Below are 115,343 nucleotides of genomic sequence, written 5' to 3'. Positions count from 1 at the left end.
TTCGGCCTTGACCGGTTTGTTAGACGGTTCCGCCAAAATTGGTGTGTCGGTCACAGATGCTGTGGGCAACCATGTCGCTGTTAACACTGATTTTACTGTGAAAACTCATGCGTTACCTTTGCTGGGGGTAGATGCATTGGGTAATGTCGGCAACTTACTGCAACTGCCAACCAATGGCCTGATTGTTTCTGGTTCCAGCTTAAATGTGCTGGCCAATACCAAAGTTAAAGTGACGCTACTGGGTCAAACCTTAGAAGGCACCGTCGACAGTAGTGGTCACTGGAGTGTGCAGTTCTTTGGCTCTTTCCTCAAAGCGCTGAATGTTGTCAGCATTTTAACCACCCCGGTAGCGGTATCGGTGACCGATGAAGCCGGTAACTACAAAGCCATATCGGTTGGCCTGCTCTCCGGCTCTGGTATCCAATTGTTGTCAGCCGATCATGATATTCAGGCCGCCAGCATGATGGTTAGCCATGACACGGATACCTCTCATTTAGTGGAACCACTGGCACAGCCTATCGACAGCATTCTGACCACCACGGTGACGGAGGGCGGCTATACCATCGGCGGTGTCACGCTGAATCTGGCTGATGGCGTAGTGATGTCCGGCGAGGCGCTTACTGGCAGCAGTGGTGCCGATGTTTTCACCGTTAACTCGTTGAACTTCAACCATATCGATGGCGGCTTGGGCATGGATACCTTGCTGCTGGGCGGGGTGAATCAAACATTGGATCTGACCAGTTTAGGCCTGAAGGTGGAGCATATCGAGATCATTGATTTAGGTCAGAGTGGCAGCAACAGTATCCGACTTGATTTACAGGATGCGCTCACGCTAACCGACAAGCCAGAGGATGATTTGCTGATTAAGGGCGCACAAGGCGGACAAGTCACGCTCAGTAATACCCCGGATGGAGTGTGGAGCAGCGTGGGTCAACGCAGCATTGATGGACAGGCATTCGATGTCTATCACAACTCATCGCTAGACAGCAGTAACACATTGGGAGATGTGTTGATTCAGCACGGTTTGCAGGTGCATTTGGTGTGAAATCACCGGCTCGGATAAGAGCAAAAAGACCATAAAAATGATCGGCACAGGAGTATGTCGGCGATGAAAAAAACAACCGGGTATTTTGCTAGCCGGAGTCTCTCCGGCGCATGGTGGATGATAACGGTGTTATCGGTGATGGGGCCGCCGTCAGTACAGGCGGCTGACTCTGCGACGGCACCGGCCTTTAACTGGCAAGCCGCGCCGAGCGAAGAGCAACTGGCAGAGCTGAGTTTGCGCGAGGCTATCTTGCGTGCTTTCGCCCGTAATCCACAGATTGCACAGGCGGCGGCGCAGATAAAAGTGGGAAAAGGGGATTTAGAGGTTGCCGAAAGTGGTTGGTATCCACAGATTTCTTTGCAAGGAACCACCGGGAAATCACATCAAACTGACTCGGCGGGCAGCTTGAATAGTAATGCGTCAGCCGGAGTTCAACTGAGCCAATTGCTGTATGACTTTGGTAAAACCGGCGGCAGTATCGATGAGCAGGCCTCCTTGTCGGAGGCCTATCGCTATGACCTGTTCAACACCATGACCGCAGTGGGGCAGAGTACGGTTCAGGCTTATTTACAAGTCAAACGCTATCAGGCGTTAAGTGTGGTGGCGCGTAACAATATTGCCTCGCTGGAGAAAGTCAAACAGACCGCCCAACTGAGAGCTGATGCTGGCCTCAGTTCGCAATCTGATGTGCTGCAAGCTGAAACCCGCATCGCCGGTATGGTGGCGACGCTGGAACAATATCGGGCGCAGCAACGTTCGGCTCAGGCGCAACTCACGGTGCTGACTGGCGTGGTGTCCGATAACCTGCCGGATCTGCCCAAAGATCTGCTCAAACAAAAAGTCACTCTGAATGCCATTCCTTATGACGCCAGCAGCGCGGTGCGCAGTGCCGAGGCCAAACAACAGGCCGCGATGCAACGGGTGCGGCAAAGTCAGGCGCAGCACTGGCCCACCTTAAAGATCCAGGCGGGCAGAACACGTTACGAAAATGAATCACGCTCTTATTGGGATGACCAGGTGCAACTGGCGGTTGAAGCGCCGGTTTATCAAGGGGGAGCGGTCAGTGCCAAAGTCAGGGCTGCTGAGGGTATGCGCGCTGCGGCGCAAGCTGAAGTGGAAAAAGCCAAGCTGGATGTGAATCAAAAAGCAGCCACGGCTTATGCCGATATGATTGGTGCCATACAGCGCCAACAGGCAGGCGAGCAGCAACTGCAAAGTGCCGTGCACACCCGCAGTGTCTATCAGGATGAATATAAGTTAAGTAAACGCAGCCTGAATGATTTGCTGAGTGTGGAGCAGGATGTGTTACAAGCCGACTCGATGCGGCTGATGGCGCTGTATGACGGCTGGGACGCCACTGCGCGCTATGCCTCCGCCGTCGATAATTTGGTGGATATGTTGGGAATTGACCGGGTTGCTCAGAGTGGTGAAAGGTTACCCACTCTCTAATACCCGTCATTCTTCAAGCCGCATGTGCGTTGGCTGCCTTCGCGGACCCCAGTCACTTACTTATGTAAGTTCCAGGGGATTTACTCAGTTGCCGCCTTCCCGCAACTCGAATTATTTAGGGTATGACAGGCCGCTTTACCCGCCGGAAAAATTATAGCCCACAAGGCAGGGGTAACATGACAATGCAATCTACGCCAACAGAGGTCTGGATAACAGCAATGGCGAGAGTGGCCAGCCGTTATGGTAAACCCGCTGATATGAACTTTCTGGCTCAGCAAATGCGCTGGTTTGAGCAATTAAGTGGCTTACGCCAATTGGAACGACTCAGTGGTTTACTGGGCTTGCAGACCAACGTGATGCCACTGAAAAAAGTCCGCTGGCGCAATGAATTACTGCCGGTATTACTGGAATTGGAACCCGGCAGTGTAGCGGTGTTGGAACATATCAATGACGACGGGTTGGTGAGCTATTGGCTCAGTGATGGCGGCGATGTGGTACGTGAAACCAGCCTGGAAGGGTTAGTGGCGCGCAGCCAGGGTCGGGTGGTCATGGTCGGGGTTGCCAACCGTGGCCGCGATAGCCGCATTGATGAATTTATCAGGCCTTACCAGCAGCATTGGTTCTGGCATAATTTTCGCGGTGCCGGGCGCAAAATTGCGGAAATCTCACTCGCCTCGGTGCTGGGTAATGTGCTGGCGCTGGGTGGGATCCTGTTTTCAATGCAGGTTTATGATCGGGTGATCCCGGCGCAATCCTACGCCACATTATGGGTCCTGTTTTTTGGTGTTTTGCTCGCCGCATTTATGGAATATATCATCCGGCTGACTCGCACTCAGATCTCTGATTTGATGGGTAAAAAAATCGACCTTAATGTGTCGTCGATGCTATTTGTGCGGGCGATGGCCATCAAGAATGAAGCACGCCCTAAATCGACGGGATCCTTTATTTCCCAGTTGCGTGAAATCGATCAGGTGCGTGAACTGCTGACTTCCACCACGGTAGGGGCGGCGGCAGATATGCCGTTTGTCCTGCTGTTTCTGGCGATCATGGCCTTTATCGGTGGCCCGCTGGTGGTTATCCCGCTTTTAGCTATTCCACTCATTGTTATCCCCGGTTTATTGATTCAATTCCCGATGGCGAAACTGGCCAAAGAGGGGATGCGGGAAGGAGCACTGCGCAATGCCATTTTGGTCGAAACCATTGAAGGCATTGAAGATATTAAAGCCTTACAGGCCGAGCCTTATTTCCAGCGCCAATGGGAGCAAACCCACGAGGTGAGTGCTGCTGTCGGGATGAAACAGCGGCTATGGGGAGCGCGCCTGACTGGATGGGCGTCGACGGTATCGCAATTAACCTATGCCGGAATGCTGGTTTTTGGTACTTACCTGGTGCTGGCCGGTGAGATAACCACCGGTACGTTGGTCGCCAGCAGTTTGCTCTCTTCCAGAACTATCGCGCCATTAATGCAACTGACGATGGTTTTCTCGCGCTGGCAACATGCGAAAAGTGCCATGACCGGCCTGAATGAACTGCTTAAAAAACCGTTAGATCGCCCCGAGGAGGGAGAATTGGCGCATTGCCCAATACTGAATGGTCACTACCAATTGCGTAATGTGCAGTACACCTATGATGAAGAAAAAGGGCAAAACGTGGTTGCCATCGCTGCTCTGGAAATCAAGCCGGGGGAGAAAGTGGCGATTCTGGGTAAGGTGGGGGCGGGTAAATCCACCTTACTAAAATTATTGGCTGGTCAGGCCAGTGCCACACAGGGAAAAGTAGTGATTGATGGCGTGGATATCAAACGCATTGAACCGGCTGATTTGCGCCGCCAACTGGGATTTTTATCGCAGGATTCTCGCCTGTTCTTTGGCTCACTTCGGCAAAACCTGATGCTGGGGCACCCGCATGCCACGGAGCAGGAGATGATACAGGCGCTGCGCATCAGTGGTGCGATAGCTATGGTGCAACAGGATGCAGCCTGTCTTGACCGGATTATTAATGAAGGTGGGCAGGGGTTGTCGGGTGGACAGCGCCAAATGGTATTGCTGAGCCGCATGATTCTACGTAATCCACAAGTTGTCTTGATGGATGAACCCACTGCGTCAATGGATGAGCATTTGGAAGATTATGTCATTCGTCAGATGCATGCCTGGTTAGATGGCCGCATGTTGGTGTTGGTGACTCATCGACCAGCGTTATTAAAGTTGGTGGATCGCATCATTGTTATGGATAACGGGCGGGTGGTGGCCGATGGTCCGCGCGACCATATTCTCAATTCGATGGCGAATAAATCGCAACAAGGTGCTGCCTAACAGGAGTGAGCCATGAGCAGTCTAAGCCTGCAACAAGAGAGGGCGCATCTGGAGCGGCGCATGTCAGCCATTGTTTGGTTGATGTTAGTTGGGATGATTGTGATGTTCATTTGGGCTTATTTCGCCATTCTCGATGAAGTCACGGTGGGCACCGGGAAAGTCACACCATCCAGCCGCGCGCAGCTAATAGAAAGTCTGGATGGCGGCATTATCAATGAATTATTGGTACATGAAGGGGCCATCATTAATAAAGGACAAATTCTGGCTCGTCTCGATCCGACCCGTTTTCAATCTAATTATGGTGAGGCTGCCGCTCGCGTGCGGACATTGCGCGCGTCATCGGAACGCCTGCGGGCCGAGCTAACGGGAGCCGCATTGGTTTTCAGTGTGGACACTTTACAAGAGCCGGAGTTGGTAGCACGGGAAACGCAATTTTATCTTTCACGACGGCAGAACCTTAATGAAACCGTGAGCAATTTGCAGCAATCGCTGAAACTGGTACAGCAAGAGTTACGAATGACTGAGCCGCTGGTGGCTAAAGGGGCGGCCAGTCAGGTGGAGGTGATTAGGTTACAACGTCAGATAAGTGACTTACGCGGTAAAATTGATGAAGCGCGTAATCAGTATGCTGTCAGAGCCAGAGAAGAACAGGTCAAGAATAATGCGGATTTAGATGCACAGTTGCAGGTGGTTTCCGGTAAGCAAGACCAGCTTACGCGAACCACGCTTATTTCACCGGTGCGTGGGATCGTCAAAGATATTCAGGTTTCAACCGTTGGCGGCGTGTTACAGCCCGGTGGCAAACTGATGGAAATCGTCCCCATCGAAGAGCAACTGCTGATCGAAACACGTATCAACCCACGCGATATTGCTTACATCCGACCAGGGTTGCCAGCGACAGTCAAAATAACCGCTTATGATTCATCCATCTACGGCAATCTGACTGGGGTCGTGGAAACCGTGTCACCGGATACATTGCAAGATGAGGTCAAACGAGATCAGTTCTACTATCGCATTTATGTTCGCACTAATCGGGCTGATCTGACTAATAAGGCTGGCAAATTATTTCCAATATTACCGGGCATGGTGGCCAGCGTAGAAATTAAAACCGGCCAAAAAACAGTTTTGGATTATCTGATAAAACCGCTGAATAAAGTGAAGGAATCATTGAGAGAGCGTTAATATTATTACCGCATTTTTTTCCCCTATTTGTGCCGGGGATGAGCCAAATAGGGGATTTATCTGACGAAAAATATCAAATAAAACCAATAAATAGTCGGGTAATAGTTGTACTATTTGACTGTTTATTACTCTTAACAACTTAAGCTATTCGTGCTTAAATTAAAATGTGAAACTATATCGTTAGTCTATCATTTAATTTTGCAAATATACCTGCCATTATAAATATACTTAATTATATATATTGCATGCAATAAAAAAGCCGGTCAAAGACCGGCCGTAACACTAACGAATTATCTGGCCGCAAGGGCCACAATGAAGGAAATAATAAAATAATGATGATAGCGGGATTATTATAGTTCCTGTTTGATAGATGTCACTTGTCAATTTGTGCTGTTTTATCTTTTGTTTAACTAATTGTTTTATATGGAAAATTAAATAGTCTTGATTATAGGTGCTATATTTTATAGTGTTTTTAAATTTTGTGAAAGTTCGCCACTATTTACATTTGGAAATACATTTTGAGTGTATGAAACATTATCCGAAACTTCGTAGCATTTTCTGTATAGATAAATCCTAATCTTATTACCACAATAGAGTAACCCCATTGGGATAATATGCTCGCAAGAGCAGTGGCATAGTTAGACCTAATAATTAGAGGATAATAACGATGAAACTTCGAGTTCTTTCCCTGTTGGTTCCCGCTTTATTAGTTGCCGGTAGCGCAGGCGCGGCTGAAATTTACAACAAAGACGGCAACAAACTGGACTTGTACGGCAAAGTCGATGGTCTGCATTATTTTTCTGACGACAAGAGCAAAGATGGCGACCAGTCTTACATGCGTTTTGGCCTGAAAGGCGAAACACAAATCAATGATCAACTGACTGGTTATGGCCAGTGGGAATATCAGGCAAATTTAAATAAAGCCGAAGACCAAGACCAAGGTAACTTTACCCGTATTGGCTTTGCTGGTTTGAAATTTGCTGACTACGGTTCTTTCGATTACGGTCGTAACTATGGTGTGCTGTACGATGTAACTTCTTGGACTGACGTACTGCCAGAGTTCGGTGGCGATACTTACGGTGCAGACAACTTCCTGTCTCAGCGTGGTAACGGCATGGCAACTTACCGTAACACCAACTTCTTTGGTCTGGTAGATGGTCTGAACTTTGCTCTGCAATATCAGGGTAAAAATGGCGACGGCACTGAAACCAACAATGGCCGTTCAGTACAAGGCCAGAATGGTGACGGTTACGGTATGTCCGTCTCTTATGACTTGGGCTGGGGTGTAAGCGCATCTGCTGCGATGGCTAGTTCTAAACGCACTGATGACCAAAATAACCTGAAATTTGGCCATGGTGACCGTGCTGATGCCTATTCTGGTGGTTTGAAATACGATGCGAACAATGTTTATCTGGCTGCAACTTATGCCCAGACTTACAACCTGACTCGCTTCGGTAAATTCGGTACTGCTAGCACTCCAAACCCTGATGCAGGCTACGCCAACAAAGCGCAAAACATTGAGTTAGTGGCTCAGTATCAGTTTGATTTCGGTCTGCGTCCATCCATTGCTTACCTGCAATCTAAAGGTAAAGACCTTGGCAATGGCTACAGCGACCAGGATCTGGTGAAATATGTTGATGTCGGTGCGACTTACTACTTCAACAAAAACATGTCCACTTATGTTGATTACAAAATCAACCTGTTGGATGAAAATGATTTCACCAAAAATGCCGGTATCAACACTGATGATATCGTAGCCGTTGGTTTGGTGTACCAGTTCTAATCCTGATAACAGGGTAGGTTCTGACAAAACGCGGTCATTTGGCCGCGTTTTTTTGTGCTTGCCAATGACTGATAGTCAATTTTATCGGTGATTTTGGTTTCTGACATCACCACATAACGTGGGCGCATTTTTAACCATTTTGACTTTTTTTGACCAGTTTTGGCATGAAGTTTAACCAAACGAACTAAATTCCAATTTTTTTTGAATGAAACACTAGACATATCATCATGCTATAGATGATAATCCCGCTCATTGGAAGGATGGCCGAGTGGTTTAAGGCAACGGTCTTGAAAACCGTCGACTGTAACAGGTCCTAGAGTTCGAATCTCTATCCTTCCGCCAAATTACGCCGGCATAGCTCAGTTGGTAGAGCAACTGACTTGTAATCAGTAGGTCCCGAGTTCGACTCTTGGTGCCGGCACCAATTAAAAGCCCGTTATCTGCATAAGATAACGGGCTTTTTGCTTTCCGACAAATTTGCATGGCGGCAGGATTTCTCACTGCCGCTGCTGGTGTCAGCTATTCTTGGCTAACTGAGCGACCAACCGATTGACACCATCACTCATATTGGTGAATTTAGTCAGTTGCGTGCGGGTGACTACCACGAAAACGCCAATATTTTTCTCCGGGATCATCGCCATATAAGTAATAAACCCGCCACCGCCGCCCGTTTTTTGCATGATACCAGGCAGTTCGGCATTAGGTGCCATGTAGACCCAACCTAGCCCCAGAGCATCGGCTTGACCAGCAACATCCATACCTTTTAATGAAACCAAATCGCGGCGTTGGAAATAGAGCGCTTGCTCGCGTTTAGCCGTACTTTTGCGCGCGCTGTTATTGGAAGCCAGGAATTGCTGCATCCAGCGCTGCATATCTTCTGGTGTTGAATAAACCCCGCCGCTGCCCGCCGCCGCAATGGTGTTTTCACAGCGACTGCTACCCACGCCGACCATCAGACGGCTACATTGTTCAGCCGTTGGGGTGAGGGTGGTATTACGCATGCCCAGCGGTGCGGTGATTTTATCGCGCAGCAGACTGGTATAAGGCTTGCCGGAAGCGCGTGAGAGCGCATCGGCCAGCAAATCGTAAGCTAAATTGGAATAAGCCGCTTTTACGCCAGGTGGCACAGTGACCTTAGCCAGTTTCAGCCATTGCCAGCGGTTATCTTTGGTCGGCCAGGTAAATACCGGCCTTTTTTGTGGGCCGCCGGGTTGCTCGCGCGGCAGGCCGCTGGTATGGCTGGACAGATTGAGCAGAGTAATTGGCTGTTTAGCATTATAAGCCGGGACTCTGGCTCCTTTCGGCGCCCATTTCTGCAAAGGGTCAGTCAGTTTTACCGTGCCGTCCTCGGCCAGTTTGACCATCACTTCACTGGTCATTAGCTTGGTAATAGAGGCAATGCGGATCAATGAGTCAGGCCGTGGGCGCAGATTGTTACCGGGTTTAGTTTCGCCAAAACTGCGGTTGACCACCTGATTGTTATCAATAACCACCAGCGCCATCCCCATAGCCCCGCTGTTATAGAAGATATGTTCGGCATATTGATCAACAACTTGTGATGTCAAAAGCTCGGTGTTGGCATAGCTGTGTAATGGCATGGCGAACAGAGCTGCGGCCAGTAGCGGAGGGGAGAAATGTTTCAGCAATCTTTTATCCATGTGCAAAAAGCAAAATAAGTGTTCGTAGGCTTATAGTAATAGGATATTGGTATAAAACCTGCTGAAATTTGCGGAAAAACGAATAATTTACACTGTGGAAAAACGGTGCCAGGAGTGGCGGGGAAACCAAACCGCAACGAAGTCGGGCCGCTGCGGTTTGGGGTGACAATCTTATTCCATTAGCTTTCAGTAACCGGCTTAGGTATCACATTCGATGATTCTTTCATGCCAAGAGGGTTGTTCCCCCAGCACTGCTCATACTTCCAGCCGGTGAGCTCTTCCGCCACTGCTCTGGCATGAGCCGGAATATCAGCCATAGCGCCGCCACTTTTAATCCGATCAATTTCTTCCAGCAGGATCTTATGATTCTTACGGTCCAGTTTCATCTGCGTGGTGTAATAAATAGCGACCAGCGCCAGTGAGACAACCCCAATGGCAAAGACGCCGACAATGGCTTGCACCGCCACTTCCGGCTGGCTCGATTGCCCAGAGACAAAGCCAAAGCGGCTTAATGTCCAGCCCATCGCGAAGACGATAATCGAACGCACCATCTTACCGGCAAACGTCATGGCTCCAGCATAGATCCCTTCACGACGGCGGCCAGTCAGCACTTCGTCCACATCCGCCAGGAAGGTATAAACCGTCCAGGGAATGTAGTAGATACCGCCAGTACTTAAACCGAAAACAGCAGTGATGCAGAACAGCACAATCACGGTGGTGGTCTGAGACCAGCCCGTGAAGTAGAGTGCCGCATAGGCAATCACGCTCACAATCACGACTTGTAGAGCAATACGGAACGGGCGTGCAAAGCCCATTTTGACGCAAATACCGATAAAGATAGCGGTAGAAATCAACTGCATGATTGAACTGAAACTATTGAGCTGAGAAACCAGCGCGGCATCCTGACCTAAACCGAAAATAATAAAGTAGGTGAATGCAGATGCGAACAGCCATTCAGCACCAAAGCCGAACAGATACATACCCAGATGTTTGCGGAAAATGCGCAGATGGAAAGTTGAGGCCATATCAATACAGAGTTTTTTCAAGGCCTGACCTAAACTGCTGGTCGTTTCCCTGACGACTTCGCTGGCCGGGCGCTCCCAGGATGAGCTGTAAAGCCAGATCATGGCGCAGCACATAATCAAACCGTAAGCGATACCGGTATAGAGGAAAGGTGTTGCTGAATCTTTGCCATAAATAGCAATAAACTGGCCGGGGATAAAGGCCGCCAGGAAGTTGGCAACTTTGCCGAAAATGGCTTTAGAACCGGTCAGTTTCGAGCGTTTGGCGAAGTCGGTTGTCATCTCGGTAGCCAGTGTTTCATAAGGCACCATGATGGAAGTGTAAATCAGTTCAAACAATGCGTAGGTCAGCAGGTAATACCAGAAACCAAACCCGCTCATCCAAAGCATTGGATAGACCAATACCAGAGGAATACCTAGCAAGATAAAGAAACGTCGACGGCCAAACAGGCGGCCCAGCCGAGTATTGTAAAAGTTATCAGTGATATAACCCATTACCGGGTTGCTGATTGCATCGAGAATACTGGCGATTGAAAAGATAGTGGCAGCTTCGACGACAGAAAGTCCGCAAAAGGTGGTGTAGAAATACATCAACCAGGCACCGCTGATTGCCAGCGCCCCACTCCCCAGTAAGTTGGCGCTCCCATACGCCAGTGTGTGTCTTGTTGTAATCGCTTTACTCATTTTTACCGCCACCTCAAATTAAAACAATGTTTCATTAATAATGGATAATTGTTTTCTTTATAAAGGTACATCGTTTTTAAAAATGAGTGATTGATCACGAAAAAGGGTTTTGTGGCCTGAAATGGCGCGTATTACAGTAAAAGTTGATATGAATCAAATTAGTGGTGGGTGGGAATATTCGGTAAAAAAACAAAATATCCATAAGAATACGAATGAGTGATAATGCACGCTTGCGGCAATCATGACCGTGATAGGTGTGGCAAGATTTTAATCAGTCGCCTGAAATATCATCATCAGCATTAAGATTTGTGGCTCGCTGTGCTCAGATATCAATATTGGGCATGTGGGGGCGGTTACGGGCATGGCCCATGAATATTTCTGGCTGCAGCAGTGGCTGGCAATGAAGGATGTAAAATGGCGAAGAAAAACCCTTACTATGATGCCAGTAAGCCACATCACACTGAGTTTGGCTTCCAAAATCTGGAGCCAGTGGTTCACCATCCACAAGATTTGAAACGCTGGCGTGAGGAACGAAAGCGTCTGTCATTACCTAAACCTCCGCAGCAAGGTTACGCGCAGTTTGTCGCGGACTGGTGGCAGCAGGCAGACTTCAGCGGCCAGCAAGATGCATTGTGGTGGCTGGGCCATGCTTCGTTATTATTACGCGTTAGCGGCAAAACTGTTCTATTTGATCCGGTGCTTTCCAATCGGGCTTCACCTCTCAATTTTTACGGGCCAGCCCGCAGAACACCGGTTCCGGCCAACGTAAAGGCCTTGCCACATATTGATGTGGTGGTGATTTCCCATAATCATTATGACCATCTGGATGTCACGACCGTCACCCAGTTATTGCGTCGTTTCCCCGACGTGACCTTTTTGGCTCCGCTAGGGCTGAAAAATTGGTTCCTGCATCACGGTGCTCGCCATGTTCACGAATTGGATTGGTGGGACACTCATCTCGCGGCTGAATTTGAGTTTCATTGTGTGCCCGCACGCCATTGGAGTATGCGCACACCCTGGGATCGCAACCAAAGTTTATGGTCAGGTTGGGTGGTTAAACGCGATGCAATTAATTTCTATTTCACCGGCGATACGGGGTATTGCCCGCAATTGCTGAGCATTGGTGAAAGATTGGGGCCATTTAACTATGCCGCTTTACCGATTGGTGCATATGCCCCGCGCTGGTTTATGAATGCGCAGCATATGGACCCGCAGCAGTCAGTACAGTTATTTAAGCAATTACAACAACCTACGACGGTGCCTATCCACTGGGGGGTGTTTGAGTTGGCAGATGAATCACTGGATGAGCCGCCACAACAATTGAAGCTCGCATTAACCGAGGCCGGCGTTGCGGGAGATAATTTTGCACCGCTTAAAATTGGTGCGCGGATATTACTTGAATAGCGTTGTATTTCAGCGGGTTAAAGGTCACCCGTTGAAATACAACGAAAGCACATGCTATTGAACTGGCGCGCTAGATTCTGAATTGGTTGACAGCACTGGTCAAATCAGCCGCCTGAGCTTGTAATGCTGCAGAGGCTGCGGTCGATTCCTGCACTAATGCGGCATTTTGTTGCACCATCGTATCTAATTGCGTCACCGCACTGTTTATCTCATGAATACCCCGCATTTGTTCATCTGCGGCGTTAGTGATTTCTGACATTATTGTCGTGACATCAGATACACTGCCCACAATTTCAGTCATGGTGTGACTTGCCTGGCGCACCTGACCAGAGCCAGAGGCGACACTGCTAACCGTCGAGTCAATCAGGGTTTTTATCTCTTTCGCCGCTTGCGCACTCCGTTGGGCTAAGGTGCGAACTTCCCCTGCGACTACCGCAAATCCACGCCCTTGCTCGCCAGCCCGAGCCGCTTCTACCGCTGCGTTCAGGGCCAGAATATTGGTCTGGAAAGCAATACCATCGATAACACTGGTGATATCGCCGATTTTGCCCGAAGCAGCCTCAATAGATTCCATGGTAGTAATCACTTTAGCGATAACCTCGCCACCACGAGAAGCATCATTAGCCGCAGAAAGCACCGCTGTATTGGCTTGTCTTGCCGCACTGGCAGACTGTGCCACGGTTGCTGAGATTTGTTCTAATGCCGCCGAGGTTTGTTGCAAACTGGCGGCGGCTGATTCTGTTCGGCCCGACAAATCCTGATTACCCGCTGCAATTTCATTAGCGGCAATACTGACAGACTCGCTGGTATTACGAATTTGCGCCATAACGCCACTGAGCTTGTCAGCAAAATTATTGAATGAAAGGGCTATTTTGGCCACTTCATCGCGACCTTCGACCGGTAAGCGCTGAGTTAAGTCTTCCGTACCTGAACTGATGGCATCCATCGCTTTGTGTACATGTGTCAGTGGTGTCAGCGCACGCTGCGTAATCAGACTAATAATGACTACAGCAATTAAGATAATGACAATCAGAGTCACCAAAGAGGTGGTTAACAATGAACGCATACCCGCAGTGGCATGGGCTTTATCCAGAGCGACCACGGTAAACCACTGAGTGCCGGGTACAACTTGCGCGAGCAATAACTTAGTGCTGCCACCGATCTCTGCGGCGGTAGGGGAGGTTGCAGTTAGCAGTGTTTTAAGATCCAATGTTGGCGCTATCTCACTCAACGGCTTAAGGGTTAACTGTGAATCTGGGTGTGCGATGATGGTGCCATCAGCATCAATTAACATACCAAAGCTATCATCCGTTGGATGGATGGATTTCACGTTCGCAATTACGCTATCCATAGTGACATCGGCTGCTAACACGCCTTTCACACTGCCATCTTGAATAATAGGCAATGCAAAAGTCACAACTAATTGATTAGTCCCTGCATCAATATAAGGGGGAGTCACCACCGGGCTACCCGCTTTCACTGCTTGTAAATACCAAGGGCGCCCGGTGGGATCGTAGCCAGCAGGAATACCATCAGGATTAGAAAAAACGGCCGTCTTATTTGCGTAACCAATATAAACGTTAATGAAGTTGCCAGCCGCGGCAACCTGACGTAAGGCTGCAATAGGGTCCGCTGCCAGTGCGCTCTCTTTAAGAGACACGATCATTTGTGTCTTCATCGCTACCCAATCGGCAATTCCCACCCCATGACTGGCGGTGACCGCCTTCAAGGTGTTATCGATTGCGCTACTGTTATATTTGTTGGCAACGGAGTAATTAAAGTAAGTGTTAATGGCAAGGGAGCCCGCCACAATGATAATGCAGGCAGCCAAGATACGTGAACGAATGGAATCAAGCATAGAGCGTCCTAAATAAAGGGGAAGGCGTAATTCAAGTAACGGCTTGGCTGAGATAAACTTGAGCTGGGTCACAGTAACAAACTGTCATTAGTGCCCTATTGTTAATACTTCTTTATGTAACAGTAACGGGATGGAGGTTTTTTGTTGATAGTGATATCCAATAAAAACAGAAACTTGGATATTACTTTAGGCTAAACTAAGTGGTAAAAATTAAAATAAAGTTGAAAAAAATAGTGACATTTAAAGTGAATAATCAGCATCAATTTCGCTGAAATGGGGCTTTTCATCCTGCCTGGATCCTGACGGACAGTACTGTTGGTTTTTAAATCTCGTTCTGGGCACTGCACGTGGAATGATTAGAAACGCGGCGATAACACCTGTTGGGCCTTCGCTTCGTCAGAAGGGATATTGGAGCATAAAGTTCGGCAGTAACTGCGTATCTGCAATGGCAAACTGCTCATATAGTTTAATGTGTTAATTATTACCCGGTGGCATATAACAGGCATAGCTATAGTTCAGTAAATATCCAGTTAGTGACCTTGTTTTAAAATGGAGATTATTTTATTTAATAATTCATCATTGGCATGCTTTTTATTTAAATGTACCAGATTGGATATTTTCCCTTCCGGAATGAAATCGCACTTTACCTCCCTTATAGGCAACGTTTTTTTCAGTAGCGCAAAATATATGCGAGGGATAAACATCAGAAGATCATGGTTAAGAATGTTTAAAATCATGGTGACTGGAGATTCGCTCATTACGTCAGGATCCTTCGAGCGTAAATCTTTTAACTCATTGAAATTGTTTAATAATATTGTTGAATTAAAACGTGAAAAATGTGCAATAAAGGGTTCAATTGCAAACTGTTTTTTCGTTATGTGATCACCTACGGTTCCATGATTATTACGACATATCAACATATAATCCCAATCAAACAAAGTGTAAGAGATAATATTTCTGTCGCCCGGAATAATCAATCCAATGTCTAAGTCAATCTCTTGCGTGCGTAGCCGATGGCTTCGGTCTTCTGCATTGATGACCGAATATTTAAATTCTACTGTACACTCTTCTGGGACAACCCCACTATTTAGCAAACGATCTGTTATCCACAGTTCAGTTAAGGCATCTGCGCGTATATATATTTTACGTGCCGGACTGATAGCTTCTGAATCTATATCCAAGGCTTTAAGAATATTATCGTGAATTAGCTTGAATTTTACATAAAGATTGAGTGCAAGTGCTGTTGGCTTAACTCCGTGCAAACTTCGAATGAATAGAGGGTCTTTGTAATGTTCGCGAAGTTTCTTGACTGCATAGCTAACCGCTGATGGCGCGACATCCAGTATTTCTGCCGCGCTGGCCATGCTATTGGTCTCGACAATTGTCACCAGAAAACGGATTAAGTTGTTGTCAAATTTTTCGGGGGAAGGTAAGGCCATCCTGAGTTTCCAGAAGAAAATGTTGTTCAGAAAAGTGTAGTTCAATAAATTTTTGCATGAATACATTTCTGTTCATTCATTTTTGTTGTGAATGTTTTTGTGGTTAACTGTCCCTGTCAATCAACAACCCTTAATGAGCGTTTCTTACCAGACTACACGGCACTGAGGTCCCGACCAAAATCATAAACTGTATTGTTTAAGACTAACCTTACTATCCGTTACATTTAATTAACCTGTAATGGTTGTACCGCGGGTTTCCTAAATTAATTATCACAAAATTCGGTGTTTCATCTCTATACATACTAATGGTGTGGCTTTCAATTGTTCATGCAATTCATGTTTATAGGTGAAAATAAGTGTTTTGTTCTTCTCTTCATGAAAAAACGAAATTATCTGTTAACTTAAGTAATTTCCAGATGCTAGTTATTTACTCTTTTAAAATCGCTTTTTTAGCGGGAAATATATTTATTTATTATATTGCAGCTTAAGACTTCAAATTTAACATGTTTAAAACATTCATTATCGGATCTTCTCAGTGGATTACGAATTTTTGGACTTTATATAGAATGCACTAAGTTGGATTTAATGTAGAAAGTGATTTCTAAATGAGCAGGGCATTAATTATGTTTAGGTCAACTTTTGGTTTCTTGATAAATGACAATATTCAGGTGGATATCCATCATCGCAGAATTATTAAGTTACGCATGGATGAAGCTAAGAAATCGTATGCACTTAACGTGAGTATTATTGCAGTAAAAGATCTCCATATGATGCTATTAGCATATTTATTGGCAAATGGTCGACAAAACCCAGTTAAGCGGGACGATATTCTACGAAATGTCTGGGATGAAAGAAACTTAAAATCTTCAAGTCAAATCCTTTGGACAACATTAAAGGATCTAAAAACAGAACTGGCTCTGGTTGGCCTTGATGATGATTTTATTACCAGTGAAAAGGGCGCCTACTACAGTATTAATGCGCACAAAGTGTTGGCGCTTTACGTCGGTACTTAAAAATTAATGGGAGTGGCTAGCAAGCTAAAATATTACTGAATTACGAATTATTTATAAACAGAAATATAAAACCAGTATTTAAATATTGGCTACGTTATCCATTCCTCAGTGGCAGCCTAAATATGTATTAAATTAACTGGTTTGTTTAATGAAAACCATTAAAACATTGAATTAAATTTAACTTAAATCACTCTCATTTAATCAAGATTAGGTATATATGAACAAATTTTATAGAGTTATATGGAATGCAACGCTTGGCCGTTATATCGTTGCATCAGAACTAGCTCAGGGAAAGGCGAAAAGTAAATCATCTTCTATCGGTACAATAATATCCGATATTATTTTTTCACGCAAAGTACTGCTAACTTGTATTCTGTCAGCACTTGCAATGGAAAAAAGCACTGCTGCAAACAGTGAAGTTGGATTTTATACACCTTCAGACTCAGCATATTCTATTTATACCAGCCCAATAACCTTGACCCAAGGTGGCAGTGGCGGTTTTGCAAACATCGCCAGTGGTGATAAAGGTTTTAATATCGTGACGCTGCAGCAGGCAGCTAGTCTGGGTTTGATATCTACAGGGAGTGAATATATTTCTGATGGAGCATTTCTCATTGGAAGTAAAAGTCAAAGTATTAGTTACACAGATCCTATTACGCAAAATAAAGAATCAATAGCCGTTTATGATAATGATCAAATGTCTACTTTTACCCTGGCTACGTATGAGGCACCACTTAATTATGCTGTCGGAAATAATGGTCAATACGTTGATAAAAAACTAATATCTGTTCAATCCGGTGGGATAGTCGATGTTAATGTAGGATCCAGTGGTGCCGATTGGACTACAAATATTGCAAATAAAGTTAATGTTATAATGAAAGGAACCCAGGCAGGAGTTACTACTTCTTCTGTATTTGATGTCAGTGGTGCTGGGATACTTAATTATAATGCTAAAACGGTTGCTAGTTTAGGTAATCGTAACAGTACCGAAGATGGTGGTTATACCGCTTATTTCAATAGTGGTTTTAGCGGCTTGGTGCATAGTAGTATTGGTGATTTTGTTGTCAATAATATTCAGGATTTCAAAGTTTATAACACTGCGCTACAAACAGCGATAGCGAATGGCACATTAGATCCCCTTCAGTATGATACCGAAATTAATAAGGGCTATCAGCAGACCATCAAACAGATTGTGATAGACAAACAAGTTGCTGATCCGAACGATGCAGTTAACATTCCAATTGATAGAGAACGCATTGCATTTATTCGTGCCGACGGTGCTGATGCTCAGGTTAATATTAACCGTGATGCGAATATTGAATTACACAACTCTGATGCCTCTTTAATAAGTTTACTCAATGGCGCGACGCTGAATAATTTAGGCACACTTGGTTCAGCTGCCAATACATTATATGGTGCATACGTAATTTTAGCTCATAACAGCAATGTCAATAACGTTGGTGTAATTGATGTCGGCACTAACCCAGAGATGAGTAACTCCATCAGCAATGTCGGGATTGGCAGTCAATTTGGTATTAATTCCATCGGCAATACCAAAATTCTTAACGATGGTGTCATTAATATTGCACCTCGTCAGGACTATGCAGGTTCTATCGGTGCTCTCCTCTCTGATACTAGTTCGCTTATTAATAACGGTTCTATCAACATTGCTGCGGCCACGCAGCCAAGCCATGTTAATGGCGCTTTCAACGCAACAGGTATTATTGTTAAGGATGCTGCCATTTTTGATAATAACGGTGATATCTATATTGGCCGTCTGGCACAACGATCTGTTTTGGACCCCACGGCTGATGTTGCTGTTACCTCACCAGGGACGTTGGGAGTAAGCCTCAGTAATGGTGGCGCTTTCACTAATAATGCTACAGGTATCATGACTATCGGTAGCCTTGCTCAAGGGGCAACGGCAATACAGGTGAAAGGTGAAGATTCTGTTGTCACTCAAAGTGGGATCATCAATGTTAATGGGAATGCTGTTGATATTAATAACTCCTCACAAAAGAACATTGCTATTGATGTCTCTGACGCGGCACGTCATGTTGAAAATAAAGGCACTATAAATCTTAACGGCATCAACTCAATTGGCTTAAAAGTCTCTGTGGGAAGCGAAGCAACTAATAGCGGTAATATTATAATCAACCAAGGTGTTGATTCTCTGACCCAAACAGCGAATTACGGTATCTGGTCTGAAGGCGTTGGGGCTATAACCACCCAATCGGGAACAGTAGTACTTAATGGGAATGGCGCTATTGGCATCCATGCGCGTAACAAGGGCATGGTGAGTTTGGAGGGTAATAGCGAGGTAGAATTCTCCTCTGGCGAAAACCAGATTGGATACTTTATCTATAGTGCGGGTTCGTCAATCAACTCTAAAAGCACCCGCGAGCAGAATGTCTCCACCAAAGGCTCAACGCTGTATCGCATAGATGGTGGTTCCTCATTTGTAGGTAGTGTTGACAGTATCTCTAGTATGAAAGCCAGCGGTGAAAACAGCACCATCTTGCTGGTTACGGGTAAAAGCGATGACGGCAAAACTATTAGTAAATTAAACACTGGAAAGATGGTTCTCAACGTCAATGCTGAGGGTGCCACTGCAGTAAAAGTTGAGGGTGGGGCGCAGGGCGTACTGGATCAGGGCGTGCTGTTGGCGTTGACGGCAAAAAATGCCACTGCGGGCATTGTGGATGGTCATTCAACTACTATTACAGGAGCCCCAGGCACATCCGGAGCTTCACAGCTAACTTCCTATGCAACGCTTGATAATTCTAATGCCGCTAGCGATGCCATGGGCTATATCGCTCGTAACAAAGGCACGCTAATTCATAAAGGTTCGCTGATTTTTACTGCTGAGAACAGCACCGGCGTACTGGTCGATGGCGGTAATCTGGAGAACAGCAGTGAAATCACCGTGAATGGGATAGCCATTGATATTATTGGTGGCGATTCGAAGGTGGCCAACACCGGTACAGTTAAAGCAACTAGCGGAACGGCGGCTTATCGCCTGAAGGATGGTGCCTCTCTTGCGCTTAGCGGGCAGGGCACAACTATTGCTCAGAATGGTGCGCACGGCGTGCTGATTGATGTTCCCAGTTCGACTGCGACTGCGGTGTCTGAACTAACGGTAACTGATGCCACTATCAGCGTGACCGGTACGGGAAATGCCATTGAAAACGGGGCGGAAGTTGCCGGGATTCGTCTGGTAAATGCAAAACTTAACGTTGATCAAGGTGCGGGCATTCGTAGCGGAGCGGAACTCGGAACGTCCAACAGTGGTGTTATCACGGTCAGCGGTTCAGGCGCAGGTATTGTGCTGAAACATGCAAATGGCTCATCCTCCACGTCCGATCTGAATCTGCTGGACTCAGATGGCCTGACCATCAATGTCACGGGCGCGAACGGGACAGGTATTATCACCAATACCAGCGGCGAGGTGAAAAACGGCACCGCTATTAACGTGACGGCTAACGACGGAGGATCTGCGCTGGTTGTGGGGGGGACAACGACTAATGTAGTGCAGTCTGGGAAACTGACTTCCAGTTCTACAACGAAAGAAGTGGTGAATCTGAATAACGGCAAGGTCAGTACCTTCACCAATAATGCTTCTATCAAAGCGAACAGTTCAGGACAGATAGCCGTTGCGAGTAATTCTGGCATTGGAATGATTTTCACTAACAGCTCTGGGGCCAGTATTGTTGGTAAAGTTAACCTCCTGACAGGGGATAACATCGTTAATCTTCTCAGCGGTAGCACCGGTACAGATTTTTATACCGGTGATGGGAACGATGTTTTTAATCTGAAGAACATTCAATCCAATGAAACCTCTATCTTCACTTCATTAAATGGGGGAACAGGGGAGGACGTGTTAAGTCTGGATAACTCGGTGTATGTGCTTAAAAATATTAACGCATTGACGGGTTTTGAAAGCATTAACCTCACCAATGGTTCTATTTTCACTGAAGAAAATACCTTGCTGGCATTGGGAGATAATGCCAATGACTCAACGGGCACGGTATTTAATATTGATGCGAACAGTGTTTTGGCCCTGACGAATACAGCTGGCGTGGCTTTTCGAAGCCATTTGAATGGGACGGGGACTGTTAAAGCAGACCTGTCGAATCAAATTTTTAGCTTTACCGACAATAACAAAGAAGATGCTTTTGCCGGTACGCTCGATCTCTCCAACAGTAAGCTCGGGCTTGATGGGATTAACACTCAGGCGCTTAAAGCCGCGAATCTGAAGCTCAGCAACGGTAGTGTAGCCACTCTCGGAGCGGGTCAACAAAATATTGGTGGTCTGGTATTCAATGGGGGGACCGCTAATTTTGGCGAGCTGAATCCTGGTGTCAAAGAAGCCAGCAATATGATTCATACCGCAAATACGCTGGATATCAGTGGGCAGGGTGTAGTTAAGGTTGCGCTGAATGGCGTCACTAATAATAATCCGCAGCCAGCCGACCATCTTTCCCTGATGGAGCAGGACGATGCACAGACGTTGGTGAAAATGGCGGATAGTGCTGGTGTAATCACCGGCAGTGGCGGCAACCTGACACTGAAAGATAGTCATGACCAGATAATCACAGATGCCGTGGTGGTGGATATCACCCAGGCAGGCGAGACGGTAGCGAAAGGCACCTGGGATTATCGTCTGACCAGCGGCGATAAGTCCGATGGCTTGTATATCAACTATGGTCTCAAGCAGGTTGAGCTTTTAGCGCAGGGAGCCGATGCGTTAGTACTTAATGCCAACGGTGCAAGTGGTGCGGCAAGTGATCTCAGCGCCAAAGTGACGGGGACGGGGGATTTACATATCGACACTGGCTCCAGCACTGTTTCTTTATCTAACCAGAATAACGATTATTTCGGCGAGACGGTGGTAGCGAACGGAACCCTGGCACTGGGTAATGACAATGTGCTAGGGCAGACCAACAATCTGCTGATTGAAAGCGATGCCAGAGTTGATACTCAGGGACACAGCCAGAAGGTTGGGGCGCTTAATACCAGCACTGGTAGCCAACTCACCCTCTTTGCGGGCAGCGAATTGACAATTACGGGCGCTCAGCGCAGTGCTGGAAATCTGGATGGTGGCACGATTAGCGCCGATACCTTGGTGGGCAGTGGCAAGCTAATCATCGATCCGGGCGTGGTGACGGTGAATGGTGCAAACAGCAACTATACCGGGGATGTCATGCTTAAAGGTGGCTCGCAGGCGGTGTTGAGTAATGTCTCAGGCTTAGGTAATAGCGGTCTGGTTACGCTAACCAATAAAGAAGATCACTTAACGTTTGCGAAGCAGATCGCCACCGACGCGGTAGCAGTTGGAAATATAGGCAAACAACTGGCGGGTGCCGGTACAGTGGAAGTGAAAGATGGCACGGACATTACTCTTACCGCTGATAACAGTGCTTTCAGCGGTGAATTCCAGGTAGACAACGGCAGCGATTTACGTGCATCTGCAACTCAGGTTTTGGGCGAGGCAAGCGTAGTTAACAATGGCTCCGTATATTTGACCGCCGATAACGACTGGGAACTGACGAACGTCGTTACGGGCAGTGGCTATCTGGAAAAACTGGGTAGCGCGACGCTTATCGTGAATCGTGATCTGACTTATACCGGTGACACAAACTTGCGAGCAGGGCGTCTGGTGCTTGGCGACAATGCTGCGGCGAGCGGTAAGATTTCTGGTAACGGCATGGTAAATATCGCTTCTGGAGCTATCCTGGGGGGGAATGGTGAAGTTACTGGTAGAGTGAATAACTTCGGCATACTTGCGGCATTGAACGCATTAAGTGGTTATGAAAGCCAGCCTGTCGGTAATTTAACTGTTGGAAATCTTAATAATAGCGGTGAAATTAAGCTGAACGGTTCGGCGGCGGGAAACACCTTAACTATTCGGGGTAATTATGTCGGTGATAATGGTCTGTTATCACTTAACACTGTTCTGGGTGATGATAATTCTCTAACCGATAAGTTGGTTGTGAAAGGCGATACCTCTGGCTACACACGTGTGCAGGTGAATAACCTGGGCGGCAGTGGCGATTTGACCAGTAAAGGTATCGAAGTGGTGCAGGTCGAGGGCAAGTCTGGTGGGGACTTTACGCTTGAAGGTCGTGCCGTAGCCGGTGCGTATGACTACTTCCTGAACAAGGGACCGGCGCAGGATGGCAACTGGTATCTGCAATCCCAACTGTCAACGCCGATTGCCCCTATTCATGTGATAATTCCTGTTTACCCGGATGAACCTATTGTGCGTCCAGAAGCTGGGGCATATACGGCGAATATCGCGGCGGCAAACACGATGTTTGTTACCACACTACATGACCGCCTGGGTGAAACAAACTACGTGGATATGCTCACTGGGGAAGAAAAAGTCACCAGTATGTGGATGCGTAATATCGGTGGGCATAGCGCATTTCGTGACAACAGCAGCCAGCTAAAAACCCAGAGTAATCGCTATGTGTTGCAGATGGGGGGTGACATTGCTCAATGGGGTGAAGCAGGCGCTAATCGCACTCATCTTGGCATGATGGCGGGCTATGGTAGTAACCAGAGCAATACTCGCTCATCGGTGACCAAGTACAGTGCTGATGGTTCCGTTAATGGTTACAGTGTTGGGATTTACGGCACTTGGCTTGAAAATGAGGCGGAGCATAGTGGCGCATATGTTGATAGCTGGGCGCAGTACAACTGGTTTAACAACAGTGTGAAAGGGGATGACCTGGTATCGGAGTCCTATAAGTCTAAAGGGGTTACTGCTTCGGTTGAGACAGGTTATACCTTCAAAACCGGTGAGTTTAAGGATAGTGAAGGCAGGATAAATACTGTTTACGTGCAACCTCAGGCTCAGGCTATCTGGATGGGCGTTAAAGCTAATGAGCACACCGAGACTAACGGTACGAGTGTGGGTTCGCAAGGCGATGGCAACCTGATGACTCGTCTGGGGGTAAGAACTTATTTCAACGGGCACAATAAAATTGATGACGGCAAAAACCGTGAATTCCAACCTTTTATTGAAGCAAATTGGATCCATAATACTAATAACTTTGGTGCGACGATGAACGGAGTGTCTTCTTCAATGGATGGTGCGAAAAACATTGCTGAAATTAAGGTTGGTGTCGAAGGGAAGATTAATAATAACCTGAATTTGTGGGGCAATGTGGGCACTCAGGTGGGTGGTAAGGGTTATAGCGACAATGCTGCTATGATTGGCGTTAAGTATAACTTTAAATAGCCTACGGCATATTTGAGGGGAGGGTTTTCTCCCCTCAAGCTGCTGACAAACCTCGACAACTCGATTTTGCAAGGTGAGGACAGGCAAGGTGAGGACAGACAGAAGAGTAAAACGTCCGTGCCAGGAATGGCGAGGATCGAGCCATTAGGAGGACGCTTGTTTTAACAAAAGAAGTATGACGTCTTTATGATTTGCTTGTTTTTACCGCTAAAGCCTTAAGACCCTGTAGCAGGTGCAATCATCGACAGAAGTTTCATAAAGTTTTATCTACAGTAGTCGCTGCTGAATTTCCCTGTTCATGGCAAAGAATTATAATGAAACAATGTCTATGAATTGTACGTATTAAGACTCATAAACCAGCCATTCATCAGCTTCATCAAACATTTCTTCAACCAAGCGGTTTAACACTGACTTTTCTTGTTTATTTGCATCAGTATTAATACCATTGGCTTGCATTGGTTTAACTTTCACTTCTGCACCTGGAAATACCCGATGCACTCGTTTGGTTAGCTCAGCTTTAATCAGTTCGGCGGCGTTGGCGAGGCCAGCGACATTCCGTTTATCATAAATTAATTCAACTCGCATGACTTCTTCCCTCAATAAATTAGCTGTACAAATATACAGTATTTTTTAATGTTAAACAACCGCATTTCATGCTAAATTTACCCACCTCACACCATTGCATCGTTTCAGGTACTAGTATGTTTACCTATCAAGAAATATCATCGCTGAACGAACTGGAATTGATCGTCTATAACTACATCATAAAAAATACTGATAAAGTGATGTACATGACCATCAGGGAGTTGGCAGATGCCGCGGGTGTTTCTACCACCACCGTTTTGCGTTTTTGTAAAAAAATGAATTGTGATGGTTATTCTGAATTCCGTGTTCGTTTTAAACTCTATTTAGAACACGATGAAAAACCACCGGTTAGTTTTGGTATTAGCGAAATAATTAGCTATTTTAAGAGTATTAATAATAGTGAGTTTGACGAACTTCTTGATAGTGCTGCCGCGCAAATAGCGGCTACACGTAGAATTATTTTTGTTGGAATAGGAACATCAGGTGCATTAGGAAAATACAGTGCGCGTTTCTTTTCTAATGTAGGGAAATACAGTACCTATATTGATGACCCTTATTATCCAATCAATAGTGATATGTATCAGGATGCGATAGCTATTATCCTCTCTGTTTCTGGTGAAACGGAAGAAATCATCCGTATCGCCAATCAGTTTAGCCTGCAGCATTGCAAGATTATTAGCTTGACCAATAGTGATAATTCGACCTTGGCTAAGATGGCTGATTTAAATATCTCTTATCACATGCCGCCTATTGTATTAGAGGGGCAATATAATATTACTACCCAGATCCCCGTTTTATATATTATTGAAACCATCGGAAAAAAACTCCCGCAATTAGTTAATAAAAACACCCAATAAAACAGGGTGTTTTTTACATGTTACATATTCCAATTCATGGTTTTTGTTATATCGTGACTTCATCTTTCTTTTTGCTAAACTCCAGTCTCAATCGAAAAAATATTAATAATAATCCGATAACACTCTGTTTATCTTATACTCAGCATTCGTGACAGGAGATTAATAATGGCAATTGATTACGCATTAACCGCCCAAGAAATTATTAAGTATATTGGCGGTGATAATAATGTGATTACCGTCACACATTGTGCAACACGTTTACGTTTTATATTGAAAGATAATAAAGCTGTCGATAAAGAAAAATTAAATCGAGTTAAAGGGGTTATTACTGTTATTGAAGCGGGTGGGCAAATGCAAGTGGTTATCGGTAACCACGTCGGTGATGCCTATAAGCATGTCACGAACCTGATTAATATCGATGAAAGTGCACCGGTGGCAGCACCTAAAGTCGGCATTGTTAGCCGGTTGATGGATATCATCTCCAGTATTTTTGCACCTTTCCTTTATCCACTGGCTGCCTGCGGTATTTTACAAGGGATTATTTCTTTCCTGGCAGCGATTGGCTGGATGGATGCCGCCAGCGGTACTTATCGAATTTTAAATTTTGTCTCCTGGACCGGGTTTACCTTCTTGCCGGTGATGGTGGCCTTTACTGCGGCCAAAAAATTCAACGTTAACCCTTTTACTGCCGTAATTACTGCTTGTGCGCTGATCAGCCCTGATTATATGAACATGCTGACGGCTAATAAAATTGTCACGGTGAATTCAGCAGATCCTGCCGTTCAGCAATTGATGCATGAAGCGCTGAATAATCCGCAGGTTGCCCACATTTTGAATACTATTGCCGGAATTCCGTTATCATCACCCACCTTGGATTTCTTCGGTATTCCCGTGCAATACCTGAGCTATACCGCCTCGGTTATCCCGATCATTTTAATGGTTTGGGCCATGTCTTACGTGCAGCGCTTCTTTGAAAAAGTACTGCCAATGGTGGTGCGTAACCTGTTTACCCCGATGTTCTGTATTGCCATTATGGTGCCCTTAACCTTGCTGGTATTTGGCCCGGTGGGTAACTTGATCGGTGGGGCAATTGGTGGCGTTTACAACACACTTTATAATCTCAGCCCAGCGATAGCAGGGTTTATGGTTGGTGCATTCTGGCAGCCACTGGTCACATTGGGTGTTCATTGGGGCATCACTCCGGTCACTGTAGGAAACTATGCGACATTGGGTTATGACACCTTTACCGGCTTGCAAGCCTCCGCAGTCTTTGCCATGGCTGGAACCATGTTTGGTGTTTACTTAAAAACGCGTAACCGTGAAATGAAAGGAATTTCTCTATCAGCGGGGATTACCGCTTTGTTCGGTATTACCGAGCCTGCTATTTACGGCGTAGCATTACGATTGAAAAAACCTTTCTTATGTAGTTGTGCCGCAGGGGGGATTGGTGGAGCTATCGCGGGGTCTTTTAATGCGGTTTCATGGAGCTATTGCCTACCGGGGATTGCGGTGTTGCCGGTCTTCTTTAAAGAAGGGCATATGGCACAGTTCTTGGGATTCCTGCTGTCTATTACCGTCGCTTTCGTCTTGGGGGCGGTTTTCACCTGGTTGGTTGGGTTTAGCGATGAACCAGAGAATGTGGAACAACCAGACAGTGCTAAAGCATCTGAAGCACCTATTGCTCAGGCACAAATGAATCAAGGCTAGAATATTTAATGTTAGGGCGGGTTAATTATCCGCCATTGATTTTCATTTTCAGGGTGAACAATTGCCCACCACAGTATTAAGGGAGAGAGTTATGAGCCACAAACAATTACCGAAAGATTTTTTATGGGGCGGCGCAGTTGCGGCACATCAGGTTGAAGGCGGCTGGGATAAAGGCGGCAAAGGTGTAAGTATTGCCGATGTATTGTCCGGCGGCGCTCACGGTGTTGACCGAGTTATGACTGATGGCGTGCAAGAGGGTTATCGCTATCCAAACCATGAAGCAGTTGATTTTTATGGTCATTATAAAGAAGACATCGCGCTGTTTGCCGAAATGGGCTTCAAATGCTTCCGTACTTCCATTGCCTGGACGCGTATTTTCCCCAAGGGTGATGAGCTGCAACCGAATGAAGCGGGTCTGCAATTTTACGATGATATGTTTGATGAGTTGCTGAAATACGGCATCGAACCGGTTATTACGCTATCTCATTTTGAAATGCCGTGGCACTTGGTTAAAGAATACGGTGGCTGGAAGAATCGGAAAGTGGTCGACTTTTTCGTGAAATTCAGTGAAGTGGTCATGGAGCGCTACAAAAGCAAAGTCAAATATTGGATGACATTCAACGAGATCAATAACCAACGTAACTGGAAATATCCACTATTTGGTTACTGCTGCTCTGGTGTGGTGTTCACTGAGCAAGAAAATCCTGAAGAAACGATGTATCAGGTTCTGCATCATCAATTTGTCGCCAGTGCCAAAGTCGTCAAATTAGGCCATGCCATTAATCCTGAATTCAAGATAGGATGTATGGTTGCAATGGTGCCGCTCTATCCATTCTCCTGTCATCCAGATGACATGATGTATTCGGTGGAGGCTATGCGTGAGCGTTATCTATTTGGTGACGTCCATATGCGTGGTTACTACCCATCATATATTCTGAATGAATGGGAGCGCCGCGGTTTCACTATCAATATGGAAGAGGGCGACCTTGACACTCTGCGTGAGGGCTGCGCCGATTACATGGGCTTAAGCTATTACATGAGTAATGCGGTTTCTGCGGTTAATCCCGGCAGCGGCAACTCCCTTTCTGGCTTTGAGGGCAGTGTACCGAATCCACATGTTAAAGCATCCGATTGGGGATGGCAGATTGATCCCGTCGGCTTGCGTTATTCACTGAGCGTATTGTATGAGCGTTACCAGAAGCCGTTATTTATTGTTGAAAATGGTTTTGGTGCCATCGATAAAGTGGCTGATGACGGCATGGTTCATGATGATTACCGCATTGCGTATCTTAAAGCCCATATCGAACAGATGAAAAAAGCAGTGTTTGAAGATGGCGTAGACCTGATGGGCTACACCCCGTGGGGCTGTATCGATTGTGTATCGTTCACAACCGGTGAATACAGCAAACGTTATGGTTTTATCTACGTGGATAAAAACGATGACGGCACCGGCACCATGGCGCGTTCACGTAAACAAAGTTTTGACTGGTATAAAAAAGTGATTGCCAGCAATGGTGAAGAGCTTTAACTCCCCGATAAACCAGCAACAGGGAAGGGCCGTTTAACACCGGCCTTTCTCACCATCATTTTCTCCTTTATATCCTTCCAACGCAGTTGGTTACATTTTTTCTTAATGAAAAAACAGTTTAAATTTAAGCTATTACATTAATTTTATCGTTTTGTAGGAAGTCACTGACATATCCTAAAAACAAGCTGAGTTACTCTTTTACTCCGGCGGCTATTGCCATGCTTTGTATGGTTGTTCGTCAGGTGTAATTTAGTTTTTGCTTAATAGGGATAAGAAATGAAAGGAAAATTATTGTTCGCTGCAATGATGGTAGCCAGTTTTTCTGCCAGTGCTGCGGAACATGCTCACTGGGGATATGAGGGGCAGGAAGATCCGGCACATTGGGGGAAACTCTCCCCTGATTTCTCACTTTGTGAAACCGGTAAAAATCAGTCTCCGGTCAATATTCATGGTGCATTGAAAACCCATCATGGCCAATTGGAATTAAATTTCCAGCCAGGCAAACAACAAATCGTTAATAATGGTCATACGATTCAGATTAATACTAGTGCTGGCAATACATTAAAATTGGATGGCGATACGTTTACGTTGCAACAATTCCATTTTCACGCCCCCAGTGAAAATGAGATAGATGGCAAACAGTTCCCATTGGAGGCTCACTTTGTTTATAAAGATAATAAGGGTGAGCTGGTAGTATTGGCGCTGATGTTCCAACAGGGGAAAACTAATTCACAACTGGTGCCGGTCTGGCGGCAAATGCCGACGGCGATTGATCAGCTTGCAATATTAAGCAGCCCAGTGGACATCAATGCGTTGCTACCAAAGCAGTTCAACTTCTACCGTTTTAGTGGTTCACTGACCACGCCACCTTGTTCTGAAGGTGTCACCTGGTTAGTGCTTGATCAGCCTGTTAATGTTTCTGCTGAACAAATACATCAATTCCAGTCTGTTGTTCATCATAACAATAATCGGCCAATACAGCCGCTCAATGGCCGCGTTATAGTTGATTAACATTTAGGTATCAATAAAAAAGACAATGTTATACTACGATTTCTCATAACATTGTCGTTCATTTTATCATTTAATAAAGAACCGTTATCTGAATAAATTTTTTGTTTAATCTTTTAATTAAGTATTTTTTAAAATGGATACTTATATTGAGGCTGGAATAGCCTCAATGATCGATACATAGCTTCCGGTATCGATAATACGATTCAGTTTCAAGTTTGCGCTGGCCAGTAGTATTTTAAGTTCTTCCTCAGTGCGTGCTTGTCCTCCATCAAAACTACCTAATAACAAAAGGTCGATCTCTTTACCACCTTGCCTGGTATCTTCTCTGGATATAACAGGTTCAAAGATAAGCACTTTGGAATTAGGCCGCATTGCATTACGACAACTGCGCAGTATCTGGCTTGCTTGTTCTTCCGGCCAATCCATTGTGATGTATTTTAATAAATAAATGTCAGCTGTTGGGCAGCTTTCAAAGAAATTACCCGTCTGGGTTTCCCAGCGCTTATCATTACCCAACTCACCAAGGCGATTCTTTGCCAAGACTGCAGGGCGATCGAACAAAATGCCATGTAATGTGGGATTATTTTGCAACACTTTCAACAGTAATCCACCGAAACCACCAGCAATATCAACCACAGTGGCATTTTCGGGAAAATCATAACTGCGAACCAAGAAATTATTTTCTACTGAGGACATAGATGACATTCCGGTGTGAAAATCACCTTCTGATTCGGGAATATTATCTCGTGACCAGTATTCATAAAAAGACATGCCGAATGCCTGTTTAAAGGCCGATTTACCTTGTAAATTTTCGACAAGATTACCGAGTGGGAGCCAGAATGTTTTATCCGTCAGCATTAATACTGCCGCACGCAGTGAGTCATGATGGTCTGAGCGAAGATACTGTGCCGCTGGAGTTAGTGAAAATCGACCATCTGCTGATTCTGCAAAGATATTTCGCGATGCTAGCATGCGTAATACCCGATTTAATTGACGTGAGTCTGCCTCCACTGCCTGCCCTAGTTCCTCCGCAGTTTTTGCTTCTTTTGTTAGATGATCTGCCACCCCTAAAATTGTTGCAGCGCGCAATGAGGCTTGAAAAGTAAATCCCATTGCCTGCTCCAATAAATCTAACGCCGCAGTATCATCTTCATTTTTCAGTTGATTATTATTGCCCATGGTAATAATACCCTCTGGTAATCGATGCGATTATATATAATTGCAATAAATACAAATGCAATTATATTTATTAGGATAATGAATATATCCATCAAGAATGTAGTTCACCAAATTGATTTATTGCAAATGGTATACTGTGCTAATTAAGCATCCTGATAGGGGTTTGATGGGCAATACAATGAAAAATCTGGTTTTTAATAATTAATAATATTTATATATTTTTTGTTTTATTTATAATGCATGTTAATGATTTCTGTCTGCTCGCGGATGAGTCACTTTTTTCCCCTTGGCTTTCCCTGACATAAATTTAAGACATAAAAAAACCAACCCTAATGGATTGGTTTTCTTTGGGATATTTGGTCGGCATGAAAGGATTTGAACCTTCGACCCCCGACACCCCATGACGGTGCGCTACCAAGCTGCGCTACATGCCGATACAGTGGCATTTATACTACATTTTACAGTGACTAATGCAAGACCATGCCGTTACGTTTGCTGGTTTTTTAATCGCACCATGCTCAGTTTTTAGAGCTAGTTCGCAATAAAACGTTTTATATCAGTCAGCACTTGTAACAGTAACGGAAGCTGTGGCTTTTCATCTTTGATTTCATTGCCTTGCTCATCATAGGTACGGTAATTGCCATTATTATCTAACACAATTATCTGTGTTGGTGTGGTAATCACCAGCGTACCATTATCACCCGTCGCCACCCAGTTGTTGTTACGGTACGCTGCGAACAAGTCTTCCCCTTGCGAATAATCTTCTGAGGCAGTTTTGACGTGCAATAACCGCTGCATCAGTGTCGTCATGATATCTTCATGGTTCGTTAGCTTATTCACTTTCTGCGCGGGAGTACCCGGCCAATGAACAATTAATGGCACTTGTAGCTGCTGACGATTAAAACTGCTGCCAGCACCCCAGTTATCATTGCCCGAGTCATTAAATTCGACACCATGTGCAGCAGTGATAATAACTACAGTCTTATCAAGCTGGCCACGTTGTTTCAGTGTATCCAGAATGGTTGCAATCTGCTGATCCACATCTTTAGCTCCCGCTTTATAGTGGCGGATAAAATCAGCAGGCGCAGCTACTTTATCACCGGTAACAGGATCTTGTGCTTCAACAGCGCCATTCAGGTTAATGTATGAGAACCACGGCGCATTGTTATTGAGTGTTGATAGCCATTGCTGCCATTGTGCGGTGGTTTCACTGTCCGTTTGCTCTGTTGGTGCAGGCAAGGTGAAATCGGATAGCAGAGCCTGGCGGTAGAGCGGCGAGGCAAATCCATCGGATGAAAACAACCCAAACTGATAACCTTGTGCACTTAGTGATGTGATAAATGCAGAGGGTTTACGCGCCGAAAGAATACCGTCGAGGTAGGTCGGGGAAATACCATAAAACAGGCCAAACAGACCCGTATCCTGGCGATTGCCCGAACTGTAATGCCGATCAAACTGAATATTAGCCTGACCGAACTCAGACAAGGCTGGCATATCTTTTTGCAGGCTGTTAGCACGGATGCCGTCAACCACAATTAATAGCAGATTATAACCACTGCCTTTGTCACTAAAAACGATGGGGCTGAGAGGATATTCCACCGTTAGGGCATCAGGATTACCTTGTTCTATCAAGCGCCGCTGATATTCTTCCTGATCAAGTAAGCCATGTTTTTCAAGGAATTTACGAGCGGTCATTGGGTATGAAAGCGGTAAATTTGCGCGCTGCATACTGATTGGCCGATAGAAATTAGCATCTGCCCAGATATAAATTAGATGCGAGGCAAAAAAAGCTGAAATAAACACGGCAACCAACGGCTTAACGAAGCGCTGCCGGTTGAGACTACGAAGTTTTTGCCATGCCCAGGTGCCGAAAAGCATCTCGACCAGAAAAATGACCGGCACGGCAATAAACATCAATTGCCAATCACGCGCCAGCTCAGTTTGATCCGGGTTAACCACTAACTCCCACACCACGGGGTTAAGATGTAAATGGAAACGGGTAAATACCTCGGTATCCACTAATAACAGAGTCAAACCCGCAGTAGCAAAGGCGGCGGAGAGGAAGCGGAGTAATCGTTGTGACATCACCACGAAGGTTAGCGGGAATATCACCAGTAGATAGGCGGCAAAAACGATAAAACTAAAGTGCCCCAGCCAACTGACAAGGGCATAGACACGGCCAATCAGCGATGAGGGCCAATCGGAAACAAACAAATAGCGGCTACCCAGCACCAGGCTGAACAGGATATTAAACAGGGCGAACCAGTGCCCCCAGCTGATCATCTGGGAGACTTTTTCACGATAGCGCTGACGATTTGTCACCATATTGAGATTGCAGTCTTGGCCGATAAATTAATGAGCTTTGTCTTCACGTACTGAAGCCTGGAGAGCTTCAGCGAAAGAACGAGCCAATACTTTGCGTTGCGCTGGAGCAATGCTGGTATTGATCAGATTTGTTACCATATTCCCCAAAACCATCAAAGAAAGATCGGTTGGGGTACGGTGTTTTTCCAGTACGCTGACCAATTCAGACAGCAATTGCTCAACGTGTTCGTCACTATAACGGGATGATTGTGGCATAAAAATTGAACTCAACACCTGACAAAGTCCCATATCTTACCGTATAGAGACGCGCTTTTCCGCTATTTTATAGCATTAAGAATCATTAGCCATTAATTGGGGGGCGGGATAGCTTTTGGGTTGCAGCCCTCAGGCATCAGTGATTGAATACGCCCCTAGCCAAAAGGAGTATTTATCATGAGTCTGGATATTGACCAGATAGCCTTACACCAGCTTGTCAAACGTGATGAACAAACGCTTGATGTGGTGTTGCGCGATTCGTTGTTACCTGCCAATGCTGTAGTTGAAGAAATGATGGCCGAGCTACATCGGGTTTACAGTGCTAAAAGCAAAGCCTATGGATTATTTAATGAACAAAGTGAGCTGGCTGATGCGCTGAAACGAAGCCGTAAGGGTGATGAAGACTTCCTCAGTTTTAGCCGCGCAGCGACTGGGCGTTTACGCGATGAGTTAGCCAAATACCCGTTTGCTGAAGGTGGCGTGGTGCTGTTTTGCCAATACCGCTATCTGGCAGTGGAATATTTGCTGATTTCAGTGCTGAGCAGTTGCAATAGCATGCGGGTGAATGAGCAGCTTGATCTGAGCACAACCCATTATCTTGATATCAATCGCGCTGATATTGTGGCTCGTATTGATTTAACTGAATGGGAAAACAACCCGGAATCCACCCGTTACCTGACCTTCCTGAAAGGGCGAGTAGGGCGCAAGGTCTCTGACTTCTTTATGGATTTCCTGGCCGCAAGTGAAGGCCTGGATACCAAAGCGCAGAACCGTGGTTTATTACAGGCAGTTGATGATTATTGCGCGGATGCCGAGCTGGGTAAAAATGAACGCCAGGCCTATCGCCAGCAGGTTTATAGCTACTGTAATGAGCAGTTACAGGCGGGTGAAGAAATTGCTTTGCAGGAACTGGCGCAAGAGTTGCCAAAGTTGGGCGAGAAAGATTTTCAGCAATTCTCCGTTGAACAGGGTTATGCATTGGAAGATAGCTTCCCGGCAGATCGCGGTACGTTGCGTCAATTGACCAAATTTGCCGGCAGTGGCGGCGGGTTGAGTATTAATTTTGATGCGTTGCTATTGGGCGAGCGTATCTTTTGGGATGCAGCAACAGATACGTTGACCATTAAAGGTACGCCACCGAATCTGCGTGATCAACTACAGCGCAATTCAGGCAAATGATGACAGTTTGAGTTGCCAATAAAAAACGCCGCATAAGCGGCGTTTTTTATTTCGGCGTCCCGAATATCAACAGCGGCGCGATTAAACGCGAACGAAGTCGATATGAGTCAGTTTTGGCTTGAAAGCGTGACGCTGAACAGCCTGTACTTTAACTTTGGTTTCTTTACCGTCAACAACCAGAGTCAGTACGGAATCATAAAAGCCCGGTTTCAATTCAAGGTTCTTGGTGGTGTCATGGTCAAGAGCAATAGCGATTGCTGCTTCTGAACCACCGTAAATGATTGCCGGAAATTTATTTGCTGCACGCAGGCGGCGGCTCGCACCCTTACCCTGGTCGTTACGTACTTCTACATTGATAGTGGTCATTTTGTTTTCTCTTAAAGAAAATTTACCCTGCTACAGGCGACCCAGCAACAGGTTCGATACTCGGCTTTGATTGGGTAAACCCAGAGCAAAGCGGGCGACATTCTAGCGAAGTATCGGGCAGACAGCAAACGAAACTGTGAAATTATCAGGCTAAATGCGGCTCAGGCGAGGGAGTCTGCTCGTCTAAAACGGCCCTGATAATCAAAAACCTTTTCCCGAATTTGCCACCATTGCCCACGACGGCGGGCGACAACAAAATCGGGATAACGCAACAGCGCTTGCTGAGCAATGATATCTGCGCCAGTTTGCCATTTAAGCGCAATGCCCGGAGCCCGTTGGTGCGGGCGAAGGAAAATTTGCTCGAATGCCATCCGTTGTGCGGGGGTGGTTAAGCGAAACCGCTCACTGGTATTCGTACCCTCTTCGTCGTAATAAGTAATTTTTAGCCACTCGCCTTTGGCATCTTGTCCGGCCTCCAGACTCATTCCGCCACAACGCAGTACCAGTGCATCCTTCAATTTCAGTGCGGCTTTAAGCATATCATCAGGATCGACCAACACCTCCTGACATTGATGACAGCGGCGGGCAGCAATATCATTTTCTGCGCCGCAATGCGGGCAAGATTTAAAGCGGAAGCGGTAATCACATTGTGCTCGTGCGCCTTGATCATCTTCAAACCAGCCCTGACAGCGGCGACCGAAGTGTTCGATAATGTCGCCCGACTCCGTGCATTTCCCCCAGAAGATGTTGGCAAAACCGCAGTCTGGGCAAAAGACCTGCACCGGTTGGCTGTCAGCGTGGGGTTTGCTGGTTCCCACTTCCGGGGTAAAAAGGTCGTGGGGGTTGCCAGCATAATCCAGAATCAGACAATCTTCTTTGCCCGGAGAGAGCCGCAGCCCGCGCCCGACAATTTGCTGATACAAACTGACCGACTCGGTCGGGCGAAGAATGGCAATCAGATCGACATGCGGGGCATCAAAACCGGTCGTCAACACCGCGACGTTCACCAAATAGCGTAATTGCTGCTGTTTAAACGCAGTAATTAGCGCATCCCGTTCGGCGGGGGGCGTTCCGGCACTCACCAGGGCAGCTTCACCTTTAGGTAAAAGCCCATAAACCTCTTTGGCATGTTCGACGGTAGCGGCGAAAATCATCACCCCCCGTCGATGGGCGGCATATTCCATTATCTGACTGACAATATGTGGGGTAATTCTTTGTTGCTGCTTAAGCTCGCGGTCTAAATCTGCTTCACGGAACATACCGTCGCTATTACTGGTTAACCGGCTGAAATCATATTGTACGACGGGCATATCCAGTCGTTCCGGTGGCACCAGAAAGCCGTGCTTGATCATATAACGCAGGGGTAATTCATAAATACAATCGCGGAACAGGGATTTTTCATCACCACGGGTGATACCGTGATAGTGGAATTGATAGATCCAGCCTTTGCCCAGGCGGTAGGGGGTGGCAGTCAGCCCCAGTAAGCGCAAACGTGGGTTGGTGGTGCGTAAATGCTGAATAATTTGCTGATATTGGCTGTCATCTTCATCGCTGATGCGATGGCATTCATCAATTATCAACAGTGAAAAGGCGCTATCAAATAGAGACAGGTTTCGCGCCACGGATTGTACGCTACCAAAAACCACTTTCCCTGCACTTTGACGTTGTTGCAGCCCGGCGGCAAAAATATCGGCCTCTAAACCATAAGCACAATATTTGGCATGATTCTGCGCCACCAGCTCTTTGACATGTGCCAGCACCAAAACGCGCCCGCGAGCCAGTTTTGCTAATTCAGCAATAACCAGACTCTTACCGGCTCCGGTAGGCAAGACAATCAACGCTGGCTCGGTATGGCGGCGAAAATGAGCGAGAGTCGCGTCTACCGCTTCTTGTTGATAAGGGCGTAACGTAAAAGCCATTACTGTGCCTGCCCGGTGATTTTTATCATCATTTTCAAATTGTTCAACTCATTCACCATTTGCAACACTTTCCTGCGATGTATAAGTGCCATTGATCTTCAAGACTTTCTATTATTATGCCCGTGTGTGGCCGCCGGTGCGAGGGGGGGGTATAGCACGGTCTAATAACGGCTTTTTGCGTAACTGTTCCTAGGATGATATGGCAACCGCCGCTATACTGTTTTATTAATTTCACACCGTATAATTAGCATTCTGTCATCGTTGGCAGGTGTGAGTGCGGGTATCGTGCCCCTCGGTGGCACGACTCTATGAATAGGCAAAGTAGATTCAATGCGATTGGACAAGTTTTTATCTCAGCAATTAGGAGTTAGCCGGGCGTTAGTTGCGCGCGAGTTGCGGGCAAAGCGCGTCACCATAGATGGCGAAGTGGTCAAAAGCGGTGCCATCAAACTAACACCAGAACAAGACGTGAGATTTGATGGTAACCCATTACAACAAACCGTTGGCCCACGTTACTTTATGCTGAACAAACCGCAGGGTTATGTGTGTTCAACAGAAGACCCGGATCATCCGACCGTGCTGTATTTCCTTGATGAACCTGTGGCATACAAACTTCATGCCGCCGGACGGCTGGATATTGATACCACTGGGCTGGTATTGATGACCGACGATGGTCAATGGTCACACCGCATTACTTCTCCACGCCATCATTGTGAAAAGACCTATTTGGTGACGTTGGAACAGCCAATTGCTGATGATACCGCGCAGCAGTTTACTGACGGCGTGCAGTTGCATAACGAAAAATCTCTGACCAAACCGGCTCAGCTTGAGGTTATCGAACCACAGTTGGTGCGGCTGACCATCAGTGAAGGGCGCTACCATCAGGTGAAACGCATGTTTGCGGCAGTGGGTAATCGTGTGCTGGAACTGCACCGTGAACGCATTGGCGATATCAAACTTGATGATGATTTGGCACCTGGTGAGTATCGCCCATTGACACCTGAAGAAATTGCCAGCGTCGGTGCTCCCCATCTGTAATTGGTGTCCTATTGCAGTGTGGAACCCTTGTTTTCACGCTGTTTTGCCGTTGATTTAACCCGCGGTAGGTTGGTAGGTTATTGAAGGAGTTGTCGAACGTGCATGCCAGTAATCCAAATGAAGCAAAGAACCGGACATCCCACGTTGGCTTGATCTTTATCCTGGGCTTGCTATCAATGCTGATGCCTCTGGCCATTGATATGTATTTGCCCAGTATGCCCATCATCGCGCAGGAGTTTGGCGTAGAAAGTGGTGCGGTACAGATGACACTCAGTGCCTATGTACTGGGGTTCGCCATCGGCCAAATGTTTTATGGGCCAATGGCCGATAGCATCGGGCGTAAGCCAGTTATCTTCTGGGGCACGCTTATCTTTGCTCTGGCGGGAATGGCTTGTGCCATGGCGCAGTCGGTTGAGCAACTGATTAACTTGCGTTTCCTGCATGGCCTGTCAGCTGCAGCCGCCAGTGTAGTGATTAATGCATTGATGCGAGATATGTTCACCAAAGATGATTTCTCGCGGATGATGTCTTTTGTGGTCTTGGTGATGACTATCGCGCCGCTACTGGCACCGATTATCGGTGGTGCCTTGTTGGTGTGGTTTAGCTGGCACGCCATTTTCTGGAGCATGGCGGGTGCGGCATTGGTGGGGGCGATACTGGTCGCGCTCTTTATTAAAGAGAGCTTGCCGAAAGAGAAACGGCAGCGGTTCCACTTGCGTACTACTATTGGCAATTTCGCGACGTTATTCCGCCATAAACGGGTACTGTGCTACATGCTGGCCAGCGGCTTTTCATTTGCTGGTATGTTCTCATTCCTCAGCGCCGGGCCTTTTGTTTATATTGATTTAAATGGGGTTTCTCCGCAGAACTTCGGTTATTACTTTGCGCTGAATATTGTCTTTCTGTTCTTGATGACATTGATCAACAGCCGCAATGTTCGCCGCTTTGGTGCACTGAAGATGTTCCGTTTTGGCATGTTAGTCCAATTTGTCATGGGGATCTGGTTGTTGGTGGTCTGTGCCACCGGGCTAGGATTCTGGGCGTTGGTGTTGGGAGTTGCGGCTTATGTTGGTTGTATCGCGATGATTACCTCAAATGCTATGGCCGTCATTTTGGATGATTTTCCGCATATGGCGGGGACGGCTTCTTCTTTGGCCGGAACCTTACGTTTTGGTATTGGCGCGGTAGTAGGAACGCTGCTGTCGATGGCACCATCACGGAGCGCCTGGCCAATGGTCAGTTCAATGGCATTTTGTATTATCGTCGCCATGCTGCTGTATCTGTATGCCAGCCGTCCGCATAAAGGTGCGGCAAACTAACCCTAATGAATTGAATGTGAAGGGCAGATGCTTTCGAGCCTCCCTTCACGTTTATTATTTGTAGCCAGTTTGTCAATTCCTGCCTTACTTATCCCACGCCCTTGTTTTACCTTTCACATCATTAAAGATCGCTCTATTTGCGCCTAAAAAGCGCAAAATTCTTGCGCTCAATCAACATAATAAGCACGCATATCATTATTTATTGCATAGTTTTGTCTGACACCATATTGTTAACTTTTTGAGCGATGCGTCAAAAAAGATGAATTTGTTATGACGTTATTTTTACCTGTTATTCTTGCTCGTAAGAGAGAAGTTGATATCAGTGAATTTATATATTTATCAATTAATTAAATATATTTCATTAGGTGTAATTGGCGGAGGATTGTTCCTTAAATGTAAAATATTGGCTGGTATTAAGTAATGGGTTTGCAAGAAAAATGGTTGAGATAGCCGCCATAAAGGTATAAATATAACGAAAAATGGGATCTAAATCTCAAACTGACAGTCTCAGGCTTGGTAAAGGGGACTGACTAAAGGCTAGAAACAGCACAAGAAATGGCATTGTAGATTTTAAGTTTCTAAATTGTTATCAAAGTTGTGTTTTGATGAGGTTTAAACCAAGCGCAATGGCAACTTAGAAGCTATAACTTTAATGAGTGTGAGTCATTGTGGTGCTTTGTGATTTTTGAATTTTTATTTTGACTAGGAAAAATACGTGAATAATATCCAACTTTCGGTAGTACATCGTCTGCCGCAAAGTTACCGTTGGTTATCTGGGTTTATCGGCGTCAAAGTTGAACCGATCCCACTTACGGCGATAGACGATAGCAATAATGATCTCATGGGACTGAAGTTATTGAGCCATGATGGTAAACATGCGCAGATTATCATGCAGCGCTTGCATCTCTCGTTACAAGAGATACAAGTGGACTCCGCGATTGTGGAATGGGAAGGTGAACCTTGCCTGTTTGTTCATCGCCAGGATGAAAGTGCGACCATGTGCCGCCTGAAAGATGTCGGTGTGGCTATTGCTGAGACCATGACAGCACTCTACCCTTTCTGATGCGCGATTAAGCGTTCGTCAGTTGTTATGCTGACGTTTTTTTATGCCCTGATGCGCGCTAAGCTAGTCTGCGAATTGCAATAATTGCTGGGTATATTGCTGTTTTGGCGCAGCAAAAATGGCCTGGCAGTCCCCTTGTTCCACTACTTCACCCTGTTTTAGCACAATCACTTGATGGCACAGTGACCGTACGACTTGTAAGTCATGGCTGATAAACAGGTAACTGAGTTGGTAGCGCTGCTGAAGGGATTTCAGCAAAGCCAGAATTTGTGCCTGCACCGATTTATCCAGTGACGATGTGGGTTCATCGAGGATAAGTAATTGAGGTTGCAGAATTAATGCACGTGCAATAGCAATACGCTGACGCTGTCCACCAGAGAACTCGGTCGGATATCGATAACGGCTCACCGGATCCAATCCAACTTCTTCCATCGCCTTAATCACACGTAGTTCACGATGCGCCGCACTGAGCTTCTGATGAACTTCCAGCCCCTCAGCAATAATCTGTTGAACGTTTAAACGTGGGTTCAGTGCCGAGTAAGGATCCTGGAACACCACTTGGATTCGGCTGCGATAAGGCAACATCTGCTTTGGTGAAAAATTATGCAGGGGCTGGCCATCAAACCAAATCTCACCTTGCGAGGGTAATAAACGCAGCAATGCCAGCCCAGTAGTGCTTTTCCCTGAGCCGGATTCACCCACCAAACCTAAACTTTCTCCGGGCTTTAAAGCAAAACTGAGATCTTTCAAAGCATAATGATGTGAGACAGTCCGGCGCAACAAACCACGTTTAATCGGGAAAGCCACTTGCAGCCCTTTGACTTCAAGTAAGGGCTGCAGGCCAGCCTGGAGTGGCAGTGGGTCGCCTTGTGGTTCGGCATCCAATAATTGGCGAGTATAGGCATGTTGTGGTGAGCTAAACAGCGCCTGACGGGTATTACGCTCAACCACGCGCCCCTCACGCATCACGGCCACGTTATCAGCCAATCGGCGAACGATATTCAGGTTATGGGTGATAAACAGCAAACTCATCCCCATCTCTTGTTTTAATTCTTTCAGCAAACTCAAAATCTGGGCTTGCACCGAAACATCCAGTGCAGTTGTTGGCTCATCGGCAATCAGGAGTTTGGGCTGAGTCAGGACAGCCATGGCAATCATGACGCGCTGGCGCTCACCCCCGGAAAGCTGATGCGGGAAATCAGCAAGTCGGCCTTTGGCATTGCGAATACCGACCCGGTCGAGGCACTGAATAATTTCTGCTCGGGCGGCTTCCTGCCGCATTCCACGGTGCAGTGACAGCACTTCAGATAGCTGCTTCTCAATAGTGTGCAGTGGATTTAATGACACCATCGGTTCCTGGAAAATCATGGAAATCTGATCACCACGAATGCCGCGCAATGTCGGTTCATCGGCATGTAATAGCGATTTACCGGCAAACAGGATATCACCACTGGGGTACACCACGGGTGGCGAGGGTAGCAGGCGCAATATCGACAGAGCAGTTACACTTTTACCTGAGCCTGATTCCCCGACCAAAGCCAGTGTTTCACCAGCATCTATTTGCAATGACAACTCGCTGACGACCTGGCGATCAACTCCAGCCTGGCGAAAGGCAATACTGAGATTTTGAATATCCAGAAGTGGGGCAGTCGCCATATCAGTACACCTTACTTGGGTCAAAGGCGTCACGTACCGCTTCGCCGATAAATATCAACAGAGATAACAACACCGCCAATACCAGGAATGCGGTTATTCCAAGCCACGGAGCCTGAAGGTTATTTTTGCCCTCCAATAATAACCCACCTAATGATGGTGACCCCATCGGCAAGCCAAAACCAAGGAAATCCAGTGAGGTGAGGGTGGTTATCGAGCCGCACAAAATAAAAGGTAGAAAGGTCAGAGTAGCAACCATAGCATTGGGCAGCATATGTCGTGACATAATCACGCGGTCACGTACCCCCATCGCCCTTGCCGCACGGATATAGTCATAATTTCGGGTACGCAGAAACTCGGCCCGCACTACACCAACCAGTCCCATCCAGCCAAATATCACGGTAATGGCGAGTAGCCACCAGAAATTCGGCTGCACAATACTGGACAGTAAAATGATTAAAAACAGGGTTGGCATGCCAGACCAGACTTCAATAAATCGCTGCCCCAACAGGTCAATTTTTCCGCCGTAATAGCCCTGTACTGCTCCGGCACAAATCCCAATCACACTGGAGAGCAGGGTTAATGTCAGGCCAAATAACAGTGAGATACGAAAGCCGTATATGATCTTGGCCAATACATCGCCGCCAGTGCTGTCAGTGCCGAGCAAATTAGTGCGACTCGGTGGCGAGGGAAAGGGTACGTCGGTGGCAAAATTAATGGTGTTGTTGCTAAAGCGGATAGGTGCCCAGATGGCCCAGCCATTGTCTTTAATCCGGCCAATAACGTATGGATCTTGGTAGTCCGCAGCCGTGGTTAAAATGCCACCAAAGGTCGATTCAGTGTAATTGACCATAAAGGGCATGTAAAATTTACCCTGATAGCTGACCAATAACGGCTTGTCGTTGGCTATTAATTCGGCAAACAAGCTGATAATAAACAGGGTTAGAAAGATCCACAGTGACCAATAGCCACGGCGGTTCTGACGAAACCGCGCCCAGCGGGCTTGATTAATTGCACTTAGTCGTTTGATCATTGGCGGCCCTCAAAATCAATCCGTGGGTCAACCAGGGTGTAAGTGATATCGCTAAGGATATTCAGTAGTAAACCAATCAGAGTGAAAATATAAAGAGTTCCAAACATCACCGGATAATCTCGCTGTAAGGTGGCGTCGTAACCCAGTAGCCCTAAACCATTCAGTGAAAACATCACTTCTATCAATAATGACCCAGTAAAAAACATACTGATAAAGGTGGCGGGGAAGCCCGCAATGACCAGCAACATGGCATTACGGAACACATGGCGATAAAGGATTTTCTCTTCGGGTAAACCTTTGGCGCGGGCAGTGACCACATATTGTTTACGAATTTCGTCCAGAAACGAGTTTTTGGTCAGCATGGTCAGTGTGGCAAAACCGCCAATTACAGTCGCCAGAACCGGTAATGTGATATGCCATAAATAGTCGGTTATCTTGCCGTACCACGGCAGGGTATCCCAGTTGCTGGACACCAGCCCCCGTAGTGGGAACAGATCGAAATAACTGCCGCCTGAAAATAGCACCACCAGTAAGATGGCGAATAAAAACGAAGGGATAGCATAGCCGATAATGATTAAGGTGCTGCTCCAGGTATCAAAAGCTGAGCCATTACGCACGGCCTTTTTAATACCCAAAGGAATGGAAACCAGATAAATAATCAGTGTGCTCCATAGCCCCAACGAGATAGATACCGGCAGGCTATGTTTAATCAACGACATAACGGATTCGCCACGGAACAGACTGTCGCCGAAATCAAAGCGCACATAACTCCAAAGCATATCGAAATAGCGCTGATGTAGCGGTTTATCAAAGCCAAAGCGCTGTTTTATTTCGGCAATGACCTCCGGGTCTAATCCACGTGAGCCACGATAGTTGCTATCACCAACTTGTGCGGCATTCAGGCCAACCTTAGCGCCACCTAATCCGCTATCGCCGCCACCGGCGCTATATCCGCTGGAATGCCCCAGTTCAATATTGGCTATTGCCTGATCAACCGGGCCACCGGGGGCTATTTGCACAATAAAAAAGTTAATAGTAATAATCGCCCACAGAGTGGGGATCACCAGCAATAGTCGCCGTAGCAGATATGCGCCCACAATCGCCCCCTAATGACGTTCTGTTGGCAGGCGAGCTGCCTTGTTGACATCAAACCACCAGCTATCAAAGCCGAGCGAATAAGTGGGTCTGTCTGCGGGCATCGAGAACTTATCCCAATAAGCAAAGCGAGCGTGGTTGGAATACCACATCGGGATCATCAAGTAGTTCCAGGTCAACACGCGATCCAGAGCGCGACCCAAAGATAGCAGTGCCTCTGGCTGTTCCTGATGTTTAATAATCAGTTCAATCAATTGGTCGATCGCCGGATCTTTAATACCCGAAGCGTTATAACTGGAATCAATATAAGCCGAACTCCACAAAATTTGCAGATTCGGGCTAGGGTAAGGGAAAGCCGTGTAAACCGTGGGGATCATATCGTAATCCCGGCTGCGCAGGCGGTTAACAAACTGAGAACTATCCACTTCGCGGATATTCATCGTTATGCCCAAACGCTGCAAATTATGCTTAAACGGTTGAACATATTGGAAGTTACTGCCGCTGAGTAACAGTAATTCAAAGACAAAAGGTTTGCCCGTCTTACTGTTCACTAATTGCTGGTTTTTTATTTCCCAGCCCGCCTCACTCAATAATTCGCGCGCTTTTAATAGATTATCGCGTGCGTTACCGGTGCCATCAGTGTGCGGTGGCTGGTAAATTTGAGTGAATACTTCCGGTGGTATTTTGCCTTTAAGTGGTGCCAACCAGGCTAATTCAGCGCTGTCAGGATAACCTTTAGCTGCATATTCCGTGTTTTGGAAGAAACTATTAGTGCGTTGATAACTGTCGAAATAAAATGCTTTATTCATCCAGTCAAAATCAAATGCCAATGTCAGTGCTTCACGAACTCGCCGGTCGCTAAAAATAGGGCGCTGGACATTAAACGCCAGCCAGCGGGTATTTTGAGCCGAATTATCAAGGATATCTTGTTTCACGATATAGTTTTTCGCAAAGTTACCGCCCACATATTGGGTCGCCCAACTCTTGGGCGAAGTTTCTTCGCGGAAATCAAAAGCACCGGCTTTGAATGCTTCCAATGCGACTTTATCGTCTAAATAATAATCATAACGGATGGTGTCAAAATTATATTGCCCGCGATTGACTGGCAAGTTGGCTGCCCAGTAGTCTTTGACTCGCTCATAGGTAATAAATTGGCCCATCTTATATTTGCCAATACGATAGGGGCCACTGCTGACCGGCGGCTGACTCAGTGGGTCACTGAGTTTATGATCTTTCCAGAAATGCTCAGGCATTACAGGTAAACCAAATAGGCCCAACATCTTATCTTTATTGGGTTCCGGGAATTCAAAACGCACGGTCAGGCGTGAAATAGCTTTTACCTGCACGCCTTTATAAACAATACGGAATTGCGGTACACCTTCAGTCATGAATTTATTGAAAGTGAACGCCACATCCTGGGCGGTAATAGGTTTGCCATCATGAAAACGGGCGCGAGGATTGATATCGACTTCAATCCAGTGAAAGTCGGGAGCAAAACGTGCTGATTCAGCAATCAAGGGATAATAGCTGCCAATCTCATCATCTGAGGTACTAAACAGCGAGTCATATAGACGTTCAGTGCGAACAGCTGGGTTGCCACGCAGTGCATAGCGGTTGAAGTTATCAAAGGTGCCAATTGCAGACAGCGTGATATCTCCGCCTTTAGGGGCCGCTGGATTGACATAATCAAAATGGCTAAAATCTGATGAATACTTAGGTTCGCCCAATATGGCAAAAGAGCTACCTTCTTTAATGGTTTCAGCTTGCAGACCAAAACTCAGGGCTGATAGCGCCAAGGCAGCAAATAGGCGTAACAACATATTGGTGGTGATCTCCTGCTGTTATTTTAGTAATAATAATCTTAAATGAAATTACCAGTTTACAGAGGTAAAGCAAACATTAAGCCAGTGAGTTTTTGTTACGAAGTTTTTTGCATGCAAAATTTGACTAAATTCTCAACAGACAGCGGTTTGCAGAGTAGGTATCCTTGTAGGTAGTTAACGCCATGTTGTGCCAGGTATTGGAGTTGCTGTTCGGTTTCTACACCTTCTGCGACGGTTTCAATATTGAGTTTGTTCGCCAACATTAATACTGCATCTAATACCGGGGCAGCAACAGTATTAATACCGATAGTACTGACAAAACCACGATCAATTTTAATAAAGTCTAAAGTAAAACGTTCTAAATAAATCAGTGCGCTGTGCCCAGTACCAAAATCATCAACAGCGATTTGTATCCCTTGAGAACGTAACCAGGCAAATTGCTCAATTGCTAATTCTTCTTCAACCATACCTCGTTCGGTAATCTCGAATACCGGCGAAAATACATTGGTATTTAATTGTTGTAACATTTGAGTGACATCTTTGCGGAAGTTATCATCAGCAAGGTGAACCGGTGAAATATTAAAGGCCAATTTAACTCCTGCCGGAACATGAGTTGCCATTAATTTGCTGTCTTTAATGATTAATTCAAATAAATGCCGGGTAAGGGGCTGAATTAGATGTTGAGCTTCAGCATAGGGAATGAAGAGATCAGGGGATATACGCCCTTCGATCGGGTGTTGCCAGCGGATAAGCGCTTCCAATCCTGATATGGAGCGGTCATCTGACCGGAATACGGGCTGGTATTCAACAAAGAACTCGCCACGTCGAATACCACGTAAAATTTCAGCTTCCGCACTTTGGCTGGCAATTAAAATATAATAAGCCAGAATGCCGACCAAACCTGCAAGTAACAATCCACCCAACAAAGTCATACGGATATCATCCGCAGTTAGACTGTTATGATAAATCAATATCTTAATAGGGTAGCCGGGGAGTTGGATTTCACGTGCATCACGCATAGGTAACTGACTGATAGGAATAACTTTAGCGTCAAAAGTCGTTACTGCCAGTTCATCAATAATGATAGCTAAGCCGTTGACCTGGTTATTCGAATAATTCAGTAATAGGTAAGGATGTAATGTCAGTTCCAGCGTTGCCAGTACGCCGGTATTCCCGCGACCCGCTTCCCGTAGCCATACACCTATTGCCGGTTTGTTGGGCATCATCGGCGTACCTTGCTGAATTTTAAAATCTAACGGCTGGGAGACATTAATTTTAGGATATAGCGCACTAACGGGCACATTCATTTCGCCCGTGGCCGAAGAGCAATAAGTAATATCATTCCGCACCAATAAAAAAGCCCTGACACCATTCGTAAATGCGGCGCGATAATGCAGTGCAGGGCTGGCCTGCTCACAACTTTTTGCACTCAATGGGATAAGCTGAGACATGGTTGTTGTCAGTTCATTAAGGAACTGGGATGAATAGGAGATAATATGGTCGCTCTGTGTTGTTAATTTACGTTCACTACTGCGATAAAGTAATGACAACGTAATTATGACAAAACAAATAAAAAAACAGAGTGCAATGATGACACTTTTTTTAACAAGGTGGCGTCTGGATAAAATATTGCGGGAGAACGCACTGTTTGAACCCATGTTACGCCGCTCCTCAGCAAAATCGATAAAGTGTTATGAGTATAAGTAAGTTAGTAGCACAGCGCTACCAATTTGCTAGGGAGTAATATTGGCATTAATAAGTTTATCGATTTGAAATTCTATCCAATATAAAAGCAAAGATGCGATGTAAATGCATCAAGTCTGTGGTGTAAGTGAATTTCATTTTTATTGGAGTATTTTAGAAATACATATCCATAAAACAAATTTTTAGCTTAGTAACACAATCTACTTTATTCCAGAAAGGATAATCGTTGGTTTATATGTCTTAGTGCCAGAAAACTCTTGGTTTAGCGGGGCGGATTTTACACGGAAAATTCTTGAATTTCGCTGTGTTTGGCAAAAAAGGACGTTTCCTACAAGAGGGGGGCAGGGGACTACAAAGGAATGTATTTTGGCAATAAAAAACGCTGCCAAGGCAGCGTTTCATCGTTTCGTTTGGTATCTCGGACAACAGGAATAAAAATCAGTTAGCTGCGCGAACCGCTACTTAGCACTCGCCGGCCATCACGATAACGCTTATTCCAATAATCTTCATTTAGGCTCGATATTGTCACACCGACACTGGTCGATGCATGGACAAACTTATCGTTACCTAAATAGATACCAACGTGGCGGCCAGTCGAACCCGCTCTGAACAGCACTAAATCACCAGGGCGCAACTTAGTACGTTGGATTTTTTTGCCAAGATCCTGCTGCTCAGATGTTGAGCGTGGCAAATCCATACCAAATTGTTCACGGAAAGTCGTTTGAACAAACGCAGAACAATCAATACCACGTTTGCTGCTACCGCCTAAACGGTAACGAACCCCTTTCCACCCTGCATACTGTTCTAAAATCTTCGACTTGACGTCAACGTTGCGCACCATCGCTTCGAATTCATCCTGAGAGGCTTGCAGTAAAAGCCCATCTTTGTCATTAACTGCACGCATCTCAGTTTGCGTATTATGTAAGTTCGAAGTCTGTGGTGAACTACATGCGGATAACATTACCGCTGCTGCAACTGCAGGAATAACCCGCAGAATATATCTCATAATAGGTTGAGACTTGACCATTGTTGTTGTTTTCCCTTGCTGTCCTTACGACGGATGTCGCTACCAAAATGCCAAACGAATCGAGATTATTGATTGTGGTCAGATGAGACAATCACTTAACCAAATAAATGTGCAGGAACGCACAATATTAATCAGGATAAGGGTGAAACGCCGGTATCCGAGCACAAACGTTTTTGAGATTACCGTAATGACTAATAAAAGGCGAGAGCTTTTATGCCCATAATTTTACAAAATGTTAATGTTACATAATGTAATATTATATATTAAAAGTGGATAGCTGAATTTGTAGCCGTTTGGTGATAATAAATGAGCAAAAGCGTTAATTACAGATAGAGCAAAAATTAGGCTTTTTTGCTCTATCATAAAGCAGGGCGCGGGTTACCGACTTTTTGAGCTGGGCAGATTTCGATTAATGACATCAATGATTTTGTCACTGAGCGGTGTCAGTAATATCCAACTCATTCCCACCAAAACAATTGAGAGCGAACCGACTGCAATATCAGTAAACCAATGTGCGCCAATCATTATTCGTGGCATAGAGAAGATAACCACGATGACTAAAGCGATGGCAAAAGCACCTCGAGAAAAATAGCGCAACATAAAGCAGGCGAAAATCATCAGCATCATGCCGTGATCGCCAGGGAAACTGTCGCTTGATGCATCTTTGGTTGGAATACCGGTTAACTCACTGACGCGGTTAATATTCTCAAAAGTCAGTGTCGGGCTGGGATGCGAAACGGGCAGCAAGTGGCCGAGTTGATTGAGGATAACCGCTGTTAGCAGCATAACAAATCCCGTGACGATCAACCGACGTCGGCCTGCGGTGTTTTCCTTCATATAGAAGTACAAATAAAGCAGCCCCATGCAAATCAGGGAGATAACATCAAAGGCCCGATTATTGGTCAGCGCCACCAAATGCAGAAATGAAGGGCTGGACAGCAAATGCTGGTTAAAATAGAAGAATATTGCGGAATCTATTTTAAACCAAAAACCGTGGTTCGCTGGAATATACCAAGAGAAGAACAGAGCTATTCCAAGTAAATTGAGCAGTAGTATTGTCGGCAAATTACGACGGGTCATGCGATGGCCTTTAATCTATAAATTGTCAGTGTAAGAACGGTGCAGTAAATAAATTTGGGCGCATTATACTCCTTTGTGTAATCGAGTCCTCAATAATTCATGCTGTAATACATTCCAGTCAGCGTCAGTTGTGCTAATGAGTTCAATTCTGCTATCAAGTGGTGGAACCTGGCGAGTTTCAATTTTCAAGTCATGCCCTTGACGGTTAACTACCAGAGTGCCCTCAGGAATTCGCATCACGCCTTTTACACGTTCTACCGGATTTAATCGTACCCACTCCAATAAGGGGACTGTGTCAAATACAGTATCGGCATTAAATACCCAACCACAACTCAGATAACCTTGACCCTGATTAAGGGCTCGACGCCAAGGTTCATTACCTTTCAAACTCAATGCAGCCAATCCTTTTTGTCGTGTTGAGCTGTGATGATGTATGCCGTCGGGTAATTCATCATTATTACTGTGCGGCATATCCAGCAGAGCAATATCAATCTTCCCTTGCTCTGCATAATAGAGTGGGCGTGATACTGGTTGTTTTTCATGCCATTGTTTTAATACAGCGTAATCCGTCTCGCTATAGGCATCTTGTTTATTCGCTACGAGAATATCGGCTGCGGCCAGTTGATCACGGAAGTTTTCATTTTCTGTATAGCGTGGCTCACTCAACTGGCGAGCATCCAGTAGGCTCAGAGTGGCATGCAAAGAGATCCATGGTTGGTAAATCTCTGAAGTTAATAAGGATAGAATTTGTTTGGGATGGCCCAATCCCGTAGGTTCGATCAGTAACCGATCTGGTTTTGCCTGTTGTAGCAACATATTCAAACCGACTTGCATGGGTAGCCCATTAACGCAACACATGCATCCGCCGGGTATTTCTTTTAATACCGCACCACTGTCAGCCAATAGTGCGCCATCAATACCGATCTCGCCGAATTCATTGACCAGAACCGCCCATTTTTCGTGTGCCGGTTTTTGCGCCAATAAGTGGCGAATGGTGGTGGTTTTGCCACATCCCAAAAAGCCGGTAATCAAGTTCGTTTTCGTCATCAGAGTTCTCCGATATTAAATTTTTTTTTAATGCCCTATTAAGTTTAAGGCCATTTGTGCCGTAGTTATATGTAGAGGATATAACACTGAGAAGGCTTATTTTGAAACGAAAAAAGCCAAAACACAGAGTATTTCCTAGGGGACTTAGGAACGACGCCTAATGGTTATATCAAGATAGGAAATATAATTTGTTTCATCGAGGGTTTTTAGTGAGTTATTGAAAGAGTAGCGCTATAAAAAATGCTCTATCATTTCCATTGCTCAGCCTGGAATCCTCTATCATTTAAAATGACAGTTATGAGAGTCGAGGTAGTTATGAGCAAATATCGGGTACATATTCTATTAGCAATATTGTTTTCATGGACAATATCTTTTGCCGCAAGTAGCGCGCAGTCTACCCTATCAGCGAGCGGAACAATTACATTTTCCGGAGCTATTGTAGAAAGCCCATGTGATACCTCATTTTCGGATCAAACGATAACAACCCGCTGTTATCGCAATGGTGAAACACTGACTCAACGACAAACACTCTCACGTAATATGTCATTGGCTTCCCAGTTACCTAATCAGTTGGCGTCTTCAAGCCTGGAATGGCTGAACCCGCAACGTAGTTTGGGTGTTTTGACCGTCACTTACCTCTGATGCTCCAAACTAAATTAATTATCCTATAAACACGGCTTATTATATTGATAAGCCGTGTTAGTTTCTCGAATGTTTACTTCTGCATTGAAATTGTTTGACCGCAATGAAATTGTTTGACCGCATGATATACTGGTTGTTATTCAGACACCCTTTGGTCAGGCCAATTTAGTATTTTTGATGCTAATACCTGATGCAGGAAATAAGGTTATGCGGTTATATCAGGAAGTTGGCAGTCAGCTGCGAGAAGCAATTATCAGTGGGCAATATAATTTGGGCGATCGTTTACCGCCTGAGCGTGATATTGCCGAAAATTTCAGCGTCAGCCGCAGTGTCGTGCGCGAAGCATTGATTATGCTGGAGCTGGAAAAGTTAGTGGAAGTGCGTAAAGGTTCCGGCGTCTATGTGGTGAACGTTCCCGATAGGCCCGCAAATGGTGAGTCTGTCGTGTCTGCCGACAGTGGCTATGGCCCGTTTGAACTGTTGCAGGCTCGCCAATTATTGGAAAGTGAAGTTGCTGCTTTTGCTGCGATGCAAGCCACTAAAGCAGACATCATCAAAATGCGTCAGGCCATTGAGCAGGAAAAAACGGCATTAGATGCTGGTGCTGTAGATGAAAGTGCAGATGAGCTGTTTCACTGCTTGCTGGCCCAATCGACTCAAAACAGTGTCTTGGCCAATATGGTCGCAGAGGCATGGCAGGCGAGAAAAACCAGCGCCATGTGGCAAGGAGCACATAGCCATACTCTTGATTTCAGCTACCGTTGGCAATGGATGGAAGATCACCAAAAAATCCTGCAGGCCGTGCTGCGCCGAGATAGCAAAGCAGCCAAGCAAGCTATGTGGCAGCATTTGGAAAATGTAAAAGTAAAATTGCTTGAGATCTCAGATGCTAACCATCCCGATTTTGATGGTTATTTGTTTGAGTCTGCGCCATATCAACTCGAAGAGTAATTTACCCTGCGGCCTTGAAGCTACAGGGGTGTTGGCTGCGCTCACTCACCCGAATCACTTACTTGTGTAAGCTCATCGGGATTCGCTTGCTTGCCGCCTACCTGTAACTTCAATGACTTTGGGTAAACCCTGCGGCCTTGAAGCTACGGGGTGTTGGCTGCGCTCACTGTTCTGGTTGGATTTAAGAAGCCTCATTCTTGAGGCTCCTCCTGTTAGCTCGCTAAATTAAGCCTGCTGAGCCAAACGTTTTACAGTTTCTTTTGCGCCAACCTGCTGAAGGCTGAGATAGGCATTTGTTACGGCTTGAACAAATTCGGGTTGCTGCGGTAAGGATTCACCAAACAGTGATTTCAGGGACAGCAAACTCTGTACTCTGGCGACGCCGTCTTCGCTATTCTCAACGCATGTTTTAAAGCTATCTACCATTGGGTCACGAATATCAATAGCTTGCCCGTTATCATCTACACCGCTCACATAGCGCATCCAACCTGCGATACCTAATGCCAGGCAACGATATGGGCCGCCATTTTGTAAATGCCAACGCACTGAATCCAGCATCCGTTGTGGCAATTTCTGGCTACCGTCCATGGCGATTTGCCAGGTGCGGTGCTTTAACGATGGATTGCTATAACGCTCAATCAACTGGTCGGCATAAGCATTCAGATCAATGCCGGTGACACGCAGTGTTGGAGCCTGTTCTTCCATCATCAGACGACGTGCGGTCAGACGATAATTTTCATCTGCCATACAGTCATTAATATGTTGATAACCGGCCAGATATCCCAGATAGGAGAGATAAGAATGGCTACCGTTCAGCATGCGCAACTTCATTTCTTCAAATGGCAATACATCATCGACTAGCTGCACGCCTGCGACCTGCCAGTCAGGGCGGCCCGCTACAAATTTGTCTTCAACCACCCATTGAATGAAAGGTTCACAGGCAATACCGCAAGGATCGGCCACACCCAACGTATCGGCTATCTCTTGTAGTGTTTCTGGCGTGGCAGCCGGAACAATGCGATCGACCATGGTATTAGGGAACGTGACATTTTGCTCTATCCAGCTTGCCAACTCAGGATCGCGAGCGGTTGCCAGGCCGAGAACGGCATTTTTTACCACATGACCGTTTTCCGGAATATTATCGCATGACAGCACTGTAAACGGCGCTAGCCCGCGTAAGCGACGCAACCGCAGTGCTTCAACCAGAATACCGGGAGCAGAAGTTGGGGCATCAGGGATAGCCAGGTCGGCGCGAATAAACTCATTTTGCAGATCCAGTTGTCCGGTGCCGGGCTCAATGCAATAACCTTTCTCGGTAATGGTCAGTGACACGATAGCCACTTGTGGTTCGGCCAATTTCTCCAGCACCTGCATGACACCGTCTAAGCGGGCATGCACAGATTCACACACCGACCCAACGACAATGGCTTGATTGCTTTGCGCACCTTTTTCCAACACCGAGAAAAGGTGATCTTGTTGACGTAAATTTTGGATCAAAACATCAGCACCAAACAAGCTGACTTCACAGATACCCCAGTCTCCCCCTTGTTTATTTAATACCCTGTCAGTCAGTAGCGCCTGATGCGCGCGGTGAAATGCGCCAAAACCGATGTGAACAATACGGCTTTTCAGTGCAGTTCTATCATAAGTAGGCAGTTGTACGGTGTTGGGAAGGCTGCTGTTGGCAATAGTGTTCATTCGTAGCTCCAGAATCATTGACCCCATGGATATAACAAAGGGGATACCCGTGGGGTGGTAGATAAAAAAGTTGTTAGACCAGTTTCGTTTGGCTTCTGTAGAAAAAAAAGCCACACCATACTGACCGTTTTCTTTTGCTCGTTGCCATGCAATAACGGCTTGCAGTGTAAAGCCATATGACAGAAAATAAAATTGGTAAGTCCAATATTGATTATATTCGTGAAGTGGATCAACCAATGAGGTTTTGCTTTTTGACACGCAGCGCTTAAAGAGTAAGGATAAAGCTGAGTGATACCTCTTGGAAATCGGTATAACAACATTGTCTGTATGAAAACATTGTCTGTATGAAAACATTGTCGGTATAAAAACATTGTCGATATAAGCGTATTAGTCGGCATAACAAATTGTATGCACCTAAACAGCTTACGTAGAAGGTAAAAATAAATGGAACAAACATGGCGTTGGTATGGCCCAAATGATCCGGTGTCGTTAGATGATGTCCGTCAGGCTGGTGCTACCGGAGTAGTGACTGCATTACACCATATCCCGAATGGTCAAGTCTGGCCGGTGAGTGAAATCAAACAGCGTCAGGCTGAAATAGCGGCTAAAGGGTTGGTATGGTCGGTGGTGGAAAGTGTACCGATTCATGAGGATATAAAAACTCATAGCGGTGATTACGAAAAGTACATCGAAAACTATCAACAAACCCTGCGTAATCTTGCCGAATGTGGCATTGATACCGTGTGCTATAACTTCATGCCGATATTGGACTGGACACGTACCGATCTGGAATATCAATTGCCGGATGGTTCCAAGGCACTGCGCTTTGATCAGATAGCCTTTGCTGCTTTTGAACTACATATCCTCAAACGCCCAGGTGCGGAGAAGGATTACACCGCTGAAGAGCAGGCGCAGGCGAAAACTTACTTTGACGCGATGACCGAGGCTGATATTGCCAAGCTGACAGGCAATATTATTGCTGGTCTGCCGGGGGCAGAAGAAGGTTATACACTGGATCAATTCCGTGCGCGCTTAGCTGAGTATGATGGTATCGATAAAGCGCAACTACGTGAAAATATGGCGTATTTCCTGCGTGCGATTATACCGGTTGCTGAACAGGTCGGCCTGCGTATGGCGGTACACCCGGATGATCCACCGCGTCCAATTCTTGGCCTGCCGCGTATCGTTTCTACGATTGAAGATATGCAGTGGCTGAAAGAGACCGTTGACAGTATTCATAATGGCTTCACTATGTGCACCGGCTCTTATGGTGTACGTGCAGATAATGATTTGGTGAAAATGATCGAAACCTTTGGCGATCGTATTCACTTCACTCATTTGCGTTCGACTTGCCGTGAAGGGAACCCAAAAACTTTCCACGAAGGTGGTCACTTGCAAGGTGATGTCGATATGTATTCGGTGGTTAAAGCGATTTTAACTGAAGAGCAACGTCGTCAAGCTGCTGGAGATATGCGTCCGATTCCGATGCGACCAGACCACGGCCACCAAATGCTGGATGATTTACATAAGAAAACCAATCCGGGCTATTCCGCGATTGGTCGTTTGAAAGGATTGGCAGAGGTTCGCGGAGTGGAGTTGGCCCTAAAACGCACATTCTTCCCTGAGCTTAAATAGCCCTTCATCTTTCAAACTGCAGGTGTGTTGGCTGCTCTCAATAACCCGAATCACTTACTTATGTAAGCTCATCGGGATTATCTCGCTTGCCGCCTTCCTGCATCTTGAAATCTATAGGGCATAGTTTGGGTATAAAATAGTTAAGGGCCGGTTTTCCGGCCCTTAATAATTTGAAAGATGAAGGGTATTAGTCTGCACGGCCCATATAGCGGCGCTCTGCAATATGAATACGGATTTTCTCACCAGGGCTGATATATTCTGGCACTTGAATAGATAAGCCGGTACTCATTACTGCCGGTTTGTTGCGGGCACTGGCTGACGCGCCTTTGATGCTTGGTGCGGTTTCAACAATTTCCATATCAACAGTCTGTGGCAATTCCAACGCCAGCAATTGACCGTCCATTGTCAGAACTTGCATCCCCGGCATTCCACCTTCAGGAATAAACAACAGTTCTTCTTCAATCTGCTCTTTTTTGAAGTTGTATGGGGTGAAATCTTCGTCATCCATAAAGACGTATTCGTCGCCATCGATGTAAGAAAAATTCACACTGCGGCGCGTCAAAGTGATGGTATCGAGGATCTCATCACCTTTAAAACGCTCTTCAACTTTTAAACCGGTACGCACATCAGAAAAGCGCATTTTATACAAAGTGCTGGCACCACGGGCACTTGGGCTTTGCACGTCGATATCTTTCACCAGCAGTAATTTGCCGTTGAGGTTGACCGCCATACCGCGTTTTATTTCGTTAGCTCTTGCCATTTATTAACCGCCAATCAGGATTGAAGATAAGTTGCGACAAGTTACTCGTGCCGCGTGATTCAGGCAAGGAGATAGCGCAAAAAAGAGTAAGATTTTCGTGACAAAATTGGCCTTATGCATACACCGGTAACAGACCCAATAACGCTGCAATATGAGCCACAGCATTGATCAGGCCAAACAGGATAATAAAGCCAATCATAAAGCGCCCACCCGGTGCGCGATAACTTGCTTGTGGGAAGCGTTTACGACTGGCGCGCGCCATCAATGCAGGGACAATAACCGCCCAAATGGTGGCAGCTAAACCAGCAAAGCCAATGGCGTAGAGAAAGCCATTCGGGAACAGCAACGCCCCGACAGTGGGGGGAACAAAAGTGATTAATGCCGATTTGGTACGCCCGCCGCGGTCATCAGTGAATTTAAATAAATCAGCAATAAAGTCGAACAAACCAAGGGATACCCCAAGGAATGAACTGGCCAATGCCATATAAGAGAAGGCATTCAGCAGTTGGCTGGTGGCTTGACTGGCAGAGACGGTATCCATCTGTTTCAGCAAACTGCCAATGTTACCGCCGTCAGCAATAACTTGTTTGAATGCATCCCGGGCAATATTGCCCTGAATGGCGTACTGCCACAGGATATAAATGGCCAGCGCTATCAACGTGCCATACAGCAAGCTACGCACCACCGCTTTGCTGTCTTTATGGTAGTACTTCACCAACCCCGGCACATTACCGTGGTAGCCAAAGGAGGTCAGTAAGTAGGGCAGTGCAGCTAATGCGTAAGGTAAATAACTGGCATTGCTGTCAGTTTGATTGAACAGAACCGCGCTTTCCACATGGCTAAACATATCACCGACAGACATGACGAATGTAATGACCATTCCGCCGATCAATATGGTACTTAAGCGGTCAACGGCGCGGGTGGATAACCAGACAATAAATGCCACCAAAACGGCAAAGATAAAGCCCGCACTGGTCTGGCCAATACCTGCAATATTTTCCAGCGTATGAGTAATAATCGACCCGCCAGCCGAGATATAGGCGTAGGTCAAAATATAGAGTACAAAAGTGATAGATACACCATTAATGGAGCTCCACACTTTACCCAGCAGGTCTTGCACCATTGTGTGGAAACTGGCCCCGCTCGGATAGTTCAGATTAGCTTCCAAAATCATCAAGCCGGAAATCAGCATACACGCCCAAGTATAAATCAGCAGCATGACTGAGCCACTGAACCATACTCCCGCCGTCACGATGGGAATTGAGAACATCCCCGCACCTACTGCGGTGCCGGCGACTATCATTGCGCCACCGAGGACGGAGGGACGCGAAAGGGGTTGGGATACTTCCATCGACATTTAATTTCACTCCAAATTCTCGTCGTACTTGAAGTTGCAGGGGTGTTCGCTGTACTCACTCACCCGAATCACTTACTTTTGTAAGCTCATCGGGATGAGTTCACTGGCTGCCTACCTGCAACACCAATTACTTTGAGAATATATAATATGGTAATTGTTCTTTTGTACTAGCTCAATGGTACATGGTGGGAGTGAAGCTGTAAACAGATGAATATGCTTATGTGGGTAGTTTGGTCAGTGATTAGTCTTGGTTCAGTGTGAGCTTCTGATTGAATATCGTCCTAATAGGTGGTTTTTAGGTTAAAAAGTGAACTGAAAATGATGAGGGGATCGGGGAAAGCTGTGTGCGGGCTCGGCTATTAAGCTGTTGAGCAAGGATAGTGCTGGTAGTTAACGAGGGGGATTGCTATTGTCCGCTGCTATTCCACCAGCCTACAGGAGCCTGCTGATGGACTGTCGCTCAGATTGCGGTGCCTGCTGTATTGCTCCTTCGATTTCCAGCCCGATCCCCGGTATGCCATTCGGCAAGCCTGCCAATACCCGTTGCCTGCATTTGGATGACAATATGCGCTGCGGTATTTTCCATTCGCCATCGCGCCCGGCGGTATGTGCCAGCCTGCAAGCATTGCGGGAGATGTGTTTTGATACGCGCGAACAGGCGCTGGTGTATTTGATTAAACTGGAAGCGGATACTGCGCCTTAATCGATGGCTGGCTCGGCGAGAAAGCACGGTGAGCCAAGGGTTTACCGCACCTAGGGGCGCTCCGACGGCTTACGGCGTTACGACCCCAACGGCACGATTCTCCTTGGTTCAATTTGTCAGCAATATGAGGGCGATAATAATATTGCCCTCAGTTATTTAACCTAAAGACTAAGCCCCAGCCGGAACTGCATGAGCGGTATTTTTCAGCACTGGCCCGGTGTACTTTTCAATTTCAAGCTGTGCCATCTGCCCACAGTTACCTTGCGCCAAACTGGAAGAGCCGATATCGAAAGTCAGGCAATTAATATTACCGTTCTTACAAATTGAACCCGGTACAGACGGATCGGCGGGATCAAACCATGCCCCTTCGCTTATCCGTACCACGCCTGGCCGCACATCTTCCGTTACCACGGCACCGACCAAAATCTGCCCGCGATCATTAAATGCCCGCACTAAATCGCCGTTCACAATCTGACGTGCGCTGGCATCTTGTGGGCTTATCAGAATGGCTTCGCGATCCGCTACCGCGTACTTTTCGCGCAGTGGGGTGTTATCCAATTGCGAATGCAGGCGGTTGATTGGGTGCGCAGTGTTCAGCGACAGCGGATATTTTTTCGCTTCGGCTCCGCGATACCATTCATGAGGAGGCATCCAGGTTGGGATCCCCTGACAATCGGCATACTCCATTTTGGCGATGGTATCGGAATAGATTTCAATTTTACCCGATGGCGTGCCAAGTGGGTTGAGTAATGGATTCTCACGATAATCGGCAAAACGCACCCACTGCTTGTTGGCCTCGGGAATGGGGAAGCGAATATAGTTATTTGACTCCCAAAACATATCGAAAGGCGGTAGGGCGACACGTGCTGTACGGGCCTGTGACTTCATATCGTCATACATTGATTTCAGCCACTGAGTTTCATCTTTACCCTCGGTAAAGGCATCAATGACCCCCAGGCGAGTGGCCATAGCAGCGAAAATATCAAAATCACTGCGGGCTTCATGTTGTGGCGGGACGCACTGATGCATCGGGAAAACATAAAGCTGCGAATAGTCGCCGCCCATTTCCAAATCATTGCGTTCATAACTGGTAGTGGCCGGTAACACGATATCAGCATGTTTAGCGGTGGCAGTCCAGTAGGGTTCGTTAACCACGATGGTTTCAGGGTGTTGCCAGGCTTTCACCAAATTATTAGTATCCTGATGCTGATGGAAGGTATTTCCGCCAGCCACATAAACCATTTTGACATCGGGATAGGTCACTTTGGTGCCATTGAAATCAATAGTTTTCCCCGGATTGGCCAGACACTCGGCAATGCGCGCCACCGGAATCGGTGATGGCGAGTTCTTCGGCGCATTCCCGGCAGAAATCCCCGGTAAAATACCGCCTTTCGCCGTTGGACTACCACCGGAAGAGTAGTGGTAGCTGAAACCAAAGCCGCCACCCGGCAAACCAATTTGGCCGAGCATCGAGGCAACCGTCACCAGCAGCCAGTGTTGTTGCTCACCGTGGTGCTGGCGCTGAATTCCCCAGCCGCCCATGATCATGGTGCGCTGCTTCGCCATATCGCGTGCCAGTTGGCGTATCACGTCAGCATCGACACCACTGATATCTGCCGCCCATTCTGCGGTCTTCGGCTGGCCGTCGGTTTCCCCGAGCAAATAGGCCTGGAATTTATCGAAGCCAATGGTATAGGTTTTGATAAAGTCCGGATTGTGCAGCTTTTCCGTCAACAAGGTATGGGCAATCCCAATGAGCATCGCGCTGTCGGTATAAGGGCGCGGGGCAATCCATTGGGCATTAGTGAATTTGGCGCTGTCATTATGAACCGGGTCAATGCTAATGACTTTGGTGCCTTTCTTCTTCAGCGCTTCAAAGCCAGTTTGGCCAACGTGATCCGGAACGTTCCAACTGTTTTTCAGTGTGATCATTGGGTTACAACCCCATAGAATCACCAGTTCGCTATTATCCACTACGTTAGGCCAGGCCGTTTGTTGTTCGTAGACCTCCATTGACCCCATGACATGAGTCATGATCACTTGTGCCGCACCGGTTGAATAGTCACCGGCATAACCGAGGAACCCGCCATTCAGGTTCATTAAGCGTTGCAGCAAAGTGCGGCTGTTGTGCAGCATGCCGACACTTTTCCAGCCATAAGAACCGGCATACAGCGCTTGTGGGCCGTGGTCTTTCTGTACCCGCACGATTTCGTTACACACCAGCTCTGTGGCTTTGTCCCAACTGACGCGCACCCATTCATCGCGACCACGGAGTTCGGTATGGCTGCCGGGACCACCTTCCAACCAGCTTTTGCGCACCATCGGGTATTTGATACGGTTCTCAGCATGCACTTGATAAGGTGCCATAGTGATCAGGTCATTCGGCCACGGATCATCTTTGACCGGCTGCACGCCAACCATACGCCCATTTTCGACGATAGCCTCAAAGGCTCCCCAATGCGCGCCGGTCAGAATGCCTTTCTGCGCCTGACGCAGTGCCAGAAACTGCGGTAATGCCTGACTGATCGCTTGCGCCAACGCTGATTTTGGCCACAGGCCACCTATCAGAGGCAATGCGGCCAACGCACTGGTGCCCAATAAGAAGCGACGGCGGCTCATTTGCAAGGGTTGTTGTTCGTATTTAGTCATTTTCGCCTCTTATTTACAGCTTGGCCGGCATATCACTGGCATGCTTTTGTACATATTGTGTCATCACGCGTAACTGTTCCTGAGTCAGGGACGTGCGTGGTGCCATGCCTTTGATTACCCCAATCCATTGGTTCGCATTGAAGCGGTCGAGCGCGGTTAAACCGTGGCAGCCAGTGCAGTTAGCCGACATCATATCAGCGGCATAACGCCAGATTTTCTGTTGATCATCAACCAGTTGTTTCTTCGGTAACCACACCTGAAGCGCAACCTGATGCCAAACCAAATTAGTTTCCGGATCAGTTTGGGTATTTAATGTTTTCAGCGTTTTTTGCGCATCTTCGCCCAATAACACACTCAAAATGCGCTTCCCTTGAGCGGCATAGAACACTTCTGCCACGCCATCTTGCTGCCAGCCTTTCACATCCACCAACACCTGGTCACCTTGCTGTTTCACCACTTCAACTTCAGTCGATGGCATCAGGTTACCGGCGTTATGGCTATCACCTGCGTTCATAAAGAACGGCTCAGTGGCGATGGTATACAGGGTGGTGGCGGTTGCTGGTGTTTGTGCTGCTGCGGTGGCCAATTCGGCGGCACCGGCCTGAGTCACTTCACTCATGTCGGGCAGGATATGGGCCACACCTTTATGGCAATCAATACAGGTTTCACCCTTGTTGATGGCGACAGGGTGCTGAATTCGTGCTTCAGCACTTTGCCCGGTGATATCCATTGCATCAAAGCTGTGGCACGAGCGGCAGGTTGCTGAGTCGTTTTCTTTCAGCGTTTTCCACACCGATTGGGCCATAGCGAGTTTATGAGCTTCATATTTCTCTGGTGTATTAATGGTGCCAACCATTTCACCGTAAATATCTTTCACTGCGCGGATTTTGGTCCACAGATAATCCAGCGGCTCATGAGGCACGTGGCAGTCAGCACATTCAGCGCGGATACCTTTGGTGTTTTGGAAGTGGACGCTACCTTGATATTCAGCCAGTGGCTGCTGCATGGTATGGCAGGAGACGCAGAACGCGGTATCACTGGTTTTATGGAAGACAGTGGCAGTTCCTGCGAGGAGTGCGGCACCGATAATAATGCCGATCAGCAGAATCCATAACCATCCCCACCGGCGCCTTTTCACGAAGCCAGTTTGTTTGTTGCTCATAATTGCACCCACTGTTATTACCTGTCATCTTTCAAACTGCAGGTGTGTTGGCTGCATTCACTCACCCGAATCACTTACAGATGTAAGCTCATCGGGATTTATTCACTGGCCGCCTTCCTGCACCTTGAAATCTATTGGGTAAATTAATTATTGGTAAAACGGACGAATCAAATGCATGACTGGATAAAATGCCAGATAATCTGCCAACAGAGTCATATCTACCAGTGATAAGTCTTTCCCATGAAATAAGTGGGTCTATTGTAGGGAGGTTTTCTGTTGATGACTAACTCTATAGGGTTATTTAGCAATATTAGTTCAAATTGCTGAATATAAATGTGATGAATGGATAAATTTTAGTGAGATGACACATATAACCAGCTGATATTGCTGGTTATATATTGGGTTATATAGCGCTATTTTTTAGTCGTAGGGGAAATAAAACTGCTGATTCAACCATAAATCGATAGCATGGCGGCTGGCCTCAAAATGAGGTTCGGGTAATTCACGTGGATTACACCACACCCATTGCTGACATTTATCCGGTTCTTTCAGCTCAGGTTGCCCTCCGGGGTGTTGCGTCAGCAAACAAACCGAAACTGTATGTTTGCCTTCCTGACGCCAGGTCGCCAGGTTATTGCACAAACCAATAACTTTCATCTCATTGATATCTAAACCTGTTTCTTCAAATATCTCCCGCTGCGCTGCTTGTTCAAAAGACTCGCCGACCTCCATGTGGCCACCAGGAATTGACCAGTAAGGTGCATGCTGACTGCTGCGTTTGCCAAGCAGTATCTCACCTTGTTGATTGACAATAATAACGCCAACACCGACAACAACAGACATCGTTTAGCTCCTTTGATATGAGTATCAGCAACTGTCAGCAAATGGGACTATTTCGCGGCTGACAGAAACCTGTTAAAGACGAAAATGTGCGGAATGTCAAAAATCCATCAAGAATACAAGCAGAAAACTTGCATATATTCTGAGTCGGAAACACACTCCTTGAAACGTTTCAGCGTTATCTCGTCACCAGATGATAAAGGGTAACGCTCCTTTTCCGCATTAAAGCTGAAACGATTCAATTTCAGCAAGAGAGGAGACATAATGTTCCAGTTATCGACGAAAGATATCCATCTGGCTGCACAAGCAGACAGCAAAAACGAGGCCATCACCCAGGTGGCTGCCGCTCTGACTCAAGCTGGCAATGTTGCCGCCGGTTATCTTGACGGGATGTTAGCCCGCGAGCAGCAAACCTCGACCTATTTGGGTAATGGCATCGCCATTCCACATGGTACCACCGATACCCGTGACCTGGTGCTGAACACTGGCGTTCAGGTTTTCCAATTCCCGCAGGGTATTGCGTGGGGCGAAGATCAAACCGCCTACATTGTTATTGGCATTGCAGCACGCTCCGATGAACACCTGGCATTACTGCGCCAATTGACACATGTATTAAGTGATGACGCCGTTGCTGCGCAATTGGCAAAAACCACCTCAGCTGAAGAACTGCGTAGTTTGCTGATGGGTGAGAAGAAAGCCGCTGAATTCCATTTTGACACTTCACTTATCGCCCTTGATGTCGCGGCTGACAATTTGATCACGCTGCAAGCGCTGAATGCGGGCCGTTTACAGCAAATCGGCGCTGTTGATGCGCACTTTGTCAGTGATGTGATTACTCGCGAGCCGTTGAATCTGGGGCAGGGGATTTGGTTGAGTGACAGCACCGCAGGTAATTTGGTCAGTGCTGCGACGATCAGTCGCCCGGCAACAGCGTTTGAACATAATGGGGAGAAAGTTGCCCTATTGCTGACCCTGTCTGTGGCTGATGACCAGCCGTTCTCGGTGCTGAACTATCTCAGTGATTTGTTGCTGGCGAAAAAAGCTGAACTATTGCTGAACGCTGATGCTGCCGCATTGCTGGCTTTGCTGACCAGTGAATATGTTGAACAAAATGAAGTATTAAGCGCTGAGTTTGTTATTCGTAACGAGCATGGGTTACATGCGCGCCCAGGGACGATTTTAGTCAATACAATCAAACAGTTTACCAGTGAAATCACCGTGACTAATCTGGACGGCACCGGTAAACCCGCTAATGGACGTAGTCTAATGAAAGTTGTGGCTTTAGGGGTTAAAAAAGGGAATCGCCTGCGCTTTACCGCCAGCGGTGAAGATGCGCAAGCCGCACTGGATGCCATTGGTGAAGCTATCGCCGCCGGTCTGGGCGAGGGGGCAGCATGAGCAGAAGAGTCGCCACTATCACATTGAACCCGGCTTATGATCTGGTGGGTTTTTGCCCTGAGATTGAGCGCGGTGAAGTGAATCTGGTAAAAACCGCCGGCTTACATGCAGCAGGCAAAGGGATTAATGTTGCCAAGGTACTGAAAGACTTAGGTATTGATGTCACTGTCGGCGGTTTCCTCGGCAAAGATAACCAGGATGGCTTCCAGCTTTTATTTAGCGAATTGGGTATCGCCAACCGTTTTCAGGTAGTGCCGGGGCGTACCCGCATAAACGTTAAACTGACCGAAAAAGATGGCGAAGTCACTGACTTTAACTTCTCCGGTTTTGAAGTCACCAAACCGGATTGGGATCGTTTTGTAAACGACTCATTGAGCTGGTTGGGGCAGTTCGACATGGTAGCGGTCAGTGGCAGCTTGCCAGCGGGAGTGAATCCCGATGACTTTACCGACTGGATGAAGCGCCTGCGCTCCCAGTGCCCATGCATAATTTTCGACAGCAGCCGCGAAGCCTTGGTTGCAGGTCTGAAAGCCTCACCTTGGTTGGTGAAACCCAATCGTCGTGAACTGGAAATTTGGGCTGGTCGTCCGTTACCTGAATTGGGTGACGTGGTTGAAGCCGCACACGCACTGCGCGACCAGGGGATTGCTCATGTGGTGATTTCTCTCGGGGCTGAAGGTGCGCTGTGGGTTAATGCCTCGGGAGCCTGGTTGGCAAAACCGCCTGCCTGTGACGTGGTCAGCACCGTTGGTGCCGGTGACTCAATGGTGGGTGGCCTAATTTATGGATTGTTAATGCGCGAGTCCAGCGAGCATACCTTGCGTCTGGCAACCGCAGTCGCTGCTTTGGCCGTCAGCCAGAGCAATGTGGGTATTACGGATCGCCCACAACTGGCAGCCATGATGGCGAAAGTGGACCTGAAACCCTTTAATTGATCTCCGGAGGCGAAATGAAAACGCTACTAATAATAGACAGTTCGCTCGGGCAGGCCAGAGGCCACCTTGCGTCACTGATGTTGGGTGCTGCGGCGGCAAAAGCAGGACTGAGCTGGGTTGAGAAGGCGGCAGATGCAGAACTGGTGATTGTGGCTGGGCAAGCAATCCCGGCTGACAGTGCGCTGAACGGCAAAAACGTGTATCTCGGTGATGTGGAAAAAGCGGTGCGTGATCCTGAAGGCTTTCTGGCCCAGGCTATCACACAGGCCAAACCTTATCAGGCTGCGGTTGCAGCCGCGCCAGTCGCCGCATCAACGACTGGCCCGAAACGTATTGTGGCGATTACTGCCTGCCCAACGGGTGTAGCTCATACCTTTATGGCTGCTGAAGCCATTGAAAGTGAAGCGAAAAAACGTGGCTGGTGGGTAAAAGTTGAAACGCGCGGTTCTGTCGGTGCAGGCAATGCTATTACACCGGAAGAAGTGGCTGCGGCCGACTTGGTGATTGTGGCGGCTGACATTGAAGTGGATTTAGATAAGTTTGCCGGCAAACCTATGTACCGCACCACGACTGGCCTGGCGCTGAAGAAGACCGCGCAGGAGCTGGACAAAGCACTGGTGGAAGCGGAGGTTTATCAGCCAAAAACTGGCAGCAGCACTGGGGTGAAGAAAGCAGAAACCGGCGGCCCGTATCGTCATCTGCTGACCGGTGTCTCTTACATGTTGCCAATGGTGGTTGCGGGTGGCCTGTGTATCGCGCTCTCGTTTGTGTTCGGTATTAAGGCCTTTGAAGTGAAAGGCACACTGGCTGCGGCCTTGATGCAAATTGGCGGTGGTTCTGCCTTCGCCCTGATGGTGCCGGTATTGGCCGGTTTTATCGCCTTCTCCATCGCTGATCGTCCGGGTCTGACGCCGGGTCTGATTGGCGGTATGTTGGCGGTGAGTACTGGTGCGGGCTTCCTTGGCGGTATCATTGCTGGTTTCCTGGCCGGTTATGTTGCCAAAGCTATCAGTACCAAACTGCGCTTGCCACAGAGTATGGAAGCACTCAAACCGATATTGATCATCCCGCTAGTCGCTAGCTTGATTGTTGGTTTGGTGATGATTTATGTGGTCGGTACACCGGTTGCTAAAATCATGACTGGCCTGACTAACTGGCTGCAATCTATGGGTACAGCGAACGCGGTACTGCTGGGTGCTATCCTCGGTGCGATGATGTGTACCGATATGGGCGGGCCAGTGAACAAAGCGGCTTACGCCTTTGGGGTGGCGCTGTTGAGTTCTTCAGTTTATGCACCGATGGCAGCCATCATGGCGGCGGGTATGGTTCCACCGCTGGCGATGGGCCTGGCAACACTGCTGGCGCGGCATAAATTCGACAAAGGTGAGCAGGAAGGGGGCAAAGCAGCGCTGGTTCTGGGCTTGTGCTTTATCTCTGAAGGGGCAATTCCGTTTGCGGCCCGTGACCCAATGCGTGTCTTGCCGTGCTGTATCGCGGGTGGCGCATTGACCGGTGCTCTGTCGATGGCCTTCGGCGCACAACTGATGGCACCACATGGTGGCTTGTTCGTGCTGTTGATCCCAGGAGCCATCCATCCAGTGCTGTTATATCTGGTGGCGATTATTGCTGGTACTGTCCTGGCCGGTGGCCTGTACGCGATGTTGAAACGCCCTGATGCAGTTGTGGCAAAAGTGGCATAAGTATTATTAGCCACAGATAAAAATGATTAATCAGTGCCAGTCAGTTAACGCTGACTGGCATTTTTTATGCTTTCTATCATTATTACAATGGGTTAATAAAGAAGAGTTAGCTACACGCTGCATTATTAATGGATAATAATGATGGCGAAAAATTAAACTTTGTTTAGGCTTTGTTTAAGTTCTCTGCGTAAAATCGCGATCCAATAATCATCTGGTTAGTCATTCAGTAACTGCAAGATTAAAAGTGAAAAGGAGGGTGGGGTGAGTAGCCCTGTTGTTTTAGATAAATTAAAAAATGTGCTTATGATTAATAATGAAGCACATGCTTTATCAAAGAATGAAGTGCTGCTACTGGAGTTTCTCTATTTACGTGCTGGTGCAGTGATTCCCCGTGATGAATTAATCAGTAGCTGCTGGCCTGACCGGGTGGTTTCTGCGGTTTCACTGCCGGTGGCGATAAAACATATCCGTGATGTATTACGTAAAGCTACCTCAAATGAGGTCATAAAAACCCATAAAAGTGTCGGTTACAGTTTTCAGAAAGATAGTCTTGAATTGGTTATATGCAGCCCGGTATATGAGCAACCAGCAAATAACCTGGCATTAAATCACGTTGCCGCTGATGAGAATATTGATGACAAACCTCAGCCACAACTATCGACCAAAGTGCGTCAAAAGTCTTGCCATAATTATGCTGGCTACTTTATGGCTGTCGCTGTTGTTATTGCAATGACACTTTTTATTAGCGGTGAGGAAGATATTGTTTCTTTTACTGATAGTAATACCAATAACACTATTATCACTAATGCGCCACCGGTATTAGTTCATACTGCCACGGCATTACCTAAGGCTAAAAATAGCCTGATATTTAAAGACGATTTTGGTTCAGTTATTGTTTGTAATAAATCGGAATGTAAATTGCAATGAAAATCAAAACATGGGTTCTCATCACCGTTACCTCGATTATTACATTATTATTAATCTACAGTTACAAGCACTTATGCTATTACGCTGAAGTCAAATATGGCCCCAACACTGAACATATAGATGTCAGAGTGAGCGGGCTAAAGTTTGAGGTTCTGCACTATATTCTTGATAAAGATTCGCATTTGATTCTGTCAGAAGAGATGTCTGGTGTGAGCCTAAGAAAACCCTGGGGTGGATTTGTATTCTTCCCATTGCACTCATATCAATCGGCGCCCAGTGGGCAACCGAAAGGATCGCTAAAGTCATTAGGGGCACCTTTATCAGTTTGTATTTATGAAGTCGATAACCAGAAAAAGAATATTGTCAGTTTCTTTCATGGGGATCGCGGGTTTATTGAAATCAATGGTGAAACTATTCACTTGTCTTCGCTATTGTTAGGCTTGCAAGGTAAGCATATTCATGCGTCTTATCGTAGCCTGAGTGAATAACAGTATTACTTTAGAAACCCCCTTTAATAATCTCCCGTATAAAAGATAAAAAAGCAGGGTATCTCGCTGAGCTATCGTGCTTTTTTATGCGCCACTATTTATTAAAGATTAATAATCTATTAATAATTTAATCTTTCAAAAAAAACTTGCCAGTATATGCCTCGTCGGTGATGGCACCGTTTGTATTATAGATTAGGTGACGTTACCGAACCGATATTCATTATCGTTTATCGTTTATCGTTTATCGTTATTCATCTTCATACATCAATGTGAGGTTGTTCTATAAAATGAATATGAAAAAATTTGTTAAAAAACCACTGGCAATTGCTGTATTAATGTTGGCTTTTGGTGGGATAGTTAATATGGCACATGCAAGTTCTGTCATACAAAGCCAAGATGTTTCTGCATCGAAAGAAGTTAAACAAGGTGGGGCTTTTAAAGTTGAATTTACCGCCAGCTCTGATGAGATTGTTTCAGGCAGGCAGGCAGAAGATGTAGCAGTATTTATTTTGAAAGTATCAGACTCAGCAGAGCATAGTGGTTGGCGATTAATACCAACTGGCTCATCTAAAGGTGGGTATATGTATGATGACTCTGGTAATAGCGTTGAATTGCATGGTGCCCATTGGTCGTGGGTGGGTGTAGATAATAACTGGTATAAAAATGACTCCGGAAATGATGAACTAGAGGAGCACCTTTATTTAGCTAAAGATGAGATGGTTCCACCAGGAACATATCATTTCACAGGTCGCGTTGAAGAATATCTATAATTAGTTAAGCAGAGAATATGGCGGTTTATTATCGTCATATTCTCTATTTTATTGTCTTATGAAAATATACTTAATGAGGTGTAAATGAAACGTAATATTAACAAGGCTATTTTTCTAATATTATCATTCTTAGCTTTTCTATCTTGTGGTCATGCTAAGGAGCCTAACCTGCATACCATTCAACATAAATTTTCAGTAAAAGTGGGTGAAACACGTGCTATCTACCCATTATCTTCAGTGAAAGGGATTTCATTGTCTATGGTGAATCCGCAAGATTATCCGATTTTAGTGCAAACGCAGATTAAGGATGAAGATAAACACTCATCAGCCCCTTTTGTGGTGACACCGCCACTATTTCGCCTGGATGCGGGTATGCAAGGGCGAGTACGCGTAATTCGCACTGGCGGCAACTTCCCCCAGGATCGTGAAAGTTTGCAATGGCTATGTCTCACTGGTGTGCCACCCAAAGAGGGTGATATGTGGGATAATAGCCACCATGATAACAAGAAGGAAACGCAAGATGTTAATCTGGATATCAGGTTGTCTATCAGCACTTGCATGAAATTGTTGGTCAGACCGGATCAACTTAAACAAAAACCCGAAGATGTTGCTGGGGAATTAATTTGGCAGCGTAATGGGAAACAGTTGCAGGTTAATAACCCGACACCATTTTATATCAGTTTTAAATCAATTAATTTGGGAGGTAAAGATATCAATTTATCTTCTGCTGGTGAGAATACCTATGTGGCACCTTTTGGTGAAAGGAGTTATGCACTACCGGTGGATATGGCCGGATCTCCCGTGGAACTTAATTGGAAAATAATTAATGATTTGGGCGGCGAGAGCCAGGTATTTAAAGCCAATGTTTAAAGAAAATATTTAAAGCTATTACTGTTATCTGATATTTCCCCTGTACTTTTATGGGGTGAGGTGATGTTTTTTTTAAAAAATTTGGTGGTTAAACTTATTGCATTTTTGGCGATATGCTTGGTGTTCCCGGTGTGGGCCAGTCGTTATACCTTTGACCCTACATTATTAGCAGATAATAATATCAATACTAATACCAACACGGATCTTTCTTTATTTGAACAAGGAGGGCAATTACCGGGCACTTATCTGGTGGATATATTCTTAGGTGATGAAAAGGTGGATTCCACTAATGTGACATTTCATTCAGTAAAATCACCGGCTGGAGAATATTCGTTGCAATCGTGTTTAACTAAAGAGCAATTATCCCGCTATGGCGTGGATGTGGATAATTACCCTGATTTATTGCCGCCAGAAAAAAATATTCAGCAGGATGAGCAAGCAAGCCAATGTATTAATTTGGCGGCGATTCCACAGGCCAGTGAAGAGTTTGAGTTTTATGCTATGCGGCTGGTGCTGAATATTCCGCAAGTAGCATTACGGCCTAAAGATGAAATACCTGTTGAGCGTTGGGATGACGGTATTACTGCTTTTTTGCTGAATTATATGGCCAATAGCAGTACCACAACCTATCGCCAAACCGGTGAGCAGCAAAGCTCGCACTATGTTCAGTTGTATCCCGGCTTCAATATCGGGGCATGGCGTATTCGTAATGCTACCAGTTGGAATCAATCGGGTAATAGTGCGGGTAAATGGCAAAGTAGCTATATCTATGCCACACGCGGGCTTTATCGCTTAAAGAGTCGTATCACATTAGGGCAAAGTTATACTCCCGGTGACTTTTTCGATAGCGTGCCCTTTAGTGGTGTGATGTTGGGTGATGATGACAATATGTTGCCGAGCAGCCAGCGCGATTTTATGCCAGTGGTGCGCGGCATTGCCCGCAGTCAGGCGCGGGTTGAAGTGCGGCAAAATGGCTATCTGATCTACAGCACCGTGGTATCTCCGGGGCCGTTTGAGTTAACTGATATACCAAGCCATTCTGGCAGTGACCTGCATGTGACGGTGCTGGAAAGTAATGGCACAACGCAGGAATTTACTGTGCCTTACAATGTTCCGGCAATTGCGCTGCGTAAAGGACATTTGCGCTACAACCTGATGGCGGGGCGCTATCGCCCGGCTAATGTAGATGTGGAAACCACACCTATTGCTCAGGCCACGGTGGCTTATGGTTTGCCGTGGAATCTGACTGTCTTTGCCGGTCAGCAGTGGTCGCCGCATTATCAGGCGACCTCTGCCGGGCTTGGGGTGATGCTGGGGGATTATGGTGCGTTATCATCCAGTATTACCCAGGCGACCAGCGAATACCGCCAACAGTCTCCAGTGAAAGGGCAGGCGTGGGAGGTTCGCTATAACAAAACCTTGCAAGCCTCGGATACCTCGTTTTCATTGGTGAATAGTCAATACAGCACCGCTGATTTCAGTACGCTATCCGAGGTGTTGCAGAGTTACCGGCGCAATGATAACAGCCGCAATGGTTGGCATTCGCCGCATTTGCGTAATCAAACGGCGGTGACGATTGGCCAGTCGTTAGGCCAGTTTGGCTATCTGAACCTGAATTGGTCACGGCGGGGTTATCGGGATGCCCCGGCAAGCAGTTCCTGGGGCGTGCAGTATAGCTTCAATACCGGCAACCTTTATTGGTCACTGGATTGGACACAAAATCAATATCGCGGTAGCCATGATCGCCTGTTGAGTCTGTCGGTGAGTATGCCGTTGGGGCGCGATCACAATACTTATGCGGCTTATCGTATGACCTCATCCGATGAGAGCAGGGATCATGAATTGAGTCTGTACGGCCATGCTTTTGATAATCGGTTGAACTGGAATGTGCGCCAGACAGAGCATTATGCTCAATCTCACTCTGGTGAGAATAGCGGCTCACTGGGTCTGAATTGGCATGGTAACTACGGCGATATTGGCGGGGATTATTACTATAATCCGAATATGCGCCAGATCAGTGCCAATGTCTCAGGCGGGGCAGTTATCCACCGGCATGGGCTGACACTCGGGCCGCAGATCAATGGCACCGCCGCACTGATTGAAGTGCCGGGGGTTAGCGGAGTAGCTACCAGCGAAGACCATCGGCTGAAAACGGATTTTCGTGGTTACAGTATTGTGCCAAGTCTCTTCCCTTATCAGGAGCATGATATCTCGCTGGAAACCACTGATTTACCACCGGATGCCGAGGTGACAAACACCGATGCCAAGGTGTTGCCGACTGAAGGAGCGATAGTGCGCGCCAGCTTTAGCCCACAAATTGGCGCACGGGCGCTGATGACCATTAAACGAGCTAATGGCGAGACCATTCCGTTTGGCGCGATGGCAAGTTTGGTTAATCAGCCCGCTAATGCGGCGATTGTCGACGAAGGCGGGAAAGCCTATCTGAGTGGCTTGCCGGAAACCGGGCAGTTGTTGGTGCAGTGGGGCAAAGATGCCAGTCAGCAGTGCCGGGTTGATTACCAGCTTGCGACGGCGAAAAAAGGCGATGCCGGGCTGTATATGCTCAGTGGCGTGTGTCATTAAGCGGGATAAACCATAGCAAAATGCCCGTCAGGTTAGCTGGCGGGCATTTTGTGTTTACACGTCGGCTTGCGACTTCAACCAGGCTATCTCTTCAGCCCAGATATCCGGATTGACGGTTTCCAGAATCAGCGGAATATTATCGAAACGCGGATCGCGCATAATATAGCTGAATACGGTTTTGCCGATGTTCCCTTCACCCAGGCTGTGGTGGCGGTCAACACGGCTGTTAAAATCGCTTTTCGCATCATTAAGATGCATACCGCGCAGATATTCGAAACCGACAATATCCCCCAGCGCACCGAATGTGTGTTGGCAATCAGCTTCAGTACGCAAATCATAACCGGCGGCGAAAGCATGGCAGGTATCAATACAAACACCTACGCGGCTCTTATCTTCCACCCCATCAATGATGGCGGCCAGATGTTCAAATTTGAAACCGAGATTACTGCCCTGACCCGCGGTGTTTTCAATCACGGCGGTCACACCCTCAGTCGCATCCAACGCGATATTGATGGATTCTGCGATACGCGCCAGACACTTATCTTCATCAATTTGTAGTAAATGACTGCCGGGGTGGAAGTTCAGTAATGATAGCCCCAGTTGCTGGCAGCGCATCATTTCATCAATAAAGGCTTCACGAGACTTCTCAAGCGCCTCGGTGACCGGATGACCGAGGTTAATCAGATAGCTGTCATGAGGCAGAATTTGGGCCGAGGTATAACCGTATTGCTCACAAGCTTGCTTAAACTTTTCAATCACATCTTCCGCCAGTGGGGCGGCGCGCCATTGACGTTGATTCTTGGTAAACAGAGCAAAGGCAGTGGCCTCAAGTTCGTGCGCCCGAATCACAGCCTGATCGACTCCACCTGCTGCGCTGACATGTGCACCGACAAATTTCATTCCATTCTCCTTTGATAACCCAGCCATTATGGCATCGATAGCGGCGCGATTGAATGGGATAAACTGCGGGAAAAGAAAAGGGCCACCGAGGCAGCCCTTAAATAGTAATCAAATAGCGGGATACTGGCTTTACGCCGCAATATGCTGCACCAATAAGTTGATACCCGTACCGCCAATCAGCAACCAGGCAAATAGCATCAAAGCCAACAACAGCGGTTTGACCCCAGCCTGACGGATAGAACCCACATGGGTGGTTAGCCCCAGAGCCGCCATTGCCATCGCCAGCAAAATGGTGTCCAGTGTAATCAAGTGGCTAACCCAAGCTGCAGGCAGCAAATTCAGTGAGTTAAAACCGGCCATCAGGATAAATATCACCGCAAACCACGGAATAGTGATGGCACTTTTCTCACGTTTTTGACCACTGGTTTTCAGGCTGCTACGACCCAGATAAGCTGACAGTAATAGCAGGAAGGGCGCGAGCATCATGACGCGGATCATTTTGGTAATGACGGCGGCATTTTCAGCATCCGGGCCAATGGCATGACCGGCTGCGACGACTTGTGCCACTTCATGAATAGTCGAACCGGCAAAGATACCAAAGGTTTCCTGATCAAACGGCAGCCATTGGTAATGCAGATTCAACTGATATAGCCAAGGGTAAACAAAAATCGCCAGTGTCCCGAAAATCACCACTGTGGCGACGGCTACCGCCACTTTGCTGGCATCGGCTTTCAGCACCGGTTCGGTCGCCATAATGGCTGCAGCCCCACAGATACTGCTACCAGCACCAATTAACATCACGGTTTGCTGATCCAGACTAAATACGCGTTTACCCAGCCAGCAGGCCAATATAAAAGTTGAACTGAGGGTTAACAGGTCAATAATCATCCCGGTTGCCCCGACATCAGCCACTTGCTGGAAGGTCAGGCGGAAACCGTACAAAATAATCCCCAGCCGCAGTAAGTGCTGTTTAGCCAGTATCACCCCGTCAGAGCAGACCGGTTGTACCCAAGGGTACACCGTGTTGCCGACGACGATGCCGAATAAAATAGCCAGAGTTAGCGCCCCCAGCCCCATATCGATAAACCACGGCATGTCACCCACTTTAAGCGCTAACCCAGTAATCACACCGGTCAACACCAGACCCGGAATATAGCGAGTCAGAGTAAACAGCTGTGGACGGGAGAGTTCAGTTGTATGTGAAGTCGCCATGTTTATGTCCTGTGTCCTGTAAAGATTGGGTACAGTTTAACGGGTTTAGATATAATAGATAAATTCATTATATATTTATAATCAATCGATATAACTGATAAGCAAGGCGAGAAGCCTAAGCTCAGTGTGTTGAGAACGAACGACTGTTTGTTGGCGTGAAGATATTGAGTGGCATACTGATTATCTGATTGATTTTTAACGTGGTTATAAATGTTGCCGCAACTATTATTTATCGTCTGTTCTTTCGGGAAAATGAGAATAAATAACATTCTTACTGCTGAAATTCATCCCGGATAACCTCCAGATTTTACTCAAAGGTGTTAGTCTTATACGGTAATTGAGGCTATATAATCCTTTCGTCAGCAATTGCGTTAGTGACTAATATACCCTTCTTACTTGAAGTTGCTGCGCGGGCTATTCATTCGGGTCACTGACCTGAGTCAGCGCATCGGACTCGCTGGTCGCAACTCCAATTACTTTGGGTAAACGTTAGCTCTTCTCATCCAACAACTGACGAACAGAGTAATGATAGCGTCCTCCATTCTTTACTACAGAGACCGTTATGCACATAACCTTACGTCAACTTGAAGTCTTTACTGAGGTGCTAAAAAGCGGCTCTACGACCCAGGCATCGGTTGTGCTCGCGCTTTCACAATCGGCAGTCAGCGCTGCGTTGGCGGATTTGGAAGGGCAATTAGGAGTACAACTTTTTGATAGGGTTGGTAAGCGTTTAGTCACCAATGAACATGGGCGGTTGCTTTACCCAAAAGCACTCGCACTTCTCGATCAAGCAATTGAGATTGAACAGCTTTTCTTGCAAGATTTAGGCGCGTTGCGCATTGCTGCCAGTAGCACTATTGGCAATTATATGTTGCCGGGCATGATTGCTAAATACCGGCGCGATTTCCCCGGTACACCACTGGAGCTGAATATTGGCAACAGTCAGGATGTGATTGAAGCCGTGGCTGATTTTCGCGGCGACCTTGGCCTGATTGAAGGGCCGTGCCATATGCCAGAACTGATGACACAAGCCTGGCTGCGTGACGAGTTGGTGGTGTTTGCTGCGCCGGATAACCCGTTATGTCATAAAATTTTGACGTTAGAAGATCTTGCCGATGCCGCGTGGATCTTACGCGAACGAGGTTCAGGTACACGTGAAGTACTCGACCACTTATTACTGGCAAAATTGCCACATTTTAAATTGGTGATGGAGCTTGGGAATTCTGAAGCCATCAAACGGGCAGTGCGTTATGGCATGGGGATCAGTTGTTTGTCGCGCCGGGTGATTGCCGACCAAATTGCCAGCGGTGAACTGGTTGAGCTTAACATTCCTCTACCGCCACTTATCAGGACGTTATACCTGATTCATCATCGGCAAAAACATATCTCAAACGCTTTGCAGCGCTTCCTCAGTTATTGTCAGGAAGAGCCTTGAATCGGTGGTTTTCGGCAAAGCGTATTCACACCATGAGGTATAAAATTTTAAGTGTTTTACACTAAGGGAAAGGGAGAAGACGGCAAGAATACCCCGCTGATAGGGATTTATTCTGACAATTGAGCTTTTGCTAATAATTCGGCAGAGATCATGAAGGTATCTTATATCAGCGCATTGTTACTATCCGAGGCGGTGGGATTTGTTACAATCCCGCCTTATTTTTTAAGGGCGGATTAGGGTAAGAATGACTCAGCAAAATACTAAAATCCCGGTGCAGCAGGGGGCACAGCGTTTACGCCGTGAACTTAAATCACGGCATTTAGCCATGATTGCTATCGGCGGCTCTATCGGTACAGGTTTGTTTGTTGCCTCAGGCGCGACAGTTTCTCAAGCCGGCCCAGGTGGAGCATTACTCTCCTATGCATTGATTGGCTTGATGGTTTACTTCTTGATGACCAGTCTCGGTGAATTGGCGGCATTTATGCCGGTATCCGGTTCATTTTCGACTTACGGTTCAAAATATGTTGAGGAAGGCTTCGGCTTCGCCCTTGGCTGGAACTACTGGTACAACTGGGCGGTGACTATCGCTGTTGACCTGGTCGCGGCACAATTAGTGATGAATTACTGGTTTCCCGACACACCAGGCTGGATCTGGAGCGCGCTATTCCTTGCCCTGATGTTTTTACTGAACTACATATCAGTGAAAGGTTTTGGTGAAGCGGAATACTGGTTCTCACTGATTAAAGTGACCACAGTCATTATCTTCATCATTATTGGTGTAATGATGATTAGCGGCATCATGAAAGGCGGCGAAAGTGCGGGGTGGCACAACTGGACAATCGGTGATGCACCCTTTGCCGGAGGGTTCTCGGCGATGATTGGTGTGGCGATGATTGTCGGTTTCTCCTTCCAGGGAACTGAGCTGATTGGTATTGCTGCTGGTGAATCAAAAGACCCAGGCAAAAACATCCCTCGTGCGGTGCGCAAGGTATTCTGGCGTATTCTGCTGTTCTATATCTTCGCTATCCTGATTATCAGCCTGATCATTCCGTATACCGACCCAAGTCTGTTACGTAATGATGTTAAAGATATTAGCGTCAGCCCGTTCACCTTGGTGTTCCAGAATGCAGGTCTGCTGTCTGCGGCAGCGGTGATGAATGCGGTTATTCTGACCGCGGTATTGTCAGCCGGTAACTCAGGGATGTATGCCTCTACCCGTATGCTGTTTACTTTGGCTTCAGAAGGCAAGGCGCCGCGTATTTTTGCCAAACTGTCTCAGGGCGGGGTGCCGCGTAATGCGCTGTATGCCACCACTGTGGTTGCCGGTTTGTGCTTCTTAAGCTCGATGTTTGGTAATCAAACTGTCTATCTGTGGTTACTGAACACCTCAGGCATGACCGGCTTTATCGCCTGGTTGGGTATTGCTATCAGTCATTATCGTTTCCGCCGTGGCTATATGATGCAGGGCCGCGATTTGAACGATTTGCCATATCAGTCTGGTTTCTTCCCGCTGGGGCCAATCTTTGCCTTTGTCCTGTGTTTGATCATTACTTTGGGTCAAAACTATCAGGCATTCCTGCAAGATCGCATTGATTGGTATGGCGTGACCGCCACTTATATTGGTATTCCATTATTCCTGGTGATTTGGTTCGGCTATAAATTGAGCCGTGGCACCAAGGTTATCAAGTACAAAGATATGGAATTCCCGAAATGGCGTGATGAAAGTCATGATGAGCAAGACGCTAAAAAAACAGCACTGATTGCTGACTAACAAAATGACGCAATGATGGAAGGGCGATAATGTTATCGCCCTTTTTTGTTGCCTAAAAATGGTGTTAATTTGAGCGAAGTTAAGCAAATAATTTCGCTAACTTCGCTTCATTCCCTCGCTAACGTCATGGATAAAACACACCATACTCATTAAATAACATTATAAAATAATCATTTACAGATATTTATATCAAATCAGTTATAGCAATCTTATTGATAAGTATTATCGTTTGTTTTATTGTTAGCGGCATATTGAAAGTCGGTAACCGAAATAAATGAGTCTATCCACTGAATCCATGACAGAAACCTCTCACCAGATTGATGCCGATGTTATGGGGCGTTATAAGAACATTGTGCGTCATCGCCTGCTCATCATGGGCGTGCTGGTGCTGGCCATCTTCGGCTGCTTGCTACTGGATTTCACCATGGGGCCATCAGGCCTGACTTTGTCATCCTTGTGGCAGACGTTAATTGATCCGGCCAGTGCAAATGCAGGAACGCGGGTTATCGTTTGGGATATCCGTTTACCCTACGCCTTGATGGCGGTGGTGATTGGTTTATCACTTGGACTGGCGGGTGCAGAGATGCAAACCATCCTCAATAACCCTCTGGCCAGCCCCTTTACCCTTGGCGTATCTTCTGCTGCGGCCTTCGGTGCGGCACTGGCGATTGTCTCAGGAATTGGTATTCCAGGGGTGCCCGATCAATGGTTTATTTCGGTTAATGCCTTTATTTTTGCTCTGTTTGCCGCATTAATGCTCGACGGTATTACACGCTGGACGCGGGTGGCGACCTCCGGTGTGGTGCTATTTGGTATCGCGCTGGTGTTTACCTTTAATGCGCTGGTATCCATGATGCAGTTCATTGCCAGCGAAGATACGCTGCAAGGCTTAGTGTTCTGGACGATGGGCAGCCTGGCGCGGGCGTCATGGGCCAAACTGGGTATCATGCTGGCGGTGTTTGCCCTGATGCTACCGTTGTCGATGATGAGTTCGTGGAAGCTGACGGCATTGCGTTTAGGTGAAGATCGGGCTATTAGCTTTGGCATTGATGTTCGCCGCTTGCGGTTGGGGACATTGCTGCGCATCAGTATGCTATCGGCGCTGGCGGTGGCTTTTGTCGGCCCGATTGGTTTTATCGGACTAGTGGCCCCCCATATAGCGCGCATGATTTTTGGTGAAGATCACCGTTTCTATCTGCCAGCCAGTGCCCTGATTGGCGCTCTGGTGCTGTCCATGGCATCGATTGCGTCAAAAAACCTGATTCCAGGTGTCATCATTCCCGTCGGGATAGTCACTTCGCTGGTGGGCGTACCTTTCTTCCTCAGCATTATTTTGCGCCATAGGGGGAATGTATGACTTCTGGCTTACGTATTGAACATTTCAATGCGGGTTACCCGAAACGCCCGGTCATTCAGAATTTGACGGTGCCATTACTGCCACGAGGCAAAATCACCGTATTGCTCGGGCCGAATGGCAGCGGGAAGTCAACATTGTTACGTTCAATGGCTGGTTTGAACCGCGCCCAAGGGCAGTTATGGCTCGATAATAATGATCTGATGCAGATGCCGTTTGCACAACGAGCTGAGAAAGTGGTGTATTTGCCGCAATCATTACCGGCCGGTGTGCATCTCCATGTGTTGGAATCGATTATTGTGGCACAGCGTGCCTCCGGCGGGCGCAGCAATGCCAGTAGTGAAGCTGAGGTTATGGCTTTACTGGAACAACTCGGGATTGCTCATCTGGCACTCAGTTATCTGGATCAACTCTCTGGCGGTCAGAAGCAGTTGGTGGGTTTGGCGCAGTCACTTATTCGCCAGCCTTCTTTGTTATTGCTGGATGAGCCACTCAGTGCGCTGGATCTTAATTATCAATTCCATGTGATGGATTTGGTGCGTAAGGAAACCCGCAAACGCAATATTATTACCGTGGTAGTAGTGCATGATATCAATATAGCCTTGCGTCATGGTGACCATGTATTGATGCTGCAAAACGGTACGTTAATTGCTGATGGTTTACCGGGAGAGGTGATTACACCGCAAAGTTTGGCCAAAGTTTATGGTGTGAAAGGGCGTATTGAACGCTGTTCACAAGGCACCCCGCAGGTGCTAATTGATGGATTAGTCACGGAACCAACAATTTAATACCCTTAATACACTTGGGTATATTTATGCAGTAACAGGTTTTATAAAACAATAATTATGTATTAAGCAGAAATCGTTGGAAGCGCTATTTCTGCTTTGGTGAGCTATTGCCAATTTTTATAAAAATAATATTTATCACCTGCCCGTCAGGCGGTATCGCTACAGGCAAAAGAACCTGATGGAAAGGCTCTGAGTAAATTAATACCTCATGGAGAACGTGTAATGGCTAAGGCCTTTAGGAAATCTAATGCTGCGGCATTGGTAATAGCAACAATTATCTCATCTCAGGCATCTGCTGCTGAAACCACTACGACAGATACAATGGTGGTAACGGCATCTGGCTTCCAACAACGAATTCAAGATTCGGCTGCGTCTATTTCTGTGGTGACACGCGAACAAATCGAGAATAAAGCCTATACCGATATTACCGATGCGCTGAAAGATGTGCCGGGTGTGGTTGTTACCGGCGGCGGAAGCCATAGTGATATTAGTATTCGGGGTATGTCGGCGAAATACACCTTGATTCTGGTCGATGGCAAGCGAGTTGATACCCGTGGTACGCGGCCAAATAGCGACGGTTCAGGGATTGAACAGGGCTGGTTACCCCCATTGGCGGCCATTGAGCGCATTGAAGTAGTGCGTGGCCCGATGTCATCTTTATATGGTTCGGATGCCATGGGCGGGGTCATTAACGTTATTACCCGTAAAGTGGGCAAAGAGTGGCACGGCACCGTGCGTGCTGATGCGACTTTGCAGGAAGACTCTAACTCCGGCGATATTTATCAAACCAACGCCTATGCCTCTGGCCCATTAATTGACGGCTTATTGGGATTAAAAGTCAGCGGTCTGCTTTCTCATCGTAGCGAAGATAAAATTATAGATGGTTATAATGAGCAGCGCCTCAGAAACGGAGCGGCGACATTTACACTCACACCGGATGATAAAAACGAATTTGATTTTGATATTGGCCATTATGTGCAAGATAGAAATACCACCGCAGGGCGTTCAGTGGCGTTAAACGGTAAAAGCAGTGATGTGCAATATGACCGCAATAATTATGCGATTACCCATCACGGTTATTATGATTTCGGCAATTCCACCAGCTATGTTCAGCGCGATGAAACCCGCAATCCATCACGTGAAATGAAAAGTGTCGATAATATCTTTAATAGCCAAACTTCTTTCCTGTTTGATAGCCACACGTTAATTCTTGGCGGCCAATATCGTTATGAAGAATTATATGATGAAGGTAACCAGTTAGCCTCGGCCAGTGATCTGACCAAACTGACGCGTTGGAGCTGGGCATTGTTTGCTGAAGATGAATGGCAAATGACCAATGATTTCGCGCTAACCGGCGGCATCCGTATGGATCAGGATGAAAACTATGGTACTCACTGGACACCACGAATGTACGGTGTTTGGCATTTGTCCGAGCAATGGACATTAAAAGGTGGTGTCTCCGGTGGTTATCGCTCACCTGATTTACGTCAGGCGACAGATAATTGGGGCCAAATCACCGGCGGGAAAGGTGACCCGGCAATTATCGTCGGTAATTCCAACTTGAAACCGGAAAGAAGTATTAGTGAGGAAATTGGTGTTCTCTGGGATAACCAGGAAGGTATGAATGCGGGCGTGACGCTATTTAATACCGATTTTAAAGATAAAATTACCGAAGTTCGCCGCTGTACTGATACTACCGGTAACGCATCCGGCCAGTGCATGATTAATGGTAACAGCTATAAGTTTATCAGTGACCGTACCAACGTAGATAAAGCCATGACGCGCGGTGTGGAAGCGACTTTTGGTTGGGATATCAGCAAAGATTGGTCACTGACCTCTAACTATACGTTTACTCAATCTGAGCAAAAAAGTGGTCAGTTCTCTGGCCAGCCATTGAATCAGATGCCAAAACACATGTTGAACGGCACATTGAACTGGCAAGCCACTGAAGATCTGGCAACCTGGATTCGCGCCAACTATCGCGGTAAAACCTCCGAGTATCTTAATCGTACCAGTATGGGCACCACCACACCGTCTTATACGTTTGTGGATTTAGGCGCTAACTATCAGCTAACGAAAGAGTTTCGTCTGATGGGGGGAGTCTATAACCTGCTGGATAAGCGAGTGGATATCGAAGTGAACGATAAAGTTCTGGATGGTCGCCGTTATATGGTGGGTGCCAGCTACGATTTCTAATCTCCTTCGTACTTGAAGCCGCAGGGAGATCTGTTTTGCTCACAAACCCCAACGACTCGATCTTGCAAGGTGAGGGCAGGTAGAAGAGTAAAGCGTCCGCGCCAGGGAGGGCGCGGGTCGAGCCCCCAGGGAAGGGTTTACGGCGTCTTTACGATCTGCCTGTTTTCACCGATGCGGACACTTTGCCATTAACCTCAGGGGCGATCTGTTTTGCTCCCCCCTGTTTAATTAACTTAAACCAATATCAATCACTTTCTGGAAGGCGGCTCTATGAGTCAGGCCTTGATACCAGCGCTGTAAGTGCGGTAATTCCGGGCGCTCAATGGATAGATTGAACCAGGCATAAGCCAGACAGCCTAATGGAATATCGCCGATACCGAATTTATCGCCTGAAAGATAAGTTTGTTTGCTCAGGGCTTCATCTGCAATTGCCATTAGGGTATTCAACTGCTCAATACCCTGAGCAATTTTGGCTCTATCTTGTAACTCCGGCGCAGTTCGTACCAGCCCGATAAACACCGCTTTAAACGGTTCCACTACACTGGATGTCGCCCAATCCATCCATTTTTCAGCTGCCGCCCGCGGCTTTGCCTCTGGCAGATAAAGTGAACTGCCGCCATATTGCGCCGCGAGATAGCGCACAATAGTGTTAGATTCCCACAGAACAAAATCGCCATCTTGCAGGCAAGGGATCAAACCATTGGGGTTGAGTGAGCGATATAATGGGTCATTCAATTTGCCATATTGCCCGCCCACATCGATGCGCTCATAACTGACACCCAACTCTTCCAGACACCACAGCACTTTTTTGACATTGGTCGAATTATTCCGACCCCAGACCGTCAGCATATCAAACTCCCGTCTTGTTTAACGCCGTTGCCAATGATGGATATCCCAGTCATGTAGGATCGCCAAATCCACTAATTCAGTACCCGGATTGATCACCGCAGCACGATCAACATACTCCAACAATGGTTTGTCATTGATGGAATCACTGTAACCATAGGTGCGTTGGAAGTCTAACTGGGGCGATTCCGTAAGCCACTGTTTTAGCCGCTCAACTTTACCTTCGCGATAAGTCAGCGTGCCATAAGTCTTGCCGGTATAGCGGCTATTTTCTACCTCGACACCGATAGATAATGCCGCATTGGCCGAGAGTTGTTGTGCAATCGGCGTAACTAAATGCTCGCCGGTGGCTGAAATAATGACGATGTAATCACCACGATTACGGTGCCAGTTCATGAGCTTTCTGGCTTGCGGATACACGCGGGGTAAAATGTCGCGCTCAATAAAATGCTCAACCCAACCGGCAACTTCCACGGTGTGTTTGCCGATCAGCGGAGATAAGGTCGACTCCATATAACAAGACATCGACAGGCTCCCCTGATAATACTGCTTCATTAAATACTGCTCTTGCTCAGCCAGTTCCTGAGGGGCAAGTCCTTGATCAACCAGCCAGCGTAACCACAAGCCTGAGCTGTCATCACTTATCAGAGTTTCATCGAGATCAAACAGAGCCAAATCCATTAAGCCACCTCCAGATAGATAAAGCGGGTGAAGTGAAACTTAACCGTGTTGGTGCTGGACATTGGCAATTCCTCACCGGAATAACGGCTATCAATAGTTAACCTAATACTTTCCACCCCAATAGGAAAGCAAATCAGCGTAGCGGCCAAATAAGACAAAATAATGAAAGAAATAACATAGAACGGATTGATATTGGTGTGCCGCTGAGTTTCGGTGTTAATTATTTATATCGTTTAGATATAGATTGTTAAGTATCTAGTCGAGAACGCTCTTAAAACTGCGTCTTATGGTTAAAAACCAGATTGGTTTGCCGCTCAAACCAAATAGAGAGTGTTGTCGTCTGCCTACTTTCACCCCACAGCTCAGGAGCTAAATATGCTGATTATTCGTTTGTATGGTTGTCCAGTTTTCATTGGTTCTGAGCAAAAAAAGCAGCCCACTGAACATCCTGGAGTGAAAAATGAGTCACCAACACTTAAGCAGTCAATCGCCGGTTAATGCAGATACATTACCTTTATTGGATCTTTCATTGCTCAATGGCAGTGAAACTGAGCGTCAGACATTCTTAGACGCTTTACGTCATGCCGCGCGAGATATTGGCTTCTTTTATCTGACCGGACATGGCATTGACCCTGCGTTATTACAGCAAATACAAACTTTATCACGTGAATTTTTTGCTCTGCCTGATGAAGAGAAACTGGCGGTTGCCATGGTGCGCTCACCGCATTTTCGTGGCTACAACCGCGCGGCCTCAGAACTCACGCGTGGTCAACCAGATTGGCGTGAACAGTTTGATATCGGTGCTGAGCGTACGTCATTACCCCAAACACCCGGCACCCCGAGTTGGGCGCGGTTGCAAGGCCCCAACCAGTGGCCTGAAGCACTGCCCGAATTAAAACCGACCTTACTGCAATGGCAGCGCGAAATGACGGGCATGGCTTTGCGTTTACTGCGCGCCTTTGCTTTGTCATTGGATCTGGATGAAAACGCCTTTGATGAGTTGTATGGCGATAAGCCCAACGAACATATCAAGCTGATCCGCTATCCGGGAAGAGAAACCACGCAAAGCGGGCAGGGTGTTGGCGCGCATAAAGACTCAGGTTTCCTCAGCTTCTTATTGCAAGACCAGCAACGCGGTTTGCAGGTTGAAGTGGAAGAGGGGCGCTGGATTGATGCGGTGCCACGGCCGGATACCTTTGTGGTCAATATCGGTGAATTGCTGGAGTTGGCCAGTAATGGTTATCTGCGTGCCACGGTACATCGGGTCGAAACCCCACCGGCAGGGACTGACCGCTTATCCATTGCTTTTTTCCTCGGCGCCCGTCTGGATGCAGTGGTTCCGTTGTATCCATTAACCGCAGAACTGGCCGCAGAGGCCCGTGGCCCGGCGAGCGACCCCGATAATCCACTGTTCCGTGATGTGGGGCTTAATTATCTCAAAGGGCGTTTGCGCTCTCACCCGGATGTTGCCGCGAAATTCTATCCAGAAGTGGTTGCACCATCAGTAATATCGGCTACTGCCAGCACAATTTATTGATATTAAATTATAAAAACTTATTTTTGGGATGATTATCATGACTAAAACACGCATTTCTGGCTTGGTTCGCGCCGCAGTATTGACTGCTCTGACCTCTACTTTTACTTTATCGGCCCAGGCTGCCGAAGCCTTACGGGTGGCGGCCGATCCGGTTCCTCATGCAGAAATTCTGCAATTCGTGCAAAAGCTAGACCCGTCGTTGAACCTAAAAGTCATTGAAATCCCCAATGGCGTTAACTCGAATGAGCTGCTAGCGCATGGCGATGTGGACGCTAACTACTTCCAGCATGTTCCATACCTGCATTCTCAAGAGCAAGCGCTAGGGCAGAAGTTTGCCGTTGCTGCTACGGTCCATATTGAACCCTTGGGCGTCTATTCTCATAAACATAAAACCTTTGCTGATGTGCCAGATAAGGGCACTGTTGCCGTACCGAATAACGTCACTAACCTCAGCCGTGCGCTCTATTTATTACAAGATCAGGGATTGATAACCTTAAAACCGGGTTTTACCGATCCGGCTAAAAACCAGGCAACACCTAAGGATATTGCCAGCAATCCAAAACATCTGAAAATTCTTGAAATTGAATCACCGCAGATCCCTCGTTCTCTGGATGATGTTGATTTGGCAGTGATTAATGGTAACTATGCACTGGAAGCGGGTTTGAACCCGGCCAAAGATGCATTAGGGCTGGAGAAGGCTGCTGGTAACCCTTATGCCAATATTCTGGTAACCACACCTGCGTTGGAAAATGACCCGCGTATCAAGCAGTTGGCGAAAGACTTGCAGTCACCAGAAGTGGCGAAGTTTATCACTGAAAAATATGCCGGTTCTGTTATCCCGGTGGCAGGCATCAAATCATGATTAGCATCGAACGCCTGAGTAAAACCTACACGCAAGGGGGGCTGCCGATGGTGGCCCTGGAGGAGGTCTCACTGGAGATCCCGACCGGCTCGGTGTTCGGTATTATTGGCCGCAGCGGGGCGGGTAAAAGTACCTTAATCCGCTGCCTGAATTTACTGGAACGGCCCACTTCGGGCCGTATTCAAGTGGATGGCCGCGAGTTAACCACACTTTCTGATCGTGAATTACGTCTGCAACGGCAGAATATCGGCATGATCTTCCAGAATTTCCACTTACTCCATTCACGTAACGTATGGGACAACATCGCTGTTGGATTGGAAATTATTGGTATGCCGAAAGCACAACGCCAAACTCGCGTGGCAGATCTATTGGATTTAGTCGGATTGGGTGATAAAGCCCATGCTTTTCCCTCGCAGCTATCTGGGGGGCAAAAGCAGCGAGTCGGCATTGCCAGAGCGCTGGCGGCTAAGCCGTCCTATTTGTTATCTGATGAAGCCACCAGTGCGTTGGATCCTGAAACTACCGCTTCGATATTGGCGCTGCTCAGTGATATTAATCGCCAACTGGGGTTAACCATTGTGCTGATTACCCATGAGTTGGATGTCGTGAAATCCATCTGTGATACTGCTGCGTTACTGGAACGTGGGCGGGTGGTCGAAACCGGCGCGATAGCAGATTTACTCTCTTCACCTCACTCTCGTCTGGGGCGCTCATTGCTGCCTGCACGTGGCCCGGCATCCCTCTCCGGCGCGCCGGTGGCGGAACTGACTTTCTTTGATACCGTCTCGGCCTCGCCGGTACTCAGTGAATTGGCGCAACGTCATGCGGTCGGGGTCACTCTGCTCGGCGGCGGCGTCGAATCGATTGGTGGTCAACGGGTCGGGCGTTTACAAGTTGATTTCAGCCACCCAGACGGCGGGTTGAATTTAGCTGAAGTCTTACAATTTCTCAATGAGCGTGGTGTGAGGGCAGAACTGATATGAACAGTGGCATGAGTTGGCAGGATCTGCTGGAATTGGTCGCCAATGCGACCGGTGAAACTATCTATATGGTGGTGATCGCCACCTTTTTCACGATATTGATTGGCCTGCCATTGGGCGTCTTATTATTTGTTTCGCGCCCGAATGGGGTGCTACCTGCTCCCCGCGTGAATACATTGGTCGGCGCAATTGTGAATCTGGGACGCTCAATGCCTTTTGTGGTGTTGCTGATTGCGCTTATTCCCATTACTCGTTGGATTATCGGCACTACCTTAGGTAGCACAGCGGCTATTGTGCCTATCACACTTGGGGCGATTCCGTTTTTTGCCCGGGTCGTTGAGGCTGCGCTGGATGAAGTTGATAAGGGGCGAATTGAGGCCATTTTATCAATGGGCGGCTCCGCGCGGCATGTGGTGCAAAAAGTACTATTACCGGAAGCCTTACCGGCTTTGTTAGCTGGGGTTACCTTAACCGTGGTGATGCTGGTGGGGTTCTCTTCCATGGCCGGAGTTATTGGCGGCGGTGGTTTGGGCGATTTAGCTATTCGTTATGGTTATCAGCGGTTTAATAATGAAGTGATGGTCGCCACCTTAGTCATATTGGTGATTTTGGTGCAGGGGGTACAAAGTTTGGGTGATCGATGGGTTAGGTCATTAGCTCATCGGCGTTAAACTATATCTGTGTATTTAGGTAGGAATGTTCTCCATTCCTACCTTTTGGGTCTTATTGAATATTAGCCATTCAGCGCCTGTGCTAAGTCTGCAATCAAGTCTTCGGTATCTTCAATTCCCACGGATAAACGCAATAATTGCGGAGTGATGCCGTGTTTCAAGCGCGTTTCCAGTGGGATTGAGGCATGAGTCATGCTGTAGGGCTGGCTGATCAAACTTTCAACACCACCGAGGCTTTCGGCCAGCGTAAACAAATGTGAGCGCTTAATAACGGCGCGTGCAAACTCATCATCGCCTTTTAATCGTACCGAAATCATGCCGCCAAAACCGGCCATCTGTTTGGCTGCCAGTGCGTGTTGCGGGTGGCTTTTTAGCCCCGGGTAATACACATTCTCCACTTGCGGCTGCTGTTCAAGCCATTCGGCAATGCGCTGAGCGCTATCATTATGTCGCGCCATTCGTAAAGCCAAAGTTCGTAAACCGCGCAATGTCAGGAAGCTACTGAACGGGTCTAAAATCCCGCCGACTGCATTGTGTAAAAAGCCTAATTGTTCGGCCAATTCAGGGTTATTGCCTACCGCCGCGACACCCGCGACGACATCGGAGTGACCATTAAGGTATTTGGTGGCTGAATGCACCACAATATCAAATCCTAAATCCAGTGGGCGCTGAATATACGGGGAGGCAAAGGTGTTGTCTGCCACACTAATCAATTGATGTTTCTTGGCAATAGCAGCAATCGCCGTCAGATCCGCCAATTTTAACAATGGGTTAGTTGGCGTCTCCACCCAGATCATTTTGGTGTCAGGTAAAATGGCCTGTTCCAAGGCTGCGGTATCCGCAGGTGAGACATAAGTGACTCGCAAGCCGGCGGTGCGGCTGCGTACTTTCTCCAGCAGACGGTAGGTTCCGCCATATAAATCATCGACGGCAATGATATGGCTACCTTGATCCAGTAGTTCCAGAACGGTCGAGCAGGCAGCTAAGCCAGAAGCAAAAGCATAACCACGAATGCCGCCTTCCAATTCTGCAATCGCTTTTTCCAGTGCGGTACGTGTTGGGTTACCACTGCGGGAATATTCATACCCGGTATGTTCGCCGGGGGCCGGTTGTGCGAAAGTGGATGTCGCGTAAATCGCGGGCATCACTGCACCGGTGCTGTCTGGAGTATAACCGGCATGGACGGTTAGGGTATCGAACTTTGCCATGATAAAAATCCTTAATAAGAGAAGATTAAGCCAGCTTTTGACGCCAGGTATTCAAAACATCGGTACGGGTAATCAGGCCGAGGAATCGCTCTCCATCCAGCACCACCGCCACATGACCATCATTAAAGGTCGCCAGTAAAGAGCGGTAATCGGCCTCTTTTTGTAATGTGTTGACCTGACGAGTCATCGCGCGACTGACAGGGTGTTTGAAATGAGAAGCATCGGCTTGCACCGCGTTCAGCAAGTCCCATTCGTCGATTAATCCAACCACCTTTTCGCCGTCTAATACCGGTAATTGGGAAATGTCGTACAGGCGCATGCGGGCATGAGCGACGGCTAAGGTATCTTCTGGCGAGACAGAAATAGTCGCGCCATCCTCATGGCTATATGTGATGTAATCACGCAAATCGCCCAGTTGAGGTTTGCTCAGTAGCCCCTGTTCCAGTAGCCAGTAGTCATTGAACATTTTGGACAGATACTTATTGCCGCTGTCGCAGACAAAGGTCACCACTCGCTTGGCAGTGGTTTGTTCACGGCAATAGCGCAATGCGGCGGCCAGCAAGGTGCCGGTTGAGGAACCTGCCAGTACACCTTCTTCGCGTAGTAAAGTTCGTGCTGTGCTGAATGCTTCAGCATCATCAATGCTGTAGGATTTTTTCACTTGCGAGAAGTTACTCAGTGGCGGGATAAAGTCCTCGCCAATCCCTTCGACCAGCCAACTACCGGCATCGCCAATATGGTCACTGTCAACGAAATCCGCCAAAATGGAACCGGACGGATCGGCCAGCACAAATTCAGTTGTCGGTGAAACGTCAGCGAAATAGTCACTCAGTCCACTCAGCGTACCGCTGGAACCTACGCCCACCACGATGGCATCGATTTGTTCACCCATCTGCTGCCACAGTTCCGGGCCGGTTGAGGTACGGTGAGCTGCGGGGTTGGCCGGGTTATTGAACTGATCAATATAGAAAGAACCCGGTGTCTCCTGTGCCAACCGCAGAGCATAGTCCTGATAATAAGCCGGATGGCCTTTACCCACATCAGAGCGGGTTAGCAGCACGTGCGCGCCTAATGCACGCAGATGGAAAATCTTCTCCTGGCTCATTTTATCCGGCACCACCAGTATCAGCTTATAGCCTTTGAGTGCGGCAACCAGCGCCAACCCAAGGCCGGTATTCCCTGCGGTGGCTTCAATAATGGTGCCGCCGGGTTGCAATAAGCCTTCTTTTTCTGCCTGTTCAATCATGGAGAGCGCGACGCGGTCTTTAATCGAGCCCCCAGGATTTTGGTTTTCCAGCTTCACGAATAATTGGCATGGGCCGGTATCAAAGCGGGTCAGTTCCAAAAGAGGGGTGTGGCCGATAAGATCAAGCACCGAGCGTGGGATAGCCATTATTGACTCCAGTGAAAATTGAGTTAACCGAATGAGTTCTGTTAACTATCTACAACTGGATAGTAGCGCTAGCAGCTTAGGCACTAAAAATAACAAATAACCCGCCCTTATTCCTTTTGGTAATATATTTGTGTTTTTTTAGATGTTTAGGTGCTTAGGTGTAAGGATGTTCAGACAGGTAGATGGTTAGCCGTATAGACATCAGTATTGTGTGGAAACAGTCTCTTTACAAAACAAAACGTAAAACTATGCCCAATTGATGCGGCAATGGGATAAATTTAGAAAGGTACTAATTTGTGGCTAAGCTAATATTTCAGTACCAGTGAAAAAACGTTACTTTTTCGCTAATTGGACAGTGGTTTTTTCTGGGAATACCACTTACTTCCGATTATTTGCAAGGATACTCTGGCGACCTCATGATGAAATATATTCCCCCGTTCAAGCTAAAAAAGCTGACTTTCAGTGCTGGTTTATTGCTCTTGGCACTGCCTTATGCCCATGCGGCTGACTCTCCTGCGGCTCCTGCGATAGACGCCAAAGCCTATGTGTTGATGGATTACAACAGTGGAAAAGTGCTGGCAGAAGGGAACAGTGACCAACGCCTTGATCCGGCCAGCCTGACAAAAATCATGTCCAGTTATGTGATTGGACAGGCAATTAAAGCCGGTAAAGTGCATCCGGACGATTTAGTGACGGTCGGTAAAGATGCCTGGGCCACCGGTAACCCGGCACTGCGCGGCTCCTCATTGATGTTTTTGAAACCGGGCGATCAAGTGAAATTGTCCGACTTGAATAAAGGTATTGTGATCCAGTCTGGTAATGATGCCAGTATCGCGTTGGCGGATTATATTGCTGGTAGTCAGGACAGTTTTGTTGGCTTGATGAATAATTACGCCAAAGCGCTCGGCCTCAATAACACCAATTTCATGACGGTGCATGGCCTTGATGCTCCTGGTCAGTACAGTACCGCACATGATATGGCCGTATTGGGGCAGGCGCTGATCCGTGATGTTCCTGATGAATATGCATTGCATAAAGAGAAAGAATTTACCTTTAATAAAATCCGCCAGATTAACCGTAACCGATTGTTATGGAGCACTAATCTCAATGTGGATGGCATGAAAACCGGCTTTACCGCAGGTGCAGGGCATAATCTGGTGGCCTCTGCGACTGACGGGCCGATGCGTTTGATCTCTGTTGTGTTAGGCGCACCCAGTGACAGAGTTCGTTTCAGTGAAAGTGAGAAGTTGCTGACCTGGGGATTCCGCTTCTATGAAACGGTGGTGCCGATTAAGGCCACCAAGCCTTTTGTGACACAAAAAGTGTGGTTTGGTGATACAGGGCAAGCTGAACTGGGTGTGGCAGAGGATGCTGCTATTACTATCCCGAAAGGGCAAATGAAGAATTTGAAAGCCAGTTATAAGTTAAATGAGACTGAGTTACGTGCTCCGCTGGCGAAACATCAGGTGGTCGGGACTATTGATTTTCAACTGAATGGGCAAACCATTGATCAGCGCCCATTAGTGGTATTAAACGAAGTCAAAGAAGGCGGGTTCTTCAGCCGCATCTGGGACTTTTTAATGATGAAAATTAGCCAGTTATTTAGCTAGATTAAAGCAACAAAAAACTGCTGATAAAATCCGATGACTCGATATTGAACGGTGAGAATAGGCAGAAGAGTAAAGCGTCCGCGCCAGGGAGGGCGCGGGTCGAGCCTACATGGACGTATTGATGGCGTCTTTACGATCTGCCTGTTTTCACCGCTTGTATCTACGGCCGTTTTGCCATTGATCTCAAAAGGGCTACTTCACCGTAGCCCTTTTATCATCTGATTACTGATAAAACTCAGTTACAGGCAACAATTTTAATTGCCAGACCACCACGGGAGGTTTCACGATATTTTGAGTTCATATCTTTGCCGGTTTCGTACATCGTTTCGATGACTTTATCCAGACAGACACTTGGCTCACTGGTGCGACGCAATGCCATCCGTGCTGAGTTGACCGCTTGCACCGCAGAAATGGCGTTGCGTTCAATGCATGGCACCTGAACCTGGCCGGCTACCGGATCACAGGTCAGCCCCAGATTATGTTCCATGGCGATTTCAGCTGCGATGCAAACCTGGGCAGGGCTACCGCCCATCAACTCCGCCAGACCAGCGGCGGCCATTGAACAAGCTACACCCACTTCCCCCTGGCAACCCACTTCAGCGCCGGAAATAGATGCGTTCATTTTATATAGCGCACCAATAACACCTGCCACGAGGAAATAGCGACTATATGAGTTCTCATTCACTGGGCGAATGAATTTGTCATAGTAAGCCAGTACCGCAGGGATGATACCGCAAGCCCCGTTGGTTGGTGCCGTGACCACGCGGCCACCCGCAGCATTTTCTTCATTGACAGCCAGGGCATACATATTGATCCAATCGACAACCATCATCGGATCAGCATTATGCTTATCGGTAGTCACCAGCATACGGCGTAATGCAGCAGCGCGGCGCGGGACTTTCATCGGGCCGGGCAATAGGCCTTCAGTATTAATACCGCGATCAATACCGGCGCGCATCACATCCCAAATCGCTGCAAAGTGGGCGCTTATCTCGGCTTTACTGTGTAAAGCCAGCTCATTTTGCATCACTAAGCCAGATAAAGATAAACCGGTATCTTTACAGTGCTTTTGTAAGTCACGCGCAGAATTGAACGGATAGGGCACTGAAACAGCATGGCTATCCTGTTGATTAAACTGAGCTTCATCGACAATAAATCCGCCACCGATGGAGTAGTAAGTTTTGCTGAAAATACATTCATCACCCGCATGTGCGCTGATTGACATGCCATTTTCATGCAGCGGCAAATTGGTTTCATGGAAATTCATCCCACCATTTGCCAGGAAATCGACTTCATGGTTACCATTCGCCAGCAGCAAACGTTCCCGTGCGGCTACGTCACGGATAAAACCAGGGATGGCATCGATATCAACAGTATCAGGCAGATTCCCCGCCAGACCCATAATGATGGCGATATCGGTATGGTGACCTTTGCCGGTGAGAGACAAAGAACCGTAAACATCAACAGTGACTCGGGTGACGGCAGAAAGATGCCCCAGTGCGATTAAATCATCGGTAAACAGCTTACCAGCCTTCATCGGGCCGACGGTATGAGAGCTGGAAGGACCAATACCAATCTTGAAAATGTCAAAAACGCTGACCATATTATTCGCCTCCTTCATGTAAAGGCGTTAATTATTAAAATGCTTATACCCGTCATACTTCAGTTGTATGTGCGTTGGCTGCTTTCCTGCAACTCGAATTATTTAGGGTATACATTGCCGTGGGAGAAAGAGCCGGCGCGGACGCACCGGCTTTTGAAACGATTATCAGTTGATGCTAATGAGCTGGCCGTGGAGGTTAGCCAGCTTCAGAATCATTTACCGAACAGGCTGAACAAGATTGCTGAGATAGCAATAAGACCCATGATGACCACGAATACGTTACTGATTTTGCCACTGTATTTACGCATCGCTGGAACTTTATGGATGGCGTACATTGGCATCAGGAACAGTAACATCGCGATGATTGGGCCACCCAGAGTTTCGATCATGCCCAGAATACTTGGGTTCATGGTTGCTACGATCCAGGTGGTAACCAGCATGAACAGTGCAGTAATACGGTTCAGTTTGTCATGATTGATCTCTTTGCCTTTGCTGCGCAGAGATTTGATCATCATGCCATTGAAGCCTTCACGTGCGCCCAGATAGTGGCCCAGGAAAGATTTAGTGATAGCGATAAAGGCAATAACCGGTGCCATGTAGGCAATCATTGGGGTATTAAAGTGGTTAGCCAGGTAAGACAGAATGGAGATATTCTGGCTTTTCGCTTCTGCCAGGTCAGCAGGGGACAGGCTCAGCACGCAGCTGAAGACGAAGAACATCACGGTAACAACCATCATGATGTGCGCGAAAGCTAAAATGCGCGAGCATTTTTTCTCAGCATCAACACCATATTCTTCACGTTTTGCTACCGCAAAGGCAGAGATGATTGGGGAGTGGTTGAATGAGAACACCATCACCGGAATCACCAGCCACAGTGTCATCCACAGACCACTACCGGTGCCATTGCCATCCATAGAGACGTGTTCGAAGATAGCACCTGACCAGTTAGGGATCAGGTAAACTGCCAGCAGCATCAATACTGCGACAAATGGGAACACCAGAATACTCATTGCTTTCACAATGGCATGTTCACCAAAACGCACGATAGTCATCAGGCCGATAATAAGGATCAGTGACAGGATGGCACGTGGCGGGGATGGCAGATGCATCTGGTGAGTAATAAAGCTGTCCACGGTGTTGGTAATCGCCACACTGTAAACCAACAAAATTGGGTAGATAGCGAAGAAGTAAAGCAGGGTAATCAGTTTACCTGCGCCTTTACCAAAATGCTCTTCAACCACTTCAGTGATATCTTCTCCCGGATTTTTACCAGACAGCACAAAACGGCACAAGCCACGGTGTGCATAAAAGGTCATCGGGAAAGCAATAATAGCCATGACGATAAGAGGCAGAAGGCCGCCGATACCCGCATTGATTGGCAGGAACAATACACCTGCGCCGATTGCTGTACCGTACAAACCCAACATCCACATGGTGTCACTTTTACGCCATGTACTTGATGAAGTTTTTCCCGAGGAGGCAATAGTGCCCGTTTGAGTAGTGTCCATGAAAAATCTCCAATGTGAACACGTTAATTTAAAATTAAGAGCCGAAAGTTAAGTACCTGTAATGCCTTATTTAGCGACTTTATCAGGCGAAAAATTCAGTCAAAACGATTTGTTTAAAATTGGTGCCCTGGTTATTACTTTGGTGTCGTGGTTGTGATTTATACCTAAACGTTAAAGTGCAAAATTTAACCGATGTTGTGAGGGTGAATTCGCTTTATCGGATATTTTTGTTGTTCAGTAAAGAACAGTAGTTTTTGCTGGCGGCAAGATAGCGATTTGTAGTGAAAACTACCGTGATCATGCTCGCAAATGCTCAATAAACTCGACTTCCATGACTTGTTGCGAATTTACAACTTATTGTTATGTGAATGTTTATAATCCATCAATAAGTACAGTAAAAAACACTCTTTTCTTACTGAACAATAAATAAACAATTTATTTTTTATCCCTCACTCTCTTGGTGGGCAATATATTTTAACCCGGCTTACGAATCTAGTAGAAATCGATTTTTTCACTGATTTGTTGATGAATGTCATTAAAGCAAAGAAAATGACTTTGTTTAACTTGTTGATATACATGTTTATTTTATATTTCACCTCTAATGGGAAATAGTATCTGAAAATGGCAGTGATATAAGCAGTGAAATAAGAGAATTCCAATGAGAGTGCTGATGAACAAGAATAAGTCAGCGAGTGATTATTGGCACTCTATGGTTTATTTGTCATATGAAAATGGGTAATCAGTAATTGTCAGACAATAAACTAACGCTATTCCTTTAATTGAATACATTAAATGAACTCTGAATGTTAAATTAATTTAACTTAAACCTTAATATCAGCGGATATTAATCACATAATGAAATAGTGTTTTAAAATTCTTATCAACTAACATATTGCTTAGCCACAAATAAAATATGGTTATTTGAAGTAAGACTATTTTGCTTAAATATAATCCGTTTTCATCTGATAATTCAGTGACGGCGTTATCTCGAGGCATTTGGTGAACTAGGATTTTTGCTATGTAATCAACGGCGTCAGGCATTATGGATAACATCAAAGAGAGGGATGTCTATCGAACAGCAAGATGTGGTGCGCGCATCTTGCCCGTTATCCGTATCTATACTCGTTATACTGTAAGCTGCATGTGCGTTGGCTACGTTCAATTACCCGAATCACTTACACGAGAGTAAGCTCATCGGGGTTCTCTCTCTTGCCGCCTTCCTGCAACTCGAATTATGTAGAGTATATAAGGGGGAAAAGAACCTAACAGTAGGTTTTGATATTGTGCTGTAAAAAGAATTGGCTGAATTCGCTATCTGGTTTACGGTTGGTCACAATAGCATCAAAAAGTGTTAGCGCCCCGATACTGGCGGGTTTTATTTTGCCAAACTTGCTGTGGTCAGCCACTAGAATTTTATGCTGAGATTTGGCAATGGCACGGTGTTTCAACAAAATCTCATCAAAGTTGAAACAGGTAGCACCATACTCAATAGAAACCCCTGCAGCAGAGATAAATGCTTTGTTTGGGCAAGCATTATCCAGCTCATTATGTTGGCTGATAGGGGTGAAAATGTAGTTGTTGGGTTTGAATTCGCCCCCGCACAAAATAACTTTGCAATTGGGTTTGTCTTGTAAAGACAGAAAGGTATTGAGGGAGTAGCAGATGGCAGTAAATGACAGTTCTTCATCTATCTCATCGATTATTGAAGGAATTGTGGTGCCGCAGTCAAAAAAAACGGTGTCATTTTCCGCAATAAGGCGCGCCGCTAACTGACCAATTAGGCGCTTTTCTTCCACTTGCTTGGCTTGTTGGTCGGACACAAAATAGTTATTGGCATTGTTGCTTTTGGGGTCCATCACTACATAACCGCCAAGCAAAATGACGGAAGTAGGTTCGGCACTCAGATCTCGCCGAATGGTCATTTCAGAAACCCGCAATAGATTGGCTGCGTCTTTTAGATGGATTTTGTCAGAACGCTTAAGGGCCTGAGTAAGTTTATTGATACGTTCTGCACGGCGAGTTTCCATAAGCTATCCCTGACGAGTTATTTTTAACACCATGAACCGTAAAATAAAAAACGTAAAAAAAGAGTGCAAACAGTACATGGAATAAGTAAGCCCGGCAATAACCGGGCTTTACCCGTCATACTTCAAGCTACATGTGCGTTGGCAGCTCTCGTTCACCCGAATCACTTACCTGAGTAAGCTCATCGGGATTTACTCAATTGCCGCCTTCCTGCAACTTGAATTATTTGGGGTATATACCCATCATCTTTCAAACTGCGGGCGCGGGTACTCGCCATTCCGCAGCTTGAAATCTATTGGATATTTAATAAATTAGTAACTTGACGCCGATGCTTGCTGGCCTGAAACGATAGCCACTCCAGAGCTGGTGCCAATGCGTGTCGCGCCAGCCTTAATCATTGTTTCTGCTGTCGCTCTGTCACGAACCGCACCGGAGGCTTTAACACCCATCTCCTGGCCTACTGTGGCACGCATCAATTTGACATGCTCTTCTTTAGCGCCGCCAGTGCTGAAACCGGTTGAGGTTTTAACAAAAGCGACGTCAAGCTCACGGCACATTTCACAAACTTGTACAATCTGTGCATCGCTAAGCAGGCAGGTTTCTAATATTACCTTCAACGGTGTGGAGGCGCAATTATCGCGCACGGCCTTGATGTCCGCTTTAACTTCTGCGATTTTGCCACTTTTCAACCAGCCAACATTGATAACCATATCAATCTCTTGCGCGCCAGCTTTGATAGCAGCCTGAGCCTCAAAGGCTTTTGCTTCGGTCAAACCTGCACCCAGCGGAAAACCAATGACTGAACACACTTTAACCGAGGTGCCAGCTAGCTGTTGTGCGGCAACGGGAACATAGCCAGAGTTAACGCATACCGCATAAAAATGATGCTGCTTGGCTTCTTCGCACAGCTTAATAATTTGCTCTTCAGTGGCATCCATTGCCAGTAGGGTATGGTCAATATAATTAGCGTAATTGATCGTCATAATTCTTATCCTTTTGTTTATCTATAAGTTGGCTCTGTTGTTATAATAATAACATTGAAGGAAAAAAACAAAGCTAATTCTCACATATTTAGCTGTTTTAGATTTTATTTTGTTATAATTTTTACATTAAAGATTGTTAAATAACCAACAGAAACACAATGCTTAAGTTCAATTATTTGATTTATATATATTTTTACGTGATGAAGGATTTTGCGGAGAATGTGGCCGGCATTTTAATCTGCCGGCTATGTGAGATTAATCACGTGGAGGGCGCTAGTTTCTAACCCACCCTCTGCTGATAGGTAAGGCAAAACTCATATGATAAAGACGTTTCATGCCATTTGAAATTGCATCGCCGAACAAGTTCCACACTAATTGTGCAAACAGGCAGCCGACAATTCCTAGCAAAAATCCACCCACCATGTCTAATGGCCAGTGCACGCCCAAATATATTCGTGACCATGCAATCGCGACAGCCACGACCATCAGACTGATAGCGGACCACAATTTGTGCCAGAAAACAAAGGCCAGAGCAAAAGTGAAAATAGCTGTACCATGGTCACTTGGGAAAGAGCTATCGGGTGCGTGATTCATAAAGTTGTAACCAAAACCGACAACAAAAGGGCGGTCGTGGGGGATAAGCATCCCAATGCAAGAGGCTGAAAGCATTGAGAAAGCAAGTGCGATAGCGGCTTTGGTCACTAAGGTACGCTGCGAATCCATGTCCCTTTGTGGCCCCCATAACCACATTCCCACTAATAATACGGGGATAATCATAATTAAATCGCGTGCGATGAAAGTCGCAAAAGAGATCATCCATGGAGATGATGCCGGGGTGGCATTTATCATGGAAAAGAAAAAGTAATTCATTTGTTCAATCATTCTCTACCCTTATCACGGTTGTAAAAACCGCTGATCATCCAATACACAGCCAATTGGCTGAGCCAAACCCACCAACCCGCCCATAGGTTATGGGTAAGAAAATGTGCCCCGCGCATGATTTGTCCAAAACCCATCAACATGCCAAGACTCACACCCGCAAACCAACACAGTAAAGCCAACCGTGGTCGTTCGGGGTAAAACAAGAAAAACAATGCCATTACTGCAAACCCACTGGAAGCATGGCCGCCGGGGAAACAGTGGCCAGGGCCCGCGCCGACCGGGGCAGTTCCCATCAGCACATAGCTGAGGGATTTACCGCCATATTCCACCAGATCCCAAGGGCAGGAGTGGGCACTGGTCGCTTTTAGCACACCTACCACCAACGGGCCGATGCCGAACAGCAGCATAGTAGCTACTACGCGTTTATTGCGGCGATAAAGACCCCATAGCAATGAGACAACGGCAGCGCTGATAATGGCTATTTTCAATAAGCGATGATTCAGTAAATCCAGCCAGTAATTATTTTCCCATGGAAAATGTTGCGAGACGGGATCAAACCAAAAGTTGCTGATAAGCCAATCTAACTGTTCGTCGCGGGATAACCAAAGAAACAGCAATCCACTGATCATCAATGCAAAAACCTGCCAAAAATAAAAGGATAACGGCAGCGAGTAAAGGGAGTTTGTCCTAATTGTCAGTGCCGTTGAGGTATTATTTAAGGTCGATGTAATGACGCCAGATTGAGAAGCAGGTTTGTTGGTCTTCACGAAATAGCCTGGAGCAGAAGTAGTGATATTTCTACTGTAATAATTTTGTCTTAAGAAAGCCTTAAGGGGGAAGAGTGGGGGGAACTCAAATTTCAGACAAGAAAAAACCCGACTAGTCTTGAACCTAAGAAGGCGGGACTATCGGGCTCCTCAATATGGGGACATCAAAGAAAAGCAGTGGCATTAAATCAGACCCCAGTCCAGTCAGAAAGTTCTGGAGAAATGAAAAAAGATTAAAAAATGTTTAGCTTTCTCTTAAATACCACTTTTCATGTACTAGCCTAATATTCCCGGCCAGACAATGACGATTAACGAGCCTGCCAGTGTCAGTAAGACGTTCGCAATAGCATAAGTACCTGCGTAACCAAGCGCCGGGATATTACTGCGAGCAGTATCACTAATGATATCCATAGCCGGTGCACAGGTGCGTGCTCCCATGATCGCGCCGAAAAGCAGAGCGCGGTTCATGCGTAATACATAAGCGCCAAAGATAAAGCAGATAACTACAGGCACTAAGCTCACGATTAAGCCGGAAATCAGCATTTGCCCACCGACGGCTCCGAGGCTGCTATTAATACCGCCACCGGCACTTAACCCGACGCCCGCCATAAAGACCATCAAACCGAACTCTTTCACCATATTGAGCGCCCCTTGCGGGATATAGCCGAAAGTCGGGTGGTTGGCACGTAAAAAGCCCAGCATGATCCCTGCCATTAGCAGGCCAGCGGCATTACCAATACCAAAACTAAAGTTACTGAATTGGAAGGTGATCAGGCCGATCATCAACCCTAAAATAAAGAAGGCACAGAATGCCAGCAGGTCAGTGACCTGACTGTGAATAGAAATAAAGCCAATCTTTTCAGCCACACTTTTAACGCGTCGTGCATCACCACTGACTTGCAATACATCGCCTTTATTTAATACCACATTGTCATCAATCGGCATTTCTATCTGGCTGCGGATCACGCGGTTCAAGAAGCAACCATGATCAGTCAGTTTTAAATGGCTCAGTCGTTTACCGACGGCATTGCTGTTTTTGACCACAATCTCTTCGGTAACAATGCGCATATCCAGCAAGTCGCGATCGAACACTTCTTTGCCATTACGGAAACTGGGGTCAAGACGAGAATGAGCATCTGGGTAGCCGACCAATGAGATCTCGTCACCAACTTGCAGTACCGCATCGCCATCTGGGTTCGCCAAAATACCATTACGACGAATACGTTCGATATAGCATCCCGTCTGACGATAAATCCCTAATTCACGTAGATTTTTGCCATCAGCCCAAGCCACCAATTCTGGGCCAACGCGATAGGCACGGATAACGGGCAGATAGACTTTGCGCTGGCTGTCGGTGTCGAGGCCACGCTCACGAGCAATTTGCTGTGCGCTGGTTGGCAAGTCTTGGTGTTGTAGTTTGGGTAAATAGCGCGCGCCTAAAATCAGGCTAACCAGCCCAATAAGATAGGTGAGAGCGTAACCTAAACTCAGGTTATCCTGGGCATGTTGCAACGCCGGATTATTTGCGATGGTATGGCGTAGAGTATCGCCAGCGCCCACCAAGACCGGAGTGGATGTCATGGAACCGGCCAGCATCCCGGCTGTCAGGCCAATATCCCAACCAAAGAGTTTACCCAGCCCCAGCGCCAGAATCATCGCGCTGCCCACCATGACCAACGCCAGCATCAGGTAGTTTTTGCCGTCACGAAAGAAAATAGAGAAAAAGTTTGGGCCAGCTTCGACGCCGACACAAAAAATAAACAGCATAAAGCCCAGATTCAGGGCTTCGGTATTAATCGTAAAATGCTGTTGCCCAAGCAACAGAGATACCACCAATACACCAATAGCGTTACCTAATTGAATAGGCCCCAATCGCAGTTTGCCCAGGCATAACCCCAGCGCTAACACCACGAATAACAGCAAGATGTAGTTGCCGTTTAACAAGTTTGCGACGTTTATATTCACGAGTATGACTTTCTATTTAGCCAGGATGATCCACGATGCATACACCCTTAATGTAAAGCCAGAGCGACACATATCTTTAAATTCAAAACCTTTTAATTCAAAAAAACATTGCTAGCTGAAATATAAATGTAAGCGATAGCGGTGCTTATTCTAATCGGTCTGTTGCGAGACAGCCAGTAGTAAGCAGGAAGTTTGCCTTAGCCAGGGGGATATGCTTACTTACTGATAAAGTACGGGGTTATCTGCTGGTATTTGGCGGCGTTATATCGCTTTAACGTACGGTTTTTGTTGGACGGGTCTAAATGACAGGCAAGAAAAAAGGGCGCTAAGCACCCTTTTTCGGATAAAGCTCATCAAGGTTGGCGCACTGTTCTTAACCGTTAGCCAATAAGAGAGGTTTATCAGCCGATTATTGGAACAGGCTAAGATTTTCTTTAGCGTAGGCTTCGAAATCTGTGCAGCCACCAATGTGTTTCTCATCGATAAAGATTTGTGGCACGGTTTCTACTGGTTTGCCGACTGTTTTTTCCAGATCAGCTTTGGTGATACCTTCTGCGTGAATATCGATGTAACGGAATTTAAAATCGTCACGCTCAGTTTCCAATTTTTCCGCCAATTCTTTGGCACGTACACAGTAAGGACATCCAGGACGCCCAAAAATCACAGCAAACATGTAAAACTCCTTGATTAATTTGAGATAATCACTTCGCCAACAGTTACTGATATATTCAGCTGTTAAATGACTTATAGCGTGTTACTCATGCGACTGCTGACTACTATGCCTTTTGACGCAGTGAAAAAAAAGCAGGATTTACCTGTTAGTCCGATTAATCCTACCTATTTGCTTATGGGTACTGTTACAAATCGTGGGGATTCAATACACTGGTTAAAAGCAGATACAGAGCCTATCGGAGGTAAAGATGCGCTCGTTAGGAGATATGCCCCGTATTGTGATTATCTTGGAAGCATTGGGGATGATATTACTGGTTGTTGCCTATCTCAGTATAAATGACTATTTGTCATTACCAGGATCAATGGGCACACCGACAGTTGCGATTATTATGATTTTTATTGGGATTGGTCTGATGATCCCAGCGGCAGCCTGCATTGTTTGGCGCGTCGCACGCGGTTTTGGCCCACTCTTAGGTAGCGCAGATAGAATTTCCAGACCCCAATCTAAGAAAGAGATAGATAAAACGCGATCCGAAAAGGAGAACAAATCTAAGTAAGGTCATTACTGAGCCTTTCCTGCGGCATTAAATTAGTCGGGATTGAAGTAGCGCTGCCGGCCAATATTCCGTAAGCTATGGCACTTTTCGTATTATGAGAATCGTGAGGTAGGTAGTTATGGATTCACTCATCGTCCCGGATTTAGCCTTATTACGGCGTTGGCTGGATCAACTCGGTATCTCATTTTTTGAGTGCGATTCCTGCCAGGCACTGCATCTGCCGCATATGCAAAATTTTGAGGGTGTGTTTGATGCCAAAATTGATTTGGTGGATAACGTTATCCTGTTTTCAGCACTGGCCGAGGTACGTCCAACAGCGTTGATCCCGCTGGTCGCGGATCTCAGTCAAATCAATGCCAGCTCACTGACAGTTAAAGCGTTTATCGATATTCAGGATGATAATCTGCCAAAACTGATTGTCTGCCAGTCACTGACTGTTGAGGTTGGCGTCTCATTCGCCCAGTTTGGCTACTTTATGCAGCAGTGCGAAGAGCAGATTTCGATGATTATTCTGGAAGCGCGTGCCAACGATTTACTGTTTATTGGCAATAGTGACGACGACGAGTTGCCACAAACTGCCACCGCTTATCCTGTAATACACTAAATAATTACCGTACATCAAAATCAGGGTGCTACTGATAACCAGTGGCACACTATTTATTCTCTTGGTAAACCATAAGATTCCCCCGCTAAACCATAAGATATTCTGCTTTTTACCCTCCTTTGCCAGATATTTGTCGCCGTTTATGCCATTAGTGACGCATTACATAGATAGAATATGCATAAAAAATCGATAAAAGGCGTTTTTTACCCTAGAGTCTGGCGTGGATTCCGAACTGCGGTTATGCTGCTGTTTCTGCAAAGGGCATAATATTCCTCCGCAAAATCAGTGATTATATTTGTTAGATTAATAATTGCTCACTGTGCATAGCCATGCATTTGGTGTTTGTGGCAATAGCGCTCGGCAGGACAAAGGTATTGCATCCCATGGATGCAAATTTATCGCACGAATTTACCCCCTATTCTGGAGGAGTTAACGGATGTTCACCCAACGTAAAAAGTGGTTATCGGGTGTTGCTGCTGGCCTGTTAATGGCCGCGTCCGTCTCAGCATCTGCTGAAGAAAAAACACTGCACATTTACAACTGGTCTGATTATATCGCGCCAGATACGCTGGCTAATTTCCAAAAAGAAACCGGCATTAAAGTTGTCTATGATGTGTTTGACTCCAACGAGGTGTTGGAAGGTAAATTGATGGCGGGGAGCACCGGGTTTGATTTGGTGGTGCCGTCAGCCAGTTTCCTCGAGCGCCAATTGTCTGCGGGCGTATTTAAGCCGCTGGATAAAAGTAAATTACCGAATTACAAAAATCTTGATCCTGAATTGCTGACGCTGGTTGGCAAGCACGATCCCGATAACAAATATGCCATTCCGTATCTGTGGGCGACGACCGGTATTGGCTATAACGTCGAGAAAGTGAAAGCGGCACTTGGGAAAGACGCTCCGGTAAACAGTTGGGATCTGGTGCTGAAACCGGAAAATCTTGAGAAGTTGAAAAGCTGTGGTGTTTCCTTCCTGGATGCGCCAAGTGAGATTTTTGCCACCGTTCTTAATTATTTAGGTAAAGACCCCAACAGTATTCAGGCCACTGATTACACTGGCCCTGCTACTGAGTTGTTATTGAAACTGCGGCCAAATATCCGTTATTTCCACTCATCGCAATACATTAATGATCTGGCAAACGGTGACATCTGTGTGGCTGTGGGTTGGGCTGGCGATATCATGCAGGCTTCTAATCGCGCCAAAGAAGCCAAAAATGGTGTGAATGTGGCTTATAGCATTCCGAAAGAGGGGGCATTAGCTTTCTTTGACGTGTTTGCCATGCCTGCGGATGCGAAAAATCAGGATGAAGCCTATCAGTTCCTGAATTATCTGATGCGCCCTGATGTGATTGCCAATATTAGCAACCACGTGTTCTACGCCAATGCCAACAAAGCTGCTACCCCGCTGGTGAACGCAGAAGTTCGTGATAATCCAGGTATTTATCCACCGGCAGATGTGCGAGCTAAGATGTTCACATTAAAAGTGCAAGATCCGAAAATTGATCGTGTGATCACCCGTGCCTGGACCAAAGTGAAAAGCGGTAAATAAACCATTGATGGTAATCAGCGGCTGGTGGTGAACCTGTCACTGATAACAGATTGATGGATAAGTAAAATAGATCATGGTAGGAACAGGGGGTTATCTTCCTGTTCCTGTTTTTTATTGCGCCGCACCTCGAATGCGGCCTGTTCTGCTTTTACGGAGAGCACGCTGAGTGAATGATGTAATTCCCCGCCCACAGCCAAAATCCCAGAAGGTGTTTACACCCTTGCTGGAGATTCGCAATTTAACCAAATCATTTGATGGTCAGGCCGCGGTAGATGATGTCAATTTGACGATCTACAAAGGTGAGATTTTTGCGCTGTTAGGGGCTTCAGGGTGTGGAAAATCCACCTTGTTGCGAATGCTGGCTGGCTTTGAACAGCCGACACAGGGGCAAATTGTCCTCGATGGGCAGGATTTGTCGCATGTACCGCCTTATCAGCGCCCAATTAATATGATGTTCCAGTCATATGCATTGTTCCCACATATGACTGTTGAGCAAAATATCGCGTTTGGTTTGAAACAAGACAAATTGCCTGCTAATGAAATTAAAAGCCGGGTGGCAGAGATGCTAACTCTGGTACATATGCAAGAGTTTGCCAAACGTAAGCCACATCAGCTGTCCGGCGGCCAACGCCAACGGGTCGCTTTGGCTCGCAGCCTGGCCAAACGGCCAAAACTGCTGTTGCTGGATGAGCCGATGGGCGCGTTGGATAAAAAACTGCGCGACCGTATGCAACTCGAAGTGGTGGATATTCTGGAGCGTGTCGGAGCAACTTGCGTGATGGTTACCCACGACCAGGAAGAGGCCATGACCATGGCCGGGCGCATCGCCATTATGAACCGTGGTAAGTTCGTGCAAATTGGTGAGCCGGAAGAGATTTACGAACATCCTAACAGCAGATTCAGTGCTGAGTTTATCGGCTCGGTGAATGTGTTTGAAGGCGTATTAAAAGAGCGTTTAGATGATGCGCTGGTGATTGACAGCCCCGGACTGCGCCATCCATTGAAAGTGGATTCAGACGCGTCAGTGGTTGATGGTGTTCCCGTCTTTGTCGCGCTGCGGCCAGAAAAAGTGATGTTGTGTGAACAGGTGCCGGAGGATGGTTGCAACTTTGCCGTTGGTGAAGTGGTGCACATTGCTTATCTGGGCGACTTGTCCATTTATCACGTGAAATTACACAGCGGACAGATGCTCACTGCACAGCTACAGAACGGCCATCGTTACCGCAAAGGGATGCCAACCTGGGGTGATGAAGTACAACTCTGCTGGGATGCTGACAGCTGTGTCGTCTTGGGTAACTGATCGGCCTGTAGCTGATCATTAGGGGAGCAAAATATTGTGATACCAGAATCCACTCATGGAGCAGCAGAACCACCGACCCGCGCGGTGGGGCCGGTTAAAGCGCTGATTCAACGTTTCCAAATGTCGCATGGCCGCAAATTGGTTATCGGCATCCCTTATTTATGGCTATTCCTGCTGTTTATGTTGCCGTTCCTGATTGTCTTCAAAATCAGTCTGGCAGAGATGGCGCGGGCAGTTCCGCCTTATACCGACCTGGTGACCTGGCTGGACGGCAAGCTGGATATCTCGCTCAATCTTGGCAATTATCTGCAACTGCTTGATGATCCACTGTATATCGATGCTTACCTGCAATCTCTGCAAGTGGCTGCGGTATCGACCTTGTGTTGCCTGATTATCGGTTATCCATTGGCGTGGGCGATAGCTCACAGCAAGTCATCCACGCGCAATATCTTATTGCTGTTGGTGATCCTGCCGTCATGGACTTCATTCCTGATTCGGGTTTATGCCTGGATGGGCATCCTGAAAAATAATGGCATTCTGAATAACTTCCTGATCTGGACCGGAATTATCGATCAACCGTTGATTATTCTGCACACCAATCTGGCGGTCTATATCGGCGTGGTCTATTCCTATCTGCCTTTCATGGTGCTGCCTATCTATACTGCACTGACCCGACTGGATTATTCATTGGTGGAAGCGGCACTGGATCTGGGGGCGAAGCCATTTAAAACCTTTGTCAGTGTGATTGTGCCTTTGACCAAAGGGGGGATCGTGGCCGGTTCTATGTTGGTATTTATTCCGGCAGTAGGCGAATTTGTTATTCCTGAGCTGCTCGGGGGGCCGGATAGCATCATGATTGGCCGTATTTTATGGCAAGAATTCTTCAATAACCGTGACTGGCCAGTAGCCTCCTCAGTTGCAACGGTGATGTTAGTGCTACTGATAGTGCCGATTATCTGGTTCCACAAACACCAGAATAAAGAGCCAGGAGGCGCGGTATGAATAACTTACCGGAAGTGCGTTCGGTCTGGCGTCGGGTTATCTTGATTGTCGGCTATACCTTCTTGTATGCGCCAATGTTGATGCTGGTTATCTACTCGTTTAACAGCTCTAAACTGGTGACGGTATGGGCAGGGTGGTCTATCCGCTGGTATATTGAGCTGTTCAATGATTCGGCGATGATATCCGCAGTTGGGCTGAGTCTCACTATTGCCGCCGCCTCGGCCACCATGGCGGTGGTGTTGGGGACGATAGCCGCAGTAGTCATGGTGCGGTTTGGCCGTTTTCGTGGCTCGACCGGTTTTGCTTTTATGTTGACCGCACCGCTGGTAATGCCCGACGTCATTACCGGTTTGTCGTTACTGTTGCTGTTTGTTGCTATGGGGCATGCTATCGGCTGGCCGGCAGAGCGCGGTATGTTCACCATCTGGCTGGCACATGTGACCTTCTGTACCGCCTATGTAACAGTGGTTATCAGTTCCCGCTTGCGCGAATTAGACCGGTCAATCGAAGAGGCCGCGATGGATTTAGGGGCGACCCCATTGAAAGTCTTCTTCGTGATTACCGTGCCAATGATTGCTCCAGCATTAATTTCTGGCTGGTTGCTGGCCTTTACCTTATCGCTGGACGATTTGGTGATAGCTAGCTTTGTGGCCGGGCCGGGCGCGACAACGTTGCCGATGCTGGTGTTCTCCAGTGTGCGTATGGGGGTCAATCCAGAGATAAATGCACTGGCGACGCTTATTTTGCTGGTGGTCGGGATTATCGGCTTAATCGCGTGGTGGTTTATGTCCCGCTCGGAAAAACAGCGGTTACGTGAATTACGTAAAGCCGCCCGTGGTTGATTGATAATAAATGGCTGATTAGCCTTAAAACTGTTAGTCTTTCATTAACTTATAACGCCGCTCTAAAGCGGCGTTATTGTCAGGGATAACATCAGATTACAAAACCAGAATAGGGAGACAGACTGGGTAATATGAGACTGTTATTTTCACCCGCAGCGTTTTCATCTGCTGCCACCACACCCGTCCCGGTTTTAATTGCCGGAACCGCTATTATTGCGACCCGCTTCGTCGGCGTAATTCTATTGGTGGCGACGCTGGGTTGGGGGGGAACCGGCAGTTTTATCTATGAAAGTATGCAAAGCTGGGATTCCGGCCTAATTTTCATTGCCAGTATTTTGATTTTGTTGTTGGAAATGGTGTGCGGCGTGGCGGTGTGCCTGCGGCAAAACTGGGCGCGTTGGTGTTATGTGGCCTGCCAATTGCTGGTAATTATCTATTTGCTGATGGCATCACTGGATTGGCTGGTACTGGATGTCGATGTTTTCCGGATCGAAGGCGATACGGGGGCTGAAATTTTGCATAGTTTGCTGCTACAAAAGATCCCCGATGTGGTTATTCTCGGTTTACTGTTTTTCCCCTGGCATCGCTATTTTCGGTCAGCAAAATGAGTGTTTAGCGTAACACAGTGCTACAATTCTCCCCTATCAATAGCCTCGGCTGTAGCTAATTTCTCAGATTATAACGGTTAATTATTAATGCATTGCGCACAATATACGGCGGGTCTCTGCCGTTCCTGTCAGTGGCTGGATAAATCTTATCCTCAGCAACTAGCTGATAAACAAAATCATTTAGAAAATCTGCTATCTGATCACCGCGTCATTCAGTGGCTGTCACCGGTTTTCGGGCAGGAGAGTGCTTTTCGTAATAAAGCCAAAATGGTGGTCAGCGGCAGTGTTGAGCGCCCATTATTAGGGATGTTGCACCGTGATGGCACTCCGGTTGATTTATGCGAATGCCCGCTTTATCCAGCCAGCTTTGCACCGGTATTTGCGGTACTAAAAACGTTTATTGCCCGTGCAGGGCTGACTCCTTATAACGTTGCCCGCAAGCGCGGTGAACTGAAATTCCTGTTATTGACGGAAAGCACTTATAGCGGCGAGCTAATGTTGCGCTTTGTACTGCGCTCACAAACCAAGCTGGTGCAGCTGCAAGCGGCTTTACCCTGGTTACAGCAACAATTACCCCAACTGGCAGTTATCTCGGTGAATATTCAGCCAGTACATATGGCGATTTTGGAAGGGGAGCAGGAGATTCCATTAACCGAACAACAGGCGCTACCAGAAATCTTTAATCAGGTGCCGTTGTTTATCCGCCCACAAAGTTTTTTCCAGACAAATCCACAGGTTGCGGCATCACTGTATGCCACAGCACGCCAATGGGTGCGCGAACTGAAGATTGATAGCATGTGGGATCTATTTTGTGGAGTGGGGGGCTTTGGCCTACATTGTGCGGATACTGAAACTCGGCTGACCGGAATTGAAATCAGTGCCGAAGCTATCGCCTGCGCACGCCAGTCGGCAGATCAATTGGGACTGAAAAATGTCACTTTTGCCGCCCTGGATTCAACCCAATTCGCTACCGCAGAAACACAAGTGCCACAATTGGTCTTGGTTAATCCACCACGGCGTGGCATTGGTGCGCAACTGTGTGAATATCTTAGCCAAATGGCACCGCAATTCATTCTCTATTCAAGCTGTAATGCCGAGACAATGGCAAAAGACATCAGTTTGTTAGCGGACTATCGCATTGAGCGGGTGCAGTTGTTTGATATGTTTCCGCATACCGCTCACTACGAAGTCCTAACCTTACTTACCCTGCGCCCTTGAAGCTGTAGGGGTGTTGGCTGCGTTCACTTACCCGAATCACTTACTTGAGTAAGCTCATCGGGATGCGTTCGCTTGCCGCCTACCTACAACTCCAATGTCTTTGGGTATAACCTGCGCCCTTGAAGCTGTAGGGGTGTTGGCTGCGTTCACTTACCCGAATCACTTACTTGAGTAAGCTCATCGGGATGCGTTCGCTTGCCGCCTACCTACAACTCCAATGTCTTTGGGTATAACCTGTGCCCTTGAAGCTGTAGGGGTGTTGGCTGCGTTCACTTACCCGAATCACTTACTTGAGTAAGCTCATCGGGATGCATTCGCTTGCCGCCTACCTACAACTCCAATGTCTTTGGGTATATCCTTTGCCCTTGAAGCTGTAGTCTAGGGAGAAAGTACAAAGGGTATTACTGTGGGAACCACTTATCATTGATGGCCTTATAGGTGCCATCAGCTTTCACTGCGTCGATGGCTTTATTCAGTTTTTCCAGCAACGCGGTGTTATCCGGGCGCACCGCAATACCCAGACCGGTGCCGAAGTATTGTGGATCAGTGACATGCTCGCCAACTGCTGCCAGATTCGGATTAGTTTTCAACCACTCATTTACTACCGCGGTGTCACCAAACACCCCATCAATACGACCATTTTTCAGATCGATAATGGCATTCTGGTAACTGTCATAAGCCACAGTTTGAATTTCTGGGTGTTTATCCTGTAAATACTTCTGATGCGTAGTGCCGTTTTCCATCCCGATCTTCTTGCCTTTCAGATCGGCGAAAGAAGTGAATTTACCTTTCGGGGCAATAACAATGGCCGAGTTAGCATAGTAAGGCTGGCTAAATGCCACTTGTTTGCTACGTTCAGGCGTGATGTCCATACCGGAAATAACCGCATCATAACGTTTGAATTTAAGCGCTGGGATCAAGCTATCAAAGGCCTGATTGGTGAATGTACAGTTGGCTTCCATTTGCTTACATAATGCTTTTGCTAAATCCATATCAAAACCAACAATTTCGTTATTGGCACCGATAGATTCAAAAGGCGGGTAGGTTGCTGAAGCAGCGAAACGGATGGTTTCGGTGGCGGTTGCGCTAAAAACCACGCCACTTAAGATTGTTGCCAATAGTAACTTTTTCATGCTTAAACTCCTGTCTGAATTTTTTTATTTGAATGTGTTATTAGTTATTGATTTTATTATGACTGATGATGCTTCATCGCAATTTATTTGGATGAATGATGTGGATTACATTGCCATTTTATGAATTTATATGCAAGTAATGTGATTAAAAATTTAGTTTTTATTTTTAAGAGATAAAGGGAGGGGAGGGTATTTGGATTGGATTTCGGTTGATATTCGTTTTGTGATCATGTTCGGTTGACATGATTGCGGTGATCACCTTGCCATTGGGTGCCTCAACCGCCAAAGGGGTTACAAGCGCGTAACCCCCTTGGAACCCCTGCGCTTGCGCACGTATCGCTTGTCCACTTTGTGGATTCCCTCACTCATCATTCCGCTGACGGACCGCCGTGATTCGCTCCTGTTCAAGCACGGCTCGCTCGGCATCCATGCCTCGCGTCCTACCTTCATTCTTCACTCGGCAGCTCAAATGTGCTTTTAACATCAAAATCAAAACCATGATTTTGATTTTCTCTTTTGACCTTGAGCGCAATCAGGAATATTGCCGACAAAGACGATGGCCCGAGTGAGCCGCCATGGACGGCGGCGAAAAGCGCGCTGGAGCAGGAAGCGACTCGCGCTGGCTCGATAAGGCCAACGGCTGCCGGAGGGGACTGCGAATAGCAGTAATATTTCGCGCAAGCGCGGGATTGCATAAGGGGCCACGCTTATGGCCCCTTTGCCGGTTGGTTCATCGAAGGTCAGGTGAGCTGTGAAGCCCTAACAACCGAACCGGATCACTAAATTCTGTTAACTAAATCCTGTTAACTAAACCGCAAGTGATAAAACTAATCTTAATTACGCCGCTCAAACGCCAATGCTCTGCGCTCCACTACCCGCATAAACAGTGTCAGCAACCCATTCACAACCAGATAAACGAGTCCTGCGGCACCAAATACCATCACATCATAGGTACGGCCGTACATCAGTTGGCTGTAACCCATTACTTCCATCAATGTAATGGTGTAAGCCAGTGAAGTACTTTTGAACACCAGCACCACTTCGTTGGAATAGGATGAGAGTGCGCGTTTAAATGCAAATGGTAGCAAGATACGTAATGACTGAGCCTTAGACATCCCCAGCGCTTCGCAAGATTGCCACTGGCCGGCAGGGATCGCGCGCACCGCACCATAGAACAGTTGAGTAGTATAGGCCGCGCTGTTCAATGCCAGGGCAATCATGGCACATAGCCAAGGTTGCGACAGCAGGTTCCATAACCACGGGTATTCACGAATCGCCGGGAATTGGCCGGGGCCGTAGTAGATCAAAAAGATCTGGACTAGCAGCGGAGTACCGGTGAACAGCGTGATATAGATTTTGACCAGTGGTGTGGCGATGGGTGTTTTCAGTGTCAACACAATGGTAAACAGCAATGACAACACCAAAGCGACCAGCAAAGAGGCAATGGTCAATGTCAGGCTGGTGTGCAGCCCTTTTAGGATCTCGGGTAAGTATTCCAGCATCAGGATGGGCTCCGTTCAAAACGGGTGGTACGGAGTTCAATCCACTTGAGTACATACTGACTCAATAGGGTCACCACTAAATAAATAGCTGCGGCAATAACATACCAGGTGAAAGGTTCCTGAGTCCGGGTGGCAATGCTTTTGGTTTGAAGCATCAGGTCATTAACGCTGATAAGTGACACTAACGCGGTGTCTTTTAGCAGTACCAACCACTGGTTGCCTAAGCCTGGTAAGGCATGACGCCACATCTGCGGCATAATCAAGCGAAAGAAAATAGCCGTCTGACTCAAGCCCAGAGCTTGACCTGATTCCCATTGTCCAACAGGCACCGCTTTCAGTGCGCCGCGTAAAGTCTGCGACGCATAAGCGGAATAGAGTAGGGCCAGTGCGATAACACCACACAGGAACGGGCTGACCTCAAAATCATCAATATTGAGCTTAATCGGCAGTTCAAACAGATAAAGATTTAAGGTGAAACCGTCTGATAGCATCATCAACAATTGGGATGAGCCGAAATAAATAAACAGAACCACCAGAATCTCTGGTAGCCCGCGCAGAATGGTGACCCAGCCGGTTGTCAGGTAGCTGACAACCTTCCAGCGTGACGATTCACAGACGGCAAACAACATCGCCAGAATCAGACCGAGGGCCAGTGCACAAACGGCAAGGCCGACAGTCATGCCGGCGGCGCTTGCTAAAGGTTGAAATTCATTCATGGGTGCTTAAATTACTGCTGGAACCATTTTTTATAAATTGTCTGATAGGTGCCATCTGCTTTAACTTTCGCCAGTGCAGCATCTAACTTACCCTGTAACTCAGTGTTGTTCTGACGAACGGCAATTCCTAAACCGGTGCCGAAATAGTCAGCGTCAGTCACTTTGTCACCCACAGCCGCCAATTGGTTATTTTGCTTCAACCACTCATTGACCACCGCAGTATCACCAAATACTGCATCCAGACGGCCATTTTTCAGGTCAAGAATGGCATTCTGATAGCTGTCATAAGGCACGGCGGTAATTTCAGGGTGTTTTTCCATCAGGTATTTTTGATGAGTAGAACCATTTTGCATCCCTACACGCTTACCTTTCAGGGCCGCTAAATCAGCCACTTTGCCCTTCTCAGCAATAAACAGTGCAGAGTTTTCATAATAAGGCTGGGTGAACGCCACTTGTTTTTGACGCTCAGGGGTGATGTCCATCCCGGAGATAACCGCGTCAAAACGTTTGAATTTCAAGCTCGGGATCAAACTGTCGAAAGCCTGATTGGTGAAGGTACATTCGGCTTGCATCTCTTTACACAGTGCATTAGCCAGATCGATATCAAAGCCCTGCATTTTATTATTGGCATCAATAAATTCGAATGGCGGGTAAGTGGCTTCAGCAGCGAAACGAATAGTTTCCGCGGCAGAGGCGGACAAACTGATACTGGCAAGGACGGCAGCAATTATTAGTTTTTTCATCGCAAATTCCTAAATAGATATCAATGTGACAGATAGCTGGCAAAGGCTTCGGTTGTTGGTTGTGTAAAGTGGCTGGCATCACCTTGTTCGACGACGTGGCCGTTTTCCATGTAAACCACGCGGCTGGCCGTTTTACGGGCAACTTCAACCTCATGGGTGACAATCACCTGAGTGATCCCGGTTCCTGCCAACTCACGGATAATGCTGACGATTTGCGCTGTGATTTCTGGGTCAAGCGCCGCAGTTGGTTCATCAAACAACAAAACCTGCGGTTCCATCATCAATGCGCGGGCAATAGCCACACGCTGTTGCTGGCCACCTGATAGGTGCAACGGAAAGCGATCGGCAAAATCAGTCAAACGCAGACGGGTCAGTAACTTTTCTGCCCGCGCCATAGCCTCATCTTTTGACAGACCCAGCACGCGGCAAGGGGCTTCAATCAGATTCTGTATCACAGAGAGATGCGGCCAAAGATTGTATTGTTGGAAGACCATTCCCACATTCTGGCGTAATTCGCGAATAGCTTTTGCGCCCGGAGCCTGAGAAAAGTCAAAGTGATTACCTGCTATCTGCAAGGTTCCTGAACGTGGCATTTCCAGCAGGTTAAGCACACGCAATAACGAGCTTTTACCGGCACCACTTGGCCCCAGTAACACTAAGGTTTCGCCCGCAGGACAGTCTAAGGTAATGTCGAACAGCGCCTGGTGCACGCCGTAGTAACAGTTAATTCCGTTAAGTTGAATACTCATGCGCCAAATCTGAATAGC

The 115,343-nt window shown here is 46.9% G+C and carries 90 protein-coding genes, 3 tRNA genes and 1 pseudogene (1 of these 94 cut by a window edge); 49 read left to right on the top strand and 45 right to left on the bottom strand.

The genetic code is table 11. The features are described from left to right. The 7 genes from FTB31_RS03510 to FTB31_RS03480 form a co-directional block, all read left to right on the top strand. Positions 1-1,045, top strand: the 3' end of a protein-coding gene (locus FTB31_RS03510) for an Ig-like domain-containing protein (protein WP_227731099.1). It extends 11,657 nt beyond the left edge of the window; 1,045 of the gene's 12,702 nt are visible here — the last part of the coding sequence; the start codon falls outside the window, past its left edge; the stop codon is at positions 1,043-1,045. A gap of 63 nt (positions 1,046-1,108) precedes the next feature. Next, positions 1,109-2,494 carry a TolC family outer membrane protein gene (locus FTB31_RS03505; protein WP_155410458.1) on the top strand — a complete coding sequence of 462 codons (1,386 nt, stop codon included), beginning with the start codon at positions 1,109-1,111 and terminating at the stop codon, positions 2,492-2,494. Positions 2,495-2,670: 176 nt separating this feature from the next. Continuing rightward, positions 2,671-4,806 (top strand): type I secretion system permease/ATPase, encoded by a 2,136-nt coding sequence (locus FTB31_RS03500; RefSeq protein ID WP_050077980.1) that lies wholly within the window; start codon positions 2,671-2,673, stop codon positions 4,804-4,806. A gap of 12 nt (positions 4,807-4,818) precedes the next feature. Further along, a complete protein-coding gene (locus FTB31_RS03495; RefSeq protein WP_050077978.1) occupies positions 4,819-5,988 on the top strand; it encodes an HlyD family efflux transporter periplasmic adaptor subunit in 1,170 nt (389 codons plus the stop codon). 667 nt (positions 5,989-6,655) lie between these two features. Beyond that, the gene (locus tag FTB31_RS03490) at positions 6,656-7,771 is read left to right on the top strand and encodes a porin OmpC (RefSeq protein ID WP_077173855.1); all 1,116 of its coding nucleotides are present in this window, start codon (positions 6,656-6,658) and stop codon (positions 7,769-7,771) included. Between the two features lie 254 nt (positions 7,772-8,025). Beyond that, positions 8,026-8,113: transfer RNA gene (locus tag FTB31_RS03485), tRNA-Ser, on the top strand. A 6-nt stretch (positions 8,114-8,119) separates the two neighbouring features. Then, positions 8,120-8,195, top strand: a tRNA-Thr gene (locus tag FTB31_RS03480). A 91-nt stretch (positions 8,196-8,286) separates the two neighbouring features. Here the strand turns inward: FTB31_RS03480 and ampH are convergent. Both ampH and FTB31_RS03470 read right to left on the bottom strand, forming a co-directional pair. Continuing rightward, positions 8,287-9,429, bottom strand: coding sequence for a D-alanyl-D-alanine-carboxypeptidase/endopeptidase AmpH (ampH, locus tag FTB31_RS03475; RefSeq protein ID WP_005171542.1), 1,143 nt, complete (start codon positions 9,427-9,429; stop codon positions 8,287-8,289). A 179-nt stretch (positions 9,430-9,608) separates the two neighbouring features. After that, on the bottom strand, positions 9,609-11,135 hold the full coding sequence (locus FTB31_RS03470) for an MFS transporter (protein ID WP_050077963.1): 1,527 nt from the start codon (positions 11,133-11,135) through the stop codon (positions 9,609-9,611). 414 nt (positions 11,136-11,549) lie between these two features. Here FTB31_RS03470 and FTB31_RS03465 point away from each other — a divergent pair, with 414 nt between their 5' ends. Continuing rightward, on the top strand, positions 11,550-12,539 hold the full coding sequence (locus FTB31_RS03465) for an MBL fold metallo-hydrolase (protein WP_050077961.1): 990 nt from the start codon (positions 11,550-11,552) through the stop codon (positions 12,537-12,539). Between the two features lie 70 nt (positions 12,540-12,609). Here FTB31_RS03465 and FTB31_RS03460 read toward each other — a convergent pair whose 3' ends face one another. Both FTB31_RS03460 and FTB31_RS03455 read right to left on the bottom strand, forming a co-directional pair. Further along, entirely contained in the window at positions 12,610-14,397 is a 1,788-nt protein-coding gene (locus FTB31_RS03460) for a methyl-accepting chemotaxis protein (RefSeq protein ID WP_077173857.1), read from the bottom strand. Positions 14,398-14,927: 530 nt separating this feature from the next. Beyond that, positions 14,928-15,836, bottom strand: a complete 909-nt coding sequence (locus tag FTB31_RS03455; protein WP_050077957.1) for a LysR family transcriptional regulator — start codon at positions 15,834-15,836, stop codon at positions 14,928-14,930. A gap of 605 nt (positions 15,837-16,441) precedes the next feature. On the opposite strand from FTB31_RS03455, the gene FTB31_RS03450 reads away from it, so the two are divergent. The 3 genes and pseudogenes from FTB31_RS03450 (at position 16,442) to FTB31_RS03440 (ending at position 24,095) form a co-directional block, all read left to right on the top strand. Continuing rightward, positions 16,442-16,849 (top strand): hypothetical protein, encoded by a 408-nt coding sequence (locus FTB31_RS03450; RefSeq protein WP_077173859.1) that lies wholly within the window; start codon positions 16,442-16,444, stop codon positions 16,847-16,849. A gap of 217 nt (positions 16,850-17,066) precedes the next feature. Further along, positions 17,067-17,162: pseudogene (locus FTB31_RS21555) on the top strand (ESPR domain-containing protein); the annotation flags it as partial. A 75-nt stretch (positions 17,163-17,237) separates the two neighbouring features. Then, the gene (locus FTB31_RS03440; protein ID WP_227731230.1) at positions 17,238-24,095 is read left to right on the top strand and encodes an autotransporter outer membrane beta-barrel domain-containing protein; all 6,858 of its coding nucleotides are present in this window, start codon (positions 17,238-17,240) and stop codon (positions 24,093-24,095) included. 342 nt (positions 24,096-24,437) lie between these two features. Here FTB31_RS03440 and FTB31_RS03435 read toward each other — a convergent pair whose 3' ends face one another. Next, complete coding sequence (locus FTB31_RS03435; protein WP_050077950.1) at positions 24,438-24,680, bottom strand: DinI family protein; 243 nt, start codon at positions 24,678-24,680, stop codon at positions 24,438-24,440. Between the two features lie 116 nt (positions 24,681-24,796). On the opposite strand from FTB31_RS03435, the gene FTB31_RS03430 reads away from it, so the two are divergent. The 4 genes from FTB31_RS03430 to FTB31_RS03415 all read left to right on the top strand — a co-directional run bounded on the left by FTB31_RS03430 (position 24,797) and on the right by FTB31_RS03415 (position 29,783). Further along, positions 24,797-25,537, top strand: coding sequence for a MurR/RpiR family transcriptional regulator (locus tag FTB31_RS03430; RefSeq protein WP_050077949.1), 741 nt, complete (start codon positions 24,797-24,799; stop codon positions 25,535-25,537). A gap of 165 nt (positions 25,538-25,702) precedes the next feature. Further along, positions 25,703-27,244, top strand: a complete 1,542-nt coding sequence (locus FTB31_RS03425; protein WP_077173861.1) for a PTS transporter subunit EIIC — start codon at positions 25,703-25,705, stop codon at positions 27,242-27,244. 91 nt (positions 27,245-27,335) lie between these two features. Next, on the top strand, positions 27,336-28,772 hold the full coding sequence (locus FTB31_RS03420; protein ID WP_005171472.1) for a 6-phospho-beta-glucosidase: 1,437 nt from the start codon (positions 27,336-27,338) through the stop codon (positions 28,770-28,772). A 276-nt stretch (positions 28,773-29,048) separates the two neighbouring features. After that, a complete protein-coding gene (locus FTB31_RS03415) occupies positions 29,049-29,783 on the top strand; it encodes a carbonic anhydrase (protein ID WP_050077946.1) in 735 nt (244 codons plus the stop codon). Positions 29,784-29,924: 141 nt separating this feature from the next. On the opposite strand, the gene FTB31_RS03410 is transcribed toward FTB31_RS03415, so the two are convergent. From FTB31_RS03410 to FTB31_RS03395, 4 genes are all read right to left on the bottom strand, one after another. Continuing rightward, positions 29,925-30,962, bottom strand: a complete 1,038-nt coding sequence (locus FTB31_RS03410; protein WP_050077944.1) for a methyltransferase — start codon at positions 30,960-30,962, stop codon at positions 29,925-29,927. Positions 30,963-31,319: 357 nt separating this feature from the next. Next, a tRNA-Pro gene (locus FTB31_RS03405) sits at positions 31,320-31,396 on the bottom strand. A 97-nt stretch (positions 31,397-31,493) separates the two neighbouring features. After that, the gene (yejM, locus tag FTB31_RS03400; RefSeq protein ID WP_077173863.1) at positions 31,494-33,287 is read right to left on the bottom strand and encodes an LPS biosynthesis-modulating metalloenzyme YejM; all 1,794 of its coding nucleotides are present in this window, start codon (positions 33,285-33,287) and stop codon (positions 31,494-31,496) included. Positions 33,288-33,314: 27 nt separating this feature from the next. Next, positions 33,315-33,542, bottom strand: a complete 228-nt coding sequence (locus tag FTB31_RS03395; protein WP_002208836.1) for a YejL family protein — start codon at positions 33,540-33,542, stop codon at positions 33,315-33,317. A 177-nt stretch (positions 33,543-33,719) separates the two neighbouring features. Here FTB31_RS03395 and yejK point away from each other — a divergent pair, with 177 nt between their 5' ends. Beyond that, the gene (gene yejK / locus FTB31_RS03390) at positions 33,720-34,721 is read left to right on the top strand and encodes a nucleoid-associated protein YejK (protein WP_050077888.1); all 1,002 of its coding nucleotides are present in this window, start codon (positions 33,720-33,722) and stop codon (positions 34,719-34,721) included. Positions 34,722-34,802: 81 nt separating this feature from the next. Here the strand turns inward: yejK and rplY are convergent, their stop codons facing one another. Both rplY and FTB31_RS03380 read right to left on the bottom strand, forming a co-directional pair. After that, complete coding sequence (gene rplY, locus FTB31_RS03385; protein WP_025378869.1) at positions 34,803-35,087, bottom strand: 50S ribosomal protein L25; 285 nt, start codon at positions 35,085-35,087, stop codon at positions 34,803-34,805. 161 nt (positions 35,088-35,248) lie between these two features. Then, complete coding sequence (locus FTB31_RS03380) at positions 35,249-37,006, bottom strand: DEAD/DEAH box helicase (RefSeq protein ID WP_227731098.1); 1,758 nt, start codon at positions 37,004-37,006, stop codon at positions 35,249-35,251. A gap of 330 nt (positions 37,007-37,336) precedes the next feature. Between FTB31_RS03380 and rsuA the strand changes: the two genes are divergently transcribed. From rsuA to FTB31_RS03365, 3 genes are all read left to right on the top strand, one after another. After that, the gene (rsuA, locus tag FTB31_RS03375) at positions 37,337-38,044 is read left to right on the top strand and encodes a 16S rRNA pseudouridine(516) synthase RsuA (protein WP_013650136.1); all 708 of its coding nucleotides are present in this window, start codon (positions 37,337-37,339) and stop codon (positions 38,042-38,044) included. 98 nt (positions 38,045-38,142) lie between these two features. After that, a complete protein-coding gene (locus FTB31_RS03370) occupies positions 38,143-39,363 on the top strand; it encodes a Bcr/CflA family multidrug efflux MFS transporter (protein ID WP_050077883.1) in 1,221 nt (406 codons plus the stop codon). A gap of 715 nt (positions 39,364-40,078) precedes the next feature. Next, positions 40,079-40,426, top strand: a complete 348-nt coding sequence (locus FTB31_RS03365; protein WP_050077882.1) for a YejG family protein — start codon at positions 40,079-40,081, stop codon at positions 40,424-40,426. Positions 40,427-40,489: 63 nt separating this feature from the next. On the opposite strand, the gene yejF is transcribed toward FTB31_RS03365, so the two are convergent. The 8 genes from yejF to FTB31_RS03325 form a co-directional block, all read right to left on the bottom strand. Next, complete coding sequence (yejF, locus tag FTB31_RS03360; RefSeq protein ID WP_227731097.1) at positions 40,490-42,082, bottom strand: microcin C ABC transporter ATP-binding protein YejF; 1,593 nt, start codon at positions 42,080-42,082, stop codon at positions 40,490-40,492. A 1-nt stretch (position 42,083) separates the two neighbouring features. Beyond that, complete coding sequence (locus FTB31_RS03355) at positions 42,084-43,112, bottom strand: ABC transporter permease (RefSeq protein ID WP_019079952.1); 1,029 nt, start codon at positions 43,110-43,112, stop codon at positions 42,084-42,086. Then, positions 43,109-44,209, bottom strand: a complete 1,101-nt coding sequence (locus tag FTB31_RS03350; protein ID WP_077173866.1) for a microcin C ABC transporter permease YejB — start codon at positions 44,207-44,209, stop codon at positions 43,109-43,111. Before FTB31_RS03350 ends, FTB31_RS03355 begins: the two co-directional genes overlap by 4 nt. A gap of 9 nt (positions 44,210-44,218) precedes the next feature. Beyond that, positions 44,219-46,027, bottom strand: coding sequence for an extracellular solute-binding protein (locus tag FTB31_RS03345; protein WP_050077876.1), 1,809 nt, complete (start codon positions 46,025-46,027; stop codon positions 44,219-44,221). 98 nt (positions 46,028-46,125) lie between these two features. Further along, the gene (locus FTB31_RS03340; RefSeq protein ID WP_050077875.1) at positions 46,126-47,688 is read right to left on the bottom strand and encodes a cyclic di-GMP phosphodiesterase; all 1,563 of its coding nucleotides are present in this window, start codon (positions 47,686-47,688) and stop codon (positions 46,126-46,128) included. 488 nt (positions 47,689-48,176) lie between these two features. Beyond that, positions 48,177-48,761: a bifunctional murein DD-endopeptidase/murein LD-carboxypeptidase gene (gene mepS, locus FTB31_RS03335; RefSeq protein WP_005161836.1), complete on the bottom strand. Its 585-nt coding sequence runs from the start codon at positions 48,759-48,761 to the stop codon at positions 48,177-48,179. 378 nt (positions 48,762-49,139) lie between these two features. After that, positions 49,140-49,841, bottom strand: a complete 702-nt coding sequence (locus FTB31_RS03330; RefSeq protein WP_050077872.1) for a phosphatase PAP2 family protein — start codon at positions 49,839-49,841, stop codon at positions 49,140-49,142. A 63-nt stretch (positions 49,842-49,904) separates the two neighbouring features. Then, entirely contained in the window at positions 49,905-50,888 is a 984-nt protein-coding gene (locus FTB31_RS03325) for a CobW family GTP-binding protein (RefSeq protein ID WP_050077871.1), read from the bottom strand. Positions 50,889-51,203: 315 nt separating this feature from the next. Between FTB31_RS03325 and FTB31_RS03320 the strand changes: the two genes are divergently transcribed. Further along, positions 51,204-51,530 (top strand): type 1 fimbrial protein, encoded by a 327-nt coding sequence (locus tag FTB31_RS03320; protein ID WP_050077869.1) that lies wholly within the window; start codon positions 51,204-51,206, stop codon positions 51,528-51,530. A gap of 207 nt (positions 51,531-51,737) precedes the next feature. Then, positions 51,738-52,481: a GntR family transcriptional regulator gene (locus FTB31_RS03315; RefSeq protein ID WP_050077868.1), complete on the top strand. Its 744-nt coding sequence runs from the start codon at positions 51,738-51,740 to the stop codon at positions 52,479-52,481. Between the two features lie 225 nt (positions 52,482-52,706). Here FTB31_RS03315 and FTB31_RS03310 read toward each other — a convergent pair whose 3' ends face one another. Continuing rightward, a complete protein-coding gene (locus FTB31_RS03310) occupies positions 52,707-54,179 on the bottom strand; it encodes a mannitol dehydrogenase family protein (protein ID WP_077173867.1) in 1,473 nt (490 codons plus the stop codon). 444 nt (positions 54,180-54,623) lie between these two features. Here FTB31_RS03310 and uxuA point away from each other — a divergent pair, with 444 nt between their 5' ends. Continuing rightward, a complete protein-coding gene (uxuA, locus tag FTB31_RS03305) occupies positions 54,624-55,814 on the top strand; it encodes a mannonate dehydratase (protein ID WP_050077867.1) in 1,191 nt (396 codons plus the stop codon). A 187-nt stretch (positions 55,815-56,001) separates the two neighbouring features. Here the strand turns inward: uxuA and yeiP are convergent, their stop codons facing one another. Both yeiP and mtr read right to left on the bottom strand, forming a co-directional pair. Next, a complete protein-coding gene (gene yeiP, locus FTB31_RS03300) occupies positions 56,002-56,574 on the bottom strand; it encodes an elongation factor P-like protein YeiP (RefSeq protein WP_004389501.1) in 573 nt (190 codons plus the stop codon). A 112-nt stretch (positions 56,575-56,686) separates the two neighbouring features. After that, entirely contained in the window at positions 56,687-57,931 is a 1,245-nt protein-coding gene (gene mtr / locus FTB31_RS03295; protein ID WP_227731096.1) for a tryptophan permease, read from the bottom strand. Positions 57,932-58,379: 448 nt separating this feature from the next. On the opposite strand from mtr, the gene FTB31_RS03290 reads away from it, so the two are divergent. Continuing rightward, positions 58,380-58,634, top strand: coding sequence for a YkgJ family cysteine cluster protein (locus tag FTB31_RS03290; protein WP_004389504.1), 255 nt, complete (start codon positions 58,380-58,382; stop codon positions 58,632-58,634). 168 nt (positions 58,635-58,802) lie between these two features. On the opposite strand, the gene torA is transcribed toward FTB31_RS03290, so the two are convergent. The 3 genes from torA to FTB31_RS03275 all read right to left on the bottom strand — a co-directional run bounded on the left by torA (position 58,803) and on the right by FTB31_RS03275 (position 63,288). After that, complete coding sequence (gene torA, locus FTB31_RS03285) at positions 58,803-61,283, bottom strand: trimethylamine-N-oxide reductase TorA (protein ID WP_050077864.1); 2,481 nt, start codon at positions 61,281-61,283, stop codon at positions 58,803-58,805. Between the two features lie 13 nt (positions 61,284-61,296). Next, positions 61,297-62,445 (bottom strand): NapC/NirT family cytochrome c, encoded by a 1,149-nt coding sequence (locus tag FTB31_RS03280; RefSeq protein ID WP_227731095.1) that lies wholly within the window; start codon positions 62,443-62,445, stop codon positions 61,297-61,299. Between the two features lie 420 nt (positions 62,446-62,865). Further along, the gene (locus FTB31_RS03275; protein ID WP_050077862.1) at positions 62,866-63,288 is read right to left on the bottom strand and encodes a nucleotide triphosphate diphosphatase NUDT15; all 423 of its coding nucleotides are present in this window, start codon (positions 63,286-63,288) and stop codon (positions 62,866-62,868) included. A 261-nt stretch (positions 63,289-63,549) separates the two neighbouring features. Here FTB31_RS03275 and fruB point away from each other — a divergent pair, with 261 nt between their 5' ends. The 8 genes from fruB (at position 63,550) to myfC (ending at position 72,956) form a co-directional block, all read left to right on the top strand. Next, positions 63,550-64,683: a fused PTS fructose transporter subunit IIA/HPr protein gene (gene fruB, locus FTB31_RS03270; protein ID WP_050077860.1), complete on the top strand. Its 1,134-nt coding sequence runs from the start codon at positions 63,550-63,552 to the stop codon at positions 64,681-64,683. Then, positions 64,680-65,618 (top strand): 1-phosphofructokinase, encoded by a 939-nt coding sequence (gene fruK / locus FTB31_RS03265; RefSeq protein WP_013650126.1) that lies wholly within the window; start codon positions 64,680-64,682, stop codon positions 65,616-65,618. The genes fruB and fruK overlap by 4 nt, the downstream gene beginning before the upstream one ends. Positions 65,619-65,632: 14 nt before the next feature. Next, entirely contained in the window at positions 65,633-67,318 is a 1,686-nt protein-coding gene (fruA, locus tag FTB31_RS03260; RefSeq protein WP_050077857.1) for a PTS fructose transporter subunit IIBC, read from the top strand. Between the two features lie 261 nt (positions 67,319-67,579). Beyond that, on the top strand, positions 67,580-68,245 hold the full coding sequence (locus FTB31_RS03255) for a winged helix-turn-helix domain-containing protein (RefSeq protein WP_227731094.1): 666 nt from the start codon (positions 67,580-67,582) through the stop codon (positions 68,243-68,245). Further along, positions 68,242-68,733, top strand: a complete 492-nt coding sequence (gene myfF / locus FTB31_RS03250) for a fimbrial polyadhesin regulatory protein MyfF (RefSeq protein ID WP_227731093.1) — start codon at positions 68,242-68,244, stop codon at positions 68,731-68,733. The genes FTB31_RS03255 and myfF overlap by 4 nt, the downstream gene beginning before the upstream one ends. A 287-nt stretch (positions 68,734-69,020) precedes the next feature. Then, the gene (locus FTB31_RS03245; RefSeq protein WP_077173870.1) at positions 69,021-69,503 is read left to right on the top strand and encodes a MyfA/PsaA family fimbrial adhesin; all 483 of its coding nucleotides are present in this window, start codon (positions 69,021-69,023) and stop codon (positions 69,501-69,503) included. An 84-nt stretch (positions 69,504-69,587) separates the two neighbouring features. Then, positions 69,588-70,373, top strand: a complete 786-nt coding sequence (locus tag FTB31_RS03240) for a fimbria/pilus periplasmic chaperone (protein ID WP_227731092.1) — start codon at positions 69,588-69,590, stop codon at positions 70,371-70,373. Positions 70,374-70,484: 111 nt separating this feature from the next. Next, the gene (gene myfC, locus FTB31_RS03235; RefSeq protein WP_227731229.1) at positions 70,485-72,956 is read left to right on the top strand and encodes a fimbrial polyadhesin usher MyfC; all 2,472 of its coding nucleotides are present in this window, start codon (positions 70,485-70,487) and stop codon (positions 72,954-72,956) included. Positions 72,957-73,010: 54 nt separating this feature from the next. Here the strand turns inward: myfC and nfo are convergent, their stop codons facing one another. Continuing rightward, the gene (gene nfo / locus FTB31_RS03230; protein ID WP_077173872.1) at positions 73,011-73,856 is read right to left on the bottom strand and encodes a deoxyribonuclease IV; all 846 of its coding nucleotides are present in this window, start codon (positions 73,854-73,856) and stop codon (positions 73,011-73,013) included. A gap of 129 nt (positions 73,857-73,985) precedes the next feature. Continuing rightward, positions 73,986-75,068 (bottom strand): YeiH family putative sulfate export transporter, encoded by a 1,083-nt coding sequence (locus tag FTB31_RS03225; protein WP_139343709.1) that lies wholly within the window; start codon positions 75,066-75,068, stop codon positions 73,986-73,988. A 562-nt stretch (positions 75,069-75,630) separates the two neighbouring features. Here FTB31_RS03225 and yieE point away from each other — a divergent pair. The 5 genes from yieE (at position 75,631) to yuiR (ending at position 82,612) form a co-directional block, all read left to right on the top strand. Continuing rightward, positions 75,631-76,503, top strand: a complete 873-nt coding sequence (gene yieE / locus FTB31_RS03220) for a DNA-binding transcriptional regulator YeiE (RefSeq protein ID WP_050077848.1) — start codon at positions 75,631-75,633, stop codon at positions 76,501-76,503. A gap of 244 nt (positions 76,504-76,747) precedes the next feature. Continuing rightward, entirely contained in the window at positions 76,748-78,274 is a 1,527-nt protein-coding gene (locus FTB31_RS03215; RefSeq protein ID WP_050077847.1) for an amino acid permease, read from the top strand. Between the two features lie 274 nt (positions 78,275-78,548). Then, on the top strand, positions 78,549-79,631 hold the full coding sequence (locus tag FTB31_RS03210; RefSeq protein WP_050077845.1) for a FecCD family ABC transporter permease: 1,083 nt from the start codon (positions 78,549-78,551) through the stop codon (positions 79,629-79,631). After that, positions 79,628-80,416: an ABC transporter ATP-binding protein gene (locus FTB31_RS03205; RefSeq protein ID WP_050077844.1), complete on the top strand. Its 789-nt coding sequence runs from the start codon at positions 79,628-79,630 to the stop codon at positions 80,414-80,416. The genes FTB31_RS03210 and FTB31_RS03205 overlap by 4 nt, the downstream gene beginning before the upstream one ends. Positions 80,417-80,638: 222 nt before the next feature. Then, positions 80,639-82,612 (top strand): colicin FY TonB-dependent receptor YuiR, encoded by a 1,974-nt coding sequence (yuiR, locus tag FTB31_RS03200; RefSeq protein ID WP_050077843.1) that lies wholly within the window; start codon positions 80,639-80,641, stop codon positions 82,610-82,612. Between the two features lie 228 nt (positions 82,613-82,840). Here yuiR and FTB31_RS03195 read toward each other — a convergent pair whose 3' ends face one another. Continuing rightward, the gene (locus FTB31_RS03195) at positions 82,841-83,461 is read right to left on the bottom strand and encodes a glutathione S-transferase family protein (RefSeq protein ID WP_227720033.1); all 621 of its coding nucleotides are present in this window, start codon (positions 83,459-83,461) and stop codon (positions 82,841-82,843) included. Positions 83,462-83,479: 18 nt separating this feature from the next. Next, entirely contained in the window at positions 83,480-84,139 is a 660-nt protein-coding gene (locus FTB31_RS03190) for an HAD family hydrolase (protein WP_050077840.1), read from the bottom strand. 460 nt (positions 84,140-84,599) lie between these two features. Between FTB31_RS03190 and FTB31_RS03185 the strand changes: the two genes are divergently transcribed. The 4 genes from FTB31_RS03185 to FTB31_RS03170 are packed head-to-tail and all read left to right on the top strand — an operon-like array spanning position 84,600 to position 88,189. After that, positions 84,600-85,676, top strand: coding sequence for an isopenicillin N synthase family dioxygenase (locus FTB31_RS03185; protein WP_227731091.1), 1,077 nt, complete (start codon positions 84,600-84,602; stop codon positions 85,674-85,676). 37 nt (positions 85,677-85,713) lie between these two features. Then, positions 85,714-86,538, top strand: a complete 825-nt coding sequence (locus tag FTB31_RS03180) for a MetQ/NlpA family ABC transporter substrate-binding protein (RefSeq protein ID WP_005171322.1) — start codon at positions 85,714-85,716, stop codon at positions 86,536-86,538. Beyond that, positions 86,535-87,521: a methionine ABC transporter ATP-binding protein gene (locus tag FTB31_RS03175; protein ID WP_005171320.1), complete on the top strand. Its 987-nt coding sequence runs from the start codon at positions 86,535-86,537 to the stop codon at positions 87,519-87,521. Before FTB31_RS03180 ends, FTB31_RS03175 begins: the two co-directional genes overlap by 4 nt. Further along, positions 87,518-88,189 carry a methionine ABC transporter permease gene (locus FTB31_RS03170; RefSeq protein WP_019079923.1) on the top strand — a complete coding sequence of 224 codons (672 nt, stop codon included), beginning with the start codon at positions 87,518-87,520 and terminating at the stop codon, positions 88,187-88,189. The genes FTB31_RS03175 and FTB31_RS03170 overlap by 4 nt, the downstream gene beginning before the upstream one ends. Before the next feature lie 62 nt (positions 88,190-88,251). Here the strand turns inward: FTB31_RS03170 and FTB31_RS03165 are convergent, their stop codons facing one another. After that, the gene (locus FTB31_RS03165) at positions 88,252-89,397 is read right to left on the bottom strand and encodes a trans-sulfuration enzyme family protein (protein WP_050077835.1); all 1,146 of its coding nucleotides are present in this window, start codon (positions 89,395-89,397) and stop codon (positions 88,252-88,254) included. A gap of 25 nt (positions 89,398-89,422) precedes the next feature. Continuing rightward, positions 89,423-90,790, bottom strand: coding sequence for a pyridoxal-phosphate dependent enzyme (locus FTB31_RS03160; RefSeq protein WP_077173876.1), 1,368 nt, complete (start codon positions 90,788-90,790; stop codon positions 89,423-89,425). A 416-nt stretch (positions 90,791-91,206) separates the two neighbouring features. Between FTB31_RS03160 and FTB31_RS03155 the strand changes: the two genes are divergently transcribed. Further along, on the top strand, positions 91,207-92,400 hold the full coding sequence (locus tag FTB31_RS03155; protein WP_050077832.1) for a serine hydrolase: 1,194 nt from the start codon (positions 91,207-91,209) through the stop codon (positions 92,398-92,400). 235 nt (positions 92,401-92,635) lie between these two features. On the opposite strand, the gene FTB31_RS03150 is transcribed toward FTB31_RS03155, so the two are convergent. From FTB31_RS03150 to FTB31_RS03115, 8 genes are all read right to left on the bottom strand, one after another. After that, positions 92,636-94,003, bottom strand: a complete 1,368-nt coding sequence (locus tag FTB31_RS03150) for an L-serine ammonia-lyase (protein ID WP_050077831.1) — start codon at positions 94,001-94,003, stop codon at positions 92,636-92,638. A 212-nt stretch (positions 94,004-94,215) separates the two neighbouring features. Next, positions 94,216-95,511, bottom strand: a complete 1,296-nt coding sequence (locus FTB31_RS03145) for an HAAAP family serine/threonine permease (RefSeq protein WP_050077830.1) — start codon at positions 95,509-95,511, stop codon at positions 94,216-94,218. A 1,262-nt stretch (positions 95,512-96,773) separates the two neighbouring features. Next, positions 96,774-97,538, bottom strand: coding sequence for a DNA-binding transcriptional repressor DeoR (deoR, locus tag FTB31_RS03140; protein WP_050077829.1), 765 nt, complete (start codon positions 97,536-97,538; stop codon positions 96,774-96,776). 309 nt (positions 97,539-97,847) lie between these two features. Beyond that, on the bottom strand, positions 97,848-98,519 hold the full coding sequence (gene deoC, locus FTB31_RS03135; protein ID WP_050077828.1) for a deoxyribose-phosphate aldolase: 672 nt from the start codon (positions 98,517-98,519) through the stop codon (positions 97,848-97,850). 273 nt (positions 98,520-98,792) lie between these two features. Further along, the gene (gene ybjG / locus FTB31_RS03130; protein WP_175631734.1) at positions 98,793-99,398 is read right to left on the bottom strand and encodes an undecaprenyl-diphosphate phosphatase; all 606 of its coding nucleotides are present in this window, start codon (positions 99,396-99,398) and stop codon (positions 98,793-98,795) included. Further along, positions 99,398-100,069, bottom strand: a complete 672-nt coding sequence (locus FTB31_RS03125; RefSeq protein ID WP_217697180.1) for a phosphatase PAP2 family protein — start codon at positions 100,067-100,069, stop codon at positions 99,398-99,400. The genes ybjG and FTB31_RS03125 overlap by 1 nt, the downstream gene beginning before the upstream one ends. Before the next feature lie 375 nt (positions 100,070-100,444). Then, a complete protein-coding gene (locus FTB31_RS03120; protein WP_050077825.1) occupies positions 100,445-102,133 on the bottom strand; it encodes an aspartate:alanine antiporter in 1,689 nt (562 codons plus the stop codon). 409 nt (positions 102,134-102,542) lie between these two features. After that, on the bottom strand, positions 102,543-102,806 hold the full coding sequence (locus tag FTB31_RS03115; RefSeq protein ID WP_004873700.1) for a GrxA family glutaredoxin: 264 nt from the start codon (positions 102,804-102,806) through the stop codon (positions 102,543-102,545). A 247-nt stretch (positions 102,807-103,053) separates the two neighbouring features. Between FTB31_RS03115 and FTB31_RS03110 the strand changes: the two genes are divergently transcribed. The 8 genes from FTB31_RS03110 to rlmC all read left to right on the top strand — a co-directional run bounded on the left by FTB31_RS03110 (position 103,054) and on the right by rlmC (position 110,482). After that, entirely contained in the window at positions 103,054-103,362 is a 309-nt protein-coding gene (locus tag FTB31_RS03110; RefSeq protein ID WP_227719559.1) for a YbjC family protein, read from the top strand. Positions 103,363-103,480: 118 nt separating this feature from the next. After that, a complete protein-coding gene (locus FTB31_RS03105) occupies positions 103,481-103,966 on the top strand; it encodes a type III secretion system chaperone family protein (protein ID WP_050077823.1) in 486 nt (161 codons plus the stop codon). Positions 103,967-104,402: 436 nt separating this feature from the next. Then, entirely contained in the window at positions 104,403-105,512 is a 1,110-nt protein-coding gene (potF, locus tag FTB31_RS03100) for a spermidine/putrescine ABC transporter substrate-binding protein PotF (RefSeq protein ID WP_019083471.1), read from the top strand. 166 nt (positions 105,513-105,678) lie between these two features. Beyond that, positions 105,679-106,812, top strand: coding sequence for a putrescine ABC transporter ATP-binding subunit PotG (gene potG / locus FTB31_RS03095; protein WP_005162870.1), 1,134 nt, complete (start codon positions 105,679-105,681; stop codon positions 106,810-106,812). Positions 106,813-106,848: 36 nt separating this feature from the next. Next, complete coding sequence (potH, locus tag FTB31_RS03090) at positions 106,849-107,814, top strand: putrescine ABC transporter permease PotH (RefSeq protein ID WP_050077821.1); 966 nt, start codon at positions 106,849-106,851, stop codon at positions 107,812-107,814. Further along, positions 107,811-108,656, top strand: a complete 846-nt coding sequence (gene potI, locus FTB31_RS03085) for a putrescine ABC transporter permease PotI (protein WP_019079909.1) — start codon at positions 107,811-107,813, stop codon at positions 108,654-108,656. The genes potH and potI overlap by 4 nt, the downstream gene beginning before the upstream one ends. Positions 108,657-108,787: 131 nt before the next feature. Next, a complete protein-coding gene (locus FTB31_RS03080) occupies positions 108,788-109,264 on the top strand; it encodes a YbjO family protein (protein WP_077173881.1) in 477 nt (158 codons plus the stop codon). Positions 109,265-109,351: 87 nt separating this feature from the next. Further along, positions 109,352-110,482: a 23S rRNA (uracil(747)-C(5))-methyltransferase RlmC gene (gene rlmC / locus FTB31_RS03075; protein WP_077173882.1), complete on the top strand. Its 1,131-nt coding sequence runs from the start codon at positions 109,352-109,354 to the stop codon at positions 110,480-110,482. Between the two features lie 401 nt (positions 110,483-110,883). On the opposite strand, the gene FTB31_RS03070 is transcribed toward rlmC, so the two are convergent. From FTB31_RS03070 to artP, 6 genes are all read right to left on the bottom strand, one after another. Continuing rightward, complete coding sequence (locus FTB31_RS03070; protein ID WP_077294899.1) at positions 110,884-111,615, bottom strand: arginine ABC transporter substrate-binding protein; 732 nt, start codon at positions 111,613-111,615, stop codon at positions 110,884-110,886. Between the two features lie 489 nt (positions 111,616-112,104). Further along, positions 112,105-112,320: a hypothetical protein gene (locus FTB31_RS03065; RefSeq protein ID WP_175631717.1), complete on the bottom strand. Its 216-nt coding sequence runs from the start codon at positions 112,318-112,320 to the stop codon at positions 112,105-112,107. 128 nt (positions 112,321-112,448) lie between these two features. Continuing rightward, positions 112,449-113,117 (bottom strand): arginine ABC transporter permease ArtM, encoded by a 669-nt coding sequence (gene artM, locus FTB31_RS03060; protein WP_005162844.1) that lies wholly within the window; start codon positions 113,115-113,117, stop codon positions 112,449-112,451. Continuing rightward, positions 113,117-113,833 (bottom strand): arginine ABC transporter permease ArtQ, encoded by a 717-nt coding sequence (gene artQ / locus FTB31_RS03055; RefSeq protein ID WP_050078485.1) that lies wholly within the window; start codon positions 113,831-113,833, stop codon positions 113,117-113,119. Before artQ ends, artM begins: the two co-directional genes overlap by 1 nt. 11 nt (positions 113,834-113,844) lie before the next feature. Next, the gene (gene artJ / locus FTB31_RS03050; RefSeq protein ID WP_019079903.1) at positions 113,845-114,576 is read right to left on the bottom strand and encodes an arginine ABC transporter substrate-binding protein; all 732 of its coding nucleotides are present in this window, start codon (positions 114,574-114,576) and stop codon (positions 113,845-113,847) included. 20 nt (positions 114,577-114,596) lie between these two features. Beyond that, positions 114,597-115,325 (bottom strand): arginine ABC transporter ATP-binding protein ArtP, encoded by a 729-nt coding sequence (artP, locus tag FTB31_RS03045; RefSeq protein WP_005162824.1) that lies wholly within the window; start codon positions 115,323-115,325, stop codon positions 114,597-114,599. Between the last annotated feature and the right edge of the window lie 18 nt (positions 115,326-115,343).

Source organism: Yersinia proxima (assembly GCF_902170785.1).
Lineage (GTDB): Bacteria > Pseudomonadota > Gammaproteobacteria > Enterobacterales > Enterobacteriaceae > Yersinia > Yersinia proxima.
The sequence above is the reverse complement of the archived record's forward strand: the minus strand, read 5'-3'. Positions and strand labels throughout refer to the sequence as shown.

Coding starts and splice junctions, on each gene's coding strand:
- FTB31_RS03505 (WP_155410458.1), top strand. CDS start 1,109: ATGAAAAAAACAACCGGGTATTTTGCTAGCCGGAGTCTCTCCGGCGCA.
- FTB31_RS03500 (WP_050077980.1), top strand. CDS start 2,671: ATGACAATGCAATCTACGCCAACAGAGGTCTGGATAACAGCAATGGCG.
- FTB31_RS03495 (WP_050077978.1), top strand. CDS start 4,819: ATGAGCAGTCTAAGCCTGCAACAAGAGAGGGCGCATCTGGAGCGGCGC.
- FTB31_RS03490 (WP_077173855.1), top strand. CDS start 6,656: ATGAAACTTCGAGTTCTTTCCCTGTTGGTTCCCGCTTTATTAGTTGCC.
- ampH (WP_005171542.1), bottom strand. CDS start 9,429: ATGGATAAAAGATTGCTGAAACATTTCTCCCCTCCGCTACTGGCCGCA.
- FTB31_RS03470 (WP_050077963.1), bottom strand. CDS start 11,135: ATGAGTAAAGCGATTACAACAAGACACACACTGGCGTATGGGAGCGCC.
- FTB31_RS03465 (WP_050077961.1), top strand. CDS start 11,550: ATGGCGAAGAAAAACCCTTACTATGATGCCAGTAAGCCACATCACACT.
- FTB31_RS03460 (WP_077173857.1), bottom strand. CDS start 14,397: ATGCTTGATTCCATTCGTTCACGTATCTTGGCTGCCTGCATTATCATT.
- FTB31_RS03455 (WP_050077957.1), bottom strand. CDS start 15,836: ATGGCCTTACCTTCCCCCGAAAAATTTGACAACAACTTAATCCGTTTT.
- FTB31_RS03450 (WP_077173859.1), top strand. CDS start 16,442: ATGAGCAGGGCATTAATTATGTTTAGGTCAACTTTTGGTTTCTTGATA.
- FTB31_RS03440 (WP_227731230.1), top strand. CDS start 17,238: ATGGAAAAAAGCACTGCTGCAAACAGTGAAGTTGGATTTTATACACCT.
- FTB31_RS03435 (WP_050077950.1), bottom strand. CDS start 24,680: ATGCGAGTTGAATTAATTTATGATAAACGGAATGTCGCTGGCCTCGCC.
- FTB31_RS03430 (WP_050077949.1), top strand. CDS start 24,797: ATGTTTACCTATCAAGAAATATCATCGCTGAACGAACTGGAATTGATC.
- FTB31_RS03425 (WP_077173861.1), top strand. CDS start 25,703: ATGGCAATTGATTACGCATTAACCGCCCAAGAAATTATTAAGTATATT.
- FTB31_RS03420 (WP_005171472.1), top strand. CDS start 27,336: ATGAGCCACAAACAATTACCGAAAGATTTTTTATGGGGCGGCGCAGTT.
- FTB31_RS03415 (WP_050077946.1), top strand. CDS start 29,049: ATGAAAGGAAAATTATTGTTCGCTGCAATGATGGTAGCCAGTTTTTCT.
- FTB31_RS03410 (WP_050077944.1), bottom strand. CDS start 30,962: ATGGGCAATAATAATCAACTGAAAAATGAAGATGATACTGCGGCGTTA.
- yejM (WP_077173863.1), bottom strand. CDS start 33,287: ATGGTGACAAATCGTCAGCGCTATCGTGAAAAAGTCTCCCAGATGATC.
- FTB31_RS03395 (WP_002208836.1), bottom strand. CDS start 33,542: ATGCCACAATCATCCCGTTATAGTGACGAACACGTTGAGCAATTGCTG.
- yejK (WP_050077888.1), top strand. CDS start 33,720: ATGAGTCTGGATATTGACCAGATAGCCTTACACCAGCTTGTCAAACGT.
- rplY (WP_025378869.1), bottom strand. CDS start 35,087: ATGACCACTATCAATGTAGAAGTACGTAACGACCAGGGTAAGGGTGCG.
- FTB31_RS03380 (WP_227731098.1), bottom strand. CDS start 37,006: ATGGCTTTTACGTTACGCCCTTATCAACAAGAAGCGGTAGACGCGACT.
- rsuA (WP_013650136.1), top strand. CDS start 37,337: ATGCGATTGGACAAGTTTTTATCTCAGCAATTAGGAGTTAGCCGGGCG.
- yejF (WP_227731097.1), bottom strand. CDS start 42,082: ATGGCGACTGCCCCACTTCTGGATATTCAAAATCTCAGTATTGCCTTT.
- FTB31_RS03355 (WP_019079952.1), bottom strand. CDS start 43,112: ATGATCAAACGACTAAGTGCAATTAATCAAGCCCGCTGGGCGCGGTTT.
- FTB31_RS03345 (WP_050077876.1), bottom strand. CDS start 46,027: ATGTTGTTACGCCTATTTGCTGCCTTGGCGCTATCAGCCCTGAGTTTT.
- FTB31_RS03340 (WP_050077875.1), bottom strand. CDS start 47,688: ATGGGTTCAAACAGTGCGTTCTCCCGCAATATTTTATCCAGACGCCAC.
- mepS (WP_005161836.1), bottom strand. CDS start 48,761: ATGGTCAAGTCTCAACCTATTATGAGATATATTCTGCGGGTTATTCCT.
- FTB31_RS03330 (WP_050077872.1), bottom strand. CDS start 49,841: ATGACCCGTCGTAATTTGCCGACAATACTACTGCTCAATTTACTTGGA.
- FTB31_RS03325 (WP_050077871.1), bottom strand. CDS start 50,888: ATGACGAAAACGAACTTGATTACCGGCTTTTTGGGATGTGGCAAAACC.
- FTB31_RS03320 (WP_050077869.1), top strand. CDS start 51,204: ATGAGCAAATATCGGGTACATATTCTATTAGCAATATTGTTTTCATGG.
- FTB31_RS03315 (WP_050077868.1), top strand. CDS start 51,738: ATGCGGTTATATCAGGAAGTTGGCAGTCAGCTGCGAGAAGCAATTATC.
- FTB31_RS03310 (WP_077173867.1), bottom strand. CDS start 54,179: ATGAACACTATTGCCAACAGCAGCCTTCCCAACACCGTACAACTGCCT.
- uxuA (WP_050077867.1), top strand. CDS start 54,624: ATGGAACAAACATGGCGTTGGTATGGCCCAAATGATCCGGTGTCGTTA.
- yeiP (WP_004389501.1), bottom strand. CDS start 56,574: ATGGCAAGAGCTAACGAAATAAAACGCGGTATGGCGGTCAACCTCAAC.
- mtr (WP_227731096.1), bottom strand. CDS start 57,931: ATGTCGATGGAAGTATCCCAACCCCTTTCGCGTCCCTCCGTCCTCGGT.
- FTB31_RS03290 (WP_004389504.1), top strand. CDS start 58,380: ATGGACTGTCGCTCAGATTGCGGTGCCTGCTGTATTGCTCCTTCGATT.
- torA (WP_050077864.1), bottom strand. CDS start 61,283: ATGACTAAATACGAACAACAACCCTTGCAAATGAGCCGCCGTCGCTTC.
- FTB31_RS03280 (WP_227731095.1), bottom strand. CDS start 62,445: ATGAGCAACAAACAAACTGGCTTCGTGAAAAGGCGCCGGTGGGGATGG.
- FTB31_RS03275 (WP_050077862.1), bottom strand. CDS start 63,288: ATGTCTGTTGTTGTCGGTGTTGGCGTTATTATTGTCAATCAACAAGGT.
- fruB (WP_050077860.1), top strand. CDS start 63,550: ATGTTCCAGTTATCGACGAAAGATATCCATCTGGCTGCACAAGCAGAC.
- fruK (WP_013650126.1), top strand. CDS start 64,680: ATGAGCAGAAGAGTCGCCACTATCACATTGAACCCGGCTTATGATCTG.
- fruA (WP_050077857.1), top strand. CDS start 65,633: ATGAAAACGCTACTAATAATAGACAGTTCGCTCGGGCAGGCCAGAGGC.
- myfF (WP_227731093.1), top strand. CDS start 68,242: ATGAAAATCAAAACATGGGTTCTCATCACCGTTACCTCGATTATTACA.
- FTB31_RS03245 (WP_077173870.1), top strand. CDS start 69,021: ATGAATATGAAAAAATTTGTTAAAAAACCACTGGCAATTGCTGTATTA.
- FTB31_RS03240 (WP_227731092.1), top strand. CDS start 69,588: ATGAAACGTAATATTAACAAGGCTATTTTTCTAATATTATCATTCTTA.
- nfo (WP_077173872.1), bottom strand. CDS start 73,856: ATGAAATTTGTCGGTGCACATGTCAGCGCAGCAGGTGGAGTCGATCAG.
- FTB31_RS03225 (WP_139343709.1), bottom strand. CDS start 75,068: ATGGCGACTTCACATACAACTGAACTCTCCCGTCCACAGCTGTTTACT.
- yieE (WP_050077848.1), top strand. CDS start 75,631: ATGCACATAACCTTACGTCAACTTGAAGTCTTTACTGAGGTGCTAAAA.
- FTB31_RS03215 (WP_050077847.1), top strand. CDS start 76,748: ATGACTCAGCAAAATACTAAAATCCCGGTGCAGCAGGGGGCACAGCGT.
- FTB31_RS03210 (WP_050077845.1), top strand. CDS start 78,549: ATGAGTCTATCCACTGAATCCATGACAGAAACCTCTCACCAGATTGAT.
- FTB31_RS03205 (WP_050077844.1), top strand. CDS start 79,628: ATGACTTCTGGCTTACGTATTGAACATTTCAATGCGGGTTACCCGAAA.
- yuiR (WP_050077843.1), top strand. CDS start 80,639: ATGGCTAAGGCCTTTAGGAAATCTAATGCTGCGGCATTGGTAATAGCA.
- FTB31_RS03195 (WP_227720033.1), bottom strand. CDS start 83,461: ATGCTGACGGTCTGGGGTCGGAATAATTCGACCAATGTCAAAAAAGTG.
- FTB31_RS03190 (WP_050077840.1), bottom strand. CDS start 84,139: ATGGATTTGGCTCTGTTTGATCTCGATGAAACTCTGATAAGTGATGAC.
- FTB31_RS03185 (WP_227731091.1), top strand. CDS start 84,600: ATGAGTCACCAACACTTAAGCAGTCAATCGCCGGTTAATGCAGATACA.
- FTB31_RS03180 (WP_005171322.1), top strand. CDS start 85,714: ATGACTAAAACACGCATTTCTGGCTTGGTTCGCGCCGCAGTATTGACT.
- FTB31_RS03175 (WP_005171320.1), top strand. CDS start 86,535: ATGATTAGCATCGAACGCCTGAGTAAAACCTACACGCAAGGGGGGCTG.
- FTB31_RS03170 (WP_019079923.1), top strand. CDS start 87,518: ATGAACAGTGGCATGAGTTGGCAGGATCTGCTGGAATTGGTCGCCAAT.
- FTB31_RS03165 (WP_050077835.1), bottom strand. CDS start 89,397: ATGGCAAAGTTCGATACCCTAACCGTCCATGCCGGTTATACTCCAGAC.
- FTB31_RS03160 (WP_077173876.1), bottom strand. CDS start 90,790: ATGGCTATCCCACGCTCGGTGCTTGATCTTATCGGCCACACCCCTCTT.
- FTB31_RS03155 (WP_050077832.1), top strand. CDS start 91,207: ATGATGAAATATATTCCCCCGTTCAAGCTAAAAAAGCTGACTTTCAGT.
- FTB31_RS03150 (WP_050077831.1), bottom strand. CDS start 94,003: ATGGTCAGCGTTTTTGACATTTTCAAGATTGGTATTGGTCCTTCCAGC.
- FTB31_RS03145 (WP_050077830.1), bottom strand. CDS start 95,511: ATGGACACTACTCAAACGGGCACTATTGCCTCCTCGGGAAAAACTTCA.
- deoR (WP_050077829.1), bottom strand. CDS start 97,538: ATGGAAACTCGCCGTGCAGAACGTATCAATAAACTTACTCAGGCCCTT.
- deoC (WP_050077828.1), bottom strand. CDS start 98,519: ATGACGATCAATTACGCTAATTATATTGACCATACCCTACTGGCAATG.
- FTB31_RS03115 (WP_004873700.1), bottom strand. CDS start 102,806: ATGTTTGCTGTGATTTTTGGGCGTCCTGGATGTCCTTACTGTGTACGT.
- FTB31_RS03110 (WP_227719559.1), top strand. CDS start 103,054: ATGCGCTCGTTAGGAGATATGCCCCGTATTGTGATTATCTTGGAAGCA.
- FTB31_RS03105 (WP_050077823.1), top strand. CDS start 103,481: ATGGATTCACTCATCGTCCCGGATTTAGCCTTATTACGGCGTTGGCTG.
- potF (WP_019083471.1), top strand. CDS start 104,403: ATGTTCACCCAACGTAAAAAGTGGTTATCGGGTGTTGCTGCTGGCCTG.
- potI (WP_019079909.1), top strand. CDS start 107,811: ATGAATAACTTACCGGAAGTGCGTTCGGTCTGGCGTCGGGTTATCTTG.
- FTB31_RS03080 (WP_077173881.1), top strand. CDS start 108,788: ATGAGACTGTTATTTTCACCCGCAGCGTTTTCATCTGCTGCCACCACA.
- rlmC (WP_077173882.1), top strand. CDS start 109,352: ATGCATTGCGCACAATATACGGCGGGTCTCTGCCGTTCCTGTCAGTGG.
- FTB31_RS03070 (WP_077294899.1), bottom strand. CDS start 111,615: ATGAAAAAGTTACTATTGGCAACAATCTTAAGTGGCGTGGTTTTTAGC.
- artM (WP_005162844.1), bottom strand. CDS start 113,117: ATGCTGGAATACTTACCCGAGATCCTAAAAGGGCTGCACACCAGCCTG.
- artQ (WP_050078485.1), bottom strand. CDS start 113,833: ATGAATGAATTTCAACCTTTAGCAAGCGCCGCCGGCATGACTGTCGGC.
- artJ (WP_019079903.1), bottom strand. CDS start 114,576: ATGAAAAAACTAATAATTGCTGCCGTCCTTGCCAGTATCAGTTTGTCC.
- artP (WP_005162824.1), bottom strand. CDS start 115,325: ATGAGTATTCAACTTAACGGAATTAACTGTTACTACGGCGTGCACCAG.